76 protein-coding genes, 3 pseudogenes and 1 riboswitch (1 of these 80 running past the window's edge) are annotated in these 84,940 nt (G+C 61.2%); of the genes and pseudogenes, 50 read left to right on the forward strand and 29 right to left on the reverse strand.

Features of this window, described 5'->3' with window-relative positions; all coding sequences use genetic code 11:
• The 4 genes and pseudogenes from HHL24_RS44120 to HHL24_RS23700 all read right to left on the reverse strand — a co-directional run.
• Window positions 1-49 (reverse strand): annotated as a pseudogene (locus HHL24_RS44120) (LysR family transcriptional regulator) (its annotated part extends 104 nt beyond the left edge of the window); the annotation flags it as partial.
• 28 nt (window positions 50-77) lie between these two features.
• Complete coding sequence (locus HHL24_RS23690) at window positions 78-923, reverse strand: class I SAM-dependent methyltransferase (RefSeq protein ID WP_169487795.1); 846 nt, start codon at window positions 921-923, stop codon at window positions 78-80.
• Window positions 924-938: 15 nt separating this feature from the next.
• Window positions 939-2,135: a YcaO-like family protein gene (locus HHL24_RS23695; RefSeq protein ID WP_169487796.1), complete on the reverse strand. Its 1,197-nt coding sequence runs from the start codon at window positions 2,133-2,135 to the stop codon at window positions 939-941.
• 767 nt (window positions 2,136-2,902) lie between these two features.
• Complete coding sequence (locus HHL24_RS23700) at window positions 2,903-3,805, reverse strand: LysR family transcriptional regulator (protein WP_169487797.1); 903 nt, start codon at window positions 3,803-3,805, stop codon at window positions 2,903-2,905.
• A 94-nt stretch (window positions 3,806-3,899) separates the two neighbouring features.
• On the opposite strand from HHL24_RS23700, the gene HHL24_RS23705 reads away from it, so the two are divergent.
• The 3 genes from HHL24_RS23705 to leuD are packed head-to-tail and all read left to right on the forward strand — an operon-like array spanning window position 3,900 to window position 6,828.
• Window positions 3,900-4,778 (forward strand): alpha/beta fold hydrolase, encoded by an 879-nt coding sequence (locus HHL24_RS23705; RefSeq protein ID WP_169487798.1) that lies wholly within the window; start codon window positions 3,900-3,902, stop codon window positions 4,776-4,778.
• A 17-nt stretch (window positions 4,779-4,795) separates the two neighbouring features.
• On the forward strand, window positions 4,796-6,214 hold the full coding sequence (leuC, locus tag HHL24_RS23710) for a 3-isopropylmalate dehydratase large subunit (RefSeq protein ID WP_169487799.1): 1,419 nt from the start codon (window positions 4,796-4,798) through the stop codon (window positions 6,212-6,214).
• Window positions 6,208-6,828 carry a 3-isopropylmalate dehydratase small subunit gene (gene leuD / locus HHL24_RS23715; RefSeq protein WP_169487800.1) on the forward strand — a complete coding sequence of 207 codons (621 nt, stop codon included), beginning with the start codon at window positions 6,208-6,210 and terminating at the stop codon, window positions 6,826-6,828. Before leuC ends, leuD begins: the two co-directional genes overlap by 7 nt.
• A gap of 143 nt (window positions 6,829-6,971) precedes the next feature.
• Here leuD and HHL24_RS23720 read toward each other — a convergent pair whose 3' ends face one another.
• Window positions 6,972-7,808, reverse strand: coding sequence for a helix-turn-helix transcriptional regulator (locus HHL24_RS23720; protein WP_169487801.1), 837 nt, complete (start codon window positions 7,806-7,808; stop codon window positions 6,972-6,974).
• 237 nt (window positions 7,809-8,045) lie between these two features.
• On the opposite strand from HHL24_RS23720, the gene HHL24_RS23725 reads away from it, so the two are divergent.
• From HHL24_RS23725 to HHL24_RS23765, 9 genes are all read left to right on the forward strand, one after another.
• A complete protein-coding gene (locus HHL24_RS23725; RefSeq protein WP_169487802.1) occupies window positions 8,046-9,155 on the forward strand; it encodes an extracellular solute-binding protein in 1,110 nt (369 codons plus the stop codon).
• A 166-nt stretch (window positions 9,156-9,321) separates the two neighbouring features.
• Window positions 9,322-10,875 carry a DUF3138 family protein gene (locus HHL24_RS23730; protein WP_169487803.1) on the forward strand — a complete coding sequence of 518 codons (1,554 nt, stop codon included), beginning with the start codon at window positions 9,322-9,324 and terminating at the stop codon, window positions 10,873-10,875.
• A gap of 8 nt (window positions 10,876-10,883) precedes the next feature.
• Complete coding sequence (locus tag HHL24_RS23735) at window positions 10,884-12,533, forward strand: amidohydrolase (protein WP_169487804.1); 1,650 nt, start codon at window positions 10,884-10,886, stop codon at window positions 12,531-12,533.
• 479 nt (window positions 12,534-13,012) lie between these two features.
• Window positions 13,013-14,683 (forward strand): acyl-CoA synthetase, encoded by a 1,671-nt coding sequence (locus HHL24_RS23740; protein WP_169487805.1) that lies wholly within the window; start codon window positions 13,013-13,015, stop codon window positions 14,681-14,683.
• Window positions 14,684-14,897: 214 nt separating this feature from the next.
• Window positions 14,898-15,296, forward strand: a complete 399-nt coding sequence (locus tag HHL24_RS23745; protein ID WP_169487806.1) for a VOC family protein — start codon at window positions 14,898-14,900, stop codon at window positions 15,294-15,296.
• A gap of 57 nt (window positions 15,297-15,353) precedes the next feature.
• Complete coding sequence (locus HHL24_RS23750; protein WP_169487807.1) at window positions 15,354-16,031, forward strand: tat (twin-arginine translocation) pathway signal sequence; 678 nt, start codon at window positions 15,354-15,356, stop codon at window positions 16,029-16,031.
• Window positions 16,032-16,056: 25 nt separating this feature from the next.
• On the forward strand, window positions 16,057-17,643 hold the full coding sequence (locus HHL24_RS23755; protein ID WP_169487808.1) for a GMC family oxidoreductase: 1,587 nt from the start codon (window positions 16,057-16,059) through the stop codon (window positions 17,641-17,643).
• Window positions 17,644-17,790: 147 nt separating this feature from the next.
• Window positions 17,791-18,141 (forward strand): ribbon-helix-helix domain-containing protein, encoded by a 351-nt coding sequence (locus HHL24_RS23760; protein WP_169487809.1) that lies wholly within the window; start codon window positions 17,791-17,793, stop codon window positions 18,139-18,141.
• A 96-nt stretch (window positions 18,142-18,237) separates the two neighbouring features.
• Window positions 18,238-18,618, forward strand: a complete 381-nt coding sequence (locus tag HHL24_RS23765; RefSeq protein WP_169487810.1) for a DUF5594 family protein — start codon at window positions 18,238-18,240, stop codon at window positions 18,616-18,618.
• Here HHL24_RS23765 and HHL24_RS23770 read toward each other — a convergent pair whose 3' ends face one another.
• The 3 genes from HHL24_RS23770 to HHL24_RS23780 form a co-directional block, all read right to left on the reverse strand.
• Window positions 18,619-20,202: a methyl-accepting chemotaxis protein gene (locus tag HHL24_RS23770; protein WP_169487811.1), complete on the reverse strand. Its 1,584-nt coding sequence runs from the start codon at window positions 20,200-20,202 to the stop codon at window positions 18,619-18,621. It lies immediately after the preceding gene.
• A gap of 21 nt (window positions 20,203-20,223) precedes the next feature.
• Window positions 20,224-22,023, reverse strand: coding sequence for a methyl-accepting chemotaxis protein (locus tag HHL24_RS23775; protein ID WP_169487812.1), 1,800 nt, complete (start codon window positions 22,021-22,023; stop codon window positions 20,224-20,226).
• Window positions 22,024-22,320: 297 nt separating this feature from the next.
• Window positions 22,321-23,712, reverse strand: coding sequence for an aminotransferase-like domain-containing protein (locus HHL24_RS23780; protein ID WP_169487813.1), 1,392 nt, complete (start codon window positions 23,710-23,712; stop codon window positions 22,321-22,323).
• Window positions 23,713-24,058: 346 nt separating this feature from the next.
• Between HHL24_RS23780 and HHL24_RS23785 the strand changes: the two genes are divergently transcribed.
• From HHL24_RS23785 to HHL24_RS23820, 8 genes are read left to right on the forward strand one after another with little or no spacing between them, the layout of a single operon-like run.
• Window positions 24,059-24,541, forward strand: coding sequence for an MSMEG_0572/Sll0783 family nitrogen starvation response protein (locus HHL24_RS23785; protein WP_054040483.1), 483 nt, complete (start codon window positions 24,059-24,061; stop codon window positions 24,539-24,541).
• Window positions 24,542-24,560: 19 nt separating this feature from the next.
• Window positions 24,561-25,595 carry a Nit6803 family nitrilase gene (locus HHL24_RS23790; RefSeq protein WP_169487871.1) on the forward strand — a complete coding sequence of 345 codons (1,035 nt, stop codon included), beginning with the start codon at window positions 24,561-24,563 and terminating at the stop codon, window positions 25,593-25,595.
• The gene (locus tag HHL24_RS23795; RefSeq protein WP_169487870.1) at window positions 25,588-26,658 is read left to right on the forward strand and encodes an MSMEG_0568 family radical SAM protein; all 1,071 of its coding nucleotides are present in this window, start codon (window positions 25,588-25,590) and stop codon (window positions 26,656-26,658) included. Before HHL24_RS23790 ends, HHL24_RS23795 begins: the two co-directional genes overlap by 8 nt.
• Window positions 26,659-26,660: 2 nt before the next feature.
• Window positions 26,661-27,260: an MSMEG_0567/Sll0786 family nitrogen starvation N-acetyltransferase gene (locus HHL24_RS23800; protein WP_169487814.1), complete on the forward strand. Its 600-nt coding sequence runs from the start codon at window positions 26,661-26,663 to the stop codon at window positions 27,258-27,260.
• Window positions 27,257-28,240: a sll0787 family AIR synthase-like protein gene (locus tag HHL24_RS23805; RefSeq protein ID WP_169487815.1), complete on the forward strand. Its 984-nt coding sequence runs from the start codon at window positions 27,257-27,259 to the stop codon at window positions 28,238-28,240. Before HHL24_RS23800 ends, HHL24_RS23805 begins: the two co-directional genes overlap by 4 nt.
• A complete protein-coding gene (locus HHL24_RS23810) occupies window positions 28,237-29,412 on the forward strand; it encodes an MSMEG_0565 family glycosyltransferase (RefSeq protein ID WP_169487816.1) in 1,176 nt (391 codons plus the stop codon). Before HHL24_RS23805 ends, HHL24_RS23810 begins: the two co-directional genes overlap by 4 nt.
• 17 nt (window positions 29,413-29,429) lie before the next feature.
• Window positions 29,430-29,714: an MSMEG_0570 family nitrogen starvation response protein gene (locus tag HHL24_RS23815; RefSeq protein WP_169487817.1), complete on the forward strand. Its 285-nt coding sequence runs from the start codon at window positions 29,430-29,432 to the stop codon at window positions 29,712-29,714.
• Window positions 29,715-29,740: 26 nt separating this feature from the next.
• Window positions 29,741-31,030: an MSMEG_0569 family flavin-dependent oxidoreductase gene (locus HHL24_RS23820; protein WP_169487818.1), complete on the forward strand. Its 1,290-nt coding sequence runs from the start codon at window positions 29,741-29,743 to the stop codon at window positions 31,028-31,030.
• Between the two features lie 9 nt (window positions 31,031-31,039).
• Here the strand turns inward: HHL24_RS23820 and HHL24_RS45105 are convergent.
• From HHL24_RS45105 to HHL24_RS23840, 4 genes and pseudogenes are all read right to left on the reverse strand, one after another.
• Window positions 31,040-31,138: pseudogene (locus HHL24_RS45105) on the reverse strand (alkaline phosphatase family protein); the annotation flags it as partial.
• Between the two features lie 60 nt (window positions 31,139-31,198).
• A complete protein-coding gene (locus HHL24_RS23830; RefSeq protein WP_169487820.1) occupies window positions 31,199-32,029 on the reverse strand; it encodes an alpha/beta fold hydrolase in 831 nt (276 codons plus the stop codon).
• Between the two features lie 8 nt (window positions 32,030-32,037).
• Complete coding sequence (locus HHL24_RS23835) at window positions 32,038-33,639, reverse strand: benzoate-CoA ligase family protein (protein ID WP_169487821.1); 1,602 nt, start codon at window positions 33,637-33,639, stop codon at window positions 32,038-32,040.
• Between the two features lie 231 nt (window positions 33,640-33,870).
• A complete protein-coding gene (locus HHL24_RS23840; RefSeq protein WP_169487822.1) occupies window positions 33,871-34,350 on the reverse strand; it encodes a DUF4863 family protein in 480 nt (159 codons plus the stop codon).
• A gap of 182 nt (window positions 34,351-34,532) precedes the next feature.
• Between HHL24_RS23840 and HHL24_RS23845 the strand changes: the two genes are divergently transcribed.
• The 4 genes from HHL24_RS23845 (at window position 34,533) to boxA (ending at window position 40,148) form a co-directional block, all read left to right on the forward strand.
• Window positions 34,533-35,537, forward strand: a complete 1,005-nt coding sequence (locus tag HHL24_RS23845) for a helix-turn-helix transcriptional regulator (RefSeq protein WP_169487823.1) — start codon at window positions 34,533-34,535, stop codon at window positions 35,535-35,537.
• 117 nt (window positions 35,538-35,654) lie between these two features.
• Entirely contained in the window at window positions 35,655-37,325 is a 1,671-nt protein-coding gene (boxC, locus tag HHL24_RS23850) for a 2,3-epoxybenzoyl-CoA dihydrolase (RefSeq protein WP_169487824.1), read from the forward strand.
• A gap of 91 nt (window positions 37,326-37,416) precedes the next feature.
• Complete coding sequence (gene boxB, locus HHL24_RS23855) at window positions 37,417-38,844, forward strand: benzoyl-CoA 2,3-epoxidase subunit BoxB (protein ID WP_169487825.1); 1,428 nt, start codon at window positions 37,417-37,419, stop codon at window positions 38,842-38,844.
• A 65-nt stretch (window positions 38,845-38,909) separates the two neighbouring features.
• On the forward strand, window positions 38,910-40,148 hold the full coding sequence (boxA, locus tag HHL24_RS23860; protein WP_169487826.1) for a benzoyl-CoA 2,3-epoxidase subunit BoxA: 1,239 nt from the start codon (window positions 38,910-38,912) through the stop codon (window positions 40,146-40,148).
• 52 nt (window positions 40,149-40,200) lie between these two features.
• Here boxA and HHL24_RS23865 read toward each other — a convergent pair whose 3' ends face one another.
• The 3 genes from HHL24_RS23865 to HHL24_RS23875 all read right to left on the reverse strand — a co-directional run bounded on the left by HHL24_RS23865 (window position 40,201) and on the right by HHL24_RS23875 (window position 41,613).
• The gene (locus tag HHL24_RS23865; RefSeq protein ID WP_169487827.1) at window positions 40,201-40,596 is read right to left on the reverse strand and encodes a type II toxin-antitoxin system VapC family toxin; all 396 of its coding nucleotides are present in this window, start codon (window positions 40,594-40,596) and stop codon (window positions 40,201-40,203) included.
• On the reverse strand, window positions 40,593-40,829 hold the full coding sequence (locus HHL24_RS23870) for a type II toxin-antitoxin system Phd/YefM family antitoxin (protein ID WP_169487828.1): 237 nt from the start codon (window positions 40,827-40,829) through the stop codon (window positions 40,593-40,595). The genes HHL24_RS23865 and HHL24_RS23870 overlap by 4 nt, the downstream gene beginning before the upstream one ends.
• A 79-nt stretch (window positions 40,830-40,908) precedes the next feature.
• Entirely contained in the window at window positions 40,909-41,613 is a 705-nt protein-coding gene (locus HHL24_RS23875; RefSeq protein ID WP_169487829.1) for a TetR/AcrR family transcriptional regulator, read from the reverse strand.
• Between the two features lie 57 nt (window positions 41,614-41,670).
• Between HHL24_RS23875 and HHL24_RS23880 the strand changes: the two genes are divergently transcribed.
• The 9 genes from HHL24_RS23880 (at window position 41,671) to HHL24_RS23920 (ending at window position 51,890) form a co-directional block, all read left to right on the forward strand.
• Window positions 41,671-41,988, forward strand: coding sequence for a hypothetical protein (locus HHL24_RS23880; RefSeq protein WP_169487830.1), 318 nt, complete (start codon window positions 41,671-41,673; stop codon window positions 41,986-41,988).
• Window positions 41,954-43,234, forward strand: a complete 1,281-nt coding sequence (locus tag HHL24_RS23885; protein WP_169487831.1) for a Zn-dependent hydrolase — start codon at window positions 41,954-41,956, stop codon at window positions 43,232-43,234. The genes HHL24_RS23880 and HHL24_RS23885 overlap by 35 nt, the downstream gene beginning before the upstream one ends.
• A 136-nt stretch (window positions 43,235-43,370) precedes the next feature.
• Window positions 43,371-44,720 (forward strand): NAD(P)-dependent oxidoreductase, encoded by a 1,350-nt coding sequence (locus HHL24_RS23890; RefSeq protein WP_169487832.1) that lies wholly within the window; start codon window positions 43,371-43,373, stop codon window positions 44,718-44,720.
• 67 nt (window positions 44,721-44,787) lie between these two features.
• A complete protein-coding gene (gene preA, locus HHL24_RS23895; RefSeq protein ID WP_169487833.1) occupies window positions 44,788-46,122 on the forward strand; it encodes an NAD-dependent dihydropyrimidine dehydrogenase subunit PreA in 1,335 nt (444 codons plus the stop codon).
• A gap of 123 nt (window positions 46,123-46,245) precedes the next feature.
• Entirely contained in the window at window positions 46,246-47,757 is a 1,512-nt protein-coding gene (locus tag HHL24_RS23900; RefSeq protein ID WP_169487834.1) for an NCS1 family nucleobase:cation symporter-1, read from the forward strand.
• Window positions 47,758-47,820: 63 nt separating this feature from the next.
• Window positions 47,821-49,272 carry a dihydropyrimidinase gene (hydA, locus tag HHL24_RS23905; protein WP_169487835.1) on the forward strand — a complete coding sequence of 484 codons (1,452 nt, stop codon included), beginning with the start codon at window positions 47,821-47,823 and terminating at the stop codon, window positions 49,270-49,272.
• 362 nt (window positions 49,273-49,634) lie between these two features.
• A complete protein-coding gene (locus HHL24_RS23910; protein WP_169487836.1) occupies window positions 49,635-50,417 on the forward strand; it encodes an amino acid ABC transporter substrate-binding protein in 783 nt (260 codons plus the stop codon).
• Between the two features lie 22 nt (window positions 50,418-50,439).
• A complete protein-coding gene (locus HHL24_RS23915; RefSeq protein ID WP_169487837.1) occupies window positions 50,440-51,117 on the forward strand; it encodes an amino acid ABC transporter permease in 678 nt (225 codons plus the stop codon).
• On the forward strand, window positions 51,117-51,890 hold the full coding sequence (locus tag HHL24_RS23920) for an amino acid ABC transporter ATP-binding protein (RefSeq protein ID WP_169487838.1): 774 nt from the start codon (window positions 51,117-51,119) through the stop codon (window positions 51,888-51,890). The genes HHL24_RS23915 and HHL24_RS23920 overlap by 1 nt, the downstream gene beginning before the upstream one ends.
• Before the next feature lie 465 nt (window positions 51,891-52,355).
• On the opposite strand, the gene leuA is transcribed toward HHL24_RS23920, so the two are convergent.
• Window positions 52,356-54,074 carry a 2-isopropylmalate synthase gene (gene leuA, locus HHL24_RS23925; RefSeq protein ID WP_169487839.1) on the reverse strand — a complete coding sequence of 573 codons (1,719 nt, stop codon included), beginning with the start codon at window positions 54,072-54,074 and terminating at the stop codon, window positions 52,356-52,358.
• Window positions 54,075-54,399: 325 nt separating this feature from the next.
• Window positions 54,400-55,278, reverse strand: a complete 879-nt coding sequence (locus HHL24_RS23930; protein ID WP_169487840.1) for a class I SAM-dependent methyltransferase — start codon at window positions 55,276-55,278, stop codon at window positions 54,400-54,402.
• Between the two features lie 261 nt (window positions 55,279-55,539).
• Between HHL24_RS23930 and HHL24_RS23935 the strand changes: the two genes are divergently transcribed.
• A complete protein-coding gene (locus tag HHL24_RS23935) occupies window positions 55,540-55,869 on the forward strand; it encodes a hypothetical protein (protein WP_169487841.1) in 330 nt (109 codons plus the stop codon).
• A 402-nt stretch (window positions 55,870-56,271) separates the two neighbouring features.
• On the opposite strand, the gene HHL24_RS23940 is transcribed toward HHL24_RS23935, so the two are convergent.
• Window positions 56,272-56,907, reverse strand: coding sequence for a cadmium resistance transporter (locus tag HHL24_RS23940; protein WP_169487842.1), 636 nt, complete (start codon window positions 56,905-56,907; stop codon window positions 56,272-56,274).
• A 295-nt stretch (window positions 56,908-57,202) separates the two neighbouring features.
• Here HHL24_RS23940 and HHL24_RS23945 point away from each other — a divergent pair, with 295 nt between their 5' ends.
• A complete protein-coding gene (locus tag HHL24_RS23945; RefSeq protein WP_169487843.1) occupies window positions 57,203-57,784 on the forward strand; it encodes a hypothetical protein in 582 nt (193 codons plus the stop codon).
• Window positions 57,785-57,883: 99 nt separating this feature from the next.
• On the opposite strand, the gene HHL24_RS23950 is transcribed toward HHL24_RS23945, so the two are convergent.
• From HHL24_RS23950 to HHL24_RS23960, 3 genes are all read right to left on the reverse strand, one after another.
• Entirely contained in the window at window positions 57,884-59,755 is a 1,872-nt protein-coding gene (locus HHL24_RS23950; protein ID WP_169487844.1) for a glycosyl transferase family 1, read from the reverse strand.
• A gap of 262 nt (window positions 59,756-60,017) precedes the next feature.
• Entirely contained in the window at window positions 60,018-61,292 is a 1,275-nt protein-coding gene (locus HHL24_RS23955) for a DUF3443 domain-containing protein (protein WP_169487845.1), read from the reverse strand.
• Window positions 61,293-61,358: 66 nt separating this feature from the next.
• Window positions 61,359-61,823, reverse strand: coding sequence for a DUF2844 domain-containing protein (locus HHL24_RS23960; protein WP_169487846.1), 465 nt, complete (start codon window positions 61,821-61,823; stop codon window positions 61,359-61,361).
• 460 nt (window positions 61,824-62,283) lie between these two features.
• Between HHL24_RS23960 and bamC the strand changes: the two genes are divergently transcribed.
• A complete protein-coding gene (gene bamC / locus HHL24_RS23965) occupies window positions 62,284-63,516 on the forward strand; it encodes an outer membrane protein assembly factor BamC (protein ID WP_169487847.1) in 1,233 nt (410 codons plus the stop codon).
• Window positions 63,517-64,314: 798 nt separating this feature from the next.
• Here the strand turns inward: bamC and HHL24_RS23970 are convergent.
• The 5 genes from HHL24_RS23970 to HHL24_RS23990 all read right to left on the reverse strand — a co-directional run bounded on the left by HHL24_RS23970 (window position 64,315) and on the right by HHL24_RS23990 (window position 71,296).
• On the reverse strand, window positions 64,315-65,241 hold the full coding sequence (locus HHL24_RS23970; protein ID WP_169487848.1) for a DMT family transporter: 927 nt from the start codon (window positions 65,239-65,241) through the stop codon (window positions 64,315-64,317).
• 509 nt (window positions 65,242-65,750) lie between these two features.
• Entirely contained in the window at window positions 65,751-67,349 is a 1,599-nt protein-coding gene (locus HHL24_RS23975) for an L-lactate permease (RefSeq protein ID WP_169487849.1), read from the reverse strand.
• A gap of 401 nt (window positions 67,350-67,750) precedes the next feature.
• On the reverse strand, window positions 67,751-68,260 hold the full coding sequence (locus HHL24_RS23980; protein WP_169487850.1) for a hypothetical protein: 510 nt from the start codon (window positions 68,258-68,260) through the stop codon (window positions 67,751-67,753).
• A 330-nt stretch (window positions 68,261-68,590) separates the two neighbouring features.
• Window positions 68,591-70,522 (reverse strand): phosphomethylpyrimidine synthase ThiC, encoded by a 1,932-nt coding sequence (thiC, locus tag HHL24_RS23985; protein ID WP_169487851.1) that lies wholly within the window; start codon window positions 70,520-70,522, stop codon window positions 68,591-68,593.
• A gap of 90 nt (window positions 70,523-70,612) precedes the next feature.
• Window positions 70,613-70,731: riboswitch (TPP riboswitch) on the reverse strand.
• Window positions 70,732-70,885: 154 nt separating this feature from the next.
• Window positions 70,886-71,296 (reverse strand): GreA/GreB family elongation factor, encoded by a 411-nt coding sequence (locus HHL24_RS23990; RefSeq protein WP_169487852.1) that lies wholly within the window; start codon window positions 71,294-71,296, stop codon window positions 70,886-70,888.
• Between the two features lie 532 nt (window positions 71,297-71,828).
• On the opposite strand from HHL24_RS23990, the gene HHL24_RS23995 reads away from it, so the two are divergent.
• The 6 genes from HHL24_RS23995 (at window position 71,829) to HHL24_RS24020 (ending at window position 76,536) form a co-directional block, all read left to right on the forward strand.
• Complete coding sequence (locus HHL24_RS23995; protein WP_169487853.1) at window positions 71,829-72,293, forward strand: hypothetical protein; 465 nt, start codon at window positions 71,829-71,831, stop codon at window positions 72,291-72,293.
• A 188-nt stretch (window positions 72,294-72,481) separates the two neighbouring features.
• Entirely contained in the window at window positions 72,482-73,324 is an 843-nt protein-coding gene (locus HHL24_RS24000) for a DUF1223 domain-containing protein (protein ID WP_169487854.1), read from the forward strand.
• A gap of 45 nt (window positions 73,325-73,369) precedes the next feature.
• Window positions 73,370-74,008, forward strand: coding sequence for a cytochrome b/b6 domain-containing protein (locus HHL24_RS24005; RefSeq protein ID WP_169487855.1), 639 nt, complete (start codon window positions 73,370-73,372; stop codon window positions 74,006-74,008).
• 42 nt (window positions 74,009-74,050) lie between these two features.
• Entirely contained in the window at window positions 74,051-74,854 is an 804-nt protein-coding gene (locus HHL24_RS24010; RefSeq protein ID WP_169487856.1) for a molybdopterin-dependent oxidoreductase, read from the forward strand.
• Window positions 74,855-74,975: 121 nt separating this feature from the next.
• Window positions 74,976-75,239 (forward strand): pentapeptide MXKDX repeat protein, encoded by a 264-nt coding sequence (locus HHL24_RS24015; RefSeq protein ID WP_169487857.1) that lies wholly within the window; start codon window positions 74,976-74,978, stop codon window positions 75,237-75,239.
• A 367-nt stretch (window positions 75,240-75,606) separates the two neighbouring features.
• Window positions 75,607-76,536: an EamA family transporter gene (locus tag HHL24_RS24020; protein ID WP_169487858.1), complete on the forward strand. Its 930-nt coding sequence runs from the start codon at window positions 75,607-75,609 to the stop codon at window positions 76,534-76,536.
• A gap of 1 nt (window position 76,537) precedes the next feature.
• On the opposite strand, the gene HHL24_RS24025 is transcribed toward HHL24_RS24020, so the two are convergent.
• Window positions 76,538-78,592, reverse strand: a complete 2,055-nt coding sequence (locus HHL24_RS24025; RefSeq protein WP_169487859.1) for an NADPH-dependent 2,4-dienoyl-CoA reductase — start codon at window positions 78,590-78,592, stop codon at window positions 76,538-76,540.
• 358 nt (window positions 78,593-78,950) lie between these two features.
• Between HHL24_RS24025 and HHL24_RS24030 the strand changes: the two genes are divergently transcribed.
• Window positions 78,951-79,748: a DUF4397 domain-containing protein gene (locus HHL24_RS24030; protein ID WP_169487860.1), complete on the forward strand. Its 798-nt coding sequence runs from the start codon at window positions 78,951-78,953 to the stop codon at window positions 79,746-79,748.
• A gap of 213 nt (window positions 79,749-79,961) precedes the next feature.
• Here HHL24_RS24030 and HHL24_RS24035 read toward each other — a convergent pair whose 3' ends face one another.
• The gene (locus HHL24_RS24035; protein ID WP_120344515.1) at window positions 79,962-80,096 is read right to left on the reverse strand and encodes an entericidin A/B family lipoprotein; all 135 of its coding nucleotides are present in this window, start codon (window positions 80,094-80,096) and stop codon (window positions 79,962-79,964) included.
• Window positions 80,097-80,328: 232 nt separating this feature from the next.
• Window positions 80,329-81,792 (reverse strand): sensor histidine kinase, encoded by a 1,464-nt coding sequence (locus HHL24_RS24040; RefSeq protein WP_169487861.1) that lies wholly within the window; start codon window positions 81,790-81,792, stop codon window positions 80,329-80,331.
• 241 nt (window positions 81,793-82,033) lie between these two features.
• On the opposite strand from HHL24_RS24040, the gene HHL24_RS24045 reads away from it, so the two are divergent.
• The 7 genes and pseudogenes from HHL24_RS24045 to HHL24_RS24075 form a co-directional block, all read left to right on the forward strand.
• Window positions 82,034-82,210, forward strand: a complete 177-nt coding sequence (locus HHL24_RS24045; protein WP_169487862.1) for a DUF1328 domain-containing protein — start codon at window positions 82,034-82,036, stop codon at window positions 82,208-82,210.
• Between the two features lie 120 nt (window positions 82,211-82,330).
• A complete protein-coding gene (locus HHL24_RS24050; protein WP_006052455.1) occupies window positions 82,331-82,492 on the forward strand; it encodes a DUF1328 domain-containing protein in 162 nt (53 codons plus the stop codon).
• 86 nt (window positions 82,493-82,578) lie between these two features.
• Window positions 82,579-83,151, forward strand: coding sequence for a ferritin-like domain-containing protein (locus HHL24_RS24055; RefSeq protein WP_169487863.1), 573 nt, complete (start codon window positions 82,579-82,581; stop codon window positions 83,149-83,151).
• A gap of 20 nt (window positions 83,152-83,171) precedes the next feature.
• Window positions 83,172-83,327 (forward strand): hypothetical protein, encoded by a 156-nt coding sequence (locus HHL24_RS24060; RefSeq protein ID WP_169487864.1) that lies wholly within the window; start codon window positions 83,172-83,174, stop codon window positions 83,325-83,327.
• An 87-nt stretch (window positions 83,328-83,414) separates the two neighbouring features.
• On the forward strand, window positions 83,415-84,047 hold the full coding sequence (locus HHL24_RS24065) for a response regulator (protein WP_169487865.1): 633 nt from the start codon (window positions 83,415-83,417) through the stop codon (window positions 84,045-84,047).
• Between the two features lie 19 nt (window positions 84,048-84,066).
• On the forward strand, window positions 84,067-84,495 hold the full coding sequence (locus tag HHL24_RS24070; protein ID WP_169487866.1) for a response regulator: 429 nt from the start codon (window positions 84,067-84,069) through the stop codon (window positions 84,493-84,495).
• A 223-nt stretch (window positions 84,496-84,718) separates the two neighbouring features.
• A pseudogene (locus HHL24_RS24075) lies at window positions 84,719-84,940 on the forward strand (IS3 family transposase); the annotation flags it as partial.

Here is an 84,940-nt window from a genome sequence, read left to right on the forward strand (position 1 = left end):
CAGCGTTCGGGAGCGCCCAGTCCGTGAGCAACGGCACCAGCTCGCCACGTATTTTTCTCGGGCGTGCCGCTGCAAACTCAGCGAAACCCGACGATATAGTATTGAAAGAGACCATTCGGAATCTCCGAGCGTCCAAGGCTTGATGTTTGCGTCATTCCAAATTGCTGACTGATCCTTGGGACATCAATTAAAATTGGAGTGTGCCCAAAAACCAGAATTTTTCCGTTGTTCTTTATCAGTGGCACCATTTTTGAAAAAATTTCATTTGCTAAAGTAGTTGTCACGACTTCATGGTTAAGGAAGCGACAAATCAGGACGTCGCACGAACTATTCCGAATTGCGGGATGCATTGCATCGCAGACAAATGCGCGATCTATTTTTCTTCTCGCTGCCTGAGTCATTGATAGGGAGGCGTCCGATGCCAGAATAATGCATTGGGGTAGCGATGCATTTAGATAGCTCGAGAATGAGCCAGTTGAGCAGGCAGGGTCGTAGATAACGCAACCAGGATAAACGATATTTCGCAGAAAATTAACAGTAAATGAGCGGAAGTGCGCTTCCTCCTGATCCAGATGGATTGGGTTTGAAGCGCATTCTGTCCAGAAAGAATCTGGGCATGTAAATTCGTCACCTGTCTCTCCTAAAGGAGGGTAGGGAAAGTGAATGTCGAACCCTTTTATCTGACTGGCGCGATCAAATACCGCCTGCTTCCAGTTGTTGTGTTTCGGAGCGGTGATTTCAAAATAATGAAAGTCACTGGAGGTTGACTCGGCTAGTATTACCCCTTGCAAGGTTTCGGGTTCAATGATGCTGTACCGACTCAGTGCATGCGTTTTTGATTTGATTCCGAGCCAAACATTGGCTTCGCCCCGTAGAAAATAGATTGAGTGCTGTTCATTTTTTCCTATCCTGACTGCTGGCATCAGATTGACTCAGGTTTAATTATAGGTTGGGACAACGTAGTTGCCGAGCGATACGATAGAGAATCTTTCCATATTCGGCATCGCGGCGCAGGCCAGGCTGATACCTAGCTCGGTGGTATGCAGTTCTTTGGACCAAATGGGAAGTCCTGCGGCCTTACACCTGTTTTTTAGTAAGTCAAGTTGTGCGTCGAGCAATAGAATGGGCGGATCTGCCGGGAGGGACACTTCGGTCATTGTGATTCCCTGTTGTGAATCGAGGTCCGCCACCAAACATTGTTGAAGTCGGGGGATAGGACTTAAATGCAGCATATGCCGCCGCCATTCGTCGCGAACCCAATCGACACCTTCAGCGATGTGGTGTTGTTGAGCCAACTCCTTGATGGCTCGGGTTGCTGCATGACTGGAATAGATGGAGCAACCCGCCCCCATTACGTGAACACCTGCAATATTTCTTTCCTGGCAGCGTGCGATATAGACTGGACAGTCGATCGTACTGGTCACGTCAATCAACTGAATTTTGGAATGCAGACATGACTCGGCATCATGAAATACTTGTGCGACGTCATCAGGCAATGAGTCTGGCGAAACGACCCGAACGGCTTGCTCAGAGGAGTAGAAAAAATGTTGAGCAATAAAGCGTCCGACGCTATGTCGTTCGATCACTTCACTCACAGCATGAATAGCCGCTTCGATATACCCCACTCCAGCCGCCAAGCCGGTGCCGCAGGAATATCGTTTGCTGGAGTGATAGTCGGCGTCATCTCCGGTGGGTTTGTTTGACGGGTAGTTGTAGTCAATCAGAAAAGCGGGGTAATGAAGGGGGAGAAATTCATCATCGTAAAATTGTATCGTGCCAAGTTGCGTTGGATTGCTCCTGGCAAGAATTCGGACTGGGAGTATCTCAGCCAAGGCTGGTTGTGTTGCGACCTTTTGAAACGGCATGAGTTTGCAAGCGGCTCGAAAATATTCCAACGAATACTGATGCTCGTACGCCTCGAATTTCGCACCGACGCGGGCTTCGTCTTCATATCCTTTCCCGCATCCACGGCAACTTTCATTGAACACCTCAGAATCCAAAGTCGCAACCGTACTTGAAAGTGGGGTGCCGAAACGATCCAGGTTAATTCGCACAGCGTTTTCACGTAGCTGGGCATCGATTTTCGCTTCAGCCTCGACGAGGGAAAGCGAGCGTTCTGGTACGATACATTGCATGTCTAGACTCCATTGAAAAAGGGGGGCGAATTTCCCCCCTTTTTTCCTAACTTAGTCAGAAAGAATTTCGATTTCCTCCGCTGTTAGAATTGCATCAAGATTGATATCTTCAGCTTCTTGTGAGTTCGATAGTGATTGGGTTTCCTCGTAGTCGCTAGTGTACATGCACATTACGTAGCCCATAGCTACCTCCGATTAGATTCAAAGAAGTCAGACTGTCACACGCCGATTGCGCCTCAAGTGCCATTCGGCGATACCATCGCCGTCAAATGACAGCAATTAAACAGTAATAAAAGTGAATTGAAAATGTAATAGTCATTAACCCTGCGACTTCATGGCGCGGATTAACGTCCCGCATGACAACTCTGCATGCGGCGGCCTGAGCGGGTGAAAACAGTACAGTCGCTGGAGGAAGCTCGTCCGCAACAATCCGTCGGGCGACATTTCTTCGTGAGGCAGCACGGCTGGACTTTATAGTTGGCATGCCCGCATGCCCGCATGCCCGCATGCCCGCATGTACGACCGGTCGGCCGCTCTGTGGGTGATTGATTTGGCCTCGCAGACCGATAGCGGGTCCGAGCGAAGTAAACGTGAATCCCATCATAGGCCACAGAGTTATAAGGCCCGGTGGTCACAGGTGCCCTTTGGCAAACGATGAAGCGAAACTAAATTCGCGTGCTCCGACGCTGCTACAAAGTGAGGCGGGCGAGTGCGTCGGTGGTGCACATCACGCGGAGCGACATAGCGCCAGGCTTACCGCACGCGCGCTAAGCCGATCGAACGCTTGCCTTTAGTTCGTCGCCGAGAAAGTCGATAAATGTCCTGAGTTTCGCTGACAGCCGGTGCCGCTCCAGATAGATCGCGTGAATGTCAGCGTTTGGCAGCGCCCAGTCCGTGAGCAACGGCACCAGCTCGCCACGTTGTAGATGGCGGCCGATCTCCCATGCAGAGCGCACAGCAATACCGCGCCCATCGAGCGCCCACTTCAGCACGGCGCTGCCGTCGTTGCTGCTCAACGGACCCTCGACCTTCACCGTCTCCGACTTCTTGCCGCGCGCAAAATGCCACGTGCCATACGCTGATTCGTTTTCGCGTAAGACGAGGCACGTATGGTGTGTCAAATCGTGAGGCATGGCCGGTGCGCCATGCCGCTTCACATAGCCCGGCGCGGCACACACCAGCCGTTCGTTCTTCAGTAGTAAGCGCGCATTGATGCGCGCATCCGGCACCTCGCCAAAGCGAATGCCCAGGTCGAAACCCTCTTCCTGCAAGCTCACCGGCCGGTCCGTGAGATGCAACTGAATTTTCATTGACGGAAAACGCTCGCTGAACCGCGAGATGGCCGGCGCGATGTGCGCGCGGCCGAAACCGAATGACGCGTTTACGCGCAATAGCCCAGTCGGCTCGGCGCGGCTGCTGGTGACCAGTTGCTCAAGCTCAGCCAGGTCGTCGAGAATGCGCGAGCCGTTCGCCAGATAGATCTCGCCCTCGGCAGTGAGGCTCAGGCGGCGCGTGGTCCGGTTGACGAGACGCACGCCCAGGCGCTTTTCGAGTTGCGCGAGACGCTTGCTGATCGACGGCGGCGTCACGCCGATCTCACGCGCCGCGGCCGCCAGATTGCGGTGGCGCGCCACCAGCGCGAACAGATTCAGGTCGGAAAAACCGTCCATCGATTCGTTCCTAAAAGTTAATTCCGGATTGCCTCAATAGAAACCATATCGCTGCAGGCATCAATTAGACTGCATTCAGATATGGGAGGCAACGATGTTTGCAGGTTTCACCGACGCGTCGACTCAGGTCGACGGCATCCAGATCCACGCGATCCGCGGCGGCAGTGGACCGGCCTTACTGCTGCTGCACGGCCATCCGCAGACCCATGCGATCTGGCACAAAGTCGCGCCCACGCTGGCACAGCACTTCACGGTCATTGCTGCGGATCTGCGCGGCTACGGCGACAGCGGTAAACCGCAAGGCGCGCACGACCACAGCAACTATTCGAAACGCCGGATGGCCGCGGATCAGGTCGCGTTAATGCGTGCCCAAGGCTTTACGCAATTTGCCGTGATCGGGCACGACCGCGGCGGACGCGTTGCGGCTCGCATGGCGCTCGATCATCCGCAAGCGGTGACGAAGCTGGTCACGCTGGACGTCGCGCCGACCCTCGCCATGTATGAGCAAACGTCGTTCGAGTTTGCGCGCGCTTACTGGCATTGGTTTTTCCTCGTGCGTCCCGCGCCGTTTCCCGAAACGCTGATCCGCGCGGACCCCGATCTCTATCTGAAGCAGACGATAGGCACGCGCAGCGCGGGGCTGGCGCCGTTCACCGATGCCGCGTACGCCGAGTATTTGCGCTGCCTGTCGGACCCTGCCACCGCGCACGGTATCTGCGAGGACTACCGCGCGAGCCTCACGATCGATCTCGATCATGACCGTGCCTCGCTCGCTGAAGGGCAGAAGATCGAGTCCGATTTCCTGGCGTTGTGGGGCGCACAAGGCGTGATCGAACAATGCTTCGAGCCGCTCGCCGAATGGCGCCAGTGGTCGGCGCACGTGAGCGGCGAAGCGCTGCCTTGCGGTCACTACATTCCGGAAGAAGTGCCCGAACTTCTGCTTGAACGCGTCCTGCCGTTTTTGCATTCCTAGCCGCCGTCGATATCGCCATGTCCAAACTCACCCTTTACGAAAAACTCGTCGATTCCCACGTCGTCACCCGCATCGATGCGCAAAACGTGCTGCTGTATGTCGATCTGCATCTGATGAATGAATACACCAGCCCCCAGGCGTTCAGCGCGCTCGCGGCGAAAGCGCGGCCCGTGCGTCGTCCGCGGCAGCAACTGGCGGTGGTCAGCCACATCATTCCGACGCATGCGGAATCGCCGCGTGTGATTCGCGATGCCGCTTCGCTGTTGCAGGCGAATAATCTCGCGCGCAACTGCGAGCAGGCGGGGATCGAACTGCATGCGGCGAACGATCCGCTGCAAGGGATCGAACATATCGTTGCGCCGGAGCGTGGCTTGATTCGCCCCGGCATGGTCGTGCTGTGCGGCGACAGTCACACGACCACGTATGGCGCGCTCGGCGCATTGGGTTTCGGTATCGGCACTTCAGAGGTCGAGCATGTGCTCGCCACGCAAACGCTGGTCTATCGCGTCGCGCAAACCATGCGCATCACGATCGACGGGGCATTGCCCTACGGCACATCGTCAAAGGATGTGATCCTGTGGATCATCAGCCGTATCGGTGCCCAGGGTGCGCGTGGTTATGCGGTGGAGTTCGCAGGCTCGACGATCGCCTCGCTGTCCGCGGAAGCACGCATGACGTTATGCAACATGACCGTCGAAGCCGGCGCACGAGCGGCGTTGATTGCACCTGACGCGACCACGTTCGACTACGTCCGCGCGCACGCCAAATCACTTGACGATGCCGCGTGGGCTGCTGCAATGAGCGACTGGCGTGAACTGAAATCGGACGCCGGCGCTGCCTTCAATGTCGAACATCATTTCGATGCGCACAATATCGCGCCGTTTGTCACATGGGGCACGAGTCCCGATCAGGCGATTGCGGTCGATCAGCGCATTCCCGGTGCTGCTGCGCAAAAGACGCCTGAGGCCGCCGCTGCACTGCGGCGCGCACTCGACTATATCGGGCTCGATGCGGACCAGCCGATTGCGGGCACGCCGATCGATCGCGTGTTCATCGGCTCGTGCACCAATGGACGTATCGAAGATTTGCGTGTGGTCGCTGCAATTGTGCGAGGGCGCCACGTCGCGCAAGGCGTGCGCGCAATGGTCGTGCCAGGCTCGGGCAGTGTGCGCCGCCAGGCGGAGGCGGAGGGCATCGCAGCGCTGCTGCGCGATGCGGGTTTTGAATGGCGCGAGCCGGGCTGTTCAATGTGTCTCGCGATGAACGACGATTTTCTCGCAGTAGGCGAGCGTTGCGCATCCACGACCAACCGTAACTTCGAAGGACGTCAGGGGCGCGGCGGCCGCACGCATCTGATGAGCCCCGCGATGGCCGCGGCCGCTGCACTAACCGGGCGCATCACCGACGTCCGCACGCTGGAGACGCAACCATGCTAACGAAAAAACTCACTGATATCGACGGGATTGCCGCGCCATTGCCGATTGAAAACCTCGACACCGATCAGATCATGCCGAAGCAGTTTCTTCGCATCATCGACAAGGCCGGGCTGAGTGAGGGCTTGCTTTACGACTTGCGTTTCGACGCAGAAGGGGAGCCGCGCCCGGATTGCGTGCTGAATCAGGCGGCGTATCGCGGCGCGCGCATTCTGATCGGCGGCTCGAATTTCGGCTGCGGCTCGAGTCGTGAGCATGCCGTGTGGGGGCTTCAGCAATTCGGTTTTGACGCCGTGATCGCGCCGAGTTTCGCGGAGATTTTCTATTCGAACGCGATGAACAACCGCTTGCTGCTGGTGCAGCTGGAACGCGAAGCAGTCGACATCCTGCTGCATGACGCGACGGCACAACCGGATGCGCGGCTGCATATCGATATCGAACAGCAAACGGTGACGGCCGCCACTGGCCGCGTGTTCACGTTCCCGCTCGGTGCGCGTCACAAACAGATGGTGATCGAAGGCATGGATACCATCGACCTCACGCTTGCTTCACTGCACGACATCGAGGCGTTCGAGCGAGCCCATTTCCAACGGCATAGCTGGGCCGCCGTACTGTAAATCCTCTGGCGGCACTGCGCCGCCAGTCGACTGAAACGTGCGTAACGGATTCCCCGGCAGAAGGGAAGGGACGTACGGTTGCTACGGAGGAGGGCGCGGCCGTGGGCCGCTTGCCCGAACGTGAAGCGCAGCGCTCGATCTGACTACGCCGCTGTGATTGCCTCATGCCCATGCACCAGCGACAACAACCCGCGGCGCGAGCTCACGCCAAGCTTCGCAAACGCGCGCTTCGCGTAAGTTTCGACCGTCGATTCCTTCACACCCATTGCCTCTGCTATTGACAGTGTCGTCATGCCCTTGACGAAGGATGAACACACGCTGGCCTCCCGCGACGAAAGCAGGATCGCGTGGCGCGTCAGATACGCCTGGAGCACATCCGCGGGCGCAATCCTGTTGACGTTGTCGTCGAGCGGCACGCCGACCATGCGCGTATGCAGCTCTGCCAGCGGCAACAGCACCTGGCCGAGATGCTTGAGCACGCTCAACTCATAGAGCGAGAACGCCGGCAAACGCAGTGCGCGGCACGCGGACAGCGAATAGGCAATGCCGTTGGACGGGCGCACCACTATGCACTCGTCGTGAATATTCGCTACGTCGTAGATCAGGCAGCGCAGCTCGGTATCTTTGATGGCCTGCGCGGACAAATGAATCAGATCGACCTCCTGGGTATCCGCAATCCAGTCGTTAAGCGGATCGCGGTCCACGAACTTGCCGAAGTACTTCTCCATGGTCCGCTGCAAGTGTTCGTGGTTGGGCGCATAGCTGCCGATCCACTCGATGCGCCGGGGGCGCGTGTCCCGCGGCGTGACGCGCGCCCGTTGCAGATGCAACGAATCGCAATCGACGAATTGCTTCACGCAATCGAATAGTTGGCCCAGAAATCGCGACGAGCCGGCCGAATCGACCACCGGACCCAAGGCGTTCGACAGCGCGGCCAATTGCCCGACAGACAGCGGTGTGGTGGAGGCAGAAGCGTTCATGAGCTGATAATTTCGGCGGAGGGTCGCGGCAGACTCCACTGATAACACGAAAAAATCAGTGCGCCCACTGCGGCTTACCCATCCATCTGAATGGTCCAAACGCCTGGACGCTGAAAAACCCAAGGCGGGACGTTTATATCCCGCTTGTCCCCCCTCAGTCGGGACAGACGGCGCAATTTCGCCTCCTTAGACTCTGCCCATCGTTGCATCATCATGAACCGGGGATGGAGGTCGAGGATGGAAATCAGCGGGTGGAGTAAAAGACTGGCGCGGCCGATGCGGGCGTTATCGGCATGTTTGCTGACCGCGGCGGCGCATGCGGACCCGGCGGTCGTGAACGTCTACAACTGGGGCAATTCGATCGGCAAGGATACGGTCGCCAACTTCGAGAAGGCGACCGGCATCCACGTGGTGTATCAGGAGTTCGACAGCAATGAGACCTTGCAGGCCAAATTGCTCTCCGGCAGCTCCGGCTACGACGTGGTGGTGCCGTCGGACGCGTTCTGGGCGAAACAGTTGGCCGCCGGCATCTACCAGCCGCTCGACAAAACCAAACTGCCCAACTACGCACTGCTCGACCCCAAGCTGATGGCGCTGCTCGCCGCCGATGATCCGGGGCATCAATACGGCGTGCCATGGAGTTGGGGCACGGACGGTTTCGGCATCAACGTCGAGAAGGTGCAAGCGGCGCTCGGCAAGGACGCCAGGCTCGACGGCCTCGATCTGCTATTTGATCCGAAGAACGCGGCAAAACTCAAAAGCTGCGGCATTTCGTTGATCGATTCGCCGCGCGACGTGTTCGGCAGCGTGCTGCTGTATATGAAGCGCGATCCGAATAGCGCCAATCCCAAGGACTACCAGGATGCGATGACGGTGTTGAAGAGTATTCGCCCGTATATCGCGCAGTTCAGCACTGGCAGCTATATCGGTGATCTGGCGAACGGCGATATCTGTCTCGCGCTCGGCTGGTCGGGCGATGTGAATACGGCGCGAATCTCAGCACTGGATGCACATCGCGCCTATCACGTCAAATACATTCTGCCGAACGAAGGCGGTCCGATCTGGTTCGACGTGATGGCTGTGCCGAAAGATGCGCCGCATCCTGATGCCGCGCTGAAATGGGTCAACTTCGTGCTGTCCGAGAAGGAGAGCGCGAACCTGACTAACGACACGTCATATCCCAGCGCCGTCGCAAGCGCGTCGAAACTGGTGCATGCGGATGTGCTGGCCGATCCCGCGGTGTTCCCGCCACCGGCCGACTTCAACAAGCTGTTCGCGGTCAAGCCGTTGCCGACCGAGATCAACCGGCTCGTGACGCGTCTATGGCAACAGTACAAGACGGACTAGTGGCCTGAACGGGTTATCTAACGAAGCTGCGCAACTGGGTGACATCACTGCCCTCGCGACGTAACTGAGTTCCGCAGCTACCACACGCTCATACAACAAGCAGGCTTTCCGCCGCCGCCTCTCGCGACGCGGTGCGGATCAACGCGTCCATTCGACGTCTTCCATCATGAAACTGAAAGTCATAGTTCTGGTGAGCGCACTCGCGTTCCAGCTGACTGCGCTTGCTGCACAGACGGATGCCGTCGCGCGTCCGTCTGTTGCCGCGCAACTCGACGCATTGCAGGCGCAAATCACGTCGCTGCAAGCGGAGATTCATAGCTTGCAGGCTCAGGCCAAGGTTAAGGCCGCGCCGCAGACTGCGGCGGCGGCATCACCGGCGTCGGCCACAGCGTCTGCTTCCGCGGAGGACTCCGCAGCATTAGCGCGCGATTTCCAGTCGATGCATGAACAGGTCAACAATCTCACGCTGAAAACGGACTCGCTCGAAGATGCGGCCACCACCGGCCCGCTCGCCGGCCTGAGCGTGACCGGCTATATCGATCCGTTGTACCTGTACAACCGCGCGCAGCATTCAGGCGGCTTCCAGTTCCTGAATCACGACCCGGGCGTGTACGACTACTTCGAAAGCCAGATTGGCGATGTCTACCTCGACATCAAGAAGACTTTCGGCGTCGGCCCGCTCGCGCCGGCGGCGGAGATCGTGATCCAACCGAATCGCGGCGTGGGTTCGACCTTGACCAACGGTCACGGCAGCGTCGGCAACAATATCCTGACGCAAGCCGACGTGACGGTGCCATTGAATTCGCTGACGACCTTCACGGCGGGCCTGTTGCAAAGTCCGATCGGCTACGAGCCGCTGCCGTCGAATCAGATGCTGACTCTGACGCACAACCTGCTGTACGACTTCAGCGAGCCAGCTGGCATGGTCGGCATTGGCCTGAAGGGCAACAACGCGATCTTCACGCACTTCTGGCAGGTGTACCTCGCGAACGAACAGTTGCGCACGGCGGGGGCGATCGTCAACGGCCCCAACGACACCTCGCAGAGCAACTGGGTGCCGTCGCTCTCCGCGCGCTTCGACGATGCACTGTCGACCGCGCTCGACATTGGCGTGGCCGGCATGATCGGCCGCTCAACGCTGTTCTCGCCGTGCGCGAATCCGGGCGGCTATGGTTACCAATGTAATGCGTCGACCCCGTTCGGCATGATGCGCTACGTCGAAACCGATCTGACCTACACGCGCGACAAGCTGCAACTGAACGCGCAGCTCGACTACGGCGAACAGCAGAAGGGCGCTTACGACGGCGGCACCGCGCGCTGGTACGGCATTTCGCTGCAGGGCCACAAGAAGTGGACCTCCACATGGCTCGGCCACATGGGTGCGACGCTGCGTTTCGACTACCTGAACGACACTGCCAATGGCGGCGGTGCGCCGAATATTCTGTACGGGCTTTCCGGCGGCAATCCTTCGGTGAATGCGACGAGCGGATTCGGCATCGATCCCGCGTGCTTCTCCGCGTCGACGCGCAATGGCACCGAGTGCAAGGGTGCGACGCACTACGACATCACGGCCGATCTGCTGTTCTTTCCGACCCAGCAGATCACGGTCAAGTTCGAGTACCGGCACGACCAGGCCAACCATCCGGTGTTCCTGATGAACGACGGCACCTACTCACGCGCCAACGACATTCTGGCGACCCAGTTTATCTATTCATTCTGACGACTACCATGACTAACTTTTCACACGACGCCGCTCGCGACGCGCTGCGCTACCGCAACTGCATCTTCGTCAATGGTGCGATCTACACTGGCGGCGCGACGCCGGCTTTCGCAGAGTGTCTCGCCGTGCGCGACGGTATGATCGCTTACGTCGGCAGCCGCGCTGGCTTGCCGGAAACGCTTCGCAAGACTGAAGAAATCGATTTGCGTGGCCGCATGATCGTGCCGGGCTTTACGGATTCGCACGCGCATCCTGTCGAAGGATTCCAACTGACGTGTGACCGCGACCTCGGCGACGCGCATTCATTCGACGCCATCGCCCACCAGGTTCGCGAATGTGCCGCCTTGCATCCGGAGCGCAGCTGGGTGATGGCCGGCAACGTCGCGCTTGAAGCGCTCGGCGCGCAACTCAACCGCACGGCGCTCGACACGATGGTGAGTGAGCGTCCGCTGCTGCTGATTGGCCACGACGTGCATTCCGGCTGCCTGAACACTGCCGCATTGCGCGCCCTCGGCGTGAGCGCCACGACACCGGACCCCGAGGGCGGCATCTACGAACGCGACGAACGTGGCGAACCCACGGGCGTCGTGCATGAAGCCGCGCTATACGGACTGTTCCGCCATCTCCCGCAAATGGGCGCGGACGAATCCGCACGGGCCTTCCAGAAGGCGCAGCGCCAGGCCCATGAAAACGGCATCACGGGATGGTTCGAAGCGATGGTGGGGCAACGCCTCGTCGATGCGTACGTGCGTGCACGAGACAGTGGCGAATTGAAGGCGAACGTGAGCTTGGGGTTGCTGGTATCGCCGAACATGTCGCTTGCGCCGCAGATTACCAAGCTGATCGATTGGCGCCACCAGTACGACGGCGGCCGGGTACGCTTGCACACCGCCAAGATCTTTATCGACGGCGTACTCGAGAGCCACACGGGCGCATTGTTAAGCAACTACGAAGACGCCGACCACAACGGCGCTGCGCATTGGGATCCCGCGCAACTGCGCGAGGCGGTATTTGCCGCCGACGCTGCGGGCTTCGACCTGCACTTCCACACGATTGGCGACCGCGCGGTGCGCATGGCATTGGACGCACTTGAAGCGCTGAACCACGAACGCGGCCACCGCGACCGCCGCGCGCAACTCGCGCATGTGCAGTTGATCGACCCAGAGGACATCCCGCGTTTCGCGCAGACTGGCGCCATCGCATCGATCCAGGCCGTCTGGGGCAGCATCGCACCGGATCTGCAGGCGCTGTACACGCAATTGCTTGGCGAACGCCGGATGAGCCGCCACTACGCGTTCGGCGACTTGCATCATCACGGGGCGATGTTATCCGGCGGCTCCGACTGGCCGGTCTCGACACAAAACCCGTTGGTGGCCATGGAAACCGCGTTACGCCGCGCGAGGCCGGGAGTCATTGACGGCACGCCATTCCTTCCAGAGCAAAGCGTCGACCTCGCGACGATGATGCAGGCCTACACGCACAACTCCGCGTACAGCTTGCGCTTCGACGACCGGGCGGGCCAACTGAGCACCGGCCGACAGGCGTCCTTGGCGGTCTTGAGTGACGACATACGTGAAGTAGAGCCGCATCGAATAGCGGAAGTAGCGACGCTGATGACGATGTTTGAGGGCGAAGCGGTCTACGGCAAGCTCGATTAATTGAGCTTGGCTCAAAAAAGCTTGGGAAAACGGAGAATTACCCACCTTGTTTACCGTGCCCACTGCGCCGACGCACCCTACTGGTTTCCGTGGCATACCCATCCGCGACGCACGCAGTGCGGAGTGGGAGCTGACGAGTCCTTTGTCACTAACGCCTGAAGGTGAGAGGACACAGATTCCACGGGGCCACTACCTCTTGCAGGCAAGGGTGCCCACTTAGAATTAGCGGTTTGAGCCGCTTTCTTTGCTTACTTTCTTTGCGGCGGCAAAGAAAGTAAGTGCCTGCCCCGCACAGGGGCGAACACTAATAGACCACTAACAAAACAAGGAAAGGCCAAAGCCACAAGCAAACAGACAAAAAGCGCGACGCAGTCAAACACCAAAAAAAAACCAAACCAAACCCAAACTCCCCCCACACGCCCCAAAACCTTGAGCTAAACTCAAAAAATGCAAAAAAAGCATCAAGTAACGGAGCCCCAATGAACCTCGAATCCCAGACCTACGAATCGCTGACAGCAGACTTCACCTGGCACATCCCTGCGCGCTACAACATCGGCGTCGACGTATGTGACAAATGGGCTGACGGCTCGGGGCGCCTCGCCTTGATCTACGAAGATCCCGAGGGCCACTCCACCCGCTATACATTCGACGAATTGAAGTCGCTATCAGACCGCTTTGCAAACGCGCTGCTCGCATCAGGCGCGCAAACCGGCGACCGAATCGGCATCTTCCTGTCGCAATCCATCGAAACCGCGATCGCGCATCTTGCCGCGTATAAAGCCGGCATGGTGGCGGTGCCACTCTTCGCACTATTCGGCGTCGACGCGATCGAGCACCGTCTAGGCGACAGTGGCGCGGTCGCGCTGATCACCGACAACGCTGGCACACAAAAAATCGACGAAATCCGCAACGCGTTACCCGCACTGCGCAACATCTTCAACGTCGACATCGACAGCAACAGCAACAGCAAGCAAGCCCCAGCGCGCTCCTTCTGGCAAGCACTAAACGGCGCATCCGCCGACTTCACACCAACTGACACCAGCGCGGACGACCCAGCAGTCATCATCTACACATCGGGCACCACCGGCAAGCCAAAGGGCGCCTTGCACGGCCACCGCGTGTTGCTCGGCCATCTGCCGGGTGTTGAACTATCACAGCAGGGCTTCCCCGCACACGCCACGCTGATGTGGACGCCGGCTGACTGGGCCTGGATCGGCGGCCTGTTCGATGTGCTGCTGCCGTCGTGGCATCACGGCATCGCGGTGCTTGCGCGCCGCTTTGCGAAATTCGACGGCTACGCTGCCTTCGATCTGATGGCACGTCACGCGGTCTCGCATACCTTCCTGCCGCCGACCGCGCTGAAGATGATGCGCGGCGTCGAGCATCCCGAACGCTGGAAGCTCGCGCTGCGCTCGGTGGCAAGCGGCGGCGAATCGCTTGGCGAGGAATTGATCGGTTGGGGACGTAAAGCGCTAGGCGTGACGATCAACGAGTTCTATGGACAAACCGAGTGCAACGTCGTGGTGTCGTCTTGCGCGGCATTGTTCGAGCCGTGCTTCGGCGCAATCGGCCGCGCGGTGCCGGGACATCAGGTGGCGATCATCGACGCGGATGGCAACGAACTGCCGCAAGGCGCCATCGGCGATATCGCGGTAGCCGCGCCCGACCCGGTGATGTTCCTCGGCTACTGGCGCAACGAGCCGGCAACGCGGGAAAAATTCCGCGGCAAGTTTCTGGTCACCGGCGACCTGGGCACGCGCGATACGGAGGGCTTCATCCGCTTCGTCGGCCGTGATGACGACGTCATCACGAGTGCCGGTTACCGGATCGGACCGGCTTCGATCGAAGATTCATTGCTGCGGCATCCGGCGGTATCGATGGCTGCGGTGATCGGCGCGCCGGATAGCGAACGTACCGAAATCGTGATGGCGTTTGTGGTGCTGAATCCCGGTTTCGTCGGCGACGCGGCCCTGGTGCGCGAGATTCAGCAGCATGTCAAAACGCGCCTTGCCGCACACGAATATCCGCGCGAGATCCGCTTCGTCGAAAGCCTGCCTTTGACGGCAACCGGCAAGGTGATTCGTAAAGCGTTGCGTGAGGAACTCGCGCAAGATGCAGAGAATCCGGCCGGCCGGAGGTCGGGCCTGTAACGCCATTCCGCACGCATCCACGCAGCACGCGCTGCGTGTTGCATTGCAACTTGCCGCAGAACCGTGCCCATCACTGTTCGCACCACTCGCGCGCCCGCGAAAGCCATGCAATCGACGCGCGTGCAACATAGGGCAAGTCCCTGGCCCGATTTAGCCGTGCATTACCATTCGCGTGTGCAGCCTCCTAAACTTGATTCAAGAGGAGGAGACACAAATGGCCAAACTCATCCACACGATGATTCGCGTGCACGATCTGCCGCGCTCGCTGCAGTTCTATCAAAACGCTTTCAACTTCGACGTTTCGCATCGACTCGACTTTCCCGATTTCACGCTCGTCTATTTGCGCAATAAGGAAGCCGACGCCGAAATCGAGCTGACCTGGAATAAAGGCCGCGCCGAACCGTATTCGCATGGCGACGGTTACGGTCACGTTGCCGTCTGCGTCGATGATGCGAAAAGCGAGCGTCAACGCCTGGTCGATCTCGGCATGACGCCCAACGACCTGCGCGAATTTCGCAACGACAACGGTGAGTTGCTGGCGCGCTATTTTTTCATTCAGGACCCTGACGGCTACAAGATCGAAGTGCTGGAACGCCACGGCCATTATCAATAGCAAAACGAAATCAGGCGGCCGCCGCGCGTAGTTGCAATGCCCCACAAGGAGACAGACATGAAAACAACGGTCATCCCGATCGTCGACTCGGATCACGCCCATCATGCGCATCATCATGACCACGTGCACGACCATGAACACGATCATGAGCATCGCGTGGCGCAGGCTGCCGCCGCGGCAATGCGGATCCCGCTTACGCGGCGCGAACTGCTAAGAGGCACAGGCGTGCTAATGGGCACGCTGGCGTTCTCGTCGATATTGTCGACGCTCGCGCCGAGCCGCGCGTGGGCGCTCGAACTGCAAGGGCTCGACACGCACCAAGGCGAAGTGATTCTTGCCTTCACGCGTCAACTCTATCCGCACGCGACGCTCGACAACGCGGTCTATGCGCTGGTGGTCAAGGACCTCGACGCAAAGGCGAAAGCCGATCCCGCAGTGCGCCAGCAACTCGCGGACGGCGTTAAAGAACTCGACGCGAAAGCCGGCTCGAACTGGCTCACCCGCACGCCGGCCGCTCAGGCTGAAGACGTCGCGGCGCTCGCGGGTTCGCCATTCTTCAATACGGTACGCAGCACGGCTGTGGTCTCGCTGTACAGCAACACCATGGCGTACGCGCATTTCGGCTATGGCGCCTCTGAGGGAGACGGCGGCTACCTGAACAAGGGTTTCAACAGCCTCTCGTGGCTGCCCAATCCGCCGGCTGGCGACAGCGGCCCAATCCCGACGGATAGCTAAATTGCCAGAACAGCGGAGACAGGACATGGATCAGGACAACAACAAGGTGCGTTTTTCGCACAACGACGACAAGGTCGTCGTGATCATCGGTTCGGGTGCGGGCGGTGGCACGCTGGCCAACGAACTGGCGCAACAGGGTATTAATGTCGTCGTGCTGGAAGCGGGAAAGTTGCATACGCAAGCCGATTTCACCACGGACGAATGGGGCTCGTTCCAGATGCTGTCATGGCTGGACAAGCGCACGACATCCGGCACATGGCGCGTCGCCAAGGACTTTCCAAATCTGCCTGCATGGATCTGCAAAACGGTCGGCGGTACGACCACGCACTGGGCCGGCGCCAGCCTTCGCATCAAGCCGTACGAGTTCATGGCGAAGACGACGTATGGCGACATCAAGGACGCCAACCTGCTCGACTGGCCGCTCACACGCGAAGGACTCAATCCGTTTTACGACCGCGCGCAGCAGAAGATGGGCGTGACGCGCACCAACGGTTTGCCAGGTTTGCCGGGCAATAACAACTTCAAGGTGATGTCAGCCGGCGCGATGAAGGTCGGCTACAAGGAGTGCAATACCGGCCACATGGCAATCAATAGCGTGGTGCGTGACGATCGCGCGCATTGCTTCCAGCGCGGCTTCTGCTTCCAGGGCTGCCGGACGGGCGCCAAATGGTCGACGCTCTACACCGAATTGCCGCGTGCGCAGGCGACCGGCCATATGGAATTGCGTACGCAGGCGCATGTGGTGCGCATCGAAACCGACGCACGCGGCAAGGCAAAAGAAGTGCTCTACTACGACGGCAACGGCAAGTTACAGCGGCAGAAGGCACGCATTGTTGCGGTAGCCGGCAATGCGATCGAGACGCCGCGTTTGCTGCTGAACTCCCATTCGAGCAAGTTCCCGCAAGGCCTTGCGAATGGATCAGGGCAGGTGGGGCGCAACTACATGCGTCACACCACCGGCTCGGTGTACGCGGTGTTCAACGACAAGGTCGACATGTTCAAGGGCACCACGATGGCCGGCATCATCGAAGACGAAGCGGTGTTCAATCCGCAACGCGGCTTCGCGGGCGGTTATCACATGGAGACCATCTCGCTCGGCCTGCCGTTTTACGCGGCCTTTCTCGACCCGGGCGCGTGGGGGCCGACATTTAGCCAGGCAATGGATCAATACGCGTACACGGCGGGCATGTGGATTGTCGGCGAGGATATGCCGCGCGAAACCAATCGCGTGACCTTGAATACCGATGTGAAGGACCAGTACGGTCAGCCGGTAGCCAACGTGCATTTCGACGATCACCCGAATGACGAAGCGATGCGCGAGCATGCGTTCAAGCAGGGCACGGCGGTGTATGAGGCGGCCGGCGCGAAGACGGTGTACCGCGTGCCGCCATATCCGTCCACGCATAACCTCGGCACCGCACGGATGAGCGCGCGCGCCGAAGATGGCGTGTGCAACCACTTCGGCCAGACGCATGAGGTATCGAATCTGTTCATCTCGGACGGGAGTCAGTTCACTACCGGCGCGGCGGAAAACCCGACCATGACGATCGTGGCGCTGGCGATCCGCCAAGCCGATTACATCGCGGAGCACATGAACAAAAGGATGGTGTAAGACGGGTGGATGAGGCGTGCGCGGCGTTCGGGTTCGATGCGATTGTCGAGTGACGGACGCCGGCGTAGGTTGGAGAAGGAGGGTGGCGTGCCGCGGCGCAATGAAGCAAGCCGTAGCACGCTTGCCTGCAAACAGGGAGCAAGCGCCATGTGTGGGATTTACATCAACGCCGATCCGATTCTCTATGAATCGCGCACCCGCTCGTTGCGGATTCACGGTGTCATCACGACGGTCCGTCTGGAAAATCTGTTCTGGGATGTGCTGCACGAAATCGCCGCGCGCGAGAGCATGACGACCAGCCAGTTCGCCGTGAAGCTGTACGACGAACTGATCGCGCTGCGCGGAGAGATGCCGACCAACTTCGCGTCATTCCTACGGGTGTGCTGTCTGCGCTATCTGTCCATGCGTGCGGAGAAGGGCTCTAGCGCGCCCGATGCTGCCCCAGAGCCGGCGGCAGAGGTGAGCGAGGCGAGGCCCCGGATTCTGAAAACGGTTTGATGCTCGAATGGAATACGTGCACTGCGCGTCTCCGGGGAATGCGGCTGCTCGCATGCTACGATGCTTCGCTCGTTGAGCAGAACGCCGGAGACATAGATGCGCCCAGAGAGTGCCGCCCGTTTCGATGAACAGTTTGCGCCTCGCATTGCCGAGGCGCTCGCCGCATGTTTCGCCACCAGCGTGCATACCGAAGTGCTGCCTTACGGCGGGCACGGGCATCCCACACGCGTGCGGATTCACGCAGCGCCGATCGAAGACCTGCGCCACTACCCGCATCCGTTGAATCTGTTTCTGACCTGGGATAGCGACGAGATTGAACGGCTGATGGGAGCGGAAGGGCCGGCGCGCTTCGCCGGCTATCTGGCCGCGTTGCCGCGCAAGCTCGAGGCCTGGCGCCATGTGCGCGAACTGGATTTTGTCTCGCACACCCAGGCCGAGCCGGCAGTATTGCTCGGTGGACTCGACTTCGAGTCCTGATCAGGAAGCCGTCGCGCCGATACGGAAGAAGCTCACGCTTTGCACCAGACCCGATGCCTTGCTCTGCACCGCATCGGCAGCCGCGGCCGCTTGTTCGACCAACGCCGCGTTGCTCTGCGTCACCTGATCCATTTGCGTGACCGCATCGTTGACTTCCGCAATGCCCGCTGCCTGATCGACGCTGGCCGTCGCGATCGCCTCGACGATGCGCGTCACGCTGCCCGCGCTTTGCACCACGCCGTCCATCGTATTGCTCGCGTGGTTGATCAACTGCGTACCGGCATCGATCGTGGCAACCGACTCGCGAATCAGCGCCTTGATCTCACGCGCGGCATCGGCCGAGCGTTGTGCCAGACTGCGCACTTCGCTCGCGACCACCGCGAAGCCGCGCCCTTGCGTGCCGGCGCGCGCCGCCTCAACGGCTGCGTTGAGGGCCAGAATATTGGTCTGCGCGGCGATCGCTTCAACCACCGCGATGATATCGACGATACGTTTGGACGCCGCGTCGATCTGGCCCATTGTGCGCACCGCATCGGTCATCACGAGCCCGCCGTCGCGTGCCGCTTGCGCCGCGGTTTGCGCGAGGGTGGTGGCCTCGCGTGCGTTGCTGGCGTTGCGCTGAACCGAGTCGGTGAAATGCTGCATCGACGCGGCGGTTTCTTCGAGTGAGGCGGCCTGCTGTTCGGTGCGTGCCGACAGATCGAGGTTGCCCGCGGCGATCTCCTGCGTCGCTGACGAAATCGTGGTCGCGCCTTCACGAATCTCGCTGACGATATGCCGCAAGCGCTGATTCATTTCGTTGAGCGCGACCAGCAACTGGCCGGTTTCGTCGCGGCTCACCACGGTGACATCGGCGCGCAGATCGCCTGCCGCAACCGCTTGCGCGACCCCCACCGCCTGCCTGACCGGCAATGTGATGCTACGGCTCAGGAACCAGATCGCGAAGGTGCCGACGCCGAGCGAGCAGATCACGACCGATAGCAGCAGCACGCAGGCGAGCGTGTATGCGCGCTCTGCGGCCTCGCTCGTGCGCACGTCGGAGTCTCGCGCCTGCTGCATCACCGAGGCGACGATGTCGTCGATAGCGGCGGTCGGCGCGCGGTCGATGCCTTTGACCAGGCCGTCGACGACGTGTGCCGTATTCGGGTCAGTCGCGTCGTAGCGTTTGAGCGCGTCGAGGTAACTGTCCTGCAACGAGGCGTGGGTAGCGAGCGCCTTGTCGACGCCATCCACGTTGGCGCCTAGTGCACTCAACTGGTCCTTCAGACGCAGCAGGGCAGCGTGCGTCGTGCCGCCTTCGTTGCTGAAGGCGGCACGGTACTTGGCGAACATAGCCGGGTCAGCGCCGCGCAGCAGGAGGTCTTTCCATTCCTGCACCTGCTTCTTGAATTCGACCTGCGCGACGCGTGCCGTGTCGGCGGCTTGCGCATACTGACCGAGCGTTTGTGTGGACTGGATTTGCAACGCATGCGTATTCGACAATGCGTGCCAACCTTCCAGACCCACCACCATCGTTGCGGCGAGCAGCACCGCGCCGAGCAGCGCCAATTTAACGGCGATCTTCAGATTTCGATAGAACGTCACAGCGATTTCCTTTAGCGTGCCTTAGTCCAGCTTGAATTGCGTCACGGCACTGGCAAGACTCACGGCCTGGCTTTGCAACGCGGCGGCGGCCGCCGTGGATTCCTCGACCAGTGCGGCGTTCTGCTGAACCATTTCATCCAGCTGGCTGACTGCGCGGTTGACTTCCTGAATCCCGCGCGTTTGCTCGTTGGCCGCCTGGGTGATTTGGGAAATGATGGTCGTCACGTTGGCGACGTTGCTGACGATTTCCGTCATCGTCTCGCCGGCCTGGCGCACCTGGCCTGAACCGGAGGTCACGCTCGCCACGGTCGCTTCGATTAACGCCTTGATTTCCTTCGCGGCCTGCGCGCTGCGTTGCGCGAGGCTGCGCACCTCGCCGGCTACCACGGCGAAACCGCGGCCCTGTTCACCGGCGCGCGCGGCTTCAACTGCCGCGTTCAACGCGAGGATGTTGGTCTGGAACGCAATGCCGTCGATTACGCCGATGATGTCGGAGATCTTCACCGACGCCTGTTCGATCTCGCCCATCGTCGTAATGACGTCGGAGATCACCACGCCGCCGCGCGAAGCGACCGTCGACGCGGACACGGCGGTATCGTCGGCCTGCTTCGCGGCGCTGGCTGACTGCGTAACCGTCGACGTGATTTCTTCCATCGACGCAGCCGTTTGTTGCAGGCTGGCCGCTGCGGATTCGGTGCGGCCCGACAGATCGACGTTGCCCGCGGCGATTTCATTGGCGGCCACGCGCACCGATTCACTGGCATCGCGAATCTGGCGCATCACGTGACTGAGTTTGTCGATGAAGGTATTGAACGAGCGCGCGATCTGCGCGACTTCGTCGTTGCCGACGGCCGGCAGACGTTGTGTGAGATCGCCTTCTCCCGAGCCGATCGCGTCCATCGCGTCGCGTACTTTCGAGAGACGCTGGAACGATACGGCCGTGACCGCGGCCACGATGGCGGCGGCGATAGCGGCAATTACGATCAAGGCGATGACCGACGCGGTCAATAGCGACCGCATGCCCGCGGTCGCTTCCGATTTGTCGAGCGCGACGACCGCGTACCAGTCGGTGCCGGGAATCGCCTCGGCGCGCAGCAACTTCGTGCTGCCGTTCACCTCGACTTCGACAGGGTGCTCGGCGCTGAAGAGCGCGGCCAGCTTGTCGCTGGTCAGAGCGGGTGCGAGGTCCGACACCGGCTTCAAGGTCAGCTTGGCGTCCGGGTGCGCGACGATATGGCCGCTCGCGTCGATCAACATGCCGAAGCTCGCGGGGGTCGGATGAATCGCCTTGACGTTGGCAATCACGCTGTCCATCGCGACGTCGCCGGACACCACGCCTTTCACCACGCCGTCGCGCACCACGGGCGCGGCGAACGCGACCACCAGCTTGCCCGTACCCACGTCCACATACGGCGGCGTCACCACCGGCTTGCCGGCTGCTGCGGCCTGCTTGTACCAGGGGCGGCCAGTCGGATCGTAGTCGGGCGGAATGCCGGTCGGGTCGGAGAACTTGGCGGCCTTGTCCGCGTAGCCGACGTACACGTTGGTGAACTTGCCGGCTGAGGCGATCTGCTTTAACGCGGCGGACGGATCGGGTTGCAGCACGGCGTCCTGCAGCGAGTTGATCATCTGACTATTAGAGGCGATCCAGTCTTCGATACCGTCCGCATGACCGCTTTCGACAGCGTTCAAGCTGCTTTCGATCGCATCGGCGTTATACGAGTTGGCGACGACATAGTTGAGAACCGCGTTAGCAGCGAGCGCAACCACAACGATGGCGACGCACAGGGCGACGATGCGCGCTCGAATTGAGGAGAACATGTTGGGAGTCTTTCGGAGTAAGCAGTGAGCCGTAGTCGGTGAGGCGGGGGCCTCATACGCGGTATACGGCGTGGGCAGTGGGGACTTGAGCAGGCAATGCTTTCAGTTTCTGACGGCGGCCGGCAACGCCGCTTGTGGCGGCGCGCCGCGATGCTACACACTTTTTCGCGCGCGGCGGGGTTTTCAATGGATGCCGAAACAGCGCCGCAGCAATGGACTGCGAGGCGCTGTATTCGTATGACAATAACGATCGGTATGACGCGATGTGTTGCTATGTGCCGATGCAGGCAGATGGTTTCACATCACTGGAGAATGCAGATGATGCGGATGGTCGAGTGTCTCGCCAACTATGCGCAGTGCCTCTTCGCATTCGTCGCGCGTCTTTGAGCCACCGAGGCACACGCGCATTGCGTTCGGCGGATTGCCGTCGGTGGAAAACGCCGCGCCCGCAACCGCGGCGATGCCCTGGTTGCGCAGTTGCAATGCGAGTTCGGACGCGCTCCAGCCGCTTTCTACCGGCACTGGCAACCACAAATGAAAGCCGTCTGGATGCGCTTCGTAAGGCCACCCTTCGAGCATGCGCGATGCGATCGCCTGGCGTGCGCGCGATTCATTGCGGATTGCGTTGAGCATATCGAGCGCGGTGCCGTCGACGATCCATTGCGTCGCGAGCGTGACCGTGAACGGACTTGCCATCACCGTTGTTGCGCGCAATGCGCCGGCGAGGCGCTGGGTTTGCCTGGCAGTCGGCGCATGGAGATGCGCGACCCGCAAACCTGCGCCTAGGCTTTTCGATAAACCCGTCACGTAGTACGTCAGTTCAGGTGCGAAGCTCGCGAGCGCATCGGGCGCACTCTGCGGCAGCATCGCATACGCATCGTCTTCGATGATCGGGACGCTGTAGCGCAAAGCGACGTCGGCGAGCGCCTCGCGCCGTTTGTGCGTGAGCGTCAGCGTGCTCGGGTTTTGCAGCGTCGGATTGCAATAGAACGCGCTCGGCTTGTCGGTCTTGCAGAGCGCTTCGAAGGCGTGGGCGAGCGGGCCTTCATCGTCGCGCGGCAGGGCTTGCAGACGCACGCCGAGTTGCGCGGCAATCGCCTTGATGCCGGGGTAAGCAAGCGTGTCGAGACAGATCGTGCCGCCGGGCCGCGCCAATTGCGAGACGAGCGCCACCAGCGCGCTATGAATGCCGGGGCACACCAGCACATTCTGGGCGTCGCAATGCGGCACCCGACGTTTCAGCCATTCGGCGCCCGCGTCCTTGTCAGCTGCTGAGCCGCCGAAGTCCTGATAACGCAGCAACTGATAGGGATCGCTGTCGCTCATCAGGCGGGCCGCCGAGTCGCGCAAACGCGCGGCGTAGTCGGGCGGTTCGGGTGGCGTGTTCATCGACATCTCGATGCTGGTGCCGCCGGCCAGCGGCAAGGTCGCGGTACGGCCACGTACGAAGGTGCCGCTGCCGGCGCGTGAATCGAGCAGGCCGCGCTTGCGCGCTTCCGCATACGCGCGCGCCACCGTCGTGTAGTTCAGCGCGAGTTCTTCGGCCAGATCGCGCAGTCCCGGCAAGCGGTCGCGCGGACGCAGGCGGCCGGTGGCGAGATCTTCTTCGATCAGATCGGGAATCGCGAGGTACGCCGGCTTGCGAATGTCGGCGAGGCGTTTGATCCAGTGATGTGTCGGGCTGCTCATTGATAGGCTTTGGCTGGGGTGATGATCATTGATTGCATTTGAATGCGATCAACGATCGGATTGATCGACTGTGGTGAATGAGTGCACCACGCTGACTCTTCCCTGTCGGCAAACCGCACCCGGCTGGTGCGATAACGCGGGTCTGGGGGCGATTGCTTGCGATGCCCAGGCTGTATGCAACCTTCGCGCCAAAAATAATTTCGAGTCGCATGTCGAATCGAGACCGAATTGATTGCTGATTGATCGCATTTGCGCAGCCGATCAATGGCACGGCCGTTGCATTAGAGGAAGCGCGCACATATTGATCGCGCCACCTTTTACTTAGCAAACCTGATCGGAGAGTGTCATGCCAGCCGTCAACAAACCGCTGCATCAGAAAGGCGATTACCTTGTCGACTACGAAGAGAAAGTCTTCGAAGACGTGAAGGCAGAACCGGGCGAGAAGGCGCTCGTCACATTTCACACCGTCGCGTTCGAAGGTTCAATCGGCTTCGTCAATTTACTGCAGGCCACGCGTTTGCAACGCAAAGGTTTTGAAACGTCGGTACTGCTGTACGGACCTGGTGTCACGCTCGGTCTGCAACGCGGCTTTCCAACGCTTGGCGACGAAGCGTTCCCCGGCCATTTGAATTTCAACAAGCAACTGATGAAGTTCATGGAAGAGGGCGGCAAGGTGTACGCGTGCCGCTTCGCATTGCAGGCCTTGTATGGGCACGGGGAAGCATCGTTGATCGAAGGCATTCGCCCGATCAGTCCGCTCGACGTGCTCGATATCCAGCTGCTGCATCGCAAGGACAACGCGCTGATCATCCACACCTGGACGGTTTGACGAGAGGCGAGTGACCACTATGTCCGACAAACGCATCGTGCGTGCCGCCGCGGTCCAGATCGCACCGGACTTCGAACGCAGCGGCGGCACCCTCGAAAAGGTATGCGAGGCCATCGAGAAAGCGGCACGCGAAGGTGTGCAACTGATCGTGTTCCCCGAGACCTTCGTGCCGTACTACCCGTACTTTTCTTTCGTGCGTCCGCCGGTTGCTTCAGGCGCCGATCACATGAAGCTCTATGAGGAAGCCGTGATCGTGCCGGGCCCGGTGACACAAGCGGTGGCCGAACGAGCGCGTTTGCATCGGATGGTGGTGGTGCTCGGCGTCAACGAGCGCGATCACGGCAGCCTCTACAACACGCAGTTGATCTTCGACGCGGACGGCCAACTGGTGCTCAAGCGCCGCAAGATCACGCCGACGTTTCATGAACGGATGATCTGGGGCCAAGGCGACGCAGCCGGTTTGAGAGTCGCGCAAACGGCGGTGGCGCGCGTCGGCGCGCTCGCCTGCTGGGAGCACTACAACCCACTCGCGCGCTATGCATTGATGACCCAGCATGAAGAGATTCATTGCAGCCAGTTTCCCGGCTCGCTGGTGGGGCCGATCTTCGCCGACCAGATCGAGGTGACGATCCGGCATCACGCGCTGGAGTCGGGTTGCTTCGTGGTCAATGCAACGGGCTGGCTGAGCGAAGCGCAGATTGCTTCGGTCACGTCCGACACGAATTTGCAGAAGGCGCTGCGCGGCGGCTGCAATACCGCGATCGTGTCGCCTGAAGGACAGCATCTCGCCCAACCGCTGCGTGAGGGTGAGGGCATGGTGATCGCCGATCTCGACATGAGCTTGATCACCAAGCGTAAACGCATGATGGATTCGGTCGGCCACTACGCGCGGCCTGAACTGCTGAGTCTTGCGATCAACCGGCGGCCGGCGGAGACCGTCGCGCCGATGCCGGCGTGGTCCGGTGCGTCGAGCACTGGTTTTACTTCAAATGAGGGATGGCGCGATGAACTCCAGCGAGACCCTGTCGGCGGCGAGCCGGCAATTGATGACTGAATTGCAGTCGACCGGTTTGCGGCTCGTGTCTCCGGATGCGGGCGCCGCGAGCCGGCGTGGCGGCGCGGGACCCTCGGACCACAAGGCGGTCACGGTGGACGGCGTGACGATCATGGTGCCGGTGCATACGAGCACCGCATGGCACTCGCCGTTCGTCGCGCAGACGCCGGATGCAAAGGGGTCGAGCGCGTTGCTGCGCGGCACGATTCCGATTGCCAATATCAGTTTTCCTAAAGCACCGCGTTTTTACGGCATGCAGACACTCGACGGTGTGCCTTACTCACACATTGCCGCGCTGCATAGCGCGGACGTGCTGGCCACGACGGTGCTGCAAACCTGCATCCGCTACGAGAGCCGTCGCAAGAGTTGCAAGTTCTGCGCGATTGGGCAGTCGCTCGCGGCAGGCCGCACGATTGCACGCAAGACGCCGGAGCAATTGGCCGAAGTGGCGCGCGCAGCCGTCTTGCTCGACGGCGTCAAGCATATGGTGCTGACCACCGGCACGCCGCCCACGTCCGATCGCGGCGCACAGATCCTGTGCGAAAGCGCGTTCGCCATTAAAGCGGCGGTCGATCTGCCGATCCAGGCGCAATGCGAGCCGCCCGACGACGACCGCTGGTTCGCGCGCATGAAAGCGAGCGGCATCGATACACTCGGTATGCATCTCGAAGTGGTGACGCCCGAATTGCGCGAACGCATCATGCCGGGCAAAGCGAGTGTGCCGCTGGCGCGCTACATGGAAGCGTTCAAAGCGGCGGTTGCCGTGTTCGGACGCGGCCAGGTGAGTACGTACATCCTTGCCGGCCTCGGCGATAGCGCGGAGACGATTCTGGCGATGTCGCGCGAGTTGATCGAAATTGGCGTCTATCCGTTCGTCGTGCCCTTCGTGCCCATCAGCGGTACACCGCTCGAAGATCATCCAGCGCCGACGCCTGAATTCATGAAATCGGTGCTGCAACCGCTCGGCGCAATGCTGAACGTTGCCGCGATGCGCTCCAGCGACATCAAGGCGGGGTGCGGAAAATGCGGCGCGTGCTCGTCGCTGTCGTCGTATGAGGTGTGATCATGTTCGGTGAAGCGATTGCAGGCGAGGCGCTCAATGGCGAAGTGGCTTTCGTACCTTATGCGCCGAGCGAATTCCGCATCAAATGGACCACGCTGGATTGGGAAGCCGATGAAGCGTACAAGCTGCGGCGGGCGGTGTTCTGCATCGAGCAGGGCATTTTCGTCGGCGACGATCGGGATGATATCGACATGCACGCGCAGCAACTGGTCGCAGTGAGTTGTGTGGCCGGCATGCCGGAGCAGGTGGTCGGTACGGTGCGGATTCATCGCGATGAGGGCAACGTGTGGTTCGGTTCGCGTCTGGCCGTGCATGCCGCGTTTCGCCGCCACGGCAAGATCGGCGCGACGCTGATCCGTCTTGCGGTGAGCAGCGCCCATGCGCTCGGCTGCGAGACCTTCCTCGCGCATGTGCAGAGCCAGAACGAGCCGCTCTTTCGGGCGATGCATTGGGATGTGCTCGCCGAAGAAATGTTATTGGGGCGGCCGCATCATCTGATGCAGGCTCAGCTGGACTGGTATCCGCCATGTGTGACGCCGTATAGCGGCTTCGTGACTCACACGCGACCGCATGGCCTGGTTTCGGCACGGAGCGCGGCATGAGCGTGGCGGAACTCGTTGCCAGCCTGCGCGAGAGTCGCGGATTTCGGCACAAGACGGATATCGTCGATGTGGTCGGCTCCCTCGCACGGCGTCTGCCTGGCGGCACGCAAGATCTCGCGCAGGCAGTCGCGCTTGGCGACGATTGCGCGGCCATTGCCGATGGCGATGGTTACCTGCTGTTCGCAATCGAAGGCATGGTCAGCGATTTCGTGAGCGCGATGCCATGGTTCGCTGGCTACAGCAGCGTGATGGTCAACGTCAGCGATATCTACGCGATGGGCGGCCGGCCGCTGGCGGTGGTCGACGCGCTATGGAGTCGAGGCATCGGCGCAGCCGAGGACGTGCTCGCGGGTATGGCAGCGGCCTCCGTCGCTTATGGTGTGCCGATCGTAGGCGGTCATACGAATACGCGCAGCGATGCGGCGCAACTGGCGGTGTCGATCGTGGGGCGCGCGAAGGCGCTGCTGTCGAGTTTCAATGCGAAGCCCGGTGACCGGTTGATGATGGCCGTCGATTTGCGCGGCCGCTTTGAGGAACCGTATCCGTTCTGGAATGCGTCGGTGGATGCGCCGCGCGACCGTTTGAGAGCGGATCTCGAACTCCTTCCGCTGTTAGCGGAAAGTGGCTTCTGCGACGCGGCGAAGGACATCAGCATGGCTGGCACACTCGGCACGGCACTGATGTTGCTCGAGTGCTCGGGGGTGGGGGCACGGATCGATCTCGATCGTATTCCGAAGCCTGCGGACGTTCCCTGGGCGCGCTGGGTCACCGCGTTTCCGAGCTTCGGCTATCTGCTCTCGGTGAGGGAAGACCATGTGGACGCGGTGCAGGCCCAGTTCGATTCGCGTTCGCTCGCTTGCGCCGTGATCGGTTCGGTCGATGCGACGTCTGAAGTGGTGTTGCATCAGCACGATGAGGCTGTGGTGTTGTGGGATTTCAATCGCGAGCCGTTCATGGTTGCGAAGGACGGTCCGCGATGAACGCGTTGCGTATTGCGTTGCTGACACATTCGGTCAACCCACGCGGCGGGGTCGTGCATACGCTTGAACTGGCAACCGCATTGACAGCGCTCGGTCATGACGTGACGGTCTTCGCACCGGCCGTGCCGGGCGAGGCGCTGTTTCGCCTGCCGCCGTGCCGCGTGGTCTATGCGCCGATCACGTTGTCTCAGGCCGGCACGGCAGCCATGGTGGAGGCGCGCATTCATGCATTCAAGCAAACCTTGATGGAACACGACGCGTGGTCGTTCGATGTGCTGCACGCGCAGGACAGTATCAGCGGCAACGCACTCGCCGAACTGAGAGCACAGGGTCTCGTCCGCGGTTTCATCCGCACTGTTCATCATTTGGATCATTTCGACGATCCACGTCTCGCTGCATGGCAGCGGCGGGCGTACGAGGATGCGGAGCAGGTGTTGTGTGTCAGCGATATATGGACTCGCGAGATGCGTTCGACTTTCGGCATTGCGGCGCTGACGGTGCCGAACGGCGTCGACGTTGCGCGCTTCACGCCTGACGAGGACGTGCGTGATTCGCAGTTCAGGCAGCGCATGGGCATTGACGGCGGCCCGATCGTGCTCTCAGTAGGCGGTATCGAAGCGCGCAAGAATACGCTCGCGCTGCTCGAAGCGTTCGCGTCTGTGCGCCGGGCGTTGCCGGGCGCACAACTCGTGATCGCCGGCGGCGCGAGCCTGCTGGACCACGACGTCTATGCCCGCAGCCTGCTTAAGCGCGCGGCGGAGTTGGGGCTATCGATCGGTCCACACGAAAACGTGGTGGTGACCGGACCGTTCGATGACGCCGCCATGCCCGGCCTCTTTCGCAGCGCCGACGTGCTGTCGATGGTGTCGTTGCGCGAGGGCTTCGGTTTGGTGGTGCTGGAAGCGCTGGCTAGCGGCACGCCGGTGGTTGCCTCGGCAATCGCACCGTTCACCGAGTATCTCGACGACACCACCTGTTGCTGGGCAAACCCGGCCGATGTCGAGTCGATAGCGGCGGCCCTGCTGCTTGTTCTCACCGGCGGCGGTTGCCGTATTGATTTCGACCGGGCAGTGCCCGCGTTACTCGCACGCTTTAGCTGGCCGGCAAGCGCACGGCGTCACGTCGACGTCTACCGCCAATTGCTTGCAACGCGCGCGCTGGTTATTCATTGATCGATTGAGGATTTGCGATGCCTGTCATGCACTTTCGGATTCAGTGGCCCGATGGCGATGAAGCGAACTGTTATTCGCCGTCGCTCGTCATTGGCGATTTCTTTAAACCTGGCGAGGCCTATGCGCTGGACGATTTCGTCGAACGTTCGCGGCAGGCGTTAGGTATCGCGTCGGAGCGCGTGCGCGAGAAGTACGGCTTTGCCTGCTCGGCGGCAATGGATCAGCTCGCACAGATCGAACGCGGCGCCGAGCGCTTTCGCGAACAGCCTGAGGCGACCGTCAAGGTTATCGAATTCAGCTAGACGCTCATTTTTGCAGAGGAAGCATCATGTCGAATCCAGCACATCACGCACGCGCTGACGGCCATTACAGCGTGCTCGTCGTCGGTGGCGGGCAGGCGGGTCTGTCGGTCAGCTATTACCTCAAGCAGGCGGGCATCGACCATCTGGTCGTGGAAAAGAACACAGTGACGCATACGTGGCGTCAGCAGCGCTGGGATGCGTTTTGTCTCGTGACGCCGAACTGGCAATGTGCATTGCCCGGCTACCCCTACCAGGGCGACGATCCGCACGGGTTCATGAGGAAGGACGAGATCATCGACTATCTCGACGGTTTCATCGCGCACGTCGATGCGCCGGTGATCGAGCATGCGGAAGTCAAACGCGTGAAGCAGCGCGACGACGGCGTCTATACGATCGTGACCACGCAAGGCGAGTTCACCGCGGATCAGGTGGTGGTCGCCTCGGGCGGCTATCACACGCCGATCGTGCCGCGTCTCGCGGAGCGCTTGCCTGCAAGCATCGTGCAGTTGCAATCGTCGGCGTATCGGAATCCACAGGTTTTGCCCGAAGGCGCGGTCATGGTGGTCGGTACGGGGCAATCCGGCGCGCAGATCGCGGAGGACTTGCATCTGGCCGGGCGCAAGGTGGTTCTCGCGGTCGGCGAGGCGCCGCGCTGCGCGCGCTTCTATCGGGGGCGTGACGTGGTCGATTGGCTCGCCGACATGCAATACTACGACATGCCGGTCGAAAAGCATCCGTTGCGCGAAGGCGTGCGCGACAACACCAATCACTATGTGACCGGCCGCGACGGCGGGCGCGACATTGACCTGCGCAAGTTCGCCGCTGAAGGCATGGAACTGTACGGCAGGCTCGACGATCTGCGCGACGGGCAATTCCATTTCGCACCGACGCTCGCCGCTAATCTCGACGCCGCAGACGACACGTATAACCGGATCAACGCGAGCATCGACGGCTTCATTGAAAAGCATGGCATCGACGCGCCCGCGGGTGAAGTCTACGAACCCGTCTGGCGGCCGGTCGAAGAACGTACGACACTCGATCTTCACGCTAGCGGCATTTCGGCCATCGTGTGGTGCATCGGTTTTACGCCGGACTTTAGCTGGCTCGATGCACCGGTATTCAACGGTCGAGGTTATCCAGCGCATACCCGTGGCATCACGCCGATCGACGGTTTGTATTTCGTCGGCCTGCCGTGGCTGCATACATGGGGTTCAGGGCGCTTCTCAGGCGTCGCGCGGGATGCGGAGTTTGTCGTGCAGGCGATTCGGGAGAAGATGTGCGAGCGCGCGTCGGTGAGGGCGGCAGTGGCAGCTTGAGACTGCGCTCGATGCCGGTGCGAACGGCGGCGCCACGTGGTCGAAGAAGCCGTCGTTCTCGTCGTAGTTGATCAGCAGCACGGTCTTGCTCCCCACGTCGGGATCTGCCGGCTATAGAAGTCGCGATAACCTGCGCGCGCAAGTGGGAGGCGGTGGCCTTGACGGCGTTCAACCCTGCCGCGAAATAAACGCCGCAATCGCCTCGTTCAACGCGTCCGGCGCATCGCGATGCGGCGAGTGCCCACACGCGTCGAGTTTGACCAATTGCGCATGCGGCACGCGCTCGCCGATCGTATCGATCTGTGCCATCGTGCCGTAGTTGTCGTCGTTGCCTTGCACCGCGAGCAAAGGTTGCTTGATGGCGGCCAGTTCACCGACGATGCGCCATTCCCTGAATGACGGATTCAGCCAGATATCGTTCCAGCCATAAAACGCGGAATCGACGTCGGCGTGATAGCGGCTGAGCTTACTGCGCAGATCAGTGGTTTCATAGAGCTGCTTGGTCTGCGCGATGCTTTCCACTGAGATGTCTTCGACGAATACATGCGGTGCGATTGCCACCGCGCCGGCCAATTCATCCGGATGCAGCGCCGCGTAGAGCAGCGTGATCGAGCCGCCGTCGCTATGGCCGATGATCCACATGCGCTTACGCTCCTGCATGTTGATATCGAGTGCGTCGAACAAAGCGGGCAGGATATCGCGCGCTTGTGCGGTCATAAAATCGACCGGCCATTTGACGTGGTGCGCACGCGGTGTGGAGAGTCCATAACCGGGCCGCGAATAGACGAGGCCACGCATGCCGAGCCGCTCGCACAAGGCTAGCGGCCAGTCGCGCCACATGGCAATCGATCCGAGTCCTTCATGCAGGAATACGGCGATCGGTGCATTGCCCGCCGCTTCATTCACCCAACGATATTCAATGCGTAACGGCCCATGCGATGCCGTGGCGGGCAGTTCCGCGAAGTTGCTAGCTAAGGCCGTGGTTACGGGGTTCTGCATGGATCACCTTATGACAGTTCGCGCAGTTTGAAGCGTTGGATCTTACCGGTAGCGGTTTTCGGCAAATCGTCGACGAACAGGATGTCGCGCGGATACTTATGCGGCGCAAGCCGGTCCTTGACGAAAGACTTCAACTCATCCGCGAGTATCTCAGACGGCGCGAATTCACGCTTCAACACCACGAACGCACGGGTCTTGACGAGGCCGCCGTGATCGACGCCGACCACCGCCGCTTCCAGCACCGCATCGTGCTGCACCAGGACCATTTCAACCTCGACGGGCGATACATACTGGCCGCTCACTTTGAGCATGTCATCGCTGCGGCCCGCATACACGTAGCAGCCGTTCGCGAGGCGGCAGTACTTGTCGCCGCTGCGAATCCATTCGCCGAGGAACGTCGCGCGCGATTTCTCGCGATTGCTCCAGTACATGAGTGCCGCGCTCGGCCCTTTGATGTACAGATCGCCGATTTCGCCGTCGGGCACCGCGTGACCGGCTTCGTCGCGCAATTCAACTTCATAGCCGGGCACAGGGCGGCCCGTTGTGCCGTATTCGACAGCACCGGCGCGATTCGACAGAAAGATGTGCAGCATTTCGGTCGAGCCGATGCCGTCAAGAATCTCGCAGCCGAAGTGCGCCGTGAAGCGCTCACCGATTTCGCGTGGCAACGCTTCGCCCGCCGACGTGCACACGCGCATCGCGACATCGGCGCGCGCGGGCAGGTTGGGCGAGACAAGCATGCTCGCGTACAGCGTCGGCACACCGTAGAAAACGGTCGGGCGATGCCGTACGAGGCGCGAGAAAATGGCGTCGGCGGTGGGGCGCTCGGCCATCAACACGGCCGTAGCGCCGACCGAAAGCGGGAATGTCAGGCCGTTACCCAGACCATACGCAAAGAACAATTTGGCCGCCGAGAAAACCACATCGCTTTCGACGATGCCAAGAATCGGCTTCGCATACAACTCCGCAGTCCAGTACAGATTCGCATGCGTGTGGACCGTGCCTTTAGGTTTTCCGGTCGAGCCTGACGAATACAGCCAGAACGCGATATCGTCGCAACCCGTCGTGCATGCTTTGATAGCCGGTGTGGCCGCGTCGATCAGATCTTTCAGTCGCGGCGCGGTTAAAGGCTCGCTTTCGTCGCTTGCGGGCGGCTGTGAGACGATCAACTGACAACCGTCGTGTTCGGCGGTATCCATCGCCTGCGTGACATTCGGCAGCAATGCGCCCGACGCGATCACCGCGCGCGCGTGGCTGTGCGTCAGCATGTACACGTAGTCGGCAGCGGTGAGCAGCGTGTTCGCGACGACCGGCACGACGCCCGCATAGAGCGCCCCGAGAAAGGCGATGGGCAGTTCGATGGTATCGAGCATCACCAGTAGCACGCGTTCTTCCGGATGCACGCCGAGTGTGCGCAATGCGCTCGCGAAGCGCCGGGCCCGATCTTCGAGTTCACCGTAAGTCGTGGTGCCGGTGTCGTCTATATAGGCGGTCTTGCCAGCGCGCGATTCGTTCAGACGAAACAGGTAGGCCGCGAAATTGAACACCGCGGGCGGCGGTTCGACCGTCACGGCGGGCTGGCTCGCAGCCGGTTCCAGCAGGGCTTCCATATGTCTCCTCCATCGTGTGGGGGCGGTCCGGCCGTTATGTGCTCATGATCCGCTCGATGCTTGCAGACTGACTCCTTGATGCTTGTCTCGTGCCGCTACGCTGCGGGCAAATGCGTGGTTTGAGTCAGCGCGTCGATTGCAGCGCTCGATGCCTGAACGGCCGAGCGCCTGTGATAGAAACCCAGTGCGCGCAGGCCGCCGAGTTTTTCAATGGTTCGGTCATGGCGCGTCTCAGGCGGAAGGTGGGATGGCGGTGAATTCGATCGCGCCTTGCGGCAGCAGATACAGCACCAGCGCCTGCCCATTCGCGACGGTCGGACGATGTGCGCTACCGGGGCCGTACACGCACCAGCCGGCCGGATGACCGTCGAAGGTGGCGCCTTCGGTGAGCGGCATGATCAGATCGATTTCGCCGTTCGGGTGAACGTGATGCGGACCGGCAATATCCTTCATATCGACTACGTCGACGGAAAAGCCGTGGGTATCCGGCAATGCCTTGAAGATCCGGCCATAGCGAATGCCGCCGCCTTCGCGGTTGCATAGCCAGCCTTCGGCCACGCCGGTGCGGCAGGCCTCCGTCAGATCGCGGAAGGTCGCGCTGTCCGCGGGATAGGTGTCGTTGAGCCACGCGGCCAGCGTGCCGTCGAGCGGCCTGCCGGCGAGTTGCTCAGTCACGCCCGCAATCAGGCGTTGGAAGTCATGGGGGGACATGCGAGCCTCCAGATCAGCGCGCACGCACCTTAATGCATGCGTGTTGTCGCGCCGTTTCCGTGACGTTGCCGAAAAACCTCGACAGCGTTTGTTATTGGATCAATATTTGGCGAAAATTAACCGCTCACCCAATGCCTGTCAAGCACTATAGTACATGTAACGTATTCAAGAGGCAGTTAAACATGAATCAGAATTACACTTCCGCGCCGCTGGAAGATCCTGCCGATGAAGACGCAAGCCGCACGGGTCGGGCCGATAGCGGAGCCGAGCGCGCGACGGAGCGCGGCGGCGAGCGCGAAGAGCGCGATCCTTTTCTGACGGCGATGGGCGAGCGCGTGCGCCTGCTGCGCGCGCGCCGCGGCATGACGCGCAAGACGCTGGCGACCGAAACCGGCTTGTCGGAGCGTCATCTGGCGAATCTGGAATCCGGCGTGGGTAATGCGTCGGTTCTAGTGCTGCGTCAGATCGCGGCGACGCTGAACTGCCCGCTGGCCGAAGTAATCGGCGACGAAACCACCGCCTCCGCCGAATGGCTGCTGATCCGCGAACTGCTGCAAGGGCGCGACCAGGCGGCGTTGCAGCGCGCCCGCGTGGCGCTTGCCGAGATGTTCGCGCAAGCGCCGCGCGACCCGCATCGCAAGGACCGGATCGCGCTGATCGGCTTACGCGGGGCCGGCAAGTCGACCTTTGGACGGATGCTGGCGCAGGAGCGCAAGGTGCCGTTCGTCGAACTCACGCGCGTGATCGAGCAACTCGCCGGCTGCCCGCCGTCGGAGATTCATTCCCTCTATGGCGCGAGTGCTTACCGGCGTTATGAACACCGGGCGCTCGAGGCAGTGATTCAGGAACACGAGCGCGCGGTGATCGCGTCGCCAGGCGGCCTGGTGTCGGAGTCGGGCACCTTCAATGCGCTGCTGTCGCATTGCTTCACCGTATGGTTGCAAGCCACGCCGGAAGAGCACATGCGCCGTGTCGTCGCGCAAGGCGACCTGCGGCCGATGTCCGGCAACAAGGAAGCGATGGACGACCTCAAACGCATCCTGGCGGGGCGCAGCGAACTGTACGGCCGCGCCGACATGACCTTCGACACCAGCGAAAAAACCTTGGCCGACGCCTACTTGCAACTGCGCGACCGGCTTGCCGCAAGGCTCGCGGCGGAATCGCCGGATGACGCACGGGTGATCTGACGTGCAGTGCGGGTTCAGGGTTTACTAGCGAACATGCACTAAAGTGCTTTACTTGGGGGTGATGATGCATTATTGTTCAAAAAACAAGTTTTGCATCGTCCAGTCAGGAGACGCCCCATGTCCGCAGCAGAAACCGCAATCGCGCCGGTCGACTACCGCACCGATCCCTCGCAATACAAGCATTGGAAGCTGAGTTTCAACGGTCCCGTCGCGACGCTCGGCATCGACATTGCCGAGGACGGCGGCATCCGGGACGGCTACAAGCTGAAGCTGAATTCATACGACCTCGGCGTCGATATCGAACTGCACGACGCGATACAGCGCATCCGCTTCGAGCATCCTGAAGTCAAAACGGTGGTGCTGACGAGCCTGAAGGACCGCGTGTTCTGCTCGGGCGCGAACATCTTCATGCTGGGCCTGTCCACGCATGCGTGGAAGGTCAACTTCTGCAAGTTCACCAACGAAACGCGCAACGGTCTGGAAGACTCGTCGCGTTATTCAGGTCTGAAGTTTCTCGCTGCCGTGAACGGTGCGTGCGCCGGCGGCGGTTACGAACTCGCGCTTGCTTGCGACGAAATCTATCTGGTGGATGATCGCTCGTCGTCGGTATCGCTGCCGGAAGTGCCGCTACTGGGCGTGCTGCCAGGCACGGGCGGCCTGACGCGTGTCACCGATAAACGCAAGGTGCGTCACGATCGTGCGGACATCTTCTGTACGGTGGTCGAAGGCGTTCGCGGCGAGCGGGCAAAAGCATGGCGTCTCGTGGATGAAGTCGTGAAGCCGAATCAGTTCGACCAAACGATCCAGGCTCGCGCACTCGAACTCGCCGAACAGAGCGATCGTCCGTCGGACGCACAAGGCGTAATGCTCACGCGTATCGAACGCACCGATCGCGAAGACGGCCTGACTTATAAAACGCTCGACATCACGATCGATCGTGCGAAGCGCATCGCCACCTTCACGGCGAAAGCGCCGCAAGCCGAGCAACCCACGGAGATCGATGCGATCGTCGCCGCCGGCACGAGCTGGTGGCCGCTGCAGTTCGCCCGCGAACTCGACGACGCGATCCTGTCGATGCGCACCAACGAACTCGAGGTTGGCACCTGGGTCTTCAAGACCGAAGGCGAGGCCCGTAACCTGCTCGCCGCCGACGCCACGCTGATGCAACACAAGGACCACTGGTTCGTGCGCGAGACCATTGGCCTCTTGCGCCGCACGCTGGCGCGTATCGACGTGTCGTCGCGTTCGCTGTTCGCGCTGATCGAACCGGGCTCGTGCTTTGCGGGCACCTTCGCGGAACTCGCGTTCGCCTGCGACCGCAGCTATATGGCGGCACTGCCGAGCAACGAAGACGAAGAACCGGCAATCACGCTGTCGGAAGTCAACTTCGGTCTCTATCCGATGGTCACGCATCAATCGCGCCTCGCTCGTCGCTTCTATGAAGAAGCCGAACCGCTCGACGCCGTGCGTTCGAAAATCGGCCAGGCGATCAAGCCCGTTGAAGCCGAGCGTCTTGGCCTCGTGACCGCGTCGCCCGACGATATCGATTGGGCAGACGAAATCCGCATCGCGCTCGAAGAACGCGCGGCGATGTCGCCGGATGCATTGACCGGCCTGGAAGCGAATCTGCGCTTTAATGGCCCGGAAACGATGGAGACGCGTATTTTCGGGCGTCTCACCGCCTGGCAGAACTGGATCTTCAACCGGCCGAACGCAGTGGGTGAAAAGGGCGCGCTCAAGGTGTACGGCAAGGGCAGCAAGGCGCAATTCGACGTCTCGCGCGTTTGATTCTTTGCGACGCGCCGCAACTGAAAGCCACGCCACTGCCTGATACGCGCCTCTCATCTGCAAGCTCTGTATTCCGACCAAGGAACCGACCATGTCAACGATCAACTACAGCGAAAAGATTCCGAACAACGTCAATCTCGCCGACGACCGTGCACTGCAGCGCGCGCTCGAACAATGGCAGCCGAATTTTCTGTCGTGGTGGGGCGATATGGGCCCGGAAGGCTCGCATGGCTATGACGTGTATCTGCGCACGGCGGTGAGCGTCGACGCGGGCGGTTGGGCGCATTTCGATCACGTGAAGATGCCGGACTATCGCTGGGGCATTTTCCTCACGCCCGGCGAGCAGGACCGCAAGATTCATTTCGGCGAGCACAAGGGTGAAGCCGCGTGGCAGGACGTGCCCGGCGAGCATCGTGCGAATCTGCGCCGCATTATCGTCACGCAAGGCGATACGGAACCGGCTTCGGTCGAGCAGCAACGGCATCTGGGTTTGACTGCGCCGTCAATGTACGACCTGCGCAACCTGTTTCAGGTGAACGTGGAAGAAGGCCGCCACCTGTGGGCGATGGTGTATCTGCTGCACCGATACTTCGGCCGCGATGGACGTGAGGAAGCCGAAGCGTTGCTCGGCCGCCGTTCGGGTGATGACGACAATCCGCGCATTCTCGGGGCCTTTAACGAGAAAACGCCGGACTGGCTTGCGTTCTACATGTTCACGTACTTTACCGACCGCGACGGCAAGTTCCAGTTGTCGGCGCTCGCCGAGTCGGGTTTCGATCCGCTTGCGCGCACCACGAAGTTCATGCTGACCGAAGAAGCGCATCACATGTTCGTTGGCGAATCGGGCGTGTCGCGCGTGATCCAGCGCACTGCGCAAGTAACGAACGAACTGGGCACGGATGACGTCGCGAAGATTCGCGCGGCCGGCGTGATCGATCTGCCGACTATCCAGCGTTATCTGAACTTCCATTACTCGGTGACGATCGACTTGTTCGGCGCCGATCATTCTTCGAATGCGGCCACGTTCTATAGCTCAGGCCTGAAGGGCCGCTATGAAGAGAACAAGCGCGACGACGATCATCAATTGATCGGTCAAAGCTATAAGCTGCTCGACGTGCAGGACGGCAAACTGGTCGAGCGCGAAGTGCCGATGCTCAACGCCATGAATGAAGTGCTGCGCGACGACTACATTAAAGATTCGGTGGCGGGCGTCGGCCGTTGGAACAAGGTGCTCGAGAAGGCCGGCATCGATTTCCGCATGACGGTGCCGCATAAAGCATTCAATCGGCAGATCGGCACGTTTGCCGGTACCCGTGTGTCGCCGGATGGCCGTGTGATCAGCGAGACCGAATGGGCCGCGAACGAAGCGAAGTGGCTCGCCACGCCGGAAGATCGCGCGTATGTCGCTTCGCTGATGGGCCGCGTCACCGAGCCCGGCAAGTTCGCGAACTGGATTGCGCCGCCGGCAATGGGCGTGAACCGCCAGCCGGTCGATTTCGAATACGTGCGCTTCAACTGAGTACGACGATTAAAAACGTGTGGCGTGCAGCGTCGTATCCGCACGAATATAGGGTGGAGGAAGTCATGAACGGCCCAGTATCGATCGAAGTTCTCAGGCAGCATCTGATCGATCCGGAAATCTGCATTCGCTGTAACACCTGCGAAGAGACTTGCCCGGTCGATGCGATCACGCACGACGAGAACAATTACGTGGTCAAGGCGGATGTCTGCAATGGCTGTATGGCGTGCGTGCCGCCGTGTCCTACCGGTGCGATCGATAACTGGCGCACCGTGCTGAAGGCCGATGCGTATCCCATCGACGAGCAGTTCAAATGGGACGTGCTGCCCGAGCAGAACACGATGGCCGTGCCAGCGCCGGAAGATGCCGCTGCAGGGTCGTCAGGCGATACGCCCGCAGACGCGAGTGGTATTGAAGTCGATACCGTGCGCGGGTCGGTCGTGCCGCCGTGGTCCGCTGCGAAACCATACGTGAATCTCTACACGCACAAAGCGCCGACTACCGCGACAGTGGTCGGCAACTACCGGCTCACCGACGGCTCGACCGATAGCGACATTCATCACATCGTGCTCGATTTCGGTTCGATGCCTTTTCCGGTGCTGGAAGGCCAGTCGATCGGCATCCTGCCGCCGGGGGCGACCACGGATGGCCGCACGCATCACGCGCGGCAGTATTCGATTGCTAGCCCGCGCGACGGCGAACGGCCCGGCTATAACAATGTTTCTCTCACCGTGAAGCGCGTTTCCCGGCAGCACGGCGACGCGCTCGATGGGATCTGCTCGAATTATCTGTGCGATCTGAAGAAGGGCGACGTGGTGAGTGTGATCGGCCCATTTGGCGGCACGTTCCTGATGCCGAATCATCCGAACTCGCATCTGCTGATGATTTGCACGGGCACCGGCTCAGCGCCGATGCGCGCGATGACCGAGTATCGCAGGCGGCGTCGTCTGAAGGGGGCGACTGGCAAGCTGATGTTGTTCTTTGGCGCGCGCACGAAAGAAGAGTTGCCGTACTTCGGGCCGCTGACGAATCTGCCCAAGGATTTCATCGATACCAATCTGGCGTTTTCGCGCACGCCGGGCCAACCCAGGCGTTACGTGCAGGACGCGATGCGCGAGCGCGCGGTCGACGTCGCTCAAATGCTCAAAGATGACAACACGCATATCTACGTGTGTGGATTGAAGGGTATGGAAGACGGTGTGCTGCAGGCGCTCAAGGAAATCGGCGAACAGCACCAGCTCGACTGGGAAGCGTTATGGATGAAGCTGAAGCGGGAAGGGCGGCTGCATCTGGAGACGTATTGAACGACGAGCGTCCGGCTGGGAATTGGCCCGCACGCTGCGAGCCGGGCGGGTTTTACCAGATTGTTTTAACGTGCGGATACGCGCGAATTTTTTCGTCTTTTGTCACTAGCGGTACTGCAAACTTGCGCGCGGTCGCGACGATCATCCTATCGGCGGGGTCCTTATGGAACTCACCGGGAAGATTGACGGACTTAGTTGATATTTCCACATCGACAGGTGCAAAGCGTACCGCTTCGATGGCCGAGACGGTGGCGAGCCAACTGCTGACGTCCATCGAGAGTAGTAGCCTTTCTCGCTCCACCAGCATGGCTATTTCCCATGCGGAAATAGCCGACACGATGATTTCACCGCCGGCCATTTCGTGCGCGATGGCGGTCTTTGCTTTCTTGCTCAACGTCGGATCGCCGGTGACCCACCAGACCAGAGTATGGGTGTCCAGAACGATCACTGTGCCGCCTCCCAGTCGTCCTCTCCGATGGGAGCGGTAGGATTGTCGTAACGCACGACCGAGCCGCGTAGCACGTCGAGCGGACTGCGTTCTACGCCGCGATAGGGGCGCACTTCAAGCGCCGGTTTGCCATGGTCAGTGACGATCAAGCTTTCGCCGGACGACTCCACTTGCCGGAATAATTCGAGCGCCTTGGCCTTGAATTCAGACTTCGATACCAGATTGCCTTGCACAATAGCTCCTATAGTCAGTTGCCTATAGTCATTATTGTACACGGAAATGACTAGGCGAATGTAGTCATCGATCGACTGATCATTTTCCCTGCGCCGGCGACACCGCCCCACATGCCCGGATGACCAACTGCACAACTTCCTCAGTCGTTGCTTCGAACGCCTTCTGCGTCAGCGCGCGCTTGCCTTTAAGCGCGCGAATCTGCGCATCGAAGTCGGCGTAATGCTGGGTCGTCGCCCAGATCATGTACATCAGTGTTTGTGCATTCACCGGCGCCAGCAACCCGCGTGCGATCCAGTCGTCGATGACCTTCACCCGGCTGTCCAGCCACGGCTTCACGCGCCCCGTGAGAATGTCCTCCATATGCTCCGCGCCGTGGATGATCTCACTCGCCCACACCTTCGAACCTAACGGCCGGCGGCGCGATAACTCCATTTTCGCGCGCACGTATCCACCAATCGCTTCGACCGGATCGTCGCTGCATTCGAACGTGTCCGCCGCGCGATGCCAGTCTTCGAACAGGTCTTCGAGCACACGTCGGTACAAAGCGAGCTTTGTCGGGAAGTAGTAATGCAGGTTAGCTTTCGGTAAGCCTGCACGTTCCGCGATCATCGCCGTGCTGGTTCCGTCGAGTCCTCGCTCTGCGAAAACCGCTTCGGCGCACGCCAATAAATGCGCTTCATTCGACTCGCGAATGTGCGCCTTGCGCCGCCGCAAAGGTGCGCGTGTTTCGTCCTGTGTCTCGTCGTTTTCCGTGATGTCGGCAGCCACGTTGTTGTCTCTCATGTTGGCTTCATCGGCATGTGTGCCGCGTCGCGCTTCATTCTAGTCGTTTGAGCGCGGATGGACACGCGCATTCGAGACCGTCGAAAAATGCGTGCTGCAGTGCAATGGCACGCTTCTCGCTATGTTTCCCACCGTACGAAAGGTATTGATTTGGCGGGCTTAATCGTCTACAACCTGTCCAACTGGACAGGATTGAGAGAGCGGGTGATGCCCCAGGGTTTGCCCTCTGATGAAGAGGCGATCGAAGGCGTCGAATGTGCACCGCCGCCGTGCGGCCACGCCCCAAAACCCGCCGCCTATGCACCAGTTTCATGTCGGTTCATCGAAAGGAGCGAGACGAATGAACGCGGTATCCGAAGCGCTGAAGCACGCTGAACCAAATACGTCGATCAAGGTCGACGGCAAGCGGCTGTGGGACAGCCTGATGACGATGGCGAAGATCGGCGCGACGCCCAAAGGCGGCGTCTGCCGGCTAGCGCTGACCGACCTCGACAAACAAGGTCGCGACCTGATCGTCAGTTGGGCGAAGGAAGCGGGTTGCACGGTCAGTGTCGATCAGATGGGCAATGTGTTCATGCGCCGCGCCGGGCGCAATCCCGATGCGTTGCCGGTCATGACCGGCTCGCACGCCGACTCGCAGCCGACCGGCGGCCGCTTTGACGGCATCTACGGCGTACTCGGCGGACTCGAAGTCATCCGCAGTCTGAACGATCACGGTATCGTGACCGAGCATCCAGTTGAAGTGGTGATCTGGACCAACGAGGAAGGCTCGCGTTTCGCACCCGCAATGGTCGCCTCGGGTGTGTTCGCCGGCGTCTTCACACTGGACTACGGCCTCTCTCGCAAGGACGTGGACGGCAAGACCATCGGCGAGGAACTCAAACGCATTGGCTATGCGGGCGATCTTCCTTGCGGCGGCCGCCCGTTGCATGCCGCATTCGAATTGCACATCGAACAAGGGCCGATTCTCGAAGCCGAGCAAAAAACTATTGGCGTGGTGACCGATGCGCAAGGTCAGCGCTGGTACGAAATCACGCTGACGGGGCAAGAGGCGCATGCGGGTCCGACGCCGATGCCGCGCCGTCGCGATGCTTTGCTCGGGGCCGCGCGCGTGGTCGAGCTGGTCAATCGCATCGGGCTGGATAACGCACCGTTCGGCTGTGCGACGGTCGGCATGATGCAGGTGTATCCGAACTCGCGCAACGTGATTCCGGGCCGCGTGTTCTTCACTGTCGACTTTCGTCATCCGGATGATGCGGTGCTCGCGAAGATGGATGCCGCATTGCGTCAAGGCGTGGCGGATATCACGAAGGGCATCGGGCTGGAAACCGAACTCGAACAGATCTTTTACTACGCGCCGGTCGCTTTCGACGAAGCCTGCGTGAAGTCCGTACGCGCCGCAGCCGAACGTTTTGGCTATTCGCATCGCAACATGGTGTCCGGTGCGGGACACGACGCCTGTTATCTGTCGCAAGTCGCGCCGACTTCGATGGTGTTCGTGCCGTGCGTCGACGGGATCAGTCACAACGAGATCGAGGACGCCACCTTCGAATGGATCGAAGCGGGCGCTAACGTCTTGCTGCACGCCATGCTCGGACGAGCGTGCGAGCCGGTTTCATAACGCTTTAGCGGTTGCGGTTGCGGGTTGTAGTTGATTCACCAGCCTCACCGTAGTGCCCATAGAACATGCCGCCCCGGCTTCGCTTCAGCGCAGCCGGCGGGACCGGCTACGTCCTCACATCGAAGAAGGAACTCGTATGGCCATCAAGCAAACCGGCGATATAGCGCCTCAGCGCCTATCGGTCGATCAACTCTCGTGCGAGTTCTCCGATATCGCGCCGTTGCTCGACGCGAGTGCCGCGGCCGCGGCGGCGAGTCGCTGTCATTACTGTTACGACGCACCGTGCGTCAACGCGTGTCCGACGCAGATCGACATTCCCAGTTTCATTCGCAAGATCAGCAACGGCAATCTGAAGGGCGCGGCCGTCGATATTCTGTCGGCGAATCCGATGGGCGGCATGTGCGCGCGCGTTTGCCCGACCGAGATTCTCTGCGAGGGTGCTTGCGTGCGCAACCATCAGGATGCGAAGCCGGTGGCGATCGGCGCGCTGCAACGTCATGCGACCGATTGGGCGATGGCGCGCGGCGAAGCACTGTTCAAGCGTGCTGCTGAAACCGGACGGCATGTCGCCGTGGTTGGTGCGGGACCGGCTGGACTCGCATGTGCGCACCGTCTCGCACTGGCCGGCCATAACGTCACCGTTTACGACGCCCACGAGAAAGCGGGTGGTCTGAACGAATACGGTATCGCTGCCTATAAAACCGTCGACGATTTTGCTCAGCGCGAAGTGGCGTGGTTGTGCTCGATCGGCGGCATCGAGATCAGAAACGGTGTAGCGCTTGGACGTGACGTGGATCTCGACGCGCTGCGCAAGCAGTACGATGCGGTCTTCCTCGCGATCGGTCTCACGGGCGTGCGCGCATTGGCGATGGAAGGCGAGGACCTGAGTGGCGTGATGAACGCAGTGGATTTCATCGAACAGGTGCGCACCGCGAGCGACTTCGGCACGGTGCCGGTGGGCCGCCGGGTGGTCGTGATCGGCGGCGGCAATACGGCAGTGGATGCCGCGGTGCAAAGTCACAAGCTCGGCGCGACGTCGGTGACGATGGTGTATCGGCGCGGCGTCGAGTCGATGAGCGCAACGTGGGCCGAGCGCGATTTCGCTCAGACCAACGGCGTCACGCTCGTCACGCACGCAACGCCGGTGCGTTTGATCGGAGAAGGCGGCGTGGTCACGGGTGTCGAATTCGAACGTACGTTGAGCGATGGCAATCAGGAGCGCTTCGTGGTCGAAGCCGACATGGTGCTCAAGGCAATCGGGCAGACGCTGGTGCCTGTCGGTATCGAACGCGAACTGTTGACGCTGGACGGCAGCCGCATTGCGGTCGACGCAAACGGACAAACCTCGCTGCCAGGCGTGTGGGCAGGTGGCGATTGCGCGGCGACGGGTGGGATCGATCTGACGGTACAAGCGGTGCAGGACGGCAAGATCGCCGCCGCCGCGATTGACGCTCAGTTCGCCCGCACTGCGGTCAAAGCCGCGTAAGACTGCATAAAGCCGCTTAAGCCACGCATCACACCAAGATAAAACAGCAGTCCCCAAGGAGCCGAACATGGCCGATCTGCGCTGTACGATTGCCGGCATTACGTCGCCGAATCCTTTCTGGCTTGCCTCCGCGCCGCCGACCGACAAAGCCTATAACGTGAACCGCGCGTTTGAAGCGGGCTGGGGCGGAGTCGTGTGGAAGACGCTGGGCCTCGACCCGCATGTTGTGAACGTCAGTTCGCGCTATGGCGCAGTGCAATGGAACGGGCAGCGCATCGCGGGCCTGAACAACATCGAACTGATCACCGACCGTCCGCTCGACATCAATCTTAAAGAAATCGCTCAGGTCAAACGCGACTGGCCGGACCGCGCGATGATCGTCTCGCTGATGGTGCCGTGCAACGAGCGCGACTGGAAGTGGATTTTGCCGCTCGTCGAAGACACCGGCGCCGATGCGGTTGAACTGAATTTCGGTTGTCCGCACGGCATGAGCGAGCGTGGCATGGGGGCGGCGGTGGGCCAGGTGCCCGAGTACATCGAGATGGTTACGCGCTGGGTCAAAGAAGGCTCGAAGCTGCCGTGTCTCGTCAAACTCACGCCGAATATCAGCGACATTCGCCTTGGTTCGCGTGCTGCCTACAAGGGCGGCGCGGACGGCGTGTCGCTGATCAACACGATCAACTCGATCGTCGCGGTCGATCTCGACGCGATGTCGCCGTTGCCGATGGTCGACGGCAAAGGCACGCACGGCGGTTACTGCGGGCCGGCGGTCAAACCGATTGCGCTGAACATGGTCGCGGAAATTGCTCGCGACGTGGAAACACCTGGCCTGCCGATCTCCGGCATCGGCGGCATTTCGACGTGGCGCGATGCGGCCGAATTCATGGTCCTTGGCGCGGGCAGCGTGCAGGTCTGCACGGCGGCGATGCACTATGGATTTCGTATCGTCTCCGATCTCGCAGATGGTCTCTCGAACTGGATGGACGAAAAAGGCTACGCGACGCTCGACGACATTCGCGGTCGCGCCGTGCCGAACGTCACCGACTGGAAGTACCTGAACCTCAAATACGACATCAAGGCGCGCATCGATCAGGACAAATGCATCCAGTGCGGCCTCTGCCATATCGCGTGTGAAGACACGGCTCACCAGGCGATCATGAAAGAAAAAGATGGCGTTCGGCATTTTGAAGTGATGGACTCCGAATGTGTCGGCTGTAATCTGTGCATGCATGTGTGCCCGGTCGAGCAGTGCATCACGATGGAACGCGTGGACAGCGGCGAGTACGCGAACTGGACCACGCATCCGAACAACCCCGCGCGGGTGGATGCCGCAGAAAGCGACAAGTCCGATGCGGCTGAAACCGCCGAGCATGCGCATGCACACGCCGCAAAAGCGGCCTGAAACATGAGCGACTTGTAGGAAAGGAAACGAAACGAAGCGCTTGTACTGAACCTGTGGTTTTCCCCAGGGCCTGACGCGCCGCCAGAAGCCGCGCAGGCCTCAACGATCAGTGGAGATCTTTCGATGAAGCAGACAGCGCAACCCGTCGATCCGCAGTTTGCGGCCGGCGTGCAGGGCAGCAGTCTTTATAACGATGACCTTGCGCCGACCGGCGTCGCACAGCGCACGTGGCGGTGGTATCACTTCGCCGCGCTCTGGGTCGGGATGGTAATGAACATTGCCTCATACATGCTCGCGGCCGGTTTGACGGAGGAGGGCATGTCGCCGTGGCAGGCGGTGGCGACCGTGCTGCTCGGCAATCTGATCGTGCTGGTGCCGATGCTGCTGATCGGTCACGCGGGTGCGAAGCACGGTATCCCCTACGCGGTGCTGGTGCGCTCTTCCTTCGGCACGCAAGGTGCGAAATTGCCGGCGATGCTGCGGGCGATCGTCGCGTGTGGCTGGTACGGCATTCAGACGTGGCTTGGCGGCAGTGCGATCTACACGCTGCTGAACATTCTGACTGGCAACGCGCTGCACGGCGCGGCCTTGCCGTTCCTCGACATCTCCTTTGCGCAGCTCGCTTGCTTTCTGGTGTTCTGGGCGCTGCAAATCTACTTCATTGTGCACGGCACTGATTCGATTCGCTGGCTCGAAAGCTGGTCTGCACCGATCAAGATCGTGATGTGTATCGCGCTGGTGTGGTGGGCCACTTCGAAGGCGGGCGGCCTTGGCTCGATGCTGTCGGCGCCGTCGCAATTCGTGGCGGGCGGCAAGAAGGAGGGCATGTTCTGGGCGACCTTCTGGCCCGGCCTCACGGCGATGGTGGGTTTCTGGGCGACGCTCGCGCTGAATATCCCCGACTTCACACGCTTTGCCAAAACTCAACGTGATCAGATCATCGGCCAGTCGGTGGGCTTGCCGATTCCGATGGCGCTGCTCTCGGTGATCTCCGTGGTGGTGACGTCGGCGACCGTCGTGATCTACGGCAAGGCGATCTGGGACCCGATCGACCTGACGAGCCGCATGACCGGCATCGGCGTCGGCGTCGCGCTGATCATCCTGACGCTCGATACGATGTGCTGCAATCTGGCTGCGAATCTCGTCGGCCCGGCTTATGACTTTTCGAGCCTGTGGCCGAAGGGTATTTCGTATCGCGTCGGCGGCATGATTACCGCGACCATCGCGATTGTGATGATGCCGTGGAAGATTCTCGCCACCACGCAGGGTTATATCTTCACGTGGCTGGTCGGCTACTCGGCTTTGCTCGGTCCGGTGGCGGGCATTCTGATGGTCGACTACTTCCTGATTCGCGGCACACGGCTGGACCCGCGTGAACTGTTCGACGAGCATGGCGAGTACAGCTACACCGGTGGCTGGAATATCGGCGCGGTGGTGGCGCTCGTGATCGGCGTGCTGCCGAATCTGCCGGGCTTTTTGCATACCGCGTTTCCGGCATCGTTCCCGAATGTGCCGGCGATTTTCAACACGCTCTATACGTATGCCTGGTTTGTCGGACTTGCGTTGGCGTCGATCGTATATAGCGCGTGGATGAAGCTGAGCAAAGGACCGAGCGCACGCGTGGCGAGTGCATAAGCCACGCCCGAGGCGAACGAAGTACGTAGCACCGAAACCAGCAGTTCATAAGGAGGCGGCAACATGACGACCCTGATTCGCGGCGGCACGATTATCGACGCGGAGAACACGTATCGTGCGGACGTGTTGTGTGCGGATCCGCAGGACGGTGGCACGATCCTGCAGATCGGTGCGAACCTGGAGGCGCCCGCAGGCGCCACGATCGTCGATGCGGGCGGGCAGTACGTGATGCCCGGCGGTATCGATCCGCATACGCACATGGAATTGCCGTTCATGGGCACGACGGCCAGCGACGATTTCTATACCGGTACGGCCGCGGGTTTATCCGGCGGCACGACCAGTATCATCGACTTCGTGATTCCGAGCCCGAAGCAACCGTTGATGGAGGCCTTCAAGGAGTGGCGCGGTTGGGCTGAAAAGGCTTCTGCAGACTACGGCTTTCACGTTGCAGTGACGTGGTGGGACGATTCGGTCTATCGCGACATGGGCACGCTGGTGCACGAACACGGCGTGTCAAGTTTCAAGCACTTCATGGCCTACAAGAACGCGATCATGGCCGACGACGAAGTGCTGGTGAACAGTTTCTCGCGTTCGCTCGAACTCGGCGCGCTGCCTACCGTGCATGCGGAAAACGGTGAACTGGTGTTTCAGTTGCAGCGTCAGTTGCTCGCGAAAGGCTTTACGGGTCCGGAGGCGCACCCGCTGTCGCGGCCGCCTGAAGTGGAGGGCGAGGCGGCCAACCGCGCGATTCGCATCGCGCAAGTGCTGGGCGTGCCGGTGTATATCGTCCACGTGTCCTCGAAAGATGCAGTCGACGCGATCGCGCGCGCGCGCAGCGAAGGCCTTCGGGTGTTCGGCGAAGTGCTGCCGGGCCATCTGGTGATCGACGAAGCGGTGTACCGCGATCCCGACTGGACCCGCGCCGCAGCGCACGTGATGAGCCCGCCGTTCCGTTCCGCGGAGCATCGCGAGGCATTATGGCGGGGTTTACAAGCGGGCCAGCTGCATACCACCGCGACCGATCACTGCGTGTTCTGCGCGTCGCAGAAAGCCATGGGCCGCGAGGACTTTACGAAGATCCCGAATGGCTGCGGCGGCGTTGAAGATCGTATGGCGGTGCTCTGGCATCACGGCGTGAATTCAGGGCGTCTCACGCCGAATGAATTCGTACGCATCACGTCGACCAACGCCGCGCAGATTTTCAACCTGTATCCGCGTAAAGGCGCGGTACAGGTGGGTGCGGATGCCGACCTGGTCGTGTGGGATCCGCAGGCAAGTAAAACGATTTCGGTGAAGACGCATCATCAGAAGGTCGACTTCAACGTGTTCGAAGGGATGACGGTGCAGGGCGTGGCGATGCATACCCTCACGCGCGGCGCGCTGGCATGGACCGATGGCGAGTTGCGGGCCGAGCGTGGCGCTGGGCGTTATCTGAAGCGTCCGCCGAATCCGGCTTACTTCGATGCGATCCGGGTGGCCAATAAGCGGAAGGAGCCGCATCCGGTGGAACGGTAAGCCGTTTGCAATCTGCCGGGCGGCCTCGCAGTGCCGCCCGTGCCGACTATTTTTCAACGCCGCGCATTCGCCGTGGCGAAACCCTCTCTCGTTTTCCCCGATGGCGCCCGGCATGTGTTCCGTGGTGCGATGCATGCCGCGCCCGTCATATCTGCTGTAGAGTCGAATTCAGCGTTGTATGAGCGACCTTCGCTGTCCCCTTAGCACGCATGTGCATATTGATCGGAAACCTGATCCTTTGTAAAAACGCAGCCCGTTTGCTACAGTCCGCCCACTCTGCCTGGCCTGAGCGCTGGCGGAATGCGGCACACAAAACCCACAAAACCATGCAACTGACGTAGCAAACTTTACGGAGCCACCTGATGAAGTCGATTCGTTCCATTCTGCTGATCGCGCTGCTGCAAGCGGTGACCCTGAGCCCGGCATTCGCTGCTGACGAGCTCGCGCAGATCAAGTCCGCGGGCGTGTTCAAGATCGGCACCGAAGGCACCTATGCACCGTTCACGTACCACGATGAATCCGGCAAGCTGACCGGCTTCGACGTCGAGATTGGCACGGCGATCGCACAACGCCTGGGCGTCAAGCCGGAGTTCGTCGAAGGCAAATGGGACGGTCTGATCGCCGGTCTTGATGTGAACCGCTATGACGCGGTGATCAATGAAGTCGCTGTGACCGATGCGCGCAAAGCGAAATATGATTTCTCGGACCCGTACATCACGTCGCATGCGGCGCTGATCGTGGGCTCGAACAACACCACGATCAAGACCTTTGACGACCTGAAGGGCAAGAAGTCGGCCAATACGCTGACCAGCAACTTCGGCAAGATCGCGGCCGCGCACGGTGCAGAGGTGATCCCTGTGCAAGGCTTCAACGAATCGATCGATCTGTTGACCTCGGGCCGCGTCGACGCGACCGTCAACGATTCGCTGTCGTTCCTCGACTTCAAGAAGCACAAGCCGGACGCGAAGGTGAAGATCGCCGCGATCGATACGTCGTCCGACAGCAGCGACAAGTCCGCGGTGCTGATCCGCAAGGGCAGCCCGGAGTTGCAGGCGGCGATCAACAAGGCGCTCGCCGACATCAAGAAGGACGGCACTTACGCGAAGATCTCGCAGAAGTATTTCGGTAAAGACGTCTCCCAATAAGCGTCAACTGCGAGTCTGAATCATGCCGGCATGGTTGCATTTGATGGCGCAGTCGCTGTGGCCCCTGCTGTATGCGGGGCTCGTCTTCACCGTGCCACTGACGTTGGTATCGTTCGCGATCGGGCTCGCGCTGGCGTTCATCGTCGCGCTGGTCCGGCTGTTCGGGCCGACGTGGGCGGTGGCGATCGTACGCTTTTACGTGTGGTTGTTTCGCGGCTCGCCACTACTCGTGCAACTGTTTGTGATTTTCTACGGTCTGCCGAACGTCGGCATCGTACTCGATCCGTTGACCGCAGCGATTATCGGTTTTTCGCTGAATGTCGGCGCGTATAACTCGGAAGTGATACGCGGCGTGATCGAGTCGATACCGAAGGGACAGTGGGAAGCGGCGTATTCGATGGGAATGACGCGTACCCAGGCACTGCGCCGCGCGATTCTGCCGCAGGCGGCACGCGTTGCGCTGCCGCCGCTGTCGAACTCGTTCATTGCGTTGGTGAAGGACACATCGCTCGCCGCGGTACTGACGGTGCCTGAAGTGTTTCAGGCGGCGCAGCGTATCGCGTCCGTGACCTATGAACCGTTGATTCTCTATACCGAGGCGGCACTGGTGTATCTCGTGTTCAGTTCGGTATTGTCGTCGGCGCAAACCCGGCTCGAGCGCAAGTTCGGCCGTCACGCACTTTTTCAGGCGAGCAACTGATGATTCGACTGGAAAAAATCGACAAGTACTTTGGCGAGAATCGGGTGCTGAGTTCGGTGGACCTGCAACTCGCCTCGGGTAATGTGACCGCGCTGATTGGCCCGTCCGGCAGCGGCAAGAGTACGCTTTTGCGTTGCGTGAATCTGCTGGAAATCCCGGAGGCCGGCTCCCTTGAACTCGGCGACCAGCGCCTCGAATTCAGCCGCGATCACAAGCCATCGCGCGAGGCGGTGCTAACGATTCGCCGCCGCACCGGCATGGTGTTCCAGAATTTCCAGTTGTTTCCGCATCTGACGGTGCGACAGAACGTCATGGAAGGTTTGCTGACTGTACTGAAGTGGGACAGGCAAAAAGCGCGCGTACGTGCGGACGAATTGCTTGAGAAAGTCGGCATTGCACACAAAGCGGACGCATGGCCTTCGACGCTATCTGGCGGCCAACAGCAACGCGTAGCGATTGCGCGGGCGCTGGCGCCGTCGCCGGAAGTGTTGTTATGCGACGAGCCCACTTCGGCACTTGATCCTGGATTGGCTGCGGAGGTGGTGGACGTCCTCAAGCAGCTCGCCAACGAAGGCATGACGATGTTGATGGCGACACATGATTTGCGTCTTGCTGCGACGATAGCGCGAGACGTGGTGTTCCTGAGTAACGGCGTGGTGGTAGAGGCGGGCCCATCGCGCGACATTTTCATGCAGCCGCGCGAACCGGAAACAGAGCGCTTCGTATCGACGCTGACACACAGCTTGCCGGACGCGTGGACAGAGCGGGGCTGACCGGAGAGAGGACGACACGGGAATAAGGGTAAGACGGCAACAAAAGTAAAACGGCAACAAAAGCCTGTCCACCGCCAGGCGGCGGCGCAGCAAAAAAAGAGGGGCACCGAAGCGCCCCTCAAAAAACTATCGACAGACAAAAAATAGACCACTGGTTTGCTGGCAGACTCTTCCGGCGAGCACGCAGTGCGAGTCGGGATGTATGACGCCTTTGTCACTCACGCGGAATGTGCGAGAACACAGATTCCAGATGCACCACTACCCTTTTCAAGCTCGGGGTCCCACTTAGCAGGATTGGTTTGAGCCGCTTTCTTTTGCCTACTTTTCTTTGCGGCAGGCAAAGAAAAGTAGGTGCCTGCCCCGCACAGGGGCGACGCTAATAGACCACTAACAATTCAAGGAAAGGCCAAAGAATCCAGATCAAGAAAAGGCCAAAGAATCCAGATCAAGAAAGAGCCAAAAACCTCAAACCGCCACACGCTCCGCGTCGTCACTCAACGCAACTTCAAAAAACCGTTCCCGCGCAGCGGCATTAACCCGCGCGTAAGCGCGATTAACCCCACTAATCACAGCCCGAATAGAAGCCGTAACCAGATTGGCATCAATGCCAACCCCAAACGCACTCCCAGCCACATCAGCCCCAGCCATCTCAGCAACAGCCACAGCGCGAGCATCAGCCCCCTGAGTCAAAGCCCGCTCTTCATAATGCTGAATGCGCACCGGCACACCCATGGCATGCATCAACGCATCAAGCGGCCCATTCCCTTCACCGTTCAGCACGCGCCGCGAGCCATTAATCTCGACAGTCAACTTGATATGCTCCCGATCGCCGCGCTCAGACAGACTATGTCCGACATAGCGAATCGGCGCAGCACTGTGCACATACTCCTGCTGGAACAATTCCCAGATCTGCGAAGGCGTAACTTCCTGACCGCTAGAGTCAGTAAACCGCTGCACAGCGGAGCTAAAATCGACCTGCAAGCGTCGCGGCAACACCACCCCATAGCCTTGCTCGAGCAAATAAGCAATTCCGCCCTTGCCTGACTGGCTATTCACCCGAATCACCGAATCATAAGTCCGCCCGAGATCGCTCGGATCGATCGGCATATAAGGCACTTCCCAGACCGCGTCCGGCTTCTGCACGGCAAAACCCTTCTTGATCGCATCCTGATGCGAACCGGAGAACGCGGTGAACACGAGATCGCCGACATACGGATGACGCGGATGCACCGGCAACTGCGTGCATTCTTCCGCGGTACGCGCGACTTCATTGATATTCGAAAAGTCGAGTTCAGGATCGACACCCTGCGTGTACAGATTCAACGCAAGTGTCACGAGATCGACATTGCCGGTACGTTCGCCATTGCCGAACAAACACCCTTCGACACGATCCGCTCCCGCCATCACCGCCAGTTCCGCGGCAGCCACAGCGGTGCCGCGATCGTTATGCGGATGCACCGAAACGATCAACGAATCGCGACGCGCGAGATTGCGATGCATCCATTCGATCTGGTCGGCGTAGACATTCGGCGTAGCCATTTCCACCGTAGCGGGCAGGTTGACGATCGCTTTGTGCTCGGGCGTCGGTTGCCAGATATCGAATACGGCATCGCACACTTCCTTGGCGAATTCGAGCTCCGTACTGCTGAACACTTCCGGGCTGTATTGCAGCGTGAAGTGCGTTTCCGGGGTGGCATCGGCGAGACGTTTCATCGTACGCGCGGCGTTTTGCGCGAGCTCTTTCACGCCGCTTTTTTCGAGGCCGAACACGATGCGGCGGAATTCCGGCGCGGTGGCGTTGTACAGATGGACGATAGCGCGCGGCGCGCCACGCAAGGATTCGAAGGTGCGTTCGATCAGGTCGTCGCGGGCTTGCGTCAACACTTCGATCGTGACGTCGTCGGGGATATGGCCGCCTTCGATCAACTCGCGTACGAAATTGAAGTCGGTTTGCGAGGCAGATGGAAATGCGACTTCGATTTCCTTGAAGCCGATCTGCACCAGTGTCTTGAACATGCGCATCTTGCGTTGCGCATTCATCGGCTCGAACAGCGCCTGATTGCCGTCACGCAGGTCGGTACTCATCCAGATCGGTGCGCGCGTGATGGTGCGCGACGGCCACTGGCGGTCCGTCAAATTGATGGGCTTGAACGAGTGATACTTGGTGGCAGGGTTCTTCAACATTTTCATCATCCTTAAGGTTCGACAAGCTGGGCTGTGGACCGGACGACGAAAAGACAAAGCATGGCCGCCGGTCGAAAACCGGGGCTGGGTCAGTTACTGGGGAATTGAGCGGTGCTTCGGGTGTTTCAGATGGAAGCGCGCAGCAGCAGACCTAGCCCGGTAGAGCGGGCTAGTAGTAGCGATAGGATGGTCTGGGCGCGGTACATAGTGCGCAATAGGAACATATTATTGGGACCGCGTCAAGCGCGGCGCGGCGAAGAGCGCGCCGACCCCGCGGGGGCCTATCGCGCCCGGGGCGCGTTGGAACCCGAGCCGGTCATGCCCGTCACTTGGGTTTCACGAAACGCAATGTCATGCGATCCGATTCGCCGATCGCTGCGTATTTCGCCCGATCGACGTCGTGACCTTCATACGTGGGCGGCAGCGACCACACGCCGTGCGGATAATTTTTCGTGTCGCGCGGATTGCTGTTCACCTCGCTTTGGCCAGCCAATTCGAAGCCTGCCGCGCGCGCGTGTTCGATGACATAGGCTTCGGTCACATAGCCGCTGTCGATGGTTTGTTGCAGGGAGGTGCCCGGCGCCGCGCGATGTTCCTCGACACCGAGGATGCCGCCCGGTTTAAGTGCCGCGTAGAAGGCGCGCAGGTTCGCGTCGATCTGGCCGTCCTTGATCCAGTTGTGGATATTGCGGAAGGTCAACACCTCGTCGACGCTGCCATCGGCCGGAAAGCCACTGAACTGGCCCGCTCGCAGCGAGCCGACCATCACATTGCCGTAGACAGCCGGTGTGGCCGCCAGCTTACGCGCGAATGACGCCCGGCCAGCCTGCTCCTCCGCCGCCGGCGCAGCGTCCGGGCTGTCGTATTGCGCCTCGTAGAGCGTGCCGTGGTCATGCAAATAGGGCGCGAGTATTTCCGTGTACCAGCCACCACCGGGCGCGATCTCCAGCACAGTCTGCGACGACGCCACGCCGAAGAATTGCAGCGTTTCCTTCGGATGGCGGTAGACATCGCGTGCGCGATTCTTGTCGCTGCGCTGCGGCCCGGAAATTGCGGCATCGAGCGAGGCAGAATCAGCTGCCGTGGGTGAGGTCGACGCCGTCGGGGCGGCGCAGGCCGCCAGCAGCAGCGCCGTGCTCAGTGCCGCGAACGTGGAGCGCAGCGCGCGGGCTTGGAAAGTGGGGTGGGTGTTCATGGCACCCATTATCGGGCGCGATCCGCCTGGAAAGAAATCGCCAATCGGCATAACGATATGCGCCCGCGGTATTTGCTGTGTCCGGTGGCTTTTGCCAGTTCACGATGTGTGCCCGTTCGGCTATTTGCGGCGGCCGGCCAGATTTAGACGAATCCGACAGACGGAGTGACGCGTATAAATGATGTGATCAGGGTCTGCCGCGGGCGCTGGCTCGCCTATATTTGAACCGCGGACATGATCGCCTTTCATTTCACTTTGCCGGAGGCCGGTATGAAACGAACATCGAGGACGTCAAGGGTAGTGGGGGTCTTGCTGTGCGCGGCCGCGTGCGGCGGCGCCGCGCAAGCTGGCGCACAGGGCCTGAGCGCGCAGGACGACATCAACGCGCCGCAGAACAGTACGCGTGTGATGCCGAACGCGGCGCGCGGCAGCGAATATCCGACGCACGGCAACCAGCAGGCTGGCGAGTTGAACCTGAATCCGACCGATCCGCGCGCGCAACTGGTCAACGGTTTGCCGAACAACACCCAGGCGGGCGGCTACGGTTCGCCGCTCGCCGGCGTGCGTACCTACGTGCAGCCGCAAATGCCCGCGAACTAAGCGGTCGCATGGGCGACGGTCGATCGTGCTGCATCGCGCGCGGACAGCGGCGCATCCCGGCACGGACCATGGTGTTTCCGTTTTGGGCCTTGGTTAAGGCTTTTAGGCTCCGGCGTGATCACCGGACCACCCGGCCACCGGACCACCCGGCCACCGGACCACCCGGCCACCGGACCACCCGGCCACCGGACCACCCGGCCACCGGACCACACGGCCACCGGACCACCCGGCCACCGGACCACCCGGCCGCCGGACCACCCGACCACCGGACCACCGGACCACCGGACCACCGGACCACCGGACCACCGGACCACCGGACCACCGGACCACCGGACCACCGGACCACCGGACCACCCGACCACCCGACCACCCGGCGACCGGATCGCCAGTTCCACGTCTGGCTCAGATGCCGAACACAATCCGCAACGTATCGTTTTGCACGATCACAGAGACGCCGATGATCAGCAGGATCAGCGGCAGCAACGCGGTACCGTAGCGCCGGATCGGCGCGCCCAGCAACGGATGCTCCACCAGCCACACCGCGCCCGCGCACCAGAGGCCGATCATGACGACGAACACCAGCGAGATGAACAGGCCCTCGCTGTGCGAATGACTCGCGTACAAGGGCACGTAGACCGCGAGATTGTCCGAACCATTGGCGACCGCCACGCACGCGACTGTCCACCATGACGAGCCTGCTCTGGCCCTAGTCGGCGTAGCCAATGTACTCGTGTGCGCCACGGCCTGCGCCTCGTTTTCCTGATCTGCGTTACTTGGGCGGAAGCGCGTCCACGCTTTGCTCAGACCCACGCCGATCGGCAAGATACCGAGCAGACCGACATAGCCGGCGGGTAAGTGCGTCAACAATGCGGCGAGCAGAATCGCCCCCACGATCAGGGCCAGCGAACCTGCATACTGCCCGCCGATCACGCGACGCCGCTTGCCGCCCGCTTCCGCAAGGAAGGCGAGCAGCACGAAGAGGTTGTCGATATTGGTGGCCGCGTAAGCCGCGACGGCGAGCAGGGCAAGGCTGAACATGCGGGAAAGCCGGTCAATGCACGGTAGGAAAAGGATCTGCACCCATGAAGCAGGTCCAGCCGAAGAGTCGGCCGCGCGCCGGAGGCATGGCGGCCGGTCAACACGATGCCGATGCAAGGCGTCGCGGTCAAGCCGTCTCTTTGTCTTGCGCGATGTGCGCGTCCTGCGGTTCAGCACGTTCGCGTGTGGCGCCGCGCCGCGCAGTCCTGTGCCTGCGCCGTCCCCGTGGCTGGCGCGATGCCGATCCATCAGCCCGTAAGCTACAATTGCCGACGGCTTGAAAAACGGAACATCAATGAAGATTCGGATTCTCTCTATCGCCTGCGTCACGATCGCTGCCACGCTGTTGGCGGCGTGCACGGCCGTCTACAAGAACTCGGATGCATGCGAGCAGTTGATGCGAAGCAAGCTGGCAGAAATTTCGCCGGATACGCTGAAGATCGCTCATACGGGTGCTGGTATCGACGGCTCGCGGGTGGTCGTCGAAGGATCGATCGAGCATGTGATGACGGCTTCGGAGGTGGCAGCCGCCTCGGCGGCATCCGCGGCCGCTTCCGCCGCGAAACTGGCGAATGCGCCTCGCGCGGCTTCCGGCGTGCGCGCGGCGTCCGCGGTGTCGGTGGCTTCCGCGGCTTCGGACGCTGAGGCCGCCTCCGGCGTGACGGCTGGCGTGGCTTCGGGGGCTACGGCCGCTTCGGCGAGCCTCGCTGCGTCGGGGGCCGACGCAGCCTCGCTCAAACCGGCCAAGCCGAAGAAGACCACCACGGCGGCTGCCGCCGAGTGCACGTTCCACGGCTCGGCGCTGAGCGTATTCAGCTGGTTGGCGCCGGCAAAGCTCGCCACGCCGGCCGATAAAGCCAGCGAAGCTACCGAGTAGCAATTTTCATTTGTGCCTGTCGCCGCGGGCTAGCGCCCCCGGAGCACCTCACGCCGTGCTCAACGAACACAGCATGATCCGGTCAGCGCAAGACGAATCTCAAGCCGCCCCGTTCCCGTGGCGGCTTTTGTTTTCGTGCATCAGTTCAAGTACGCTTTCGCCGAACGCCTGCGGCCGCCCTTCGAAGCAGCGCTGCACCGCCTGCGTATCAATCAGGCGCTGCCGCAGCGCCGTGCGTTCGTCGTGCTGGTCGATCATGCGCACAGCCGCAGTGATGTAAGCCTCGACGCTGTCCGTGGTGGTCCACGACGGCATGCCGACGCGCTCGAACAGCGCGCCGTCGATCCGCTCGAACACTTCCGGCCCGCGTTTGCATACGCCGGGCAAGCCGAGCGTCAATGCATCGACGATACCGTTGGTGTTGCCGAACGGAAACGGGCTGAGGAACAGGTCGGATTGATTGACGCGCGCCAGATATGCGGCGTAGTCATGAAAGTCGTGAACGACGGCGCCCGGCAACGCTCGCGCGATGACGTCACGCAAACGGTCGAACGGCAGACCTGACGGCACACCGCTCATGAAGTGAAACTCAACGGATGTCGCGGCACGCTCGCCGATTGCGCGGCATGCATCGAGAAAACCGGGATTGAGTTTCATCGCGCTGGCGGTGATGACGATTTGCAGCGTTTCGCGCGCCGGCGGAATCTGCGCGACGATGTCCGGCAGCGCGACGGACGGGCGGTACGGTTGCCCGTCTTTCGGCAGCTTCATCAGTCGTTCGCTGAAGCAGGCCGGGTCGCCGACATAATCCTCTTCGACGCTGATGTAGTCGATCCTGTCCGAATGCGTGGTGGCGGGATGGCCGAGCGCCGCGACCTGCAGCGGCGCGATGCGCAAGTTGGACATAAACACCGTCAGCACGAACATGCCGACGCTCGGCATGTACAACACGTCCGGCTGCTCGGCCTCGGCAAAGTCGCGAATCGTCTTCAGGCACTCGCCGATGTAGTCCGGCTGATCCAGTTCGATGAAGCGGTCGAAGCTGTTCCGCCCCACCTCGTCGACGGCGTAACCGAAGCCGAAGCCCACCACTTCGAAATGTTCGCGCGCGGCTTCGAGCGTACGCGAATGCGTGCGGTAGATCGAATGGGCGCCGCTGAACCACTCCAGCACGACCACCATCAAGGGTTTTTTGCCGCGCCGCGGTTTGCCTTTGGCAGGCGTGCGCTTCGGCGCGGGCAGGTCGGTCAGGCCGAGCTGCGCGAGCTTGCGGCGCACCAGCACATTGATGTCCTGCTTGATCGCATGCCGCCGCGGCGTATCGGCATAGCTGCAGAACATATAGGCGTTGTGCAGCACGGCCGAGGGCAGATCGTCGAGGTCGTCGATCTGCTGCAGCTTGCCGGGCAGCCACTCCAGCAGCGCCTCGCGCTTCAGATGCGCGTTTGGCGAGCCCTTGAAGACCGGTGCCAGCAGAACGAGGGCGAGACAGGCCGCGATGGTTTTGTCGTACGCCCAGAGCGCCGCGAAGTCGAGTTCCAGTTCGGACTCGGTCGAATAGAGCACGCATAACTTCTCAATGAAGCTGTCTCCCGGGAGGAACTGCGCATCTGCCGGGCCGCGGGGATTCAGATAGCGGGCGACATGGTCCGCATTGCCTGACGCCGTGGCCGAGAACAGCACGCCGATCCATTCATGCAGCGTGAGAAACAGTCTGAAGCACTCGGTGGGCGGCCGGAAATCCGGGTCGGCGAACAACGTTGACACGGCGCTCGTCAGGCGTGTGCAGAAACGCTGGCGTTGCTCTTTGGCAGGCAGGCCGGTCATGCCCGAAGCCTGGAAACTTGCGTCCAGCTCGCCGCGCGTTTGGTGGAGGAGTGCGAGTGCGGCGATGAGCTGGACCGAGGCCTGAGCATGCTGTTGCGTATAAACAAGTTGCTCGAAATGGTCGAGCGAAAAGGTGACTTCCATCGTTTGACTATTGTTAGATATGCAGGACTAACGATATTGAGATGACGCTAGCCGGAAACGACGATTATTGCAGTCAGGGTGTATCAAATAAGCCTGGGATGAGAATTTGGGAATTTTCCGCGCGGGAAAATCCGATCGGCCTGTAGGATTTATTCTGTTTCGGCGCAGGAGTTTGATACTCGATAGGGGAGTCTGCTCAGGCGCTCAATCGAACCCGCCCTACGCCGCTGTCTGCGCAAGGCGGATCCTCGACATTGCGCACTCAGAACGCGTAATACGGACCCGGCCCGGCCGAGGTCGCGCGCGACGCGATTGCCGTGTAGACACGCCGTCCGAAAAAGAACGGCAGGCCCCAGCCGAAGCCATTGCTGGCAATCCCAGCCAGATTGTTGAACGCGTTATTGGACGACGCGAACAACGTGCGCGAATTGCCGATCGCAAACGACACCGTATTCGTCGCGCCATCGGTACCTACGATCGAGGCGCTTGCTGTTTGCGTCGAGCTCGGGCAGTACCAGTAACCGCATTGCGGCAACTGACTGTTGTTGAAGAAGAGCGCGTTCGAGCCGCTGTCGACATAGCTTTGCGCGTACGTCTGACCGGCGCTGTTGGTGACCACATAGCCCGTCTGCGTATTGGCCTTGACCACGCTCGCGCCGCTGAGCGTGTTGTTCGCCTGGGTGCCGATGCCGAAGATCAGCGAGCCTGACACGCTGGCCGCGCCTGCGTCGGCGATTGCCGGCAGGTCGATTACCACGCCGTTGTTGTCCAGCGCGAAGCGGCTGACTGGATTGGTCACCTGTTGCGCAAGCGCTTGCGTACTCGCGAGGCAGGCGCCACTGGCGTCGCAGCTGTAATACCAGCGGGGCAGAGCGGTATTGACGCAACCGCTGCCGCAGTCGGCTGCGAACAGGCCGACGCCGAGAATGCCGTTGGCGCGCAGGGTCGCGACGGTCAGCATCGACGGGCCGGAGCCGGCGCAGTCGGTGGGCACACTGGGCAGCATGGGGTCGGCGATCAACTGGATGGGAATCGAGGCGGCCAGTTGGCCGGCCATCCGCACGTCCGCGTTACGCACCGCCCCCCACGCATACCCGCCGCCGAATACCGCGCACTCGCCAGTCACGCCGCTGCCTGAACTCACCGCCGCGAGCGAGAGGCTGGCCGGCAGCGCGGACGCGAGAATCCGCAGGCCGTGCGAGCCGGTGTCGACCTGAATATTGTCGATCGTCGCGCAATTGCTGGTGCCGGGCTGGCAGACGGTGACGCTGGTCGTCAGCATGTTGCGCGTCAGACCCGGCGCGGTGCTGACCGCAATCGGCTGGACGTTCGCGGTAGTCGATTGCGGTACCGAAGTGCCCGTGCTGGAGACGTCGCCCGCAGATGGCGCGCTGGCGCCTGACGGGCTCGCGGCGCTCGGACTGCTGGCCGCTCCTGCCTGTGAGGAGGCGGCTGTGCTGCCGCTGCTGCCGCCGCCGCAACCGGCGAGTGCCGCGCAGACGAGGAGCATGGCATAGAGACGAGGGGAGGGCTTCATGATGATGTCGGCAATCGGATCGTCGAGGCGTTTTCTTGATAGCGTGCGCACGGTGCCAGCGGAAATTCAGCGAAAATCGCCGGCCGTGACGCCGGGTGGCAAGGTCGCTGGCAGCCACGCGCGTCCTACGTAGCCGCGCATTGGGCCGCCGGATTCCACAATCACGTCCGAGCGGACCACCCGCGAGGCGTGCAGATTGCCGTCTGGCGCGGACGCGGCGGCGCCCGTCCGGTAGGAGTCGGCGTACTTTCCCAGCAACGCGCGCAGATCCGGCATGGTCGGGCCCTGCCACGTGTAAGCGATGATCTGACCGGTATTCGTCGCGTACTCATTAATGGTTGTGTTGCCCGCATCGGTCAGCGTGCGCAGGCGTAGGGCGCCGTTCAGCAGGGTTTGGGGTGCCGCAGCTGTCGAATCAGCCTGACCAGGCATCGTGCCGCCCAATTCGGCATGCGCTTCGGGACTGGCACACAGCAGGGCAGCCACCATCGCTGGGGCGGCAAGGGCCGGTGAAAAACAAGGATTTGGCATGGCAACCTGTCTCGCTATTGGAACGCTCAAGCTTTATTGAGATGTCCAATTCAAGATAACACTCAGGTTTCCTGATCGTTGTCAGGAGCGGCGCGCGGCGCTTCAGCTAATCTCGAAAATTGCGTATGACGAGGGCGGAAAGTGTCTTTTAAAACAATGATCTGACAATCAGATAGGGCATGTCCGACGGGCGTTTGGGAAACGTTGTGAATTGTTAAATTTGCTGATGAGGGAGATGATTGTTGCCGTGAAGCGGGGCGCTCTTTCTGCAACGGGAAGCTGCGCGCTGCACAGCGATTCAAGGGTGCCCAAGCCCTTCGCCGCGGTGCGTGTTTTGCCGGCGGCGGCCTGCTCAATTCATGGGCAAACCCCGGTTTTTGCACACGACTCGCCGGGATCGGTAAAATGTTGGGTTGATCCACGGAAACTTGCCGTGGCGTAGCGGAAGGATTCCCCGAACATGACTGATCTTCGTCTTACCAAGCGGTTTGCAGTAATGCTGATGGCAGGCGGTCTGGTCGCCGGCTGCGGCACCTCGTCGCCGACCAAAATCGACTACAAAAGCGACTCGAAATCGAAGCAAGTGTCACTTGCCGTACCGCCGAACATGATCGATGAGACGTCCGATCAGCGTTCGTTGCCCCCGCAAGGTGGCGAAACCTCGCTGTCCACGCTCAAGCAGGTCCAGGCGCAGGCACCGGCCACTAACACCCTGACGGTGGTGCCGCCGGTGAACGGCATGCACATCCAGCGCGACGGTACGGAAAGCTGGCTCGTGATCGACAACAAGGCGCCCGACCAGGCATGGGCGCAAATCCGCCGTTTCTGGCAGGAACAGGGCTTCCTGCTGGTGGTCGACCAGCGCGACAAGGGCGTGATGGAAACGGACTGGAATGAAACGCACGCGCAGATCAACGACGGCCTGATCCGCAACACGCTATCCAAGGCCATGGGCAACAGCTATGTGAGTTCTGAGCGCAACAAGTACCGCACGCGTCTCGAAACGGCGCCGAACGGCGGCACCTATGTGTTCATCAGCCAGAAGGGCATGCGTGAGGCGATCACCGGCACTAACAACGATTCGACCACGTGGGAAGCCAAGCCGAACGACCCGGGTCTCGAACAGGAATACCTGAAGCGGCTGATGGCAGCGCTGGCGCTGGCGGATTCGCGCACGAAACCGGCCGATACGCAAAGTGCCGATCTCTCGCCGGCGGGTGCGCAAACGGCGCCGAACGCGGCCACGGCGGGTGCGAAGTCTGCGGCTGCGGCCACGGCGGCGCAAAACGTCGCGCTGTCGGCGCAACCGCCGATGCCGGATGAGTCGGCGAACAGCACGTCGGCACAGCTCTCGTCCACCGAACTGACGCTTGGCGAGCCGTATGACCGTGCGTGGCTGCGCGTGGGCCTCGCGCTCGACCGCAGCAACTTCACCGTCGACGATCGCGATGCGAGCCGCGGTTTGTACTTCGTGCGCTACGTCGATCCGAAGGATCTGACGTCGGCGGAGCAGGGCTTCTGGAGCCAGGTGTTCCACGGCAAGAAGGAAAAGGTCGCCAAGCAGTATCTCGTGAACGTCCGCGCGGTGACACCTGACCAGACCCGTGTGGCCGTGGTCGACGATAAGGGCGCGATCGATCAGACCCCGCAGGCCAAGCAGATCATGAGTCTGATGGTCGACCAGTTGCACTGAAGGAAGCTGTAGCAAGCACAGGCAGTGAGCGCTGTCTGAAAACCCGCCCGGCATGCAGCCGGGCGGGTTTTTTTATGTCCACGTTTCATCCTTCGCGCCGCAAGCCGTTAGTTCGGCCTCATAGCGCGCACGTGTTTTGCTTGCTGTCTGAAACACCGGTATGAACCGGCGCTCAACGGGAGATGGCTATGTTCGACGTAATTCCTTACTGGATGTGGGCGGCGAGCTTACTCGCCCTGGCGCTCATATGCGGTGCAGCCCTGGCGCCGCGCGAGACGCGGCGGCCAACGGGTCTGCGAGTCAGACATACGGCTTCGCAACGCACGAAATGACCGGCGCCTTGATGTTTGATTCGCTTCAAACGCATGAAGCGGAATCACGCGGCCGCCGCTGTGCGGCCGCATGTAACGTGACGTTACCCCGGTGACGTAACTCTCAAAACCCCTTCCGCCAATCCTGTCGATATCCTTTCTTCGCAAAAAATGACAATAACAATCAATAGCTTGCGAGCAAATTATAGAGAAATCTGATAACTGGCACGCAAGCTGCTTTTAAAGACTCATGGGGCCGGATTCGTAACATCCGACGTGAGTTTGCGGCGAGTGTTCAATCAGCGATTCCCAGACCATTTCAGCATCGGCGAACGAACCGGTGCTTAGCCTGATGATGGCCTGCGCGCGTTGGCGCGCGGCCTCGGTGGCCCCGTCGCCTATCCTCGTAGGGCGACGGTTTCGCCCGCACTCCAACGGAGTGCGGGCTATTTTTTTGGATACTCAGGATGGGTTGCCAGCCGTGATTTCAGGTATCGGCGCGGCGCGGTCCGACCCAGGGCAGGCGTTTGATCACGCCGGTGGCAAGCGCGGTGCCGACGAGAATCACGCCGCAGCCTTCCAGCATGCCCGGCGACACGGTTTCGCCAAGAAACAACGCACCCCACAGAATGCCGAAGATCGGAATCACGAAGGTCACCGTAATCGCGCGTGCCGGCCCGACCACCGCGATCAGATGGAAGAACAGCATATAAGCCACGCCGGTACACGCAACACCCAGCGCGACGACCGCACCCCACGCGTGCAGCGAGATCGGCGCGGCCGGCCAGTAGATTGCGGCGAGCGGCAGCAGCACGATGGTGGCGCCGGTCATCGTGCCGGTCGCGACGGTCAACGCATCGACGCCGGTCAGGTGGCGCTTCGTGTAATTGGCCGCTATGCCATACAGCAGCGTGGCACCGAGCGCGGCGGCGGCCGCGAGCGCGGTGCTCAGCGGCGTGGCGGCCGAGCCGTTCGGTGCGGCGATCTGATCCCACACCAGCATCAGGACGCCGAGGAAGCCGATCACGAGACCGACCGTGCGCAGCGCGCTCAGGCGGTCGCGCAACCACAGGAAGCCGACGAGTGCGCCCCACAGCGGCGTGGTCGCATTGATCACCGATGTCACGCCCGCCGACAGCGTCAGCTCGGCATACGCGAACAGGCAGAACGGCGCCGCCGAATTCAGAATGCCGACCACCAGCAGCGGAAAGGCGCGCGTGCGCAGGATCGTTGCGGACTGGCGCAACGGCCGCCGCGCGATCAGCACGATTGCGAGGAAGACCGCGCCGATGCCGACGCGCAACGCCATCAGCGGCGCGACGCCGAAGTCGGCTACACCGACGCGGATAAACAGAAACGAGGCGCCCCATAAGGCGGCGAGGATCAGCAACTGCAGCAGGTTTTTGGCATTCATTGTCGTGGCGCCGCGCGCGGTTGAGTCGAGACGCATGCGCATCGTAGCAGCGCGATCGCGCGAAACGTTTCAGGCTGGAGTGAAACGGCAAGATTCGGGAGATGAAGGACATCTGATAGTTGTCATCGTAAGCGTAGCCGAGTTGGCTGCAAAACGAGCAATTCTCACGCTGATGTGAGAAAAATTGCGATGAGATTGAGGTGATGAAGATGCAGCGGCAGGCCTGGCGGGGTGGGTGCCTGTAGAGCGTGAATTATTTTGCGGCAGCGCACTAGCCTGGCGACTTTGACAGCAGTACCCAGCAGCACCATCGACATGAGCAGCAGCGACAGCCCATGCATGCCTCATGCGGGTCGAATTGATTGCGTCAAAAAAGCGGGCGCGCCCGAAAGAGCGCGCCCGCCGATCCACTCATGCATATGTCAGCTAACTGAACCGGTCCATCGCGCGAGCCGCCGCTTCGAGGAATTAGCAACGGCACGCAGCTACGTCGACAAGCGAGGTTCGCCTCAGTGCGGAATCATCCCTTGCAGGAAGTTTTGCTGCACCCACACCAGCACGCCGAGGATCACCGTCAACAGAATCGAATGCTTGAAGGTCTTGGCGAACACCACACCTTCCTTGCCTTTGAGTTCCGTCGTCGCCACGCCGGTCGAGATGTTTTGCGGCGAGATCATCTTGCCCATCACGCCGCCCGACGAATTGGTGGCCGCCATCAGGATCGGGTTCAGGTTCAACTGGTTGGCCGCCACAACCTGCAGGTTGCCGAATAGCGCGTTGCCGGACGTGTCGCTGCCGGACAGGAACACCGCGATCCAGCCGAGGAACGCCGACACCAGCGGAAAGAACGGTCCGACCGATGCGACACCCAGCCCGAGCGTATAGGTGAGTCCCGAGTAGTTCATCAGATACGCGAGGCCGACGATGGTCGCCACCGTCAGAATGGCGATGCGCGTCTGGACCCACGTGTCGGCGATGGCCTTGCCGAATTCGCGCGGGCCGAGGCCCACCACGAATGATGTGATGATGGCTGCCACCAGAATCGCCGTGCCGGTTGCAAGCGGCTGGAAGTCCCATATCGCGGCGTACGGCGTGTGGTACAGCGTGATGAACACGGCCTTGTCCAGCCCCGGCCACGGCACCTTGACGTCGCCGATCAGGAAGATCTTCGCGATGGTCCAGACGATCACCACCACCGAGACGATGATCCACGGATACCATCCCTGGGCGCCGCCGATCTTGCCGCGCACCTCGCCGACGCGATCGATGTTCACCGCGAACTTTGGATCGGCGGCGGGTTTCCAGACGCGCAGGAACGCGATGGTGAGGATCAGCGACACCATCGACGACAACACGTCGGTCAGGCTGTAGTTCACGTAGTTCGATGCGACGAACTGCGTCAGCGCGAAACTCGCACCCGACACCAGCAGCACCGGCCACACGCGCAGCATGTTGCGAAAGCCTGCATACACGCCGATCACATAGAACGGCAGCAGAAAGGCGAAGAACGGCAACTGGCGGCCGACCATCTTGGCGAGCGAATCGGCCGGCAGATGCGTGACCGCACCGAGCACCGTGATCGGCACGCCGAGCGCGCCGAACGCGACCGGCGCGGTGTTGAAGATCAGTGTGAAGGTGAGCGCTTCGAGGGTGGGGAAGCCGAGCAGGATCAGCAGCGAGCTGGTGATCGCGACCGGTGTGCCGAAGCCGGAAATCCCTTCAAGCAACGCGCCGAACGAAAAGCCGATCACGACCAGCACGACGCGGCGGTCGTTCGGCAGGTTATCGATCATCCACATGCGGAAGGCCGCGAAGCGGCCCGAGCGCTGCGAGATGTTGTAGAGCAGGATCGCGGTGAACACGATCCACATCACCGGCCAGCAGGCGAACACCGCGCCGTTCGCTACCGATGCGGCCGCGAGTCCGACCGGGAACTGCCACACAAAAATGGCTATGATCAGGCCGACGATCAGACCCGCGAGTGAGGCCTGCCAGGCTGGCCGGCGGGCCCAGCCGAGCAATAGCAGGACGACGATGATCGGCAACGCGGCAACCAGGAAAGACGGCAATAGCGAATTGCCGACCGGAGTGAGTAGTTGGTGAAACATCACGTCTCCTTCGTTGTTGTTTGAATCGACGCGGGACTACGCACTGCGGGGCGCGTCGCTCTGGCAGGACGGATGGGCGTCGGCGGCGCGTCGAAGACGTGCCGGGTCGCTTATTTAAACGAATACTGCGTGCGGCTTTCCCAAGCATAGAGCCCGGTTGGGGCGCGTCAAGAAGGGAAAGTACGGGCGACGCAGAGAAGGGGGCGCCGTGTCTTGCCTGCCGGGATCGTCGCGGCGGGATGCGCGTGAGATCAATCTGGCGCGGCATGGCGCGTGCTGGCGAGCATGCCGATTTCGGGCGACACGAGGTGCGCACGTTGTGCGGCCCAAGTCCGTCCAGTGCCCTGGCATCTGCGGGCACGGGACGTTCAAAGCAGGTCTGCGAGATTTAGCTGTGAGACTCAGTGCCAGTGACCGTGGCCACCCCATCCGCCATGGCCTCCCCCCCAATAGCCGCCGAAACCGACGCCGATCGAGACCGATGGCCCGTACCAGCCCGGGTAGCCATAGTAGGCCGGATAAGCGGGGTACGGCGGATAGTAGGCGGGATAGGCAGGATAGGGCGGCGCCACATAGACGGGCGGGACGGCTGCAACCGTATAAGCGGGCGGCGGGGGCGGGTTCTGCTGAGCGTCCTGTGCTCGCTGCGCTGAAGATTGCTGCTGCGCCTGCTGTGCCGCCTGCGGATCGGGCGGCCCGACCTGCACGTCCTGTTGAGCTGCGCCTGCCGGGACCGTGGCGTAATACGGATAGTAGCCGCCCGGATAGTAACCGTAGGGGTAATAGCAGCCTGACAACATCAGCACGCAGACTGCGCCGGTGAGCGCAAGGCCAGTTTGTGAAATACGTGGAAAGCGACGCGGCAGCCGCTGGCTGATCGCGCTAAACGTGTTGATGACGCGGGACTTCATGACGCGCTCCTGTTTGAATCGGACGCCGCCATCCGGGGCGTAATGACTTGAGCTTACGCCCCCGTCGCGCCGGCAGGATTGCAAAACCGTAACGGCTTATTTCACGTCATTGCAAAGCATTTTGCGAAGCAACCGGCGCGACGCCCAGGTCGCCTTCGTCGCGTGCACACATGCTCGTCAGTGCGGGCATCTTCGTTGTTGACAGTTGAAACGGTTGCCCGCCCCGCGCGGAAACGCAAAAGCCCGCCAGTGGCGGGCTTCGGTGCTGCAATGCAGTGATATACGAGGCTCGAACGGCGGGCGCGTACTCATGCGCCCGCGATCCAAGCCTTACTGCCGCTGATAAATCTCAGCGCCCTTCTTCATGAACTCGATCGACTTCACTTCCATGCCTTTCTTCAGCGCGTCGTCGTCGGAGAGGCCTTGTTGCGCGGCGAATTCGCGCACGTCCTGGGTGATCTTCATCGAGCAGAAGTGCGGGCCGCACATCGAACAGAAGTGCGCGACCTTGGCCGAATCCTTCGGCAGGGTTTCGTCGTGGAATTCGCGTGCCTTGTCCGGATCGAGACCGAGATTGAACTGGTCTTCCCAACGGAATTCGAAACGCGCCTTCGACAACGCGTTATCACGTACCTGCGCGCCCGGATGGCCCTTCGCCAGGTCGGCGGCGTGCGCGGCGAGCTTGTAGGTGATGATGCCGGTCTTGACGTCGTCCTTATTCGGAAGCCCAAGGTGTTCCTTCGGCGTGACGTAGCAGAGCATCGCCGTGCCGAACCAGCCGATCATCGCAGCGCCAATGCCCGAGGTGATGTGGTCGTAGCCCGGAGCGATATCGGTGGTCAACGGTCCCAGCGTGTAGAACGGCGCTTCGTCACACCATTCCAGTTGCAGGTCCATGTTTTCCTTGATCAACTGCATCGGCACGTGGCCGGGGCCTTCGATCATGGTCTGCACGTCGTGCTTCCACGCGATCTGCGTGAGTTCGCCGAGCGTCTTCAGTTCGCCGAGTTGCGCTTCGTCGTTCGCATCGTAGATCGAGCCGGGACGCAGGCCGTCGCCGAGCGAGAAGGCCACGTCATACGCCTTCATGATTTCGCAGATGTCTTCGAAGTGCTCGTACAGGAAGCTTTCCTTGTGGTGAGCCAGGCACCACTTCGCCATGATCGAGCCGCCGCGCGACACGATGCCCGTCATGCGCTTGGCCGTCAGCGGCACGTATTGCAGACGCACGCCCGCGTGAATCGTGAAGTAGTCGACGCCTTGTTCGGCCTGTTCGATCAGCGTGTCGCGGAAGATCTCCCACGTCAGGTCTTCAGCCTTGCCGTTGACCTTTTCGAGCGCCTGATAGATCGGCACCGTGCCGATCGGCACCGGGCTATTGCGGATGATCCACTCACGCGTTTCGTGAATGTGCTTGCCGGTGGACAGATCCATCACCGTGTCGCCGCCCCAGCGGATCGCCCACGTCATCTTGTCGACTTCTTCGCCGATGGAGGAGGTCACCGCCGAGTTGCCGATGTTCGCATTCACCTTCACGAGGAAGTTACGGCCGATGATCATCGGCTCGCTTTCCGGGTGGTTGATGTTGTTCGGGATGATCGCGCGGCCGCGGGCGACTTCTTCGCGCACGAATTCCGCCGTGATTTCCTTCAGGCCGTCGGGACCGAATGCGCTCGCGCCGAACGCCTGGCCCGGGTGCTGGCGGCCCATCATCGCGGCGAGCTTTTCGCCGTTCGGACCGCTTGTCTTCAGGCTTTCCAGATACGCGGCACGTTGCTGGTTCTCGCGAATCGCGATGTATTCCATTTCCGGCGTGATGATGCCTTTACGCGCGTAGTGCATCTGCGACACGTTCTTGCCGGCGATTGCGCGGCGCGGTGTGCGGTGCAGGCCCTGGAAGCGCAGCTCGGCGGTAGCGGTATCGGCGGCGCGTTCGCGGCTGAAGTCGCTCGACAGACCCGTCAGCGCTTCGGTGTCGCCACGCTCTTCGATCCAGGCTTGACGCAGCGCGGGCAGCCCTGCGCGGATGTCGATTTTGGCTTCCGGATCGGAGTAGGGGCCCGAGGTGTCGTAGACGAAGACCGGCGGATTCTTCTCGCCGCCGAAGCTATCCGGCGTGTCGGCCTGGGAGATTTCGCGCATCGGCACTCGAATATCGGGACGCGAGCCGGTCACGTAGACCTTGCGGGAATTCGGCAGCGGCGCGACAGCGGCGGCATCGACGTGGGCGTCGGCGGAAAGGAACTTCGGATTGGCGTTCATGCGGATCTCCATGCAAAGCAATGTGGGGCCGCTAAGCAGGAGACGAGATGGAAGTTGTCGGAAATCGCGAGAGATGAAACGGTAGACCAGGTGCGAAATCCGTACGCTTCCCTGCGCTGGCATTATCCAGATCAGGTTCAAAGGGTATTTCTCACCCACGCAACACGGACCTCCTACCTCCGTGCGACGCAGGACCCCCGCGTTAGCAGCGCACACGATACACCGCCCGGGCGTTGCTTGGCAACCCGTCTTGAAAAAGTCAGATGTCGGAGATAACGCCGGTCAGCCACGCACTATTCTTATTGTGATAGGGCTGCCGGGGATGCTGCGGCGCAGCAGTTCTGCGTCGCGAATACGCTTTGCTTACAGTGTGAAATCGTCCGCGGCTTCAGGCTGGAACAGGATTTTTTCGAGCTTCAGCACTTTCTCCGTCCCGCTCGGCGGCGTGAAGCGGATGCGTTCGCCGCGCTTGGCGCCGAGCAGCGCAAGGCCGACCGGCGAAAACACGTTCAGGCGGCCCTGCGCGAAATCCGCATTGGGCGGATAGACAACCGTCCAGGTCATCTGCTCGCCGCTGGTTTCGTCGACCAGCGTGGCTTGCGAGTTCATCGTGACGATGTTCGCGGGGATGTCGCGCGATTCGACGATCACGGCGCGTTCGAGGACGTCGTCGAGCATGTCCTGCAATTTGGCGTCGGCGCCGGGCGCGGCCGCGTGCTTTTCAAGACGGGCGACGTCGAGTTCGGTGAGGTAACAGGTTTTCGTCTTTTTCATGACGGGTTCTCCAATTCGATCTGCATGTAAGGGGACAGCGTGCGGATGAGATCGGCCCGGAGCCCGACGACGCGGCCCCGGCAATGGAGGGGGAGCTGCGTCAGATCGGGCGCCGGGCGGCGAGAAGCGGGAGCGTTCGGAACGGCTGGCCGGCGTGAGGCGCTGATACGTCCGCGCGCGCGCAACCGGTTGCGCGGCGGGGGCGCAAGCGGGTGAGGGCACGGGAGAACGGAAAGCGCATCGGGTAGCCGGCAGAGAGCGAAAGGTATTTGGGTGAGCGCCGGCAAGAAAGCTTAATCGGCGCAATCGAAAGGTGAATGTTAGCACGGGCCCGGGCGTCTCTTTAATCGTTGCCGGGAGATGCCGTGTGCACGCGGTGCGGCGTGTCTATGTCGCACAGGGTCATTCAAGGCCGCCGCGGCGCTGCCGTTAATCCGCGTGTAGAGGCGGCCGTTTCCCAGTGCAGCGATGTGGCCGTGGACGGCGCGCAAATGGCGCGGTGAGGTTTGAGGCAGCTTAAGGAGACGTGCTGATGAAGACGGGAACATGGCAGTTCGGGGCGCTCAGCGCGGCAGCGGCGATGGCGGCGCTCGTTACGGCACCAATGCCGGCGGTGGCCGCGAGCGGTGGAACGATCAGTTTTTCGGGAGTGATCGTGGCGCCGCAGCTGGAGATTTCGGCGGGTTCGGCTCCCGCTCAGGCGGGAGTACGTGTCGATGCTGCCGGCGGGCGGCTCGCGCAGACGGGCTCGGCGATCACGCTGACCTTTAGCGCTCCGCCGGGTGTGGCGACGGGTGCCGATGTTGCATTGCAGGTGAACAATGGCGCGACGGCGCGCGATGCGTTGGCCGCGCGTTTTGTCGACAGCGGTGGACGGGTTTTTCGTGCCGCCGATGATGGACACTACCGGGTTGGCCGCGACGGTGGGGTGTTGTCGCTTGCGCCGAAGAATGCCGCGCAGGATACCCGGGTGACGGTTATCGTTAGTTACGACTGAGGCTCGCCTGTGGGGCGCTTCGGGGCTGTTCGCCCGCAAGCGTACAGACAGACCACGCTCCGCAGGCCTAAATAGCAAAGAACGGTCGCGACCGTAGGCGGACATCCCAAACCAAAATAAAAAACAGAGCCGGCTGTCATAAGTGGTCTCGTGGTTCGACAAACGTGCAGATCCTGATGGAGCACGCCATGCAAACCGCACGAAGCCGCCATGCCAACCGCTACGTCGCCCGCTACGTCACCCGCGCAATCGCGCTGGCCGTCGTGCTGACGAGCCTCTCAGCCAGCGGCCTTGCAACCGCGGCCGGCGCCGTATGCGCGTCGCACAGCCCATCCCACCGCGTAGCGCTAGTGGAGCTCTACAGCAGCGAAGGCTGCAACAGTTGCCCGCCCGCCGACAACTGGCTGAGCCAGTGGAAAAACAGCGGAGCCACCCAAAGCATCGTGCCGTTGGCGCTGCACGTGGACTACTGGAATAGCCTCGGCTGGACTGACCGCTTCTCGCAGCACCGCTTTACCGAACGCCAGCAAAACCTCACCGACCTCGCCGGCGGCCACACCATCTACACGCCGGAGATCTTCGTATCGGGCCGCGAACTGCGCAGCTGGTCGCAACGCGACAGTTTCGTGAGCCGCATCGGCAAGGTCGTCGCCGAACCGGCGCAGGCGAACGTGGCGCTGGAACTGAAACCCCAGGCGAAGGGCGCCTTCAATGTCGATGCGCAATTCACCAGCAAGGCGGCAGACACAACGGACCCACTGAATGCCTACGTCGCGGTCTACCAGAACGCGTTGAACTCGCAGGTCAGAGCCGGGGAAAACAGCGGCGCAACGCTGCATCACGAACGCGTTGTGCGGCAATGGATCGGCCCGGTGCCGCTCGTTGCCGGTAACGCGCACATCCGCCGCGATATTCGCATCGACGATGCCGATGCCAACGCGCCGGCCGACACCTTCGGCGTCGTCGCTTTCGTCGAAAACGCCGCGACCGGCGACGTGTTGCAAGTGGGCGAACTGGCCGTTTGCAATTGATCGAGCGACGACCCCGCAGCGCTTCCCATTTCATCGGAGATTCTCATGGCAACGCCTCACGCACTCAGCGAAACCGCACCGCCGGCCACGCCGGAGAGCGGCACGATTCACCCGGTGTGGGTGCGCGTCACGCATTGGCTCAACGCACTCGCCGCCATCCTGATGATGCTGTCCGGCTGGCGCATCTATGACGCGTCGCCGATCTTCAAAAGCTTTACGTTTCCTCCGGCGATCACGCTCGGCGGCTGGCTCGGCGGCGCGCTGCAATGGCACTTCGCCGCGATGTGGCTGCTGGTCTTCAACGGCCTGCTGTATCTCGCGCTGAACCTGGCCAGCGGGCGCTTCGTGCGCAAGTTCCTGCCGGTCTCGCCGCGCGCCGTGCTGCACGACTTCGTCGCCGCGCTGACCGGCAAGCTCTCGCACGCCGATCTGCGTGTCTACAACGCGGTGCAGAAATTCGCTTACCTGTTTGTCGTCTGCGATCTGATCGTGCTGGTGCTCTCGGGCCTCGCGATCTGGAAATCCGTGCAGTTTCCGCTGCTGCGCGAGTTGATGGGCGGCTACGACAACGCACGCATCGTCCACTTCTGCGCCATGTCGCTCATGGCCGCGTTCATCGTCGTGCATCTGGCGATGGTGGCCCTTGTGCCGCGCTCGCTGCTGGCGATGTTGCGCGGACGCTAAGCGGCTGATCCACGCATACGCAACGCTTAAGGACATCGAATCATGACCCGACCCGATACAAAACCTGACCGAAAGCCAGGCCTTAATGTGGCTCATCAGCTCGACCGCGAATCGATCCTGATCGACGCCCGGCGCGAACTCGCGATGCCGTCGCGGCGCCTGTTCGGCAAGCGGCTTCTGACGCTCGGCGGCCTGTCGATGCTGACGGGCTGCTCGCTGACGGACAACGATTCGGTCAACGCCTTCCTGACAGCCGTGTCGCGCCTGAACGACCGCGCGCAAGCCGCGCTGTTCGATCCGAAGCAACTCGCGCCGACCTACACCGAAGCGCAGATCACGCGGCCGTTTCCGTTCAACGCGTTCTACGGTATCGAAGACGTCCCCGATGTCGACGCCTCCGACTACAAGCTGAAAATCAGCGGCCTCGTCACCGGTCAGCGTGTCTGGACCTTGCCCGAGTTGTACGCGCTGCCGCATGCCGAGCAGATCACGCGGCATATCTGCGTGGAAGGGTGGAGCGCGATCGGCCGCTGGGGCGGCACGCCGTTCAGCGATTTTCTGCGGCGCATCGGCGCGGACACGAGCGCGAAGTACGTCGGCTTCAAATGCGCTGACGACTACTACGAAAGCATCGACATGCCGACCGCGCTGCATCCGCAAACGCTGCTCACGTTCTCGTACGACGGCGAACGTTTGCCCGCGAAATACGGCTTCCCGATGAAGCTGCGCATGCCGACCAAGCTCGGCTACAAGAATCCGAAGCACATCGTCGAGATGTTCGTCACCAACACGTTCCCCGGCGGCTATTGGGTCGACCAGGGCTACAACTGGTTCGGAGGCTCCTGACGCGCGCGGGTCGGCGTGTGCATGGCCGCATGCGCGACCCCAGGCGGCAGAAGCTTCGGAAATACCCCGGCATAAGTGAGAAGCCGGTTCAGATTCATCCATAACGAAACGGAGTCATCCCATGAAAAAGTTCGCAATCGCAGCAATGGCCGTCGCTCTCCTGACCAGCGGCGGCGCCGCGTTCGCACAGGCAAGCGGCGCAATGTCCAACGATGCGATGTCCAAGGACACCATGTCCAAGGACACCATGTCGAAGGATTCGATGTCCAAAGACACCATGTCGAAGGACAGCATGAAGAAGGACACGATGAAGCACGACAAGACGAAAAAGAGCAGCGACGCGATGGGCATGAAGCACGAAGCGTCGGGCGCGATGGCCAACTGAGCGTTGCCGGCTATGCCGGTCGCATAGCTTGAGCACCGGTTTCACGCGCAAGGCTAAAGCCGGGGAGACGTCCCCGGCTTTTTTGTTGCAAGTACGCAAAAAAGTTACGATTCTTTCAACCGACGCGGTGGGCGCTTACTGCATAATGCGGCGTCGCGCCAGACGTTTGGCGCGTGTCAGCCGTGGATCGATTTCTTTCGACCGCCGCGGCGTTGTGGCCCCATTGGCCATCTATCGTCTTTCCGTTCCACCGACATGTCCGCCAGCCTCGCCCGTCAGACCGCATCGCCGATGCGGTGTCCGCCATCCCGCCACAGGGTCTTCAGCGGGGGCGCAGCACCTCGAGCGGCATGGGCGGATTGAACGCATGTCGCCGCAACTCCCAAGCCGTTTTCCGCGTGGTTTTCCGATCCGTTTGCCGCAGTCCCGCAATGGACAGATCGCGCTCGCGCTCGCCGTCGTTTATCTCGTGTGGGGCTCGACCTATCTCGCCGTGCACGTTGCGCTCGGTTCGTTTCCGCCCTTGCTGCTCTCGGGTTTGCGCAATCTGTTTGCCGGGGTAGGGCTCTTCATCTTCGCGGCGCGCCGCAATCCGGTCTGGCCGAGTGCGGGTGAAATCCGCAATGCCGGCCTTGTCGGCACGATGCTGGTCGGCTTGTCGAGCGGCATGCTGGCCTACGGCATGCGCACCGTGGGCACCGGCACCGCGGCCGTGATGGTCGCGACCGTGCCGTTGTTCGCGACGGTGATCGCCGCGGTGGCGGGGCGCAAGATCGGCAGAGGCGAGTGGTTCGCGGTCGGCCTCGGGCTGGTGGGTATCGCGATCCTGAGTCACGGCGATAGCGCGCCGGGATCGGCGGGCGGCAGCCTGGCGATCCTGTGCGGTGCCCTTTTCTGGGCAGGCGGCGCGCATCTGGCCGGGCGCCTGAAGTTGCCGTCGGACCTGTTTCTATCGACGTCGCTGCAGATTGGCCTCGGCGGCGCAATGTCGTCCATGGTCGCCTGGGTGTCCGGCGAGCGGATGATGGAAGTGCATTTTCTGCCGGTGCTGGCCTTCGTCTACCTGATGCTGATTGGGACGATGGCCGCCTACGTCGCGTACGGTTTTCTGATCCGGCATACGAGTCCGATCATCGCCAGCAGCTGCATGTACGTGAATCCGGTGGTCGCAGTGGCGCTCGGTGCGTTGTTGCTCGGCGAGCCGGTCACGCATTCGACGGTGATCGCGACGATCGTGATTCTGGCCAGCGTGGGGCTGTCTTTCTGGTTCGATTACCGGAAGAAGGGCCTTGCCTGAGTCAAAGCGCCGCCGCCACCTCCGCACCCTCGCGAATCGCGCGCTTCGCATCCAGTTCGGTTGCCACCTTTGCGCCGCCGATCACGTGATAGCGTGGACCGTTCGCACCGTTTGCCCTATCCGCCGCCCGCGCCGCCGTCTCCGGATGCAGATCGCGCAAGGATTCCTGCCCCGCGCATACAACGATTGTGTCCACCTCGAGCCATTCCTCGACACCGTCACGCGCAATTTTCAAACCGCGCTCGCTGATCTCCAGATACGACACGCCGCCGAGCATCTTCACGCCATTCCTTGCCAGCGTCGCGCGATGCACCCAGCCGGACGTCTTGCCGAGCCCCATACCAAGCTTGCCAGGCTTGCGCTGCAGCAACCAGATCTCGCGGAACGGCTGCGCCGGGGCCGGCGCTTTCAAACCGCCGCGTTCCCGCACCGCGAGATCGACACCCCATTCATCGAGCCAGGCATCGCGCGGCATCGGCAGAGGATCGCCAGAACGATGCAGCAAAAACTCGCTGACATCGAAGCCGATCCCGCCCGCACCGATCACCGCGACGCGGCGTCCTACCGGCGCACCGCGCAATACGTCCACATAAGACAGCACGTTAGGCCTGTCGATGCCGGCAATCGCCGGGCTTCGCGGCACGATGCCCGTAGCGATGATCACATCGTCGTAACCGCCTGCCGCGAGCAGGGCGGGATCGACGCGCGTATCGAGCCGCACGTCGACGCGATGCCGCTGCAGCTGGCTCTGAAAATAGCGGATTGTTTCGCTGAACTCTTCCTTACCCGGCACGCGCATTGCCAGATTGAACTGACCGCCGATGGTTGCGCTCGCATCGAATAACGTCACGCGATGCCCGCGCGACGCCGCAACGGTCGCCGCGGAAAGTCCCGCCGGCCCCGCGCCGACCACCGCAACCGAACGCGCTGCCTGCGGGCTTGAGACCGGCCGGTAGATCAACTCGGTCTCGCGTCCCGCACGGGGATTCACAAGGCACGTTGCGCGCTGGTTCTTGAACGTGTGATCGAGGCAGGCCTGATTGCAGGCGATACAGGTGTTGATTTCGTGCGTGCGTCCTTCGGCGGTCTTCAGCACGAACTCGGGGTCGGCGAGCAGCGGCCTTGCCATCGACACCAGATCACCCGCTCCCTGAGCGAGCAGTTCTTCGGCGACCTCGGGCGTATTGATGCGGTTCGACACGATTACCGGCACCTTGACCGCAGCCTTCAGCCGCGCGCTCAATGCAGCGAAAGCAGCACGCGGCACCGAGGTCACGATGGTCGGCACCCGTGCTTCGTGCCAGCCGATTCCCGTGTTGAACATCGTGACGCCGGCGGCTTCGAGCGCCTGGGCGACCTGCACGGTTTCTTCCCAGGTGTTGCCGCCTTCGACCAGATCGATCAGCGAAAGCCGGTACACCACGATAAAGCGTTCGCCGCATGCCGCGCGCACGTGTTCGACAATCTCGCGCGCGAGCCGCATGCGGTTCTCGATGCTGCCGCCGTAGCGGTCGGTACGCTGATTCGTGCGCGGACAGAGGAACTGGTTGAGCAGATAGCCTTCGCTGCCCATGATCTCGATGCCGTCGTAACCGGCACGCTGGGCGAGGCGTGCACAGCGTGCATAGTCACGCACGGTCCGCGCAATGCCGGCTTCGGTGAGCGCGCGCGGTTTGAACTTCGAGATTTGTGACTTGAGCGCCGACGCCGACACGACGAACGGCTGGTACCCATAGCGGCCCGCATGCAGGATCTGCAATGCGATCTTGCCGCCTTCGGCATGCACGGCCTCGGTCAGCAAGCGGTGATTGCGCAGATCGAACACTGAGTTCAGCGTGCCGCCGAAGGGCAGCAACCAGCCTTGCCGGTTCGGCGAGATTCCGCCCGTGACGATCAGGCCGACGCCGCCTTTTGCGCGCTCGCGGAAATACGCGGCCAGTTTCGGGTAATTCCAGAAACGGTCCTCCATGCCGGTGTGCATCGAACCCATCACCACGCGGTTACGCAAGCGGGTGAAGCCGAGATCGAGTTCAGCGAGTAAGTGTTGGTAAGACATGCAAGGGACCGTGTAAGTATGGGTTGTGCGCGAACAATACACCGCGGAACGTGCCAACCCTCCGAGGAAAAATTCTAATCCGCGCAACTCGTTGGCCCGTAAGACACTCGTCTGACGACAGAAACCATATCCAACCCGCGGCACATGCATTGCTGAATGCGAGCGTCCATCGACACGGACCGCGTCGCTCACAAAAAACAGGTGCGATGTGCAGCAGGGAGGGGGCACTTTATTTCGGAGAGCCGGGCTGGAGCCGTTCCAACGACCAACGAACACGGTTGCCAGGCGGCGTGATGTCCGAAATGGAGCGCCCGAAAATTAACGGGTCGAGGGCCCAACATAGATAAAGGTGAACACAATGAAAATGATCCGAACCATGGCGGCTGTGGCTGCTGTTGCATCCGTCCTGAGTGCGTGCGGTGGCGGCGGCACCAGCGACGTAGGCAAGGAACTCGGTCTGACGAATCCGGAGATCCATTTCATCCACGCGATTCCTGGCGGCCCGGCAGTCGACTTTCTCGTGAACGGTACCGCGCCCTCGGGACAGACGAACGTCAGCTATAAGGGCGTGACGAATTTCACCAACATCAACACGGGTTCGACCACGGTCGCATACTCGGCCACCGGCACGACGGCCGCGCTGGCGAGCGGTAACTTCCCTGATGTTGCCAAGGGCCACGAATACACGGTGCTGGCGCTCCCGGGCCTGGCAGCGCCGGATATCGGCCTGATCGATGACCCGTTCGACAAGGGTCTGCTGTCGAATAGCGCGCGCCTGCGCGGCTTCAACGCATCGGCCAATGCGACCAACCTCGATCTGTATCTGGTTCAGGCAACCAGCACTGACATCACCAGCGTCAGCCCGACGATGGCGGGTGTGTCGTTCAAGAATGCGGTGCCGGCAAGCGGCCAGGATTCGATCTACGTATCCGGTGGCCAATATGTGCTGATTGCAACGGTTGCCGGCAGCAAGACACCGATCTTCCAGTCGCAGTCTTTCTCGCTCTCGAACAACGCCGATTGGCTGGTGACGTCGGTGCCGATCGCCGGTACGCTGAGCCAGCTCGTGCCGGGGCAGATCCATCTGCTGATTGCACAAAACGGCAACACCAGCACGCCGAGCGTCGAGTTGTCGAACACACTGACCGGCCAATAAGCTCGCGAACCGGCGTGCGTGCATAGCAAGCAACACATACGATAAGCGACAGTCCTGGGGAGGACATAGCGGCGATCCACGCAAGTGGATCGCCGTTTTTGTTCGTGGGCCTGGCTATAAAAAAAGCCCGCCGCGATTTTCCGCGACGGGCTGTGGAGCTTGTGCTTCGCAAGGCGCCGCGAGGCGCCGGGCAGAGTTTGAGTTATCGCTAACTTACTTGGCTTGGTCGGCCGAATTCGTGATGGCGTTGCCACCCTTCGAAATATCCTGCCCAGCTCCCGCCACCGTGTTGCAACCCGCGAGCGCAGCCGTCCCTGCAATGAGAAGCAAAGCGATCAGTCGATTCATGAAAGTTCTCCTTGTCGAGAATGCATCGGTTGACGTGCCCATGTTTTACGGCACGCGCTAGCCCGGCTAGCTGTCGTCCGACCGGGGCTTACGCCAGTCGATCCGGTCTGATTGCATGTTAAAAAAAGGGCGGGGGCAGCGCTGTCGGCTGCGCTGCGATTTTGTTGTAGGCGTGCTCCGGTGTTTGCGTCGGCGCACTCCTACACGGACTTCTGCAATAGGCCGCAACGCTTTACTGGACGGACGTTCGCGATGGCGTGGACGGCGGTAGATCGACCGATGGCGTTGCCGTGCTGACACTCGGCATTACCACATGGATGTCGGTGCCGTTCGGCACACCGCGTTGAATATCGAAACGCCCGCCGTGCGCGGCGACCCGCTGGCGCATGCCGAGCAGCCCATGGGTGTGCGTGCGCGTCAGATCGGCGGGCATGATGCCGACGCCGTTGTCCGCGATATGCAGCGCCACCTGGCCGTCGCCGACCTGCAAGGCGATCGATACCTTCGAGGCTCGCGCGTACTTGGCCGCATTCGTGAGCGACTCCTGTGCGACGCGAAAGAGCGCGATCTCGGTCTGCTCGTCGAGCTGGATATCGTCGGCGGGCAGGTGCGATTCGAGTGTCCAGTTGTTGCGCTGCGCGGCTTCGTCGGCGAGCGTGCGCAGCGCGGTGACGAGGCCGAAATTCGTCAGCACGGTAGGCCGCATGTCTTCGATGATGCGGCGCTTCAGCGCAATGCCCTGGTCGAGATTGGCGAGCGCGCGCTTGAGTTTCTCCGAGATGTCTGGGTCGCTGTCCTTCAGTTTGCGGTGAGCCCAGGCCACGTCCATCTTGCTCGCGGTCAGAATCGCACCGAGTTCGTCGTGCAGTTCGCGCGCGAGCTGCGTCTTTTCATTCTCGCTGACGGCCTGCAAGTGCCAGCCCAGCGCTTCGAGTTGGCGCGTACGTTCGTTGACGAGCTGGTCGAGCTCTTCCTGTTGCGTGATCAATTGACGCTGCACGCGCGTCTGCCGATCCATCTGGATGCCGAGATTGCGAAACAGCAGGATGAACAGCACGATGTTCAGCGCGGACAGCCCGGCCGCGCACAGCGTGGAGATACGCTGGTCGGCGCGGCTTGCCTCGAGTGCGTGCTGCGCGCGACGCTCCTCGTTGTCGCGCAGCAGCGTGAGCGTGCTGTCGACCAGCGTGGCGTCGGCGGCATTGGCCTCGCTCGCGCTGCCGCAGGCGGAGAGATCGAGCGGATGCGATGCCGCGCGTTGCAATGCAGCAGCGCCCGCACCGATGCGCGCTTCGGTCAGCGCGACGATCTGCGTGAAACTCGCGAGTTCGGCGCTGTCCGCCTTGCCGCTGCGATAGAACCCGCTCAGCTGTTGTTCGATCTGCCGGACCCGCCCGGCGGTCGCGCAAAACCCTTGAGCGGACGTGTCCTGCTTCGTCAGAAGAAAATCGCTTTGGTGCGCGCTCAGGCGAGATAGCTGGCTTGCGAGCGTGCTCAGTTGTACGGTCACGTCGCGCGCTTCGAGCGCCGTTTCGTACTCCGCGGCAATGCGTTCGCGCGCGGTTTCGAGAATCACCAGGCCGCCCACGGTGATGACGATCGCGACGGTCATCGCGAGTGCCCAACTGCGATTGCGCATCCAGTCGCTCAGTCGCGCTGCGGCGCCTGGTTGCTGGGTGTTCGACACGTTCGACACATTCGGCTCCTGGTGTGGCGTATCAGTGTAACGTCCGCCGGACTCGGCGATGGCGTGCGTGCATTGCTTCTGAGTCGAAATCGACGCGCGCCTGAGCGGCCGATGCAAACAGCGTAACGCTGCCGTAATCCAATGTAAGCGGATTCTCACACGAAAAACGGAGCACGTCGGAATGCGCTCACCGTCGACGATCGATAGGATGAACCTGATCGTTCATTGACTGATTCTGGAGGGAGCCACCATGTTGAAATGGGCCTTGTTCTTCGCCGTCGTGGCAGTGGTCGCCGGCTTGCTCGGCTTTACCGGCGTAGCCGCGGGCGCGGCGGCGATTGCTAAGTTCCTGTTTGTCGTGTTCGTGATTCTGTGCGTGGTGTTTCTCGTACTCGGCTTCGTGGTTACGAAGAAAATCGTCGATTAGCGCCGCACGATGAGGCGGTTGCGTGCCGTTCCCGACGATTGTGAGGGAGCGGTTTGCCGCAGTTTCACCTCAGGTTTGCCTCAGGGTCTCTTTACGCAGATACCAACAAGGAGAGTCACCATGCTTCACTATGCCATCGTCTTTTTCGTGATTGCGATCATTGCTGCTGTGTTCGGTTTTACCGGTATCGCCGCGGGTGCGGCGGAAATCGCGAAAATCCTGTTCTACATCTTCCTTGTCGTGTTCGTGGTCACGCTGCTGCTTGGCGTATTCCGAACGTAGACGAATACCCGTCCTTAAACCGGCGTATCAGGCGCGATTCGTGCGGGATACGCAATTCCCCCGATAACGGATAAAGGAGAAACTCAATGGCGAAGTCTTCTGGCGCCCAAGGCGCAGCATCTCAATCCAGCGATCCGTTCGTGATCGACGTAAAAAAGATTCGCGACGACGCGCGCAAGCACATGTCGGATGGTCCGGTCACGCAAAGCTACGGTGCGGACCGTCAGACGGTGCTGAAACTGCTCAACGACTCGCTGGCCACTGAAATCGTCTGCGTTTTGCGCTATAAACGTCATCATTTCATGGCAAAGGGCATTAATTCCGAGGCCGTGGCCGCGGAATTCGCGGAGCATGCGGCAGAAGAGCAGGAGCACGCCGACCGCATCGCCGAGCGTATCGTGCAGCTTGGCGGCGAGCCGGATTTTGCACCGGACGGTCTGAAGACGCGTTCGCATTCGGAATACAAGGAAGGCGACAATCTGACGGACATGATTCGCGAGAACCTGATCGCCGAGCGTATTGCGATCGATACCTATCGCGAGATCGTGCATTATCTCGGCGAGAAGGACGTGACGACGCGCCGTCTGTTCGAGGAAATTCTCGCAGTTGAAGAGGAGCATGCCGACGATATGGCGGACCTGCTCGAGGGCCGCGAGTAACAGGGTAAAGCGTACGTTGAATGGCGGATGTCGATACCCGCCGGCTGGCCGCAACGCGAATTGTCGCTTCGGCCGCCGCGCTTTTTCGGGCGACGCCGCCGGCGCGGGAAGGTCTGGATGGTTTCCCGCGCCGGCAACGTCTGCCGCTTCTATCGATGCGGCTCCGCTTCTACTGATGTGGCTCCGCATCTTCGGCGAACCCGATGCGGGAGATCACTACAATGTCTGCATTGGAGCAATCCTGTTGCACGGACACCAGACCGATGATTCGAGTGTTGATAGCTGACGACCATGCGATCGTCCGAGGTGGTTTCAGACAGTTCGTCGCTGACGAGCCGGATATGTGCGTCGCGGCCGAAGCCGCGACCGGCGACGAAACGATTAGCCTCGTGCGGGAGCAGGCATTCGATGTGGTGCTGCTCGACATCGCAATGCCGGACAAGAACGGCATCGACACGTTGCGCGTGATCAAGCAGGTGAGGCCGGAGCAGGGCGTGCTGATCCTGTCGGGCTATCCGGAGAGCCAATACGCGATCAACCTGCTGCGCGCGGGCGCCAATGGTTATCTCAACAAAGACTGCGAGCCCGAGGAGCTTGTGCGGGCGATCCGCGCGGTGGCGCGCGGGCATCGTTACCTGTCGGAGGAGGTGGCCGACACGCTTGCCGACAACCTCGACAAGCCTGCCGCGGGGCGGCCGCACGAAGCGCTATCTGAGCGTGAATTTCAGATATTCTGCAAGCTCGCCGCGGGACAGATTCCGACTGACATTGCGGAGGAATTGCATTTATCCGTGAAGACCGTGAGTACCTACCGGGCTCGCGTGTTGGAGAAAATGCGGTTGGCTAACAATGCCGATCTGACTTATTACGCGATCAAGAATGGCTTGATCGAATAGTGGACGATCGAGATACCCGATGAACAGCGAATCGAACACTGTTGCCGATCCTGCTAGTCGCGCACCATTGCGCGTGCTGCTGATCGAGGATTCGCCGCTGATCCGTAGGAGCCTGGTCGAAGCTATCGATGCATCGGGTTTGCTGCAGGTGGCCGCGTATGCGGATTCTGCCGATCAGGCGATTGCTTTGTTGAGCGATGAGGCTTTTGATGCGGTGATAGTGGACTTGCAGCTGAAGCAGGGGTCAGGGGTGCCTGTGCTTGCTTACTTGCAGCGCGAGGGGATGATCGATTCGATTTTCGCTGCCGTGTTGACGAATCATGCCTTGCCGGCTTATCGGGAACGCTGTGAGCAGTATGGCGTTCGGCACTTTTACGATAAGTCGTTTGAGTTTGATCGGGTGATTGATGCGTTGCATGAGTATGCTTTTGCGCGGGGCGCTGGGTAGGGGGTTTGTTTGCCTGCGCGGCGCTTGTTTCGTCTGTTGGCCTGCTCGGCGCTTACTGTCTGTTTGCCTGGGGCGTTGCCTTTCCTTGAATTGTTAGTGGTCTATTAGCGTCGCCCCTGTGCGGGGCAGGCACTTACTTTCTTTGCCGCCCTCCATGTCAGGCTAGTTGTCGCCTCACCCGAACCGATTGATGTAAAGATGGGGGGCGGACAGCGAATGGGAAATGAAACGCTATTCAGCGGAAACCCGGGAATGGGCAATCCAGCAGATGATGCCGCCGTTCAATCGTGCGGTCATCGAGTTGTCAGGAGCGACGGGCATCACGACGGTGACGCTACGGACCTGGCGGCAAAGTGCAAGACAGACAGGGAAATTCATGCCGGGCAATGGCAAAACCAGCGATCGATGGTCAAGCGCCGACAAGTTCAGGGTGGTGCTGGAGACG

Source organism: Paraburkholderia polaris, assembly GCF_012927345.1.
Taxonomy (GTDB): domain Bacteria; phylum Pseudomonadota; class Gammaproteobacteria; order Burkholderiales; family Burkholderiaceae; genus Paraburkholderia; species Paraburkholderia polaris.

Coding starts and splice junctions, on each gene's coding strand:
- HHL24_RS23690 (WP_169487795.1), bottom strand. CDS start 923: ATGCCAGCAGTCAGGATAGGAAAAAATGAACAGCACTCAATCTATTTT.
- HHL24_RS23695 (WP_169487796.1), bottom strand. CDS start 2,135: ATGCAATGTATCGTACCAGAACGCTCGCTTTCCCTCGTCGAGGCTGAA.
- HHL24_RS23700 (WP_169487797.1), bottom strand. CDS start 3,805: ATGGACGGTTTTTCCGACCTGAATCTGTTCGCGCTGGTGGCGCGCCAC.
- HHL24_RS23705 (WP_169487798.1), top strand. CDS start 3,900: ATGTTTGCAGGTTTCACCGACGCGTCGACTCAGGTCGACGGCATCCAG.
- leuC (WP_169487799.1), top strand. CDS start 4,796: ATGTCCAAACTCACCCTTTACGAAAAACTCGTCGATTCCCACGTCGTC.
- leuD (WP_169487800.1), top strand. CDS start 6,208: ATGCTAACGAAAAAACTCACTGATATCGACGGGATTGCCGCGCCATTG.
- HHL24_RS23720 (WP_169487801.1), bottom strand. CDS start 7,808: ATGAACGCTTCTGCCTCCACCACACCGCTGTCTGTCGGGCAATTGGCC.
- HHL24_RS23725 (WP_169487802.1), top strand. CDS start 8,046: ATGGAAATCAGCGGGTGGAGTAAAAGACTGGCGCGGCCGATGCGGGCG.
- HHL24_RS23730 (WP_169487803.1), top strand. CDS start 9,322: ATGAAACTGAAAGTCATAGTTCTGGTGAGCGCACTCGCGTTCCAGCTG.
- HHL24_RS23735 (WP_169487804.1), top strand. CDS start 10,884: ATGACTAACTTTTCACACGACGCCGCTCGCGACGCGCTGCGCTACCGC.
- HHL24_RS23740 (WP_169487805.1), top strand. CDS start 13,013: ATGAACCTCGAATCCCAGACCTACGAATCGCTGACAGCAGACTTCACC.
- HHL24_RS23745 (WP_169487806.1), top strand. CDS start 14,898: ATGGCCAAACTCATCCACACGATGATTCGCGTGCACGATCTGCCGCGC.
- HHL24_RS23750 (WP_169487807.1), top strand. CDS start 15,354: ATGAAAACAACGGTCATCCCGATCGTCGACTCGGATCACGCCCATCAT.
- HHL24_RS23755 (WP_169487808.1), top strand. CDS start 16,057: ATGGATCAGGACAACAACAAGGTGCGTTTTTCGCACAACGACGACAAG.
- HHL24_RS23760 (WP_169487809.1), top strand. CDS start 17,791: ATGTGTGGGATTTACATCAACGCCGATCCGATTCTCTATGAATCGCGC.
- HHL24_RS23765 (WP_169487810.1), top strand. CDS start 18,238: ATGCGCCCAGAGAGTGCCGCCCGTTTCGATGAACAGTTTGCGCCTCGC.
- HHL24_RS23775 (WP_169487812.1), bottom strand. CDS start 22,023: ATGTTCTCCTCAATTCGAGCGCGCATCGTCGCCCTGTGCGTCGCCATC.
- HHL24_RS23780 (WP_169487813.1), bottom strand. CDS start 23,712: ATGAGCAGCCCGACACATCACTGGATCAAACGCCTCGCCGACATTCGC.
- HHL24_RS23785 (WP_054040483.1), top strand. CDS start 24,059: ATGCCAGCCGTCAACAAACCGCTGCATCAGAAAGGCGATTACCTTGTC.
- HHL24_RS23790 (WP_169487871.1), top strand. CDS start 24,561: ATGTCCGACAAACGCATCGTGCGTGCCGCCGCGGTCCAGATCGCACCG.
- HHL24_RS23795 (WP_169487870.1), top strand. CDS start 25,588: ATGACTGAATTGCAGTCGACCGGTTTGCGGCTCGTGTCTCCGGATGCG.
- HHL24_RS23800 (WP_169487814.1), top strand. CDS start 26,661: ATGTTCGGTGAAGCGATTGCAGGCGAGGCGCTCAATGGCGAAGTGGCT.
- HHL24_RS23805 (WP_169487815.1), top strand. CDS start 27,257: ATGAGCGTGGCGGAACTCGTTGCCAGCCTGCGCGAGAGTCGCGGATTT.
- HHL24_RS23810 (WP_169487816.1), top strand. CDS start 28,237: ATGAACGCGTTGCGTATTGCGTTGCTGACACATTCGGTCAACCCACGC.
- HHL24_RS23815 (WP_169487817.1), top strand. CDS start 29,430: ATGCCTGTCATGCACTTTCGGATTCAGTGGCCCGATGGCGATGAAGCG.
- HHL24_RS23820 (WP_169487818.1), top strand. CDS start 29,741: ATGTCGAATCCAGCACATCACGCACGCGCTGACGGCCATTACAGCGTG.
- HHL24_RS23830 (WP_169487820.1), bottom strand. CDS start 32,029: ATGCAGAACCCCGTAACCACGGCCTTAGCTAGCAACTTCGCGGAACTG.
- HHL24_RS23835 (WP_169487821.1), bottom strand. CDS start 33,639: ATGGAAGCCCTGCTGGAACCGGCTGCGAGCCAGCCCGCCGTGACGGTC.
- HHL24_RS23840 (WP_169487822.1), bottom strand. CDS start 34,350: ATGTCCCCCCATGACTTCCAACGCCTGATTGCGGGCGTGACTGAGCAA.
- HHL24_RS23845 (WP_169487823.1), top strand. CDS start 34,533: ATGAATCAGAATTACACTTCCGCGCCGCTGGAAGATCCTGCCGATGAA.
- boxC (WP_169487824.1), top strand. CDS start 35,655: ATGTCCGCAGCAGAAACCGCAATCGCGCCGGTCGACTACCGCACCGAT.
- boxB (WP_169487825.1), top strand. CDS start 37,417: ATGTCAACGATCAACTACAGCGAAAAGATTCCGAACAACGTCAATCTC.
- boxA (WP_169487826.1), top strand. CDS start 38,910: ATGAACGGCCCAGTATCGATCGAAGTTCTCAGGCAGCATCTGATCGAT.
- HHL24_RS23875 (WP_169487829.1), bottom strand. CDS start 41,613: ATGAGAGACAACAACGTGGCTGCCGACATCACGGAAAACGACGAGACA.
- HHL24_RS23880 (WP_169487830.1), top strand. CDS start 41,671: ATGGACACGCGCATTCGAGACCGTCGAAAAATGCGTGCTGCAGTGCAA.
- HHL24_RS23885 (WP_169487831.1), top strand. CDS start 41,954: ATGAACGCGGTATCCGAAGCGCTGAAGCACGCTGAACCAAATACGTCG.
- HHL24_RS23890 (WP_169487832.1), top strand. CDS start 43,371: ATGGCCATCAAGCAAACCGGCGATATAGCGCCTCAGCGCCTATCGGTC.
- preA (WP_169487833.1), top strand. CDS start 44,788: ATGGCCGATCTGCGCTGTACGATTGCCGGCATTACGTCGCCGAATCCT.
- HHL24_RS23900 (WP_169487834.1), top strand. CDS start 46,246: ATGAAGCAGACAGCGCAACCCGTCGATCCGCAGTTTGCGGCCGGCGTG.
- hydA (WP_169487835.1), top strand. CDS start 47,821: ATGACGACCCTGATTCGCGGCGGCACGATTATCGACGCGGAGAACACG.
- HHL24_RS23910 (WP_169487836.1), top strand. CDS start 49,635: ATGAAGTCGATTCGTTCCATTCTGCTGATCGCGCTGCTGCAAGCGGTG.
- HHL24_RS23915 (WP_169487837.1), top strand. CDS start 50,440: ATGCCGGCATGGTTGCATTTGATGGCGCAGTCGCTGTGGCCCCTGCTG.
- HHL24_RS23920 (WP_169487838.1), top strand. CDS start 51,117: ATGATTCGACTGGAAAAAATCGACAAGTACTTTGGCGAGAATCGGGTG.
- leuA (WP_169487839.1), bottom strand. CDS start 54,074: ATGTTGAAGAACCCTGCCACCAAGTATCACTCGTTCAAGCCCATCAAT.
- HHL24_RS23930 (WP_169487840.1), bottom strand. CDS start 55,278: ATGGGTGCCATGAACACCCACCCCACTTTCCAAGCCCGCGCGCTGCGC.
- HHL24_RS23935 (WP_169487841.1), top strand. CDS start 55,540: ATGAAACGAACATCGAGGACGTCAAGGGTAGTGGGGGTCTTGCTGTGC.
- HHL24_RS23940 (WP_169487842.1), bottom strand. CDS start 56,907: ATGTTCAGCCTTGCCCTGCTCGCCGTCGCGGCTTACGCGGCCACCAAT.
- HHL24_RS23945 (WP_169487843.1), top strand. CDS start 57,203: ATGAAGATTCGGATTCTCTCTATCGCCTGCGTCACGATCGCTGCCACG.
- HHL24_RS23950 (WP_169487844.1), bottom strand. CDS start 59,755: ATGGAAGTCACCTTTTCGCTCGACCATTTCGAGCAACTTGTTTATACG.
- HHL24_RS23955 (WP_169487845.1), bottom strand. CDS start 61,292: ATGAAGCCCTCCCCTCGTCTCTATGCCATGCTCCTCGTCTGCGCGGCA.
- HHL24_RS23960 (WP_169487846.1), bottom strand. CDS start 61,823: ATGCCAAATCCTTGTTTTTCACCGGCCCTTGCCGCCCCAGCGATGGTG.
- bamC (WP_169487847.1), top strand. CDS start 62,284: ATGACTGATCTTCGTCTTACCAAGCGGTTTGCAGTAATGCTGATGGCA.
- HHL24_RS23970 (WP_169487848.1), bottom strand. CDS start 65,241: ATGAATGCCAAAAACCTGCTGCAGTTGCTGATCCTCGCCGCCTTATGG.
- HHL24_RS23975 (WP_169487849.1), bottom strand. CDS start 67,349: ATGTTTCACCAACTACTCACTCCGGTCGGCAATTCGCTATTGCCGTCT.
- HHL24_RS23980 (WP_169487850.1), bottom strand. CDS start 68,260: ATGAAGTCCCGCGTCATCAACACGTTTAGCGCGATCAGCCAGCGGCTG.
- thiC (WP_169487851.1), bottom strand. CDS start 70,522: ATGAACGCCAATCCGAAGTTCCTTTCCGCCGACGCCCACGTCGATGCC.
- HHL24_RS23990 (WP_169487852.1), bottom strand. CDS start 71,296: ATGAAAAAGACGAAAACCTGTTACCTCACCGAACTCGACGTCGCCCGT.
- HHL24_RS23995 (WP_169487853.1), top strand. CDS start 71,829: ATGAAGACGGGAACATGGCAGTTCGGGGCGCTCAGCGCGGCAGCGGCG.
- HHL24_RS24000 (WP_169487854.1), top strand. CDS start 72,482: ATGCAAACCGCACGAAGCCGCCATGCCAACCGCTACGTCGCCCGCTAC.
- HHL24_RS24005 (WP_169487855.1), top strand. CDS start 73,370: ATGGCAACGCCTCACGCACTCAGCGAAACCGCACCGCCGGCCACGCCG.
- HHL24_RS24010 (WP_169487856.1), top strand. CDS start 74,051: ATGACCCGACCCGATACAAAACCTGACCGAAAGCCAGGCCTTAATGTG.
- HHL24_RS24015 (WP_169487857.1), top strand. CDS start 74,976: ATGAAAAAGTTCGCAATCGCAGCAATGGCCGTCGCTCTCCTGACCAGC.
- HHL24_RS24020 (WP_169487858.1), top strand. CDS start 75,607: ATGTCGCCGCAACTCCCAAGCCGTTTTCCGCGTGGTTTTCCGATCCGT.
- HHL24_RS24025 (WP_169487859.1), bottom strand. CDS start 78,592: ATGTCTTACCAACACTTACTCGCTGAACTCGATCTCGGCTTCACCCGC.
- HHL24_RS24030 (WP_169487860.1), top strand. CDS start 78,951: ATGAAAATGATCCGAACCATGGCGGCTGTGGCTGCTGTTGCATCCGTC.
- HHL24_RS24035 (WP_120344515.1), bottom strand. CDS start 80,096: ATGAATCGACTGATCGCTTTGCTTCTCATTGCAGGGACGGCTGCGCTC.
- HHL24_RS24045 (WP_169487862.1), top strand. CDS start 82,034: ATGTTGAAATGGGCCTTGTTCTTCGCCGTCGTGGCAGTGGTCGCCGGC.
- HHL24_RS24050 (WP_006052455.1), top strand. CDS start 82,331: ATGCTTCACTATGCCATCGTCTTTTTCGTGATTGCGATCATTGCTGCT.
- HHL24_RS24055 (WP_169487863.1), top strand. CDS start 82,579: ATGGCGAAGTCTTCTGGCGCCCAAGGCGCAGCATCTCAATCCAGCGAT.
- HHL24_RS24060 (WP_169487864.1), top strand. CDS start 83,172: ATGGCGGATGTCGATACCCGCCGGCTGGCCGCAACGCGAATTGTCGCT.
- HHL24_RS24065 (WP_169487865.1), top strand. CDS start 83,415: ATGATTCGAGTGTTGATAGCTGACGACCATGCGATCGTCCGAGGTGGT.
- HHL24_RS24070 (WP_169487866.1), top strand. CDS start 84,067: ATGAACAGCGAATCGAACACTGTTGCCGATCCTGCTAGTCGCGCACCA.